Source organism: Mucilaginibacter sp., from assembly GCF_965201005.1.
Taxonomy (GTDB): Bacteria; Bacteroidota; Bacteroidia; order Sphingobacteriales; family Sphingobacteriaceae; genus Mucilaginibacter_A.
Genome location: NZ_OZ241747.1, coordinates 1,672,352 through 1,787,694 on the forward strand (window position 1 = coordinate 1,672,352; position 115,343 = coordinate 1,787,694).

Sequence of the window (115,343 nt, forward strand, 5' to 3'; positions counted from 1 at the left end):
ACAGCAGCCAAAATTTTGATTATGTTTTTGCTGCTTCTTTTACCGAGGGTTTTTCTGAACCGAAACCTACTGTTTTTATCTACCTGAAAAAACAGCCGGCGGCAAACTTTGCAGGTCTTACGGCTGTTCAGTCGGCATATCAAAAGCACTACCGGCAATCAAAATCAGTGCAAATTGCAATAGTTAAATAATGGCCATCCTGTTTTGTTACCTGATTTTTTTTTTCCTGATCCTGCGTTTCTGCGTTACGCTTTTCAATTTTATTTCCAACCCAAAAATCACTAAAGTTTCGCATCAATACCATGATCTGGTTTCGGTTTTGATCCCGGCGCGCGATGAAGAAAAAAATATTTTAACGCTGCTGCAATCACTTAAAAATCAGGATTATAAAAATATTGAAGTGCTTATTTTAGATGATCACTCCAGCGACGGTACTTATAATATCTGTAGCGGTTTTGCTTCCGAAAACACTTCTTTCAGCGTTATAAAAGGGAAACAACTGCCGTCGGGCTGGCTGGGCAAAAACTTTGCCTGTCATCAGCTGGCGCAGCAGGCAAAAGGCAAATATCTTTTGTTTTTAGATGCCGATGAAGAAGTTTACAAAGGCTTGATAAACAGTGCCATATATCGTACAAAAACGCGCCGCTTATCGTTGCTCAGTTTGTTTACCGACCAGGTAATGGTCAGTTTTGGCGAAAAATCAGTAGTTCCGCTGATGCACTTTATTTTGCTCAATTTGCTGCCGCTGCGCCTGATTTATCTTTCCGAAAATCCGGCTTTTGCGGCTGCCAGCGGACAGTTTATGTTTTTTGATGCCGAGAAGTATCATCAGCACCAGTGGCACGAAAAGGTTAAAGATCAGGTAGTTGAAGATGTGGAAATTATGAAATGCGTAAAACAGCAAAAACTGAAAGGCGAAGGTTTGCTGGCCAACGGTTTGATCCGGTGCCGCATGTACAATAATTATCAGGAAGCCATTTACGGTTTCAGTAAAAACTTTCTGGCACCGTTTAATTACAGCGTTTTAACATTTTTATTGTATTTGATTTTTATCATCTGCGGGCCGATATTAATTGCGCTGGTTTTACCTTTGCAACTACTGATGATGATGGTTTCGTTAATTGTGCTTACCCGGATCATGATTTCGCTGTCATCCGGCCAAAACGCATTTTATAACGTACTTTTGCACCCTTTGCAAATGTTCAATTTAGTAATTGTGGCGTATTTGTCCGTCAGGAAACACCTCACCAAAACCGTAACCTGGAAAGGGAGAAAAGTTTGAAATTCAGCAAAACCAATATTTCCATTATCCTGGTCATCATCTTCCATTTAGTTGGTTTAACGGGTTTTTTAATACCTTTTTTACAGCCTCTTTTTTTGCAGATTGTGCCTGCCCATTTGCTGCTGATGCTGTTTTTACTATTCATAAATCATCATGGCCGGATTTTAAAGTTGATACTTTTCTTTCTGATCATCAGTATTTTAGGGTTTTCTGCGGAATGGGTTGGCGTGCACAAGCAATGGCTTTTCGGGCACTATATTTATGATACAACGCTGGGTTTTAAGTTGAGTGAAATCCCGCTGATGATTGGCGTAAACTGGTTTTTATTAGTTTATTCAGTTAGTGTGCTCACCCAAAAACTACCGGTAAAAACAGCATGGCTTAAAATAATTTCGGGCGCAGGCATCCTGGTTTTGCTTGATCTGCTGATCGAGCCGGTTGCCATTCATTTCCATTACTGGCATTGGTTTGGCACCGGCATCCCGCTTAAAAATTATATCTGCTGGTTTTTGCTGAGTGCTGTTTTTGTCTATTTCTTTCGGGTTTTTAATTTCAGGACGCAAAACTGGGTTGCACCAACGCTGCTGATCGTTCAGTTTATATTTTTTATGGTTTTGAATTTTGCCTGATAATTAAAGAACTTAAATCCGGCATTTAACGTTAAATTTGCGATATGGGAAACTACCAGTTGCAGGTAACAATAGATCAGGATTCCGGCTTTTGTTTTGGCGTTGTTTATGCCATTGACATGGCAGAAGAAATTTTAGCCGAGGATGGTTATTTGTATTGTTTGGGCGATATTGTGCACAATGATGAAGAAGTGGAACGCTTGAAAAAGAAGGGTTTACGTATCATTTCCCACCAGGATTTGCCAAACCTGCAACACGAAAAAGTGCTGATCCGTGCCCATGGCGAAGCACCGGAAACTTACAAAGTTGCCCTTCAAAACAATATTAATTTAATTGATGCTTCCTGCCCAGTGGTTTTAAAACTGCAAAACCGCATCAAAACTTCCCATGATCAGGACGAAAAAATATTGATTTTTGGTAAACATGGTCACGCCGAAGTAATTGGTTTACAAGGGCAAACAAACGATGAAGCTTTGGTTTTCCAGGATCTGAAAGAGCTTGACGGGCTAGAACTTCCGCAGAAATTCACGTTGTACAGCCAGACTACCAAAAGCATGGAAAAGTTTTATCACATAAAAGATGAACTAATTAACCGCGGCCATGAAGTAATTGCCAATGATACGATTTGCAGACAGGTTTCCAACCGGGATAAAGATTTGCCGGAATTTGTGAGGCAGTTCAACAAAATCATTTTTGTATCGGGTAAAAAATCCTCTAACGGAAAGGTTTTATATGAAGTTTGCCGGAAATATAACCCTAACACTTACTTTATTTCCGCTTCGGACGAGCTGGAAATTTCCATGTTTTCCCAGTACGATACAATTGGTATCTGCGGTGCAACTTCTACGCCAATGTGGCTGATGAAAGAGGTAAAAGGCGTTTTAGAAACCTATTAAAATTATGGCTACCGATATAAACATCAAAAAATATACAGCTTCCGGACTTGGTTTGTTGTTTGCAAGTTTAGTTATTTTTACCTGGATTGCATCCATCATTTTGCTGATGCGCTGGCATTTTAGCTTTTCCAATCCGTTACTATATGTGATGATTTTGGTACAGATGCATTTGTACACAGGTTTGTTTATTACGGCACACGATGCCATGCACGGCACTGTTTCCCCAAATCAAACCGTTAATAAAGTTGTAGGGCAAATCTGCACATTTTTTTACGCTGCGTTTTGGTATCCGAAATTATATACCAAACATCATTTGCACCACAGCCATGTGCATACCGAGCATGATCCGGATTACCACAATGGCAGTTTTTCGAGTTGGTTTCTTCGTTTTTTCCGCAATTACTATAGTATCTGGCAAGTTGTTTTTATGGCGGTTTTGTTCAACGTTTTAAAAATCTGGATTCCGCAGCCGAACCTGATTTTATTTTGGGTTTTGCCCTCGCTGATGAGTACTTTACAACTTTTTTATTTCGGTACGTATTTGCCGCACAAAGGCGAACACGATAACCATCATCATTCTACCTCACAGAAAAAAAACCATTTCGTTGCTTTTTTTACCTGCTATTTTTTCGGTTATCATTATGAACACCATGATTCTCCTGGAACACCGTGGTGGTTGTTGTGGAAGGTGAAAGGTGTTTGAGGGTTTACTATATTTCTCTTTTTTAAACTTATCTCTTCTATCCGGTCAAAATTTAAATCTGTTTAAGTTTATTCAGTATGTTTCTGATGCTTCTTTTATCACCTAAAAATTGGTAAGCAATTGATTTATAAAGCTGAATGTCAACACCAATTTTTAAGTGATAAAATAAGCATTGTAGATTATAATTGTATAAAAAAATTGGCTATTAAATTATTGTAACATTTTAGTTGCATTGTAATTACTTTAATTAGCTTAGTAAAATATTACTTCTCTTTTTTAAACTTAATTCAGACCATTATGAAAAGAAATCTCTACCAGTACGGATTTGTGGTTCTTTTACTATTATCCGTTTCCTGCAAAAAGAACGAATCAGAAATAGACAAAGCCTTGAGTAAAGGGAAAGATTCGGCTGCTTTAAATTTAAAAGGCTTGTCTTCTTCAATGATGTTGAACAGTTTAGCTACATCTGTTTTTGAAAACCATGACGATGATTCTATAGAAAGGGTAACCATTTTAGGCAACCAGCTTACCAATCCTTATCTAATTCCTAATATGCAGCAAGCTTATAGGAACTTGAGTATCACAAATGTGCCTGTTAATGTTACTAATTTGTATGTCCGTTTTAAACCTTCCAGTGTAGACCAATTGGATGTTTTGACCACTGCGATGGAAGCACAAAACTTAGAAGTGTTTGATACGCCGGTGGATTATGATGTAACCTATGAAGGGGATTACTATCAAGACCCTTCTATACCACAGGAACAGATAACCTGGCAGTACGCTGTAGTGCCGCCTAACTTTCAGTTTCCATCAGGCATACAATATGAAACTTTGGCACAAATACATATCCCGGGTGATAATTACACTGCGGTAGAAACCGAAGCTGAAAGACTGGCAGCATCTTCAACCAACCAACCCAATTCTGTAAGGCCTCAGCCAAACGTGCCTCAATGTGATATTGACAATCATTGGGATTACGCTGCCCACACCTGTGTCCCCAATGATTGCCCTATAGACTATTATTGGAACGGAACAAGTTGTCAACCAAATACTCCTCCTCCCACGTCTCAGCCGCCAGCACCGGCTGTAGACGCTTCGGTACCAGGAGGTGGGATATTGGTGTATGATACACAAACGAATACTAACCGGCCTGTAAAAAAGGCAACTATTGTAGCTAGGCGATGGTTTAAAATTGAACGGGGTTTTACCGATAACAATGGACATTACCAGTTAACAAAACGCTTTAAAAATAATGTTCGCGTATTGGTTAAATTTAAAAACGGCGATGCAGAAGTTCGGGGTTTAAGAGGTGTTCGCTTATGGCAGATGCTTTTTCCGCTTAAAAAAGCAATAGGTCTTTTCAGTGGAGACAAAAGTAATATTAGCTATACTTTTGCTACATATACTAATCCAAACTCAAAAGGAAATAGATACTGGGCAGGGGCAACAACAAATAATGCTGTTCAGGATTATCGGGATTACGCCCCTGTTGAAGGGATTGGTTTACCTCCAACAGGATTAAAAATATTATTAACAAATAATATTCCCAGTGGAGCTTCACCTATGTGGAACAAACGAACAATCAACAATCTACCAAAAGAGTTTGTATATACTTACTTAGCTTCTGCTACAGTAGTAACAGGTATAATTGATGCGTTAATCATTGTCCTCAAGCATCAAATAGATATTGCTGTAAGTTACAAATACCCTACATCTGATGAACTTAAAGAAACAATCTATCACGAACTTACCCATGCTGCGCATTATGCTGCTTTAGGCAATGGTTGGTATGGCCCTTTTGTTGATGCTGAACTTAGTGCGCTAAATGCAACCTATTTTTCTGATAAGGCATATGTCCCTTATGGAAGAAGCACAAGTTCATATCATAATATTATAGCTTTGGGCGAAAGCTGGGCCTATTATATGGGGCATTATTTGGCCGATAAAGAATATGGCAGGATTGCAGGATGCCAAAATGAACAGATTGGCGGTGGCTATTATTGTAATGCTAACAATACTCGCAACCCGCACTTAGATGTTTTGGAAGCCTTTGATCCAAACTTGCAAGGCGACCCTTTTAATTGGATACCGCAGGGGTTGTTTTATGATTTGAAGGATCCGGCAAATGAAACTAATTTTCCTGTAACAGATCAAGTTTCAGGTTACACAAACCAACAGATGTTTAATGCTTTTCAATCAAACATCACCAATTTGCAGGATTATCGAATTAAACTATTGCAAAGTACTACTAACCCCACGTCTGGTTTTGTTCCTAATCTATTTTTCCAATACCATTATTAAAATTGTTATGAAAAACTTTGTGGTAGCCATTAGTTTATTTTGTATTGTGATACTAAATAGCGGATGTCCAAAGTCATCGTGTATTAAAACTAATTATTCATTTGCTGTAAATTCACAAATTAGTCCCGATTTAGATAGTATTCGGTTAGGGGATACACTTTACCTTACTTCATCTTTTCCCAAAAAATTAGTTGACGATTATACTAAAACTGTTGTCGATTATAGTAACTCTATGGGTATTGGTAGTACGTTAGGTTTAGTAAAATTGGTTAACGGTAGTTACCCAGGAAAAGATGCTGTTAATAGCTTCAAATACTCTAATGTGACAGGAAGTGTTTATAATGATAAAAGTATTCCCAGTCCTGATAAAATTCAGCAACTAAAATATGATGAGGTCAATGACAATTACAAACTTAAAATTGGAATAATTCCAATGGAAAAAGGTGTTTACTATTTAGGGGTAGGTAATGGTTTAAGCAATGGAAGAAATAAAAGTAATAGCTGCGAAAAAGCAAGTTTTAATATTACAATGATTAATACGTCTCAACATTTAAATTACTTTAGTGCTTGGAATCCTAATGGAACTCTTAGTACTTATGAAAAAGACAGGGCTTATTTTTTCAAAGTTTATTGAAACCTGTTTAAATTATTGTTCAATTAATTTTCATGCTTCTTTCAGCACCAATTTTTTAGTGCTAAAAGAAGCATGATTGTTTTTTAGGAATAAATTTGAACAGCAGCTTACCATCAATCAAACCAATTTCAATTAGTGGCAAGTTGGTATATTAGAAAAAATTAATCGATATGTTGGCTTTGCTTATTAAACAACTAAATGTAAGATGGTTAGTAGCTGGTTTATGTGTTTTGCTCTCCATAACGGTAAGCTGTTACGGGCAGCAAACAAACGCCATCCGGAGAATAAACTCGTTTGCGGATAGCCTGGCAAAAACCCTTCCTGTAGAAAAACTTTACTTGCAAACAAACAAACCAATTTATAACTCCGGAGATACTTTGTGGTTTAAAGGTTATTTGTTTGATGCCAAAAATTTAACCCCGTCCATCAAAAGCGGCCTTGTTTATATAGAAGTTATCGACAAAGACAACCAAATCATCAAGCGTATGCTTTTTCAGGTTGAAGATGGCTTGTTCCGCGGTTCAATCGCATTAGACAATGAACTGCGTGCCGGTGATTTTACTTTGCGGGCCTACACCAACTGGATGAGGAACTGGGGCACTGATTATGTTTTTACTAAAAAGCTTTTCTACATCAACACAACGCCAGCTTCTCTTGTCAATAACTCAGGCAATGCGTTAAATTTCAACAAGTCCAACGGCAATACTGCCAATCAATCAAACAGGACAGAAGATATTGACCTACAATTTATGCCGGAAGGCGGAAACCTGGTTAACGGACTGCAATCAAAGGTCGGTTTTAAAGCAATTGCAGCAAACGGCTTGGGCAAAGATGTTTCCGGGAAGATTTACAACAGTAAAAAGCAGGAAGTAGCAAGCTTTAAAACAACACATGCAGGAATGGGCTCTTTTGATTTTATCCCAAAGGCCGGTGAAACTTATGTTGCAAATATTATTACTGCAGGAATGGAACCTAAAACCTACGCTCTACCAAAAACGGAAGCATCAGGGGTTGCTTTGAAAATTACCAATGATCTTGAAAGTGATGTGTTGAAGATCAACATGGTTTGTTCTGAAACGATTTCTAAAACAGCTTTGTATTATCTCATAGCACAATCCCGCGGCGTGGTTTGCTATGGTGCGATTGCAAAATTTACAAATAAGGAAGTGAACTCTGTGATACAAAAAGATAAATTTCCAACCGGCATTGTCCGCATTACTTTGTTTGATGAAAACCTAAACCCCGTTAATGAACGCCTTACTTTTGTAAACCATCAGGACGGATTGAACATTCGCCTAAAAACAGCCCAGGAAAATTACCAGACCCGCGACAGCGTAACCCTACACCTAAAAGTAGCCGATAAAAACAGTATGCCGATACAGGGAAGTTTTGGCGTTGCGGTTACAGACGATGGCCTTGTTGCAGCTGATACGGCAAGCAATATTTTTACACGTTTATTTTTAACAAGCGATTTAAAAGGCACGGTTGAAAATCCAGCATATTATTTAATTTCAAAGGCAGAGAATTGGACAGCCCTGGAAAACCTGCTGCTCACCCAAGGCTGGGTTGGTTATCATTGGGACAAAAACTTTAAAATTCCGCAAGTAAAATATGCGGCACAGCCTGAATTTGCTGTAAAAGGGAAATTGACCAACCTGCTTAACAAAGGCGTTCCAAACGTCCCTGTCAAGCTGTTTTCCAGGCACCCGTTTTTTACAATGGATACGATCAGCAACCAAAGCGGTGAGTTCACGTTCAGAAATTTGCCATTGATTGATACCGGCAATTTCCTGCTACAGGCCCTGAACAAGAAAGGCAAAAGCAGGAACGTTGGTTTTGAGATGCAGGACGAAGAGCCTTTGCCTTTGCCCGCCCTTGCAAAAGCCAAAAAATACCCCCGTAACTATTTTGCAGACAGCACCTCGCTTGTTGTGATAAAAAACAATGTTGAGGCAAAAAGGCAAACCGAAGAAGTCTTGTTTGGCAAGAATGTTTTGAAAGAGGTGGTTATCAAAGGCAAAAGGGTGGTAAAAGGCTCAAAAAACCTGAATGGGCCAGGCAATGCAGACCAGATATTGGACGAAAAAGACATGCTCAAAGCTGCAAAAACGCCATTGATGGATTTTTTGAACAGCAAGATCAAAGGTTTTCATGAAGGAATGTTTCCGGTAAGGATTAGTCCCGGTTCTAAGTTTTGTTATATGATAAAAGCCAATCGTGTAAAATTCATTTTTGATGGTATTAATGCTGAACTCTATTTTCAGCCAGATGACGAATCAAAATATGATAGACTGATTTATTTGAATGGAATAATTGAACAGTTTACTGCAGAAGATATAAAAGGAATAGAAGTGCTGTATAGTGGTAAATACAACAACATATATAATGCAAAAATATCTTCTGGTGAGTTAGCTGGTTTTATCAGTCCTGTAAATGACCGCGACTATGCCTACATCGAAATCACAACAAATTCAGGCAGAGGGCCTTTAATCAATTCTAAAAACGGCTTTTATTTGTACAGGCCGCTGATGCCGGCTCTTGAAAAAGATTTTTATACGCCAAAATATACAAGCAGGGAAACGCAGGTAAAAACAAATTTCAGGCCGACGATACATTGGGAACCGGACGTAATAACAGACGCAAAAGGCGAGGCAATACTTAAATTCTTTACCTCAGACCGGACAGGCAATTATACAATTATTGCAGAGGGAAGCAACATGAACGGGCTTATTGGCTTTGGTAGCGGTAAAGTTTCGGTTAAAAAGGATTGAAATGAAGTTCTAAACCTGAGTCAACAATCCGAAAACAATATGTTATTACCTGGTAAAATTGACTTCAATTACTCTTTTTCATAATCACTTCAATCCAATAAAACCTATTTTTGCACGATAAAAGAAGCATTGCCGCAATTAGTTTATGGGAAAAAAAGGAGTTTTATTGGTGAATTTGGGCACGCCCGATAGTCCGAAAACAGCAGATGTACGCAAATATTTAGGGGAATTTTTGATGGACGGCCGCGTGATCGACATCAATCCTGCTTTGCGTGCTTTGCTGGTCAAAGGTGCAATTGTCCCTTTTCGGTCGCCAAAATCGGCTAAATTATATAAGGAAATTTGGTCGCCCGAAAACGGTTCACCGCTTTTATATTACAGCATCAAGCAAGCCGAATTGTTGCAGGAAAAGTTGGGCGATGATTACCAGGTAGAACTGGCGATGCGCTACCAAAACCCTTCCATCGAATCGGCTTTGAACAAACTAAAAGCTGCTAATGTAGATAGTTTGAAAGTGATCGCGCTTTTCCCACAATATGCTTCGGCCAGCAGCGGTTCTGTTTACCAAAAAGTGATGGAACTGGTAAGCAAGTGGTTGACGATCCCGGATTTATCTTTTGTGAATTCCTTTCACAACAATGAATTAATGATCGAGAATTTTGCGGAGAACGGTGCCAAGCATCAGCCGGAAACTTATGATCATATTTTGTTCAGTTTCCACGGATTGCCGCAACGGCAACTCATAAAATCCGATCCGACCCAAAAACATTGCCTAAAAACAGCAGATTGCTGCGCTACTTTAACGGATGCCAATAAATTTTGCTATTCTGCCCAATGCCACGATACGGCGCGTTTAATTGCGGAGAAGCTAAACCTCAGCAAAGAAAAATATACCATTTGCTTCCAATCACGCTTGGGCAATGATCCTTGGGTAAAACCTTATACAGTTGAAGTAGTGGCAGAACTGGCCAAACAAGGCAAAAAACGGATGCTGGTATTTTGTCCGGCTTTTGTGGCCGATTGTCTGGAAACGGTTTACGAAGTTTCGGTTGAATATGGTGAAGAATTTAAAGCTTTGGGCGGAGAAAAAATCCAACTGGTAGAAAGTTTAAATGATTCGCCGAAATTTATCGAGGCTTTGCGGGAAATGGCTGTTGCCTGATCTGGTCATACACCAATTTTTACCCGATAAAAGAAGCATTGTAAACCCTTGTTTCCTGAAAAAATTCCGCTTATCTTCGCGCCACAATTCACACAAATTATTCACGCTTTAATATTATTCAGGTAATGTATTTAAGTAAAGACGCAAAAGCTGAGATTTTTGCCAAACACGGACAAAGTGCAACTGACACCGGTTCTGCCGAAGGCCAGGTAGCGTTGTTCACCACCCGGATTGCCCATTTGACCGGACATTTGAAAAAAAACAAAAAAGATTTTTCTACCCAATTATCCTTACAGAAATTGGTTGGTAAACGTCGGGCCTTGCTGGGCTATTTGTTTAAAAAGGATATTAACCGTTACCGTGCCATTATCAAGGCATTGGAACTTAGGGATATTATCAAATAACCTGGAGTAATTTCCGCAAAAAAGCCATCTCAATTGTAGGTGGCTTTTTTACTTTAAGCCTGTTTAAAATTATGTCAAAAAAAAATGCAATGCTTCTTTTACCGTATAAAATTTAGTGCCTACATTGGTTTTAAATAAAAAAACTTACCATTTTTTAGGGGATAAAAGAAGTATATAAAAACTATTCAACAAATTTTAAACAGGTCCTGTTAAAAATAAAATTTCTATAAACAAGGTGCGTTCTAAAGATGAAAAACGTGCCGATACAACAACAAAATGAACGTAATAAAAAAACAAATTGATCTGGGCGATGGCCGCACCATCGAGATCGAAACCGGGAAATTGGCCAAACAGGCCGATGGTTCGGTGGTGGTAAAAATGGGAGATACGATGTTGCTGGCAACGGTAGTCTCCTCTAAAGAAGCAAAAGAAGGCGTTGATTTTTTGCCGCTTTCAGTTGATTATCAGGAAAAGTATGCGTCAACCGGACGGATTCCAGGCGGGTTTTTGCGCCGCGAAGCCCGTTTATCGGATTATGAAGTGTTAATTTCGCGTTTGGTGGACCGTGCACTTCGTCCGCTTTTCCCAGAAGATTATCATGCCGATACGCAGGTGATGATTTCCTTAATTTCTGCCGATAAAAACATTATGCCGGATTGCCTGGCCGGTCTGGCTGCTTCGGCTGCGATTTCGGTTTCTGATATTCCTTTTAACGGACCGATTTCTGAAGTCCGCGTAGCAAAAGTAGATGGCAAATTAGTGATCAACCCAACTTTATCTGATCTGCAAAAAGCAACTTTAGAATTTATGGTTGCCGGTTCTGCTACCGATATTGTAATGGTAGAAGGTGAAGCCGATGAAATTGCTGAAGCCGAAATGGTTGAAGCCATTGCTTTTGCACACGAAGCCATCAAAATACAAGTTGCCGTGCAGGTTGAGCTTGCTGAAGAAGTTGGTAAAACCGATAAACGTGTTTACAATCACGAGCACAGCAATTTAGAGCTAAAAGAAGTGGTTTTTGCGGCCACTTATGATAAGGCTTATGCTGTTGCCGCTTCTGCATCAGGAAAAGATGACCGCAGCGCAGATTTTAAACAAATCCGTGATGAGTTCATCGCTTCCATGGGCGAAAACCCTGATCCGATTCAAGTTGGTTTAGCTAAAAAATATTTCCACGACGTTCAGTATGATGCTGTGCGGAATCTGGTTTTAAACGAAGGCAAACGTTTGGATGGCCGGAAAACAACTGAAATCCGCCCGATCTGGAGTGAAGTTGGTTATTTGCCCGCTGCCCATGGCTCTGCCGTTTTTACCCGCGGCGAAACACAAGCTTTAACTTCTGTTACCTTAGGTTCCAAAACCGATGAGCAGATGATTGACGGCGCGTTCATAAATGGTTACAGCAAATTTTTGTTGCACTATAATTTCCCGGGATTTTCAACCGGAGAGGTTCGCCCAAACCGTGGTGCCGGACGCCGCGAAATCGGCCACGGTAACCTGGCCATGCGTTCTTTGAAAAAAGTATTGCCCGGTTTGGAACAAAACCCTTACACCATTCGTATCGTTTCTGATATTTTGGAATCCAACGGTTCATCTTCCATGGCAACGGTTTGTGCCGGAACTTTGGCATTGATGGATGCCGGTATTAAATTAACTGCTCCGGTTTCGGGGATTGCCATGGGTTTGATTACTGACGAAACAACTGGTAAATACGCTATTTTGTCTGACATTTTGGGTGATGAAGATCACTTGGGCGATATGGATTTTAAAGTTACCGGTACAGAAAAAGGTATTGTAGCTTGCCAGATGGACTTAAAAATCAATGGTTTATCCAACGAAGTTTTAATAAAAGCTTTAGATCAGGCGAAAGAAGGCCGTTTGCACATCTTAAACGAGATGAAGAAAACGATCGCTGCACCTCGCGAAGATTACAAACCACATGCACCGCGTATTGTGAGCATGACGATCGACAAAGAATTTATCGGTGCGATTATTGGGCCGGGCGGAAAAATCATCCAGGAAATGCAGCGCGAAACAGGTGCTACCATTGCTATTGAAGAAGTGGATAATAAAGGCATCATCGAGATTTTTGCAGACAACAAAGCTGCAATTGATGCTGCCGTTTCGCGCATCCGAAATATTGTTGCCAAACCGGAAGTTGGCGAAACTTACGAAGGTAAAGTGAAAACGATTATGCCTTTTGGTGCTTTCGTAGAAATTATGCCAGGTAAAGATGGTTTGCTGCACATTTCTGAAATCGACTGGAAACGTTATGAAACGATGGATGGTATTTTTGAAGTAGGCGAAATAGTAAAAGTGAAATTGCTGGAAGTGGACAAACAAGGAAAGCTAAAATTATCGCGTAAAGCTTTATTGCCTCGTCCGCCAAAACCGGAAAATGCACAGTAATAGTTTTTCAACATTGAATAGGAAAGCCCTTTGGAAACGAAGGGCTTTTTTTATGCCTGTTTTTTTTGTTGTTATATTTCATTCAGCCTAAAACCTGCGGATTAGCTTTAAAGATATATGCAAATTAAATTTATTTTTGTATAATCGATAAAGAACTAAAATTAACGGGTTTTAAAAGCATCCGATGCTTCTTTTAGCCCTAAAAAATCAAGCTGATTGTTATTTATTGCGCTGACAAAATTTTAGGTGATAAAAGAATCATCTGGCTATCAGTCTGTTAGGTATTCAGTTTACAAATATTATTATATTATGAATGTTTATAATAAAGATCTCAGCACCACTCAAAAAGCACTGGCCGTTAACCTTGATCCTAAAGTTTACGGCTCTTTTGCAGAAATCGGGGCAGGGCAGGATGTTGCGGCACATTTTTTTAAAGCCGGTGCCGCGGCTGGCACAATTGCCAAAACGATGTCTGCTTATGACATGACTTTTTCTGACGCGATTTATGGCGTGCAGCAAACCAAACGTTATGTAAGCGAGCAGCGGTTAAACTCTATGCTGGACCATGAGTACTGTTTGCTGCTGGAGCGTTTGGCTTCACAACGCGGCGACAATTCTACGTTTTTTGCTTTTGCCGGAACTTTTTCTGCTTTAAATTACCTGAAAACCAATGATGGCCACGGCTGGATGGGCGTTCGTTTTCAGTTGGAGCCGAACGGGCCGGAGCATAACGTGATCGTGCATGTAAAGTTGCTGGACAATGATAACGTTTTGCAGCAGCAGGCGGTCGGGGTTTTGGGCGTAAACCTCCTTTATGCCTGTTTTTATTATAATGAAATGCCGCCGGTTTTTTTGAAATCTTTGATCGATAACCTTACGACAGACCGTATTCAAATTGATATGATTCGGTTTGAAGGCCCGGGTTTCAGTAAAATTGATAACCGGCTGATGAGTTTGCACCTGGTGAAATTTGGTTTTTCGGATGCTGCAGTTTTCGGTCCTGACGGAAAAAACCTGCAGCCCACCGAAGTATTGTATAAAAAGCATATTGTGGTTATGCGCGGGCGTTTCCGGCCGCTGCTCAACGTGCATCTGGATATGCTAACCCGTGGCGTAGAGCAGTTTAAGCAGGAACCTGATGTTGATGCCACCAAAGTTGTAGTGATTACAGAGCTGACTTTGCAATCTTTAAAAGAGCGTAACGCCGATCCGGATGCAGAGATTGATGAAAAAGATTTCCTGGACCGGGTAGATATTTTATGTTCGCTCGGGCAAACGGTTTTGATTTCCAATTTCCACGAATATTATAAACTGGTGGCTTATCTTTCAAAAATTACCAAACTTAAAATTGGCGTGGTCTTGGGTTATCCAAATCTGGAATATATTTTTTCAGAAGAGCATTATGTTAATTTGCCGGGCGGGATTTTAGAATCATTTGCCACGCTGTTCAGCAGGAAAGTAAAGTTGCTCATTTATCCAACTTTAAGTAATGGTGAAATACAAAACTGCTTGAAGTTTTCTCCTCCTGCACATCTGGTTGATTTGTTTGACTACCTGATTGTAAACGATAAAATTGAAGACATTAAAGATTTTAACGAAAGCAACCTGCATGTGCAAACGGACAATGTTTTACAAATGATTAAGCAGGACATACTCGGTTGGGAAGGTTTTGTACCGCCCGCAGTGGCCGCAATTATCAAAGAACAATATTTGTTTGGCTTTAAAGGGGAAGATGTGGTTTCAAATTTAAACCAGATTGTGCCTGGTGAAGCTAAAGGATCATTTTGAGAAAATCCTGAAAAATGTATGATAAAAACAGTATTATGTAATTGTGCCAAAGCTGTTTTAAGTCGATTGTGTTTTAAGCCTTTTAAAATCTTACTTAGAAGAACTGATGCTTCTTTTAGCACTATAAAATTGGTAGCTTATATCATTCATAAATACAACCCACTGATTTTTAGCCGATAAAAGAAGCATCGAAAGTAAATTGAAAAATATTTATTGTTTTTAGGTTTTTGGATCAGAGTTTTTGCTAAACTCAAAATCAGTTCTGTCCCGGTTTTTCAAAGCAGGGCAATAATTCCCCAAATGTTGTTTATGATAAGATAACATCAATTTTTTCAAGCCAGAATTACAATGGTATAGTTTGTGTTTACAGTGGATTTAAGTGTTTGTTTGTTCTGTAAATGCCTGCTTAACTGTTTGGTACAAGAAAAATAGATGAAACCAACAGGCTTACATAATCGTTTTAGCAGCAAAGCTATGCGCTTGAAAGCAGGAATCAGTTTTACACTAAATAAATTATAAACATATTACCGAAATAAATTTAATTACACTAATATTACACCATCATTATAGAAACCTTTATGAAAAGAATTTTCCTTACCAAAAATTATTTTAAACCTAAGCTTGTTCTCTGTATTGCCATTTCATGCAGTTATGTTATGCTTAGTAACCAGGCAAATGCTCAATACAAAGCACCTCAGGACACTGCAAAAATCAAACATGCCCCAAACGCGCCTTTAACAACCTATCAAACTACTACTCAGCCTTACAAGCCGGATTCGCGTTTTGTGGGTGCGGCAGTTAAAGCGGCAGAAATTTTATCCGATACCACTAAGTATGACCCAAAGAAAGGCGTTGCCATTGATCAGTTGTTTAGTAAAGAAGATTTGCAATATGTAGTGAAGCAAGGCACTCAGGGTGTTGCGGTTTTGTTTGATTTGGTCAACCAGCATCTTCCTAAAGGGCAAACCATAACTTTCAGAACGGAAGGACAATCAGAAGTTACAACCGGGAGCAACCCATTGGTTTTGAGTAATCTGCGGGCAATGATCGCGGCCAAACCGGGTTCTGCCCTAAACAATCCGCAGCAGTGGAAAGAAAACATATACCTGGCTTATATGGCCCGGGATTATGCAACTAAATTAAGCAATACCATTACCATTACATCTGCCACGCGCGAAATACGCGAAACGCCGGGTTTGGAGATTATTGATTTTAACGGACAATCAATTACAATTGGTAAAATTTTAGCCCGATATCAGGCAAAAAACGCCAATAAATATCAGGCTGAAAAACAAGCCGTTTTGAATTTTCGTGAGCATACCTTCCCAAGTGAGAAAATCTCCAAAGAAACCGCTAATGAAAATTATAAACGTGCTTTATTTGATCTGATTGATTTACAGGAAGGGGACATTAACCGACATCCGGAAACAAAAAAGTTTGTTGATGTTTTAGCGGCCGATCTGCAAAAAGGAAAATCGAGCAACGTAGTTAATGCATTAAAAAACAATCACTTTTTTGATGCCAACGTTCCGGGAAATGCCGGTCCGGTATTATTGACTGAAGATTCTGTACTTAATGCAGATAAAGTACAAATGCACCCGCAAGATAAGGCATTGGAGATCATGACTTTAACAGCTTTGCATTACGGTGAACGGGACGCCGTGAAATTGTTGAGAAGTTTGGTAAACGGAAAAGGGACTGTACCTGCACGGCAAACTAATGAATTTACACCTGTACGTTTGGGCCAATTGATCAATCATGGCACAGAAAAATTAAAATCATTGGGTTTTGGTGAAGCTAAGGTAGATAACATGTCCACTTCGGATTTGGTATTGCTGGCTGTTGCTGCACCGGATGCACCTGTGGTTATCAGACCGGATGCCTATTTATCACTGCGGAATGTTGGCAGTACCATTGCAAATTATTATAACACTACAGAAACCAGTGAAACCAAAAATGTAGTGATGTTTAACCCACGCATTAGTTTAGGCAGCAGGCACACAGAATATCGTGCTGCTTTTGATGCAGTAGATTTTGTTCCGGAGTTTTTGAACGGTGTATATTTGAACCAGAAAGGTTCCCGTATCACACAAAACGGGTTTGAGCTAAGGGTAGAGTCTGATTTGTATTTTACCAACTCCTTAAACATTATTGAAAAAGGGGTAAAGCCGGTTATATTTCCAGAATTTGGGATAATTTTAGGCGGCGGCCAGCGTAAAGTCGGATATGACAATAATACAACCCCCGGCCCTTTAGGGGCAGTTCCACAATTTAAGAATACTTATTTTAACTGGGGCGCACACTTAGGTTTAAATGTAGGGCCAATTTTGCTCGCTACCGATGCCACTTATCTGTCAACAGATGAAGAGACCAACCCAAATAAAAGATTTTTCGATCTTTCGCAAGGTTCTACTTATTACCGGTACACCGTATTAGCTCATCTAATCAATTTTGGGCTGGGAAAAATTGCTGAAGGTGGCGGCAGTCATCTTACAATAGATGCAGAATATACCGGTGAAACCAACAACTCCGGTATCAAAAATCGCACTTTTGCAAACAGCAGTGCCGTGCAAACCGGTAATGATGAATGGGTTCGGGATTACAACAGGGCGCATCCCGGCGGTGTGTTCAATGCTGGCATTGCAAATAGCATGATTATCAATGGTGATGTTAAATCCACCTATGCGTCAAGCAGTTATGCAGCTATAACTGTTGGGTTACAAAAAAACCACTTTCAATTTAAGGCAATGGGCGGATCTTATAATATTTATACAGTTCCTATCAATGGTAAAAAACTAATCAGCGGCGAAACCATTAAAAACATTTTGAAGGGTAATTTATTTGGAGCTTTAAGTGTAACTTACCATTTTGGCTCAAGTAGTTTTAGTTCTAAATACAGAAAAACGGATTCTTACTCAAAAATTGGCACAGAAGAATCCGAGCACAAAGCGGAAGAATCTTCATCTGAAGAAAGAACTGGATTTGGGCCAAGAAACCACGCCATTTTCACCAACGGAAAAGCCCGTTTAACACCTGCGGAAATTACCCCTCAGAAATTGTAAGCAGTAGGCTGCATACCGAAAATTAGTAGGCAAAAAAAGCATAGTTAAAAAAAAGCTGTTATGTAAATAACAGCTTTTTTTAGTTTAACATCCGGGAATACTGTTTTTACGACCTATTTTTTCTTATAATAAGATTTCAGCATAAAAATGGATTGATAGAACTTTCCATATATTCTTTGGCAATCAGTTTAAACATGGTTTGATTAGATTCACATTCATCATAACTATATTGCAAATACTGTTTGATATCGATATTATTTAACGAACCGGCAATTGATTTCAAAGTTGAATAATAAAATTTTTTAACGCTTAATATTTTTTGAATATAAAAGACTAAGCTTAAATCTTTTGATAAATTATCTTGTAAGTAGCTGTTTTCATCCGGTACCAAAACGCTTAAAATACTTTGCGTAGAGGTGCTATGTTGCATGTCGGGGTTTTTGTGCAGGGTATTAAAAATAATATCGATACGGGCAACATGTGACTCAACTTCTGCAGAAAGCTCCTGGATTGCATTTTCTAAATCACCATAACAACTTTCATCAGCTAAATAGCTAAGCTGATTTTTAAACTTTATCAAAAGAGGATGGATTTTGTTAAGGTTGTAAATAAAAGCCCTTTGTAAGGCTGGTTCATCTAACTTGGTATGATTATCTAAGTAAGGTTTTTTCATATAAAAATTATATCCAGTAAAAGAATCAACAGCAATAGCCAGTAAATAATAAATTTCCAAAGCCCAAAGTGTTGGGTTTAACAATAATAGGTTAGTAATAAATGGTTAAATTCATTTAATAATTTTACTAATATATATTCATAATATTATTTATTAAAATATATTTTAAAATTATAATCACGTATCAATCGATATCGATTATTTTTTGACTGAGGTATTCAGAATCTGATTACTATTTTGTAAAATTGCAGCATAAATAACCGCGCCTATAGCTCAGTTGGTTAGAGTAGAAGACTCATAATCTTTTGGTCCCTGGTTCGAGCCCAGGTGGGCGCACAAAAAGCACCTTAAATGGTTTTAAAAAGCCTGTAAATTAATTGATTTACAGGCTTTTATGTTTTTAACCATATCAAATCAGGTCAAACTTTCTCAAGGTTTACAATACCTATTCCGTAACCTGTTTTCAATTTTTACTTTCGAGGTATTGAAAAGTGGTCTAAAAAACTGTATATCAGTAATTTACAAATCTAAATGTGCCATAAAACATTGTCTTTTTTGCCCCTTTTTGATACCTAAAACCGGAGGGTTCAATTCCAAAATTGAAACAAATTTTATTAAAATAAAGGAGAAAAGGGACATGAAAACGAGCAATACATTTGGTATCCAGTTCATTATCAGGCAGGATAAAATTAAAAACGACAAGGCACCTATCTATGCCAGGATCACTGTAAATGGTGAAATTGTCCATTTTGCACTAAAACAATGGGTCGATCTAGCCATTTGGGATACGAGCCGCGGTTCTAGTAAAGGAAAGGTTGAGGCCGCTAAATATATTAATAACGGTTTAGATCAGGTACGGCTTGCTTTGAGTAACTGCTACCAGGAGTTACAGGTAGAAGGGTAAACTAATAACACCTGACGCAATCAGGGATGCTTTTTCGGTACAGAAAGTACCGAACTCAATACTTTAAGCAGGTTGGTTGAATACCACAACGAACAGGCAAAACACGAGCTCACCTGGAGCACTTTAAAACACTATTATGTTACCCAGCGCTACCTTGTAAAATTTATGGAAAAGCGGTTCCGGAAAAAGGACGTGCTCCTGCACGAGATCAACTATAAATTTATTGCAGACTTTGAGATTTATTTGCAATCACATAAGCCATTGGACCATCAAAAGCCAATGAACAACAACGGTGTGATGAAACACCTCATCCGTCTGCGTAAAATGACGAATTTTGCCATTAGGCTGGACTGGTTACCAAATGATACGTTCAAGAATTTTAAAATCAGGCATCAAAAGGTAGAAAAGGAGTTTTTAACCAAGACGGAATTGGATAAAATTCATAAAAAGCAATTAGCTGTAGAGCGGCTGGAAATAGTCAGGGACGTATTTGTTTTTTGCTGCTATACCGGTTTAACTTACGTGGATGTGTTAAACTTAAAATATACTAACGTGTAGTGCGATTAAAAACGGGAGATAAAAATATAAGAAAATGTTGTACAATACGTTGTAAAACAGTATCTTAAAGAAGGATTACGACCAAGTAAACTATTCTTTATGCACAACCTTTCGAGCAATTTCATGATTTTTTTAGACATTATCAAATCTGTTTTCAAGTCATCCATTAATACTGATGATAACTTTAAGTTTTATCCAAGAAAGCCCAAGCTTTCTGATTGCGATATACTTGCATTGGCGCTCTCGGCAGAACCTATCGAGATTGATTCAGAAACTTATTTATTCGGAAAGCTAAAAAAGGATTATTTTGAGCAGTTTCCGCAACTGATCCACCGCAGTAATTTTAACCTTCGTTAAAAAGCACTTGCCCACCATTTACAACGATTAAACCAGTTCCTGGCAGACAGCATGAATGAGGGCGAGAATGTATTTATTATAAACTCTATCCCTGTACCTGTTTGCAAAATTGCCCGTGAAAAATCCTCAAAGATCTGCAGGGGGGATTTTGAAACAGCTCCGGACAAGGGTTATTCAGCAGTCAATAAAGCTTATTACTACGGCTATAAGCTACACATGATTACTTCGGTTAACGGCGTATTTCACGCTATGGACCTCAGCAAAGCAAGCGTTCATGATAGCTGCTATCTTAATGATGTAAAGCATTCAGGATTAAATAACTGTATTCTTGTTGGTGATAAAGGGTACTTGTCAAAGACGCATCAAATAGACTTATTTAGCTTAGCAAAAATCGAACTAAAAACACCTCTGCGTAGTAATCAGGAAAATAAAAAAGTCATTGCTCCTGTTTTTAGAAAAGTCAGAAAACGTATTGAAACATTGTTTGCCCAGCTTTGCGACCAATTCATGCTCAAAAAAAATTATGCTAAATCTGTAGCTGGGTTATCAGTAAGGATTGTAAATAAAATTGCTGCTGTAGGCATTTCATAGATCGGTGGCTGCATTTTTTCTCCGTACAATGCAATTAGTTTAGCATCTACAAAGTAAGTTTTGGTCACGACCATCATCATTCTGGCAAAATACTTGATCTGTTTGGGATTGACTAGGCTTACGGCTATCTCTTGCTCGCTAAGCATATAAAGTAGTAAAGTCCCATAATTTCCAGTAGCCTCTAAAACACAATGATAGTCTGCATTTGAAATAGAGCCGATGAATTTTTTTACCCCTTTGGCATCATTGGGACAGCTTTTTGTCTGGTAGCCGTTTTGTACAGGACAAGCAGCCACAAAGGTGCCTTTTGCGATGTCGATTCCAACAAACTTCATGACTTTAGGTTTAGATAAACAATAATTACACCTCGTGAACTATCGTCGTAAACACAGGCTTGTTGCCTAACGAACTATTCAGTTTTGAGATGTAAAAACGAATGGGGACAGAACGTGCCAGACGGTATTTATTACCAACAGTTCATCGGCCTTGATCCATACGTTTTTTACTTCAGTAAACGTACGACAGTTCATTTTACACTACCAAAAATAGTGGTACTTCTTTTATGCCTGTAATATTTTTTGAATATTATACCGATAAAAGAAGCATTGATATTTCCTGTTTTTAGGGTAATAAAAGAAGCATCTGAAAGAAGTTGGACAAAATTTAAATAGGCTCTTATACAAATAAAAATATTCTTATTTGAGAATTTGTTATACTGTATGCCTTACAAAGCACTATTTTTGAAACCTATGAGGAATTTATTCTATACTTTGTTCTGTTGCTTAACCATCACAGTATCAGCCCAAACCAACAAAACCAACATTGCTGTGATACCTGAACCGGTCACGATTATCCGTAAAGCAGGGCAATTTATTATGCCTAAAAATATTTCTATCCGAACAAATGCTACAGCTGAGGTTGTGCCGGTAATTGATTTTCTTAAACTGCATATCAGCACCTCAACAGGTGCCAATATTAGGATGGGGAATATACATAATTCAACAATATCATTGATACTAAATAATGTTAAGAATGAGGTCATAGGCAACGAGGGTTATCAGCTAATTGTAAAGCCTGCTGGTATTAGTATCAACGCAAATAAACCCGCCGGGCTATTTTATGGTGTTCAAACCCTTTTGCAGTTACTACCTAAAGAAATTGAAAGCCCTGCGTTGATTAAAGGTGTAAAATGGATTGCCCCTTGCGTAAGTATTACCGATTATCCCAGGTTTCAGTGGAGGGGTTTGATGTTAGATGTTGCCCGTCACTTTTTTACTAAAACAGAAGTAAAGCGATACATAGATAACATGGTGCGTTATAAATACAATGTGTTACACATGCACCTCACAGATAATGAAGGGTGGCGCATAGAGATTAAAAGCCTACCGAAACTTACTTCTGTGGGAGCTTGGGCGGTTAAAAGGGTAGGATATTATGGCACATTTGCGCCGCCAAAACCCGAAGAACCACGCGATTATGGCGGCTTTTATACACAAGAAGACCTTAAAGAAATTATAAAATATGCGCAAGACCGCTATGTTAACATATTGCCCGAGATTGATGTACCCGGCCATAGCCTTGCTGCTATAGTTGCTTACCCCGAACTGTCTTGCACGCCGGATGCCAACACTTATTCGGTACGCTCGGGCGAACGTATTATGCAACTGGATGGTTCTAAATTTTCTGCAATCATTGACAATAACTTGTGCCCGGCCAATGAAAATGTATATGAGTTTCTGGATAAGGTGATTACCGAAGTGGCAGCTTTATTCCCTTTTGAATACATACACATGGGCGGCGATGAAGCTGCCAAGAATTTCTGGGAGAAAAGTGATGCCATTAAAGACCTGATGAAGCGTGAAAACCTAAAGGACATGAATGAAGTGCAGTCTTATTTTGAAAAGCGCGTGGAAAAATTAGTGGAATCAAAAGGCAAAAAGTTTATGGGCTGGGACGAGATCCTGGAAGGAGGCATTGCCCCAAACGCTATGGTTATGAGTTGGCACGGGATGCAGGGCGGCATTAAGGCGGCACAAATGCACCACGATGTAGTCATGAGCCCAAATACGTTTGCCTATTTAGACTATATGCAGGGCGACCCAGCCATCGAACCCCGCATTTATGCAACCCTGCGTTTAAATAAAGCTTACCAGTTTGAGCCAGTGCCGGATAGCATCGACTCACGCTATGTTAAGGGCGGACAGGCTAATTTATGGACCGAGAATGTATATAATATACGCCATGCAGAATACATGACTTGGCCGCGTGGTTTCGCTATTTCCGAAATACTGTGGTCTCCAAAGGCGAAAAAAAACTGGCCGTACTTTTTTGCACGCGTAGAAAAGCAATTTGAAAGGTTCGATGTAGCTCAAATAAAGTATGCACCAAGTGTATATGATCCAATTATAAACACGATGATGATGAATGACAATACTGTAAAAGTTTCCCTCACTACCGAAGTGCCCGGATTAGATATTTACTACACTTTCGATAATTCATTTCCAGACTGGTTTTATCCCAAATACACATCACCACTCGGGGTTCCTAAAGAGGCGACCCAGTTGCGTATGATTACTTACCGGGGCACTAAACCAATCGGCCGTATGATTACCATATCTGTTGAAGACCTGAATTTGAGGGCATCTCCAAAAAAATAAATAGTAGAGACTGGAGGGAATTTCTCGTGTTTTATATTGAAAATGAGTTTTTTAGGTATTAATGCATAAAAGAGTCCATTTGTCTTACAAACTGTTTAAAAAAACAATTGAACGTAGTTGCCATGCTTCTTTTATCACCTAAAATATGGTGGTTTTTGACGCGTTTTTTTGATTAGCAAATAACCGGAAAGACACAAATTTACTGGCATAAAAGAAGCATCTGCTTGTCTGCGATGGAAGTTCAAACAGCTTGTAAGACAAATATTATTTTGATAACGCTTGTCTGAAGTATTTGATGCTGGCGGTTACATCCGGTACATTATTGTACCAATTATATTCATATTCAGCAGCGATGATACCTTTAAAACGCTGTTTCTTTAGTTCTGCTATCAATGCATCAACATTAGAAACACCAGTTCCCCAATGAACATCATGCGCATACTTGCTTTTTTCGTTCAAATCTTTAAAATGTAATTCTTTGATATGTCCTTTTAACTTTTTTAAACACGTTAACGGATCTAACCCTGAGCGGATCCAATGACCAATATCAGCACAGGCCCCAATTCGGCTGCTTTTGCCTTTTATTGCCTTTAATAATATATCTGGGTTCCAATAATGCGACGGATCGGTATGGTTATGAATAGCCAGGTTGATTTTAAATTCATCACAAAGTCCCGACAGCATTCCAAGTTCTTCTTCCTTGGGTTCAGATACAATATTTTCGATTTGCATGGCTTTTGCAAATTCAAACAATTTGCGCCAATCTGCTTCATCGGTACCGTTAATTACCCCGAACGACACCATTTTGATGCCTTTCTTTTTTAGCTTTTCTAAAATTTGCATACGCTTTGCAGTATCCATATGGAAATCCATGGTACCCGCTAACCCTCCGCCGAGCTCCTGGCCTCTAAAAGCTTCTATATAGTTTAAACCACAGCTATCAGTTTTATCTACCGCTTCAAAAAATGTAAAGCGCTTAAAGGTGTAAGCTTGCGCAGCCAGTTTCCAGTTGAGCTTTGTTTCCGGATTTTGGGCAGCTATACGGCCAGCACTGGTACAAATTATCAAAAACAGCATTATCATTTTAATTTTCATTTCATCAGATGTTAAATAAGTTATTAAATAAATACATATCCTAAATTATAAAAGCCTGTTTGGATTTATATCAGGGAAATTAGGATGCTTCTTTTATGCCTATAATTTTCGTTTTTATAAATTTTTTCATTATATAAAAGATATATGGTTTCCTGTTTTTTAGGTGATAAAAGAAGTATCGTAAATCAATTCAATCGATACAGGTTTTAATCTGTATCGATTAAAACAAATATTCGATCCGGCAAACTGCTGGTTTTTAGATATCTTCCTGAAAATCCAGGTCTTTCCCAAATGTATCTATCATATAACTGAGCGACCAGAATGCCAGTAAAAGGCACAAAGAACCAACCGCAATGCCTGCATAGATAAGGGAATTATCCAGCAAATGCCGCAGATATTGAAACAGCAAAGTAAGCGGCACAACCGCGCCACGTACAAAATTAGGCACAGTTGTGGTTACGGTTGCCCTGATATTTGTGCCAAACTGTTCTGTCGCAATAGTCATAAAAATAACCCAATAGCCTACTGAAAAACCCATAAATGCGCAAATAATATAAAACAGCTGAAGGGAAATATCCTTGAATAGAAAATAGCAGGAGATTGAAATTACAGATAATAACAGATAGATGCCCACAACCTTCAAACGGTTTTTCAATAGCTGACTTAACAAGCCGCTCACGATATCGCCCAAAACCAGGCCTCCATAACAAAACGCTACCGCAGCACCGGCGTTAACAACACCTTTTATGCCCAAAACTTTTCCAAATTCTGGCGAAAAAGTAATTAAAATACCCACTACGAACCACAAAGGCACCCCAATTAAAATGCATCGTACATAACGTACCAAACGAGGCCATCTGGAAAATAAAGCAAAAAAGTTACCTCTGCTAACCGATTTTTCCTTTGACTTACCAAAAATTCCGGATTCGGCAACGCCAATGCGCAGGAGCAACAATGTTAAGCCCAAACCGCCTCCAATAAAAAAAGAAGTCCGCCAGTCAAAATGTTGTGCAATAACATAAGCTGCCACTGCACCGCTTACACCAATAGCGGCTACGATTGTAGTAGCATAGCCGCGTTTTTCTTTAGGCATCAGTTCTGCCACCAGCGTAATACCGGCCCCAAGTTCGCCGGCTAAACCGAAGCCGGCCACAAAACGCCATATTGCGTACCAATGCACGCTATCTACCCAGCCGTTGGCCAAATTAGCTATGGAGTACACAAGTATTGATCCGAACAGAACGGAAAGCCGGCCTTTTTTGTCTCCCAAAATCCCCCAAAAAATCCCGCCTACCAGCAAGCCAATCATTTGAACATTCAACAGCAAAATGCCGCTGTTTGTCAATGCATTTCCAACCAAACCTAAAGATTTTAAACTGGGTATGCGTACGATACTGAAAAGCAGTAAATCATAAATATCTACAAAATAACCTAAGGACGCTACGATTACAGCAGCCAGCGGAAATTTGTAAGGCAGTAATGAATTGGCTTGTCCTGTGAAAAAGGAATTTGAGTTGGACATTTGAAGGTTTTGTTAATTATTTTAAAATTGGATATGCTGAGTTTGATCATTCAGGCTGGTAGGCCGAAGTTGCCCGATGCATAATTATTTATCAATAACTTCAACAAAAAGCCTCAAACTCAAATCTTTCCAATAGTGCTTTTAATTCTTCCTGTTAAATTTTATTGAATTTATTTTCGATGCTTCTTTTATCGACTAAAAAAACGGAAAAGCTTATGCTTCTTTTATCGATATAAATTTTGACAACGAGATTTATATCGATAAAAGAAGCATGTTAAGTTGTCCTGATGTAAATTTCTACAAGCTCTTAAATTTATGGATTACCCAAAATATCTATTTTTTCAGCACCAATTTCGTTGTTTGTTTCAGTTACTTTAATGTGAGAGGCATCGCTGCAACGCATATCTGTAAACCGGCTTTTGTTCATGGGCAGTGTTTTTGCATTTACGCCACGGAATAAAGTAGTGCTAAACCATTCGGCACCTGTAACTTTGGCTGTTGTTGCTTGTACCGGCTTTCCTTCATTGTGCACCTGGTCTATGGCATTAACACGCTTAAACTGCCGTTTTACCTGATAAGTAAAACCAGGAACGTCATAATCTACTTCAAACTTTTTTTCGGGATGGTTTACGTCCGCAATCGTCATGCGCAATTTTTCGGGAGCAATCATTTTCACCGACATTTGTACTTTGTCGCCCGGTTTCCAGGTAAATTCAGGTTTGTCCGGTGCGCTGTTCCAACTTCCGGCCCTCCAAAATGGCCGCCAGGAGTTGCGCCTGCTGCTTCTTTTACCGGTGGCATCTGTTGAAAATTCCCAGGTCAGCCCGGCGTCCAGCTCGTGTTTACCATCGGCATTGCCGCCCATATAAACAGAAAAATTATCAAGCGGCTGGTTTGTTTTTGCACCCAGGCGGTTTTCATCAACTTTAGGATAACCTAATTTTACCACGCCTGAAATACCGGTCCAATCATCAAAACTGCTGACCGCTTTACGATAGTAAGCACCCGGAAAACAAGGGTTGGATACCGGAGGCGGTATTTCCGGGTCTGATCCGCTTACTTGCCCAAAACATAGATGGGTAGAAATAGCCATCATCACTAAAAAAGATAGTTTTTTATAATTCATCGTTTTCTGATTTTGATTTGTATCCGTTGATACCGTAAAACATAATATAAAAATAGCAGGCCATCGGGATCAGAAAAGCAAAAAACCAGGTAGAATGGTCTTTAAGTAATCCTTGTGAAAAAGAAACAATTGCGCCTCCGGCTATTGCGGTAGATAAGATGCCCGAAGCCTGAGTAGTATATTTGCCAACGCCTTTTACCGAAAGCGAAAATATAATGGCAAACATGACTGAATTACATAAGCCAACAGCAATCATGCTCCAAACGGCAAGGTATCCGCCAGAGTTGATGGAAACGGCAATCAGCAGGATAGCGAATGCAGCACAAACAGACAATACAATTGAGGGCTTGGTTTTTTTAAGGATAAATGAACCAATTAATCGTCCGATCAGCATACTTCCCCAATAATAAGCCACAAAAGTATTGGCCTGGTTAACCGGAATTTGCAAAGTATCAGCAATATAATTTGTTAAAAAAGTACCCAATGATACTTCGGCACCGACATAAACAAATATCCCGATGGCACCCAGATTCAAATTCCTGAAAGAAAACAATGACTTATTTTGACCGGTAAAAGAAGCATTCGTATTTTTACCTGGTTTCAAATCCGGTAATTTTAACGCTAAAACCACCAAAGCAATCACAATTAGCATTACCGCAATCCCGATGTATGGATATTTTACCGCATCACTGGAGGAATGCGCTTCCTGCAACCGTGATAAAATAAAATGAGCACCAAATATCGGGGCAACAGTTGTTCCGATAGAACCGACAGCTTGTATAAGCGTTAATCTTGACGATGCTGTTTTTGACGGCCCTAAAATGGTGATGTACGGATTTGCCGCTACCTGTAACAAAACCACACCTATTGCCAGCACAAACAAGGCAGCCAGAAATATATAATACTGGTGCATGATAGAAGCAGGCACAAACAACATCGCCCCAAACGCCGATACAAAAAAGCCAAGCACCATTCCGTTTTTATAACCGATGCGCTCCACTATTTTACCTGCCGGAAAAGACATGATCCCGTAAGTTAGAAAAAAGTAAAATTGCACCAGGGAAGATTCCGAATAGCTTAACGTAAACCCGCTTTTAAAAAAAGGCACAAGCGTATCGTTTAAGCAAGTGATAAAACCATTCATAAAATACAATACCGCCAGCGTAGTAAGGGCTGTTGTATAATTGGTATTTTTATGATTTGAAGGTTCTGACAGTACCGCGCCTGCTATGGGTATGTTTGCCATAATGAGTTGGTTAATGCTTCTTTTACAAGGTATTTTTTAGTGGTTGTTGTGTGCATCAAAATTTATTTCTGCTTCAAAAGTGCGGTGCCAGGGCAAAATAAAAGTCAGGTTCGATGGTTTGAAACCTGCATTTGATTTATCTGAAAAATAGCTGCTTATCTCTTTAAAATAATTGCTGAGTAAAGCTGTACAATAAGCTTCTACTTTTTTGGTGGCTTCATCACTTAAATAGTTCGGCTCCCAACCATTTTGTACGATAAAGTTTTTTGCTTTTGCCCGGACGAGGTTATGGTAATAATAATCATCCAGCACACGGTGAAAAGTAAACCATTCTTCTGCCAGCCGAATATTATTTTTTAGCTTTTGCGGGGATTTGGAAAATTTAGCTTGAGACAAAGCAAAAATAACGCCTTGCGGAAGCGTAGTGCCTATTGTGTTGCCAGCCGTATTCCAGGAGGCATAACTGTATAACCTGGGAAAAAGATTTCTATGTAAAAGTTCCATCGAAAAAGCAGTGTCTCCGCCTTGTACATCACCGCGGGGATCAATATCTGCAACCAAAACAGCTTTGCCCTTATTGATTTTAGTTTCAATTTCATCTGCAAAAGTTTTGGCACGGCCAGCTTCAAACCGGGAGGCATAAACATAAAAAAGCAGGTCTGCCTGTTCAATATTCTCCACTTCTTTAGCACCCACAGCTTCAATGTCATAACTAACCGTTTGCCTCAATGGCCGGTCTTCAAAAGGCATGGCTTTATTGCTTAATTCTTCCGAAGAATAAACTGCTTTTATTTTAGGGGAATAGTTGTACCGTTTATTTAAGACGCGTGATAATAACAACATAGATATTTCATCCGCGCCGGGCTGTACCAAAATTTTATCGGTCAGCTCAAGTTGTTTAACCGTTGCAATCAGCTTTTCCCTGTCGGCCACGTGTATGCCTTTTGGTTTGGCATCATCTTGTGAAAGGATCAGGTAATTGATAACGCCGCTTTTTACAAAATCAACCGCTTTTAAATTGATAGCCAGATTACGCTGGCGGGACTGTTTATAATTTGATAAAGCTTCTGCAGGTATTTGTTGTACTAATTTAGCGGTTTTCAATTTGGATTCTTCATCCGTAGCCACAGAAATTTCTGCCCAATCCGCCAAATTTGCCCTGTAAGACTCATTTTTGCCATCGCCGGTTGGTGCCAAACGCATGATAACGCTTTGGGCATATACCGGAAGTTTTGGGGCCATTTTTCGTATGGTTTGCATGATTGACATGCGCCTTAATGCTTCTTCATATTTTACGTTGTACACCCGCGATGCAACTAAGCCGCCGTATGCTATCATATCAATAGAAATAACCGCGGCATCAAATGATTTTAAGTCCTGCGTTTGCAGCCAGTTGATGATCTTATCTGACTGGCCGGGAGTGATAAAATTTCCTAATAAATCTTTTGGCGGTGCTATTACTTGCGCATTTCCTATTAAACCCATTTTTTGTGTGAACTGCAAACAAGGCGGCCGGTCATCAAGCGGAATTAGTAAAATTTTTGTATTCGCTACGAATGTCTTTTGTGCATTGGAAGACAAAGCAAACACTAATGCCAGAAGTGTATAGAAATATTTCATATAATTAGGTTTAAAACAGCGGAGTACAATAATGATAAAAAAAATTAAAATATCGAGGTTAATAAAAAATAAATTTTAAAAATAGAAGGTTTTATTTAGATTTATATCCGAAGAAAAGCAATGCTTCTTTTAGTCTGTAAAAATTAGTGTCTGCGGATTTTATCATCAAAAAAAGAATTGATAAAGTTTAACAGTTTTTATCCTGTTAAAAGAAGCATGTTGTATTTTAACCAAATTTAAATAGGCTTGAAATATACTTTTCTATCAATCTAAATTATTGAACCTGTTTACACGATAGCTAATTTGCTATTATTAGTAAATAATCCAACTTACTAAACTATTATGAAGCGACGTAATTTTATAGAAATTTTAACAGTAGGTGGCAGTATTGCGGCTGTTAGTCCGGTTTTGGCAAATCCCTTAACTCCATCGGCTGCATTACAAAGACCTTCTTCAGTTCACGAAAAAATACTTACTGCTGATTTGGTTGTTGCAGGCGGCGGGTTGGGTGGATGTGCCGCCGCGCTTGCTGCATTGCGCAATAACCTTACGGTGATTTTAACCGAACAAACAGATTGGATCGGAGGGCAATTAACCCAGCAAGGCGTTCCTCCAGACGAGCATCCCTGGATTGAAACCCACGGCGCAACACAATTGTATCGCGATTTTCGTAAAGGTGTCCGTGAATATTATCTGATGAATTATCCGCTAACAGATCAAGCCCGTAAACGTCAATATTTAAATCCGGGAGATGGTGTGGTATCCGAGTTATGCCACGAGCCGCGTGTAGCATTAGCGGTGCTGCAAAGTTTGTTGGCACCCTATCAGAGTTCAAAAAAGCTTACTATTTTATTAGAACATCATATTATTTCAGCCCGGGTAATAAATGATGAGGTTCGATCTCTGGAAGCACTTGATCAAAAAACAGGTAAAAAGATCATGCTGAAAGCACCTTATTTTGTTGATGCCACCGAACTGGGCGATCTGCTGCCTTTAACCGGAACCGAGTATGTAACGGGTACAGAATCCCGTGAGGAAACAAAAGAATTACATGCCCCGGAAAAAGGGAACCCGTTAAACAACCAGGCTTTTACTGTTTCTTTTGCTATGGATTATATCAAAGGGACAAATTACACTATTGAAAAACCGGACGAGTATGAATTCTGGAAGAATTTTACACCTTCTATGAAGCCTGCATGGTCTGGAAAACTACTCAACTTAGCTTATTCCACTCCTGCCACACTTATTCCGAAAACGCTTGCATTTGACCCGCTAAGCCCTAATACCGGGAAACCGATGAACCTTTGGGATTACCGCCGGATCATCAACAAGGATAATTTTATTCCAGGAACTTTTGCCGGTGACATTACGATAGTCAACTGGCCTCAAAATGATTATTTTTTGGCCAACCTAATTGGTGCAACGCCGCAAGAATTTAAAACTCATGTAAACAGGGCAAAGCAGCTCAGCCTTTCCTTATTGTATTGGCTGCAAACAGAAGTTCCGCGGCCTGATGGCGGCCACGGCTGGCCGGGCATTCGGTTGCGCGAAGATATTATGGGGACAGAAGACGGTATGGCAAAATATCCGTACATCCGCGAATCGCGCCGCATTAAAGCTGTTTTTACCATTCTGGAAGAGCATATCGGTGTAAAAAACAGGGCTTTGATCACCGGTAAAGAAACCGGAAACAGTGCTGCTAATTTTTACGACAGTGTTGGCGTAGGTTATTATCACGTTGATCTGCACCCAACAACCGGCGGTAATAATTATGTTGATTTTGAATCGATGCCATTCCAGATACCTTTGGGTGCGCTGCTGCCCCGTAAAATTAAAAATCTGTTGCCGGCCAATAAAAATATCGGTACCACACACATCACCAACGGCTGCTATCGCTTGCACCCGGTTGAATGGAGCATTGGCGAAGCGGTAGGTTTATTAGTAAAATTTGCATCAGATAAAAAAGTAATTCCGCGTGACGTAAGGGAAAGAAAAGAAATGCTCACAGAATTTCAGGATTTTGTACGTTCTCAAGGTATCGAAACCCATTGGCCGGAAGGATAATTCTTATTCTGTTTAATGTTTATTTAATTAATGCGATGCTTCTTTTATCGCCTAAAAGGTGGTGAGCGTTTTGAGTTTTTTATTTAGTCAATGTTTGATTGATAATAGTTTATCGCAAATATTATAGCTTAAGTAAAGCACCAAATTTTAGGTGATAAAAGAAGTATTACTGTTTTTTTCAGAAATAAATCAAGTTATATCTAAACACTTATACTCAAACTGATGGTAAAAAAATTACACAATCGTTTTTTATCGCTGGATGTATTTCGGGGAATGACCATTTGCTTTATGATCATTGTAAATACGCCCGGAAGCGGCGCAACACCATTTGCCCCGTTAATGCACGCAACCTGGAACGGATTTACGCCTACCGATTTGGTATTTCCTTCCTTTTTATTTGCTGTCGGAAATGCGATGAGTTTTTCGCACCAAAAATATATCGATTTGCCACACCAAACGGCGTTGATAAAAATATTAAAACGTGCATTTTTGATTTTCATGTTAGGCTATTTGCTGTATTGGTTCCCGTTTTTTAAACTAACCGATGATGGCCACATCACTTCATTCCCGATCAGTCAAACCCGGATTATGGGTGTTTTACAACGCATCGCACTTTGCTACCTTTTTGCTTCGCTGCTCCTTAGATACTTGTCAGCTAAAAAAGTAATTTTTATCAGTTTATTGATTTTGATCGGCTACTGGGCAATATTATTGGTTTTTGGCGACCGGCAAGATCCGTTTAGTTTGACGGGAAATGCTTGCCTGTATTTAGACAAGTTTGTATTTAATGAAGCACGTTTATATCACGAAAATGGCGTAGCTTTTGATCCTGAAGGTATTTTAGGAACACTTCCCGCTATTGTAAATGTGATCATCGGTTTTTTTGCCGGTAAATTTATACAGGAAAAAGGCAAAGGGTACGAAAGCGTGGCTAAATTGCTTTTAACCGGGGCTTTATTTGTTTTTACGGCACTTTGCTGGAACATGGTTTTTCCGATTAATAAAAGCTTGTGGACAAGTCCGTTTGTACTGGTTACCACCGGAATAGACCTCGCTGTAATCGGGGCCTTAATTTATTTTATAGAAATTAAACCTGGCCATACCCGTAAATGGGTTGATTTCTTCGTGGCTTTTGGCAAAAACCCTTTGTTCATTTATATTGTATCTGCTGTAGTCAGGATCATTTTAAACCGGATCAGGGTAAATCAGAATACGTCTGTTTATGAATGGATCAATATTGTAATTTTTCAAAAACTTGTGCCTGGCCCCATTGGTTCGTTGCTTTTTGCACTTTGCTTTGTGTTTTTTTGCTGGGGAATTGTATGGTACATGGATAAACGAAAAATATACGTAAGGGTATAATTAAAATCCAACCTTTCTAAGTGGTTTAAGTCAGGATGGTTTTAAATCCAGTTCATCACTTCAAATTTAGAGTCTAAAATTGAGGCATGGGGCATATTAAACCAACGCGCTAATACTGTTGCATAAATATTCCTGAAATCAATAAATTGTGTTTGATGCTGATTTGATCCTTCCCAAATTCCTTTCTCTTTTAACTGGTTGCCGTAAATTAACAGGCTGTTAGCTTGTCCGTGTTCGGTGCCGCGCTTGTTGTTTTCTTTCAACCGCCGACCAAACTCAGACCAAGTTATAATCAATGTATCATCCAGTTTTCCGCTTGCTTTTAAGTCGGCAAAAAAAGTATCTAATCCTTGTGCGTAAGTTTCCAACAAACGGTCATGTTTGTATTTTTGGAATTGGTGCGTATCAAAACCATCCAAACTGATACGGTAACAGCTATTTGCATTTTCTTTGTCAATCTGCGCTGCAATAGTTTTTAAACCAGCTGCAAAATCATCTGCTGTTGTTTCTATAATGAAACTTTGTGTTGCTTTATTATTTGCACAACGATCTATCCATGAAACAGCATTAGGATTGTTTATCAAACCAGTTTCCCAAATTTTACAGGAAGTGTAGTGCGAATAATCCAAACCTGCACAACTTATATTGTTGATAATCAGCATGTTCCCAGCATCAAAATGAGGTTTTAAACTTTTTAATGCCGGATTAAAACCAAAATCATTGTTTAGTTTAATTACCTCATTCAATGGAATTGCAATAGTTGGGCGGTGGTTATAATAAGTGGGATCAGCATAAGGAACGATGGTATTGTAACCATCATTGCCGCCGTTTAAATGGATCAATACTAATTTACGTTTGGATTTAATTTGATCCGGGTTTTGAAAAGATTTAAACACGCCGGGCAACAGCAAAGGCGCAGATACAAAAGCTGTATTCTTTAAAAATGATCTTCTTTTCATTTTACCAAAATTTTTTGAAGTACTAAAAGCCTGTATAAATTTGTATTAGTAAAACTTACGATGCTTCTTTTATGCCTTTAAATTTGCGTTTTTTGTAATGGTTGCCAATTGGGAAATCCATTTAAAAAACCACCAAATTTTAGGTGATAAAAGAAGCATTGTAATTAAACCGGCTTTAAATCATTTTGATGTATTCTTTATATCTGTCATACAAATGCCCTGCCTGCAAGTAGGCAGATTGCGGGCTCATAAAGTGTGAAAACTCAAATGTAATCGCTTTATCGTATCCGGCTTTGCGTGCAGCTTCCAATTTAAGCCGGAGTTTTTCAAATTTAATAGGAAGGAATTTGATCGGCATGTCCCGGTCAAACGATTCGGCATTTGTCCAGCACTCCATGCCATATTTATCGGCCAGCTTTTTATTGATCTCAAAAAAGGCGGGCAATTCGTAAAATTCCACATGCCCATCCTGAAAAGCCACGGCATCAACACTTTGGTGTATCGCATCAAATATTTCGTTCCAGGCTTCTTCGTGCTCTTTTACGGTGATACCATCTTGTTTAGAAATTGTGGATGAAGCAGACATTACCGCTTTTTTGCCATCAATCCAGGGAGAAATAAACGTAGGCAAATTGCCAGATATTTCTTTACAGTGCTTGCCCAATTGTGCGTATAACCCGGCTACTTTTCTGGTCCTGCCGCTTACTTCCTGCGTAAGGTACCAACCTTTGAACGATTTGTGGTGCCCGTATTTTTTCCAAACTTCATCAATCACTTTCCTGTTCAGGTCAACTTCCTTTTGAAATTCCCCTTTCCACCAGTATTTTCCCGAATCGTATAACCCGAAATAAAAACTCATGTTGTGTTTATCAGATAGTTCCAGGAACATTTTTACCAGATCTACCGGCGGTTCATAACATTGTTCTTCCTGCATCAACACGACAGAAGGATAAGTCAGCCATCGCTGGAAACCGCTCCTAATCAAAAAAACAGTATCAATGCCTACTGCTTTCATGTGCGAAAAATCGGCGTCCCACTCTGCCCTTCCCCAGTTTTGGTGAGGAATATCGTGACTGATCTCGTCTAAAAATGTTCCTGTAATTTTCATGATGGAATTGATTTTTAAAAGATTTGTTTAAGTTTATTCAGCATGTGTTGATGCTTCTTTTATGCCCTAAAAAATGGCGGTTAAGCCATCAACTATAAACCATTAGCTACAAACAAACTCACCAATTTTTAGGTGCTAAAAGAAGCATCTGATTTTATGATGACCCTAAACCTGTTTAAAGTTGAGAAACTATTTTATTCTTTTTGACCAGCATTGCTTCGGGCCCGTCCTCCAGCATTTTCCATACCTGGTACAAGCCGCGCGGAACATGGAAACAGCCTTTCCATTTACCGCCTTTCAGCGAAAGCAATACTTCGCCCCGGCGGTTTAAATAACCAAACCATTCGCCGTATTGCTCATCTTTAAAGTGTTCCCAGGTGTAGTTGTGCAGTTTTTCAAACCATTGCAGGCAATCGTCATTTCCGGTCAGCAAATAGCCTTTGGCCATACAAACCAATGCTTCTACATGCACCCACCAAAGTTTCTGGTCCCACTCCAATTGCTGCGTAGGATAACCTTTGATATCTAAAAAATAAAATATGCCGCCGTACTGTTTATCCCAGCCGTACTCCAGCATTTGCAAAGCTATTTTAACTGATTTCTCGATTAAGGCATTGTCATTTAAACGCAAGCCCAAATCCATCGTAAACCACATGGCTTCAATGCTATGCCCGGGATTAAGTAAACGGCCTTCATAAGAATCCGAAAAACTGCCATCAGCAAAAACATTTTCTAAAATAACGCCTTTTTCTTCTTGATAAAACACATCCATCACTTCGTGTAATGCTTCGGCAATCAAATCGTTTACAGCTTTTTCCTCCAGCAAATGCTCCAGTTCTAATGCAAGGTTGCACAGGATCATGGGCAAGGCAAAGTTTTTTAAATCCCGTGTACCGGGGAAAGCTTTGTTGTATTTATTTTTAGGATTATTCCTTCGTTTTAAAATATTGTGGAAGGTTGTACGGGCGATTTCGGCATACGTTTCATTACCGCTTGCCGTGTAAAGCGCACCAAAACCCATCGCGGCAAAGCAATCCGAAAAAATATTATAAGGCTGTGTTAAAGGTTTGCCTTGTTTATTTAAAGAAAAATACCAATTGCCATTTTCATCCCTGCCGTTTTTGATCATAAAATCAGCACCGTGCTGCGCCATATCCAGCCATTCCTTTCTTTTTTCAACTTTGTTGTAAAGCATAGAAAACATCCAGACTTCACGGCCTTGCAACCACATCATCTTGTCGGTATCAAACACATTTCCAAATTGATCGAGACTGGTAAAAAACCCGCCGTCCGCTTCATCTTTAGAATGTTTTAACCAAAATGGGATAACGTTTTCCAGTAGTTCTTTTTTGTATAGTGCTGTATATTGTTTCATAAATAATATGTCTTTGTTGATTGTTGATTGCCCGGAACCAATGATTACGCTATTATAGTAAACCCTTGTCTTTTAAGTAATTAACCCATAAAATGTAGGTCGTGGTTTTGATATGGATGCCATCCGTTGTATAGTTTTTGTTCATCTGCCCTTCGCTGTCTTCCAATAAAGGATGCAGATCTACATAACTGAGCTGATGATTTTCGGACAACAGTTTAAGCTGGCTGTTTACTTCTTTTATCCTGGCGTTGGTAATCCGTTTATATTCGGGTGCTATCATCGATTCATTTATTGGGAAAATGCTTTCTATAATAAGCGTAGTTTTAGGTGATGCTTTTTTTATCCTGTTGATGATGGTCTCATAATTTCTGATCATCAAGGCCGTAGGAAAACCTCTTTTCAAATCATTGGTGCCCGTAAGGAGAAAAATCTTTTTAGGTTTTGAAGACAAAACTTCGTCCAACCGGGCAATAATCCCAAAGGAAACATCGCCGCTGATACCGCGGTTGATTACGTTTTGGTTTGGTACAAGCTCTTGCCATTCACCTGCTTCGGTCAAGCTATTTCCCAAAAAAACAATTTCATTTTTGCGGTCGGGCATTGCCCTGAAAAATTTAAGCCGCTCTTTGTAATAGCTGTTGGCATAAGTGCTGTCAACCGGAGCGGATTGCTGCGCATTGGCTGCCGGGCCGAACATCAAAAAAAATATAAATACCGTAAATGTGTTTTTCATAAATACAGATGCTTCTTTTAGCGCATAAAAATTGGTATTTATTCCCTCTTATGTGAAGAGGGCTGTGAGGCTACAAGCACTAATTTTTATACGATAAAAGAAGCATTAGAAATTAATAACCTGAATTGAATTATGTGGCTTTAATCCAGGTTTTTTTAATAATTGTGATTTGCTTTTTAATTATTACCAACCTGGGTTTTGTGTTAAATTTTTATCAAGGTCACGTTCTCTTTGCGGCACAGGGAATAGATAATGTTTATCCATAAAATATCGCATATCACGGCTAAACCTTTGGCTGGCCGATGCGGAATAATCAGGTATTCCATTCAGGTTAGTAATAGCTGATGTTTTAAAATTGGGTGTAGCAGCTACTGTATTTGCACTTTTGGCAGCGCCATATACTTTGCCCGGCATTACCAGTTCGGCAATTTTCCATCTGCGGATATCAAACCAACGGAAACCTTCGCCGCCTAATTCTGCTGTACGTTCTCGCCGGATTAATTGGCGCATTTTATTCTGATCTGCAGCAACCAGCGGATCAACATTAGGCAGGCCGGCCCTTTTGCGTAGCAGGTTTATGGCGTTGATAACTGTTCCGTCAATCTGACCTGATTCAATTTTTGCTTCTGCATAAGTAAGTAAAACTTCCGCATAACGCATAAATAGCCAGCTGACGCGTGGTGTGTTGATATCCTCGAAAGTAAAAGTATATTTAGCCCATAAATAACCTACCCCGTTTTTTACCGGGCCAAAAGCGTTAGAAAAATCATTATTGGTTTTTAGTACATATTTATTTGTCGCGGCATCTAAAAAATAAGTGGCCGTATTATAGATTTCATATACCGCTGTAGCACGGTTTTGGGTAATGGTATCGCCTTGCATAATCACGGTATATTTCAATCTTTTATCACGGTTTTTTGATGGTTTTGCAGGATCATACACAGCAGATTCATCAATTCTTTTGCCATCGGTAGCCTCATAAATATCTACCAAACGCTGGGTAGGAAACCGGCCCGACTGGCCGCCTAAATTACGGGAACCTTGCCCAAGCGGAATAAAATTACGTGAGTTCACAAAAGTTTCGGAATACAGCAGTTCAAACATGATTTCTTTACCGGCATTAGTCGTTTGGCCGGCACGGGTAAACAAATCCTGATAATTTGGATTCAAGCCTAAACCTGCATTGTCCATTACCTGTTTGGCAGTTGTGGCAGCCAGGTCATAATCGCCGTTGGTTAATGCAATACGTGCTTTTAAACCTAAAGCAACAGCCTTGCCAATACGGCCGCGATCTGATGAAACCCAAGCTAAATTTGCTGCAGATTCATCCAGCTCCTTGTACAAAAACTTGATAATATCCGCTTTAGGTGCGCGTGATTGTGTATAATAATCAGGTATATCCAATGGTTTTGTGATTAAAGGGACATCACCAAACATAAACACAAGATGATAATAGGCAAAAGCACGCAATACCCGGGCTTCCGATTGAATTGTGTTATAAGCATTCGCGGCAACATTGGCTTTTCCTTTTTCCATGCCGGAAATAAGGGTGTTGGAACGCTGGATAGTTGTGTAGGCGAACGTCCAAACATTGGAAACATTGCCGTTATTTACATCATAAGTCCCTTCTGCCAGCCCTGCAGTACGTTCAACACCAATGTCCGTCCATTGATCGAACAATATCTGCCAGGGAATTAATGAGCCGCTGTCCCAATTGATAGAAGCATATACGCCGGTAAGCGCAACATTCATTTCGCCCTGGCTATTAAAGAAATTACCTGTTGTTGGGGAATCTAAAGGGACTTCGGTTAGGAACTTCTTACATGCCGTGAAACTAATTACGACAATTAAAAGTGCTGTTATATAAAATATTTTCTTTTTCATGATCTTAAAATTTAACATTTAAACCAAAAGTATATGTTTTCATGATCGGATAGAATTGACCATCGGTATTGGAAATTTCAGGATCAAAACCAGGATAAAATTTATCACGTGTAAACAAATTTTGTCCGCTTACATAAAACCTTATGGAAGATATTTTTGCTTTTGAAGTAAATGTTTTTGGTAAAGTGTACCCCAGTACTGTGTTTTTTAAGCGCAAATAAGCACCTGATTTTATCCAGTAAGAAGAGGCTTTATAATTATTATCTGAATTAATGGTTAAACGCGGGTAAGCAGCGTCTGTATTTGTGGGACTCCAGTAGTCCTTTTGAAAATCATACATTGTTCCCTGGAACTGTGCTGAAAAGAACGGCTGTGAACCCATACCGGAAATGTAATTGTCGTTTTTGCCCACACCCTGAAAAAATACTGTTACATCAAAACCTTTCCATTGAGAGGCCAGATTTAAACTATAGGTATAACGTGGCTGGTTACTGCCCAATACCACCCTGTCGTAATTATCAATTTTACCATCTGGTTGACCATTAGGGCCACTGATGTCTTTGTATTTAATATCTCCCGGAACTGTGTTGGCAAACTGGAAAGGCGAATTTTTTATTTCGTCGGCACTTTGAAACAAACCCTGGGCCTGATAACCATAATAAGAGTTAATCGCATAACCTTTTTTGGTGATCAAATAACCGCTTACATATTCTTGACCATTAAGATTGGTAACCACATTTTTAACATCCGATAAGGCTAATTGCACCTGGTATTTAAAATCCCTGATGTTATTATTAAGTCCTACAGCCAACTCCCAACCTCTGTTGCGCATAGAACCAGCATTTACAAAAGGTGCAGATAAACCCAAATAAGTAGGTACCGGAATGGTTTGCAGCATATTTTTAATATCGCGTTGATAAACATCAGCGGTAAGTGTTACATGGCTGTCAAAAAAGCTCATATCCAAGCCCGCATCAAACTGGGTTGAAGTTTCCCATTTGATGTTTGTATTGGCACCTTGCGTTAGAGCATAACCGGTATTTAGCGTGTTATTAAAATAGTAGTTATAACCGGTTGAGAATGTGGAGAATGAAGGGTAATAACTTCCTACGTTTTGATTTCCTAAAGAACCGTATGATACCCTCAGTTTAGAATCGTTGATCACTTTACGGATCGGTTCCCAGAAATTTTCCTGAGACATGCGCCATCCGCCGGATACCGAAGGGAATAACTGCCACCAGTTTTCTTGTTTAAAACGGGAAGAAGCATCCCATCTTCCGTTTACTTCCAATAAATATTTTTCATCATAATTATAAGTAATCCGGCCAAAGGCTGATGCCATCGTATAAGCACTTGCATTTCCGTTCACAGTTTGTCCGGCTGCGTCACCTGCACTTAGGTAGGATTTATTTGGATCAAGCAGGTTTGGCCTGAAGCCGGAAACATTGTCCGTATTAAATTGCTCGGTGCTAAAACCTCCCAAAACAGAAAAATTATGTTTTGCTATACTTTTATTGTAAGTAGCCTGAACGCGGAAAATGTTTTGGGTAAACTCTGCAATGCCATCACTCAATGAGTTGGTTGAAGGATAAAGCACCGTTGGGACCAAAACTTTATTAACCAGGTCTGGCGTGTACACCTGGTATTGTTTTATCAGGTTACGATTGTGGACCGTATAAGTATTTGAGCTGTAAGTAGCTAATAAATCAAGGCCGGCAATTGGTTTATAAGTTAACGTACCGGCTATAATACGGCTATTTGTGATGCTGTTGTCAAAACCAGAATCATATATTTGAGCAATCGGATTCCGGTTAATCCATGCCTCACCGTATTCGCCCGTATTAAACTTACCTGCAACGTTGGCCGGTAAACCAATAGCCTGTAAAATAATAAAGTAAGGAGAAGCACCGCCCGGCCACATCCGGTTGCGCTGGTTAAGCGTCAAATCCATAGACGCCTGCAAATTTTTAGCAACTGCCACATCTGTATTAAAACGAAGGTCTTTGCGCTCCAGGTTTGTGTTTGCTGTAAGTCCGTTTTGTTTCAAATAACTTCCGGAAGCAAATATTTTAATTTTATCGGTGCCAGATGAAACACTTAAATTATGGCTCTGCATAAATCCGTTTTGGGTTAAAACCTGCTTCTCCCAGTCGGTATTAAAACGGGCAAAATTATCTGGGCCCAAAGTTTTATAATCTGCAATTTGTTGGGTAAAAGCAGCAGTTTGTCCAACATTTATCCGGGCTATATCATAATAAGTCATGTGATCAAGCGCGTCTACCTTGTTGGGCAAATTTGTAGCCTGTTGAAAGCCCGTGTAACCATTGTATTGAACTGAAGTCCCTTTTGCAGATCCCCGCTTTGTGGTTATCAATATAACACCGTTTGCTGCCCTCGAACCATAAATAGCCGCCGCTGCCGCATCTTTTAATACCGAAATACTTTGGATATTATTGGCATCGATCGCATCAAGGCTCATCTCCACGTTATCTACCAATACCAAAGGATCCTGGCCGGCCTGGTAAGAACCGATACCGCGGATACGAATTGTACCGGCATCATTTCCTGGCAATCCAGACTGCTGGGTTACGGTAACACCAGGGGCAATGCCTTGCAAAGCAAGTGAAGTTGAAGCAACGGGCCTTTTTGCCATTTCAGCACCTTGTATTACAGATATAGCACCTGTTAAATTAACTTTTTTCTGAGTGCCGTAACCTACTACCACAACTTCATTTAAGGTAGAAGTTGTTGCGCTTAGTACTACATTTAACGTATTGTTTTTGGGTGCAGCTACTTCACGGGATTGAAAACCAATTAAGCTAAACACCAATACAGACTGATTGGATTGAATCTGCAGTTTAAACTGACCGTTATTATCCGTACTGATACCTTTAGTTGTGCCTTTAATTATTACAGACACGCCCGGAAGTGTCTCGCCTTTTTGATCTGTAACTGTACCGGTTAATTGCCGGTTTTGTCCAAGGACATAATGCTGCATACTTAAAAAAATGAGAAGTACCAACCCGATTTTTAAAAGCTTTTGATGTTGAGTAAATAGTTTGAACATATATAATAGTTTTAGGATTAATAATTACACACACAAATTTTTCATGATTGTAAATCTATGTCGGGCTATTTTGAGAATATAACTTTTCGGTTAATAATTGATATAACAAATAAAGAAAATAAAATTTATCATATCAATACATTTTTAAAAAAATTTAATAATATTTATTGATGAATTTTATTCGTAAATCAGGCAAAAAAGGAAAATTGATTTGATTTAACATATTCATAAAAAACGCACTTGCTATAAACTAAAAAAATATTGCCTTATTACTTAGATCATCAACTGTTTATGTATAATATAACATAAAGGGCGTAACCATAATGTTTGCTTATTATAAAGTTGAGAGATGTATTGCTTAAATTATTTCATAAATATATATTAAATTATTTTAATAACATTTTTTGTTTTTAATTTATTTTAACATATTTGACATAAACTTAAGCTTGGTTAAATTTATAAAAAATACCTTTAATTGAGCAAGATTACCCAGTACTTCTTTTAGCCATATAAATTTGTTGCTTTATTTTACAGTGTAAGAACAAGAAAAACTGCATGTTTTTTAGGTGATAAAAGAAGCATTGAAAATAAACCGTACAAAATTGACACAAGACATTAAACCTTAAACCTTTAGTAGGAAATATCTTTTACCGGTAATTTTAAAAATCTTCTTTGTCTGCACATTCACATCTGTTGCTTCAAACAGAATGAGCACCGGGCACAAATACGTTTATTAAAAACCAATTTCAGATCAAATAATCTCTCTAACCATGAAAACAAACAACGTAAAGATTTTCCTGCTTCCGGCCTTTCTTTTACTAATTTTAATTGCTTGTCATAAAGACAAAACAACACCTGATGTAACGGTTAACGATTCAGATCCATTCAGCACTTTTTTTCCTGGGGAAGTTAAACCAGCACCTTCTGCAACATGTTTTAACGGTGCTTATTATAGAAAGATTGTTTCGAGTACAGATAAGTGGCTGGGCATCAACGGAAGGGTTGTGCTACCAACAATAATTTTCGATCCGGCGCGTACTAATCCTGCAAAACCTGGCCAGTATTTAGATAATCCATCTGTTTATTTAGGTGGCAATATGGGCGCACAAGAAACAGACATTGGGTTAACCTGGGAAGTAATTAAAGATGAAAAAGGCAACGTATCGCCTGACAGAAAGGCTTTTCGTCCGTTTCTTCGCCGTACATCGCAAAAAAGTGGTCAAACTGCAGCTTATTTAAATGCACCGGCGAGTAGCCCATATTATTGGTATCCCGGCGAAGAAGTGATGATGTCTATCCAAATCGTTGCAGACAAAAAGATTAAGTTTATTGTAGAAGGTGCCGGCAAAAGGTACGAAACAGATTTCGACTGCGATGGTTACAGTCTGAACGGTTCCGGGGAATTTAAGCGTGTTAATGCCATAGATCAGGTAAGCAATGAAGGAAAACCCGTTCAAAATACAAAAACACGTGTAGAGAATGCTGTTTGGAAAGAAACAAACCTTTATAGAATGTATCAAGACAAGGTAGTTTCTGTTCCCATGCATAGCAAAAGGCTTACAGATATGAGATGCCCCGACCCGCGTTATTTTAAAATTGTGGCCACAGCAGAAGATCAGAAAAAAGGGGCAGAAACAATCAGCATAAATGGTTCGGGTTATTAAACACCAAAGCTAAAACCGACTTCATATTTATCATATTTTAGCACCTGTTTAAAATTTATCCAATACATTTTCTGTGCTTCTTTTATCACCTAAAAATGAAGAAAATCCCATGCCTCTTTTATCAGCATAAATTTAGAAAACAAGATTTATGTGCATAAAAGAAGCATGGTGATTGCTATCGGAATAAAATTTAAACTTACTGTTAATTAAAGTAAGTTTTATATTGGTTATGAAAGTTAATTAGTCTGGTTTTAGAAGGCATGGAGTTTGTTAAGTATGTTTTATTGTCATTTTTCAGATAAGTATTAAGCTTCTAAAAACTGGCTGTTTAACTTTAAAAAATATAAAATTTAATGCGAAAAACTTTTTTTGAGGAATTAAATACAGATAATACAAGCGGTGTTGCCTATAAAAATGTAAATCTGAAGAAGTTTATTTTATCTTACCTGGCCAATTCAGGCAGTGCAACTATTGCTGAACTTTGTAAAGAACTTTATTTAAGTGCGCCTAAAATCAACACCTTGCTTAACGATCTGATCAGTGATGGTTTGGTGCAAGACTTCGGCAAGGTAGATTCTTCTAGCGGAAGAAAACCCAATCTATACGGATTGGTGTCAGATTCCGGTTTTTTTTTAGGTGTTGATGTAAAACAAACTTATATCAATATTGGCTTGTCAGATTTTCAAAAAAAACTGGTGTATGTTTCCTATAAAATTCCTTATACTTTAACAAACGATAAAGGATCGTTAGAAGCACTTTGTGCGTTGATCAATGATTGTATAAAAGAACTTCCCTGCACAAAAGACAAGATTTTGGGGATCGGTGTCAACTTATCCGGACGAATAAATTATGCCACCGGATACAGTTACAGTTTTTTTCACTTTGATGAAGAACCCTTGAGCAAGATTATAGAAAACCATATCGGGATCCGGGTTTTTTTAGAAAACGATTCAAGGGCAATGGCGTACGGCGAATTTTGCTCGGGCGTTATCAAGGATGAGAAAAACGTACTGTTCCTTAATATAGATTATGGTTTGGGCATGGGCATCATGATCAACAGCCAGCTTTACTACGGCAAATCCGGTTATGCAGGAGAGGTTGGCCACATGCCTTTTTTTAACAATGAAATTATCTGCCATTGCGGAAAAAAAGGCTGCCTGGAAACTGAAGCTTCCGGACGGGCATTGGTAAGGATATTTAAAGAGGAACTGGCAAAAGGATCGTCAACCGTAATCAAAAAAAAATTAGAAGATATTATTTTAGATGATATTATTGAGGCGGCCATTAACGATGATGTTTTAGCGATTGAACTGATTGCCCGAATTGGCGAAAAACTGGGCAGGGGGATTGCTTCTTTAATTAATGTTTTTAACCCTGAACTATTGATACTTGGAGGCCGACTATCGACAACCGAAGAATATATCCGGCTGCCGATCAAAAGTGCGTTGAATAAATACTCTTTAAGCCTGGTGATCAACGATACACAGTTAAAAATGTCAAAATTAGGTGTAGATGCCGGGATCGTAGGTGCGTGTTTATTAGTTAGAAACAGGGTTCTGTCACTTAATTAAACGCTTAGAATCTGCTTAAAAACAGTAAAAAAACTTCTTATTAAGACTAGTGTCAAGTCACTCATTAATTGACGGATAAAGTTTCAATAATTTCATCCTTGCATCGTCACAGGTAAACTGCCATTTTATTTTAGCCTCCTTATTATTCCGATGTGTTTGCCATGCTTTCACTTCCTTTTTCATCGTTTCGATGTTATTAAATTTGGCGGTTTAGACATTGCCCTATTAATACGTTCAATTCTATTTCCGCCATGTTTAACCAACTGCCATGTTTGGGCGTATAGACAAACTCAAACCTGTCCCATATTCGTTTTGCTTCCTTTGGCTCACCTCATATAATGCTGATGGTTTATGAGTGCTCAAATTATCCATTACAAGCGTTATTTTGGGTGCATCCTTATGCCAGTCGTCGGCTATTTGTTTGATAAACTTAGCCCAATCTTTTTTTGTTTTCCGCTCTGTCACCTCTACATATCTTTTGCCTCTTAATGGTTCTGATGCCAAAAATATATTGGCTACCCCGCACCGTTCGTATTCAAAATCCCCCTTCGCTTCCTGGCCGGGCTTCATCTGTATCGGCAGCCGGGTTTCTTTGATCAGTTGTTTGGGTGATTCATCCATGCATATTATTGGTAAGGCCTCATCGTATGGCCGTTTATAGCTATCTAAGACCCGCTCCATTTGGGCAACAAAATCACTGTTCTGCAGTGGTGGTATAATCCATTCTTTTACTTTCCAGGGACGTAATTCGTTTTTTTTAGAACCCTTCGCACTGTTTCATAAGAAATCCCATCAACATATTGTAGTTCTACCATCTTATCGGCAAGTAACCTTAATGACCACCTTGAAAAACCTTCCGGTGCTTTGCTACAACTTAATGCCACCAGATGTGCTTCAACATCACCATCTGCCTTGCGACCATATACCCTGGTGGTAGGCCTGTTTTCCAGTGCAGCAGCATAGCCTTCTTCTACAAATTTCTTTTTCAACCGGTCTATTGTCCTCTCGCCGATTTTAAGAACTTTGACTATATCGTCATTTTTTATCTTATCAGAAAACCCTCCCTCGTCACAATTAAGCAATATCAATGCATGGATTACTTTTTTGGATGTATAGGTCCCGCCTTTAGTAATGGACAGCAGTTCTTCTCTTTCCTTTTGGGTTAATGTAACCTTGTACTTTGCCATAGTTTTTTGTAAAACTACAAAAAAACTATATTTAACCGTCAAAATATTTATGACATGACACTAGAGCAAACGAACATATGGAGGCCCAAGAATATCCCGCGCACTTGGTCAACGCAATATTATATTATCCAGGCAAAAGGTGGCCCGGCTGATGAAAAAAGAAAACATCAGGAGCCTTATTAAGAAAAAGTTTAAGGCCACTACGGATTCTGAACACCAGTATACTATACCGGAAAACATGTTGGAGCGGAATTTCAAGCCCGGCACGACCGGTACGGTTTGGGTATCGGACATTACTTACATCAAAACGGGGCAAGGCTGGCTGTATCTGACTACCGTAATTGATCTGGGTGACCGTAAAGTAATCGGCTGGGCATTGAGTTCTGGTATGAAGGCAACAGAAACAGTGATTCCGACTTTTAAAATGGCACAAAAGAACAGGCCCATCACGAATGACCTACTTTTTCATTCTGACCGTGGCGTGCAGTATGCCTGTAACGAATTCAGGGATTTGTTGGGAAAGAATGCCTTAATTACCAGAAGTATGAGCAGAAAAGGAAACTGCTGGGACAACGCAGTGGCAGAAAGCTTCTTTAAAACCCTGAAAACTGAATGTGTTTATCAAAATAATTTTGAAACCAAGCAGCAGGCAACACTAATCGTGTTTGAATACATCGAAATCTGGTACAACCGTAAACGGTTACATTCTGCCCTTGGTTACATGTCCCCGCAGGATTTTGAAAAACAACTAAACAAACAAATTATCGCAGCTTAACTCATTGTCCACTTATTTGTTGCAAGTCCAAGATGACTTAACAGAAGATTAAATTTGAAACTGTTTTTTATAAAACTGCACAATCGTTTAGAATCCACTTCGTATTGTCTATTTAACCAAAGATGTTAAAGTGCCGCTCTATGTAGCTGTCAACCTCAGTAAATACCTGATCGGACTCAAGTAGAGCATCGACCTGAATGACCGGGAGGCCAACATTGGCATCTAAAAGTAAATCGTGAACAGATCAAAACGCTCAATAACTATTTGGACGAGGTAAAACTGGAACTCGGTAACCGCTGTAAAGAACTGATGCTTCTTTTACCATACAATTTCTTTCGTCCATTTTAGAGAGAGTAATTAATATTAAAAAATTCCTTCACTAAAAAATAGTTGCAATTTTGTCTGTCAAAAACAGATATATTTCAAAAGTAATATTCTTGTTTAGCTATCTGTTTTCTTTTATTGGATTAAAAGATTCATTTTAATTTCAACTAACATTTTGGATTTTGCGGAGGTGAGAAGACCCAAATCCAAATGTTCAATTCAGCGCCTAAACTCAATAAAATTCCAAGCGTTTTATTTAGCACTTCTACCCCGATATTGACAAATCCTTGTTAGGCAATTGTACTTTCTCTTTCGTATATCAAATGATTCGATAATATTCCTGATGGTGTTTTTGCTTTTTTATCTAAAATCCCCGTGTTTGCGAAAACTATAAAATTGTCTTTTGCCCTTGAAACTGCAACATTTAGCATATTTGGTTTATTGTCCCTGTCAAAAAACATTGTGCTTGAATCTCCTTTGCCATAAACCATCGAAAATATAATAATTGGTTTTTCTGCTCCTTGTAAGGCATGAACTGTACCTAATTTTAAAATATCAGTTTCAAAACCTGCATTCTTTAAAGCATATCTTAAACTATTTTTTTGTCCAACAAAAGGAGTTATTATTCCAATTGCATTTTCGAGTTTACCATATTTATCTTCAATTCTTTTTCTGTTTATTAAAAGCCAATTTACAATTCCTTTTACTTCATCTTGATTGTGTCGACTTGCGTTTGAAGTTGTTGAGTTTCCATCAATATGAATACAATACATAGGTGGAAAAAGCAAATCATTTTTTGCCTTACCTTTAAGTGAAATGAGCTGTCCATTATATGCCAAAACGTTACAATAGTTAATAATTTCATCATAACATCTTCTATGTTCGACTAATGTGACTCCTTTTTCTACATTTTCTTTTTCTTTAAAGTTGCAAGCATTTTGAGCCATTTTCATTATGCTGCCTGATGAAGAAAGAAAACCTTTTGGGTCAAATTCTTTTTCATAAATCAAATCCTCATAGCTGTTAATCAGTTCACATTTCTTTAAATTGCCAATGTCGATTTTATATGACACATTCCAAACAGGCTCAATTTGTTTAACGTCACCAACAATAACTGCTTGTTTTGCAAGTGCAAAAGTTGCTATACCAACCTCTGGTGAAACTTGTCCTGCTTCATCTACAATTAACAAATCTATGAAGTCAAAAAGAGGAGGATTATCAAAAATATTTTTTCCATCTTCACCTTTCTTTAAAAATTTAAAAAAACTGAAAAATTTCGGAGCCATGTAAAAAGTGCTAACAAAGCAAGGAGTTATCATTGCCTGCCTTTGCCATCTATTTTTTGTTGCATCTAAACCTTTTTTGTCAAAATTTACATCTGATAAATCATTTTCAAGTTTTATTAAATATTCTCCTTCCCAATAATGTAATGCTAATTGAAAAGCCTTATGCCTGAATGTAACATCCAATTCGTCGTAAAAACAGTTGGGTTCTGAATTATTTTTAATTTTCAATAACTCAAAATCCCAATATTCTTTTTCTGTTTTTGGCGGATTCCCCCTTATTGAATTTTGGGTTTTCCAATTTTTCCAATTAATAATTTTCTCAATTATTGTTTTTGCTGTTTTAATTTTAGTATCAACTTTTTCAAGGATATTATTTTTTTCAAAATTGAAATCACTTGAAACTTTAATTAGAGAATCTCTTAAAACTATTTTAATTTCAGATGCTCTATAGTTTAGGGAAGATTTCAAACCGAAAAAACAAAGCAGCTTCCTAAAGAATGGCTCATTATTAAAATAATAAATGATTTTTTCTTCAATATTATTTAAGTTTTGAATATCAGATTTAAATGAATCTTCCTTTAAAATGTTGCTGCCATAATAATTTTTGGTTTTTGAATTTAGTGATAAATACGCTGTTATAAATATTTTTTCTGCTTCTATATATTCGATCCAATTTACGGTAGCATTTTTTAAAATTGATTGAATTTGAACAATTCCATTTTGCAACTTTCTTGTAGCTTCTTTTATGTTTATATTCTGTGTTCCAAAATAGGCTTCACTTTTTTCTGTGAAAAATAGTTTTGCATTTCGTAAAAAATCATAATTCTCAATGTCTTTAAAAATTCCTACAGTATTATCTTTATCTCTGAAATTCCATTTATTATTTTTCCATTCTTTAATTTTTTGTTCTTTGTTTGTCGATATTGAAGCTAAATAAGTTGCAAAACCTTCAATATCGGGCAACCACCGTCCTTGCAATTTTCCTGTTTTAGTATTTGACTTAGAGAAACTATCGATTATATTAGTTACAGCTTGATTATTTGTTGAACACGCAAGTATTATTGGTGCATTGTTTCCATTTAGTGCACTTTCAACAAATTTGTTTGCAACAATACTTTGTAATAAAGTGGTTTTTCCTGTGCCGGGAGGGCCATTTACTGTAAAGATTTTTTCATTTGATTGTAAGTAGGTGTACAGGCTTTTCCTTTGTGAAATTGAAATAGGAAAATAAAATCCCATTTGCCCTAAATGCAATGAATTTGAACTTATTAAATTAGGTACACCTAATGGATTTTTTTGATTTTCGTTTTTTAAAGTAATAAATGACTTTAAAAGTTCTGGGATAGTTTTTTCTTTCAATATCTTTTCATAAAGATGAATTATCCCAATTGCCGCAGTTATATCTTCATTAGGTAATAATATTATCGCATTATTAACAGTTTCATATCCTTGATTTGAATAGCTTGTAAGTTCTTGATTTATAGCTTTTTTAAATACATCTTTCAGATACTTTACATACCCTAAATAATTTTCATAATGTTCTTTTCCAATTGCAGTCGCCTTATCTATATTTTCTACTGAACCAAAAATAAACTCTGTTCTTTCATCAGCCAGAGGTTCTAAATATTTTCTTTGAAAAACCGGGAAAGTTTCTTCAGGGATTTGTAGTTTCCCCTTTCTGTCAATTTGTGCAAAAAACCAGAAGGGAAACTTTGGTTTTTTATCTTTCAAAAAGATTAAATTTTCTGCAGTTGGTTTGATTTTTATTGGGGAAATTGTAATTTGAATTTCGTTTAACGGAATCCAATTTTCACTTTCTTTGTTCGGTATTCCTTTCTTTTTGTTTATACGACTTTCTTCAAAGTCTATAAGTTTGTTGACTTTTTCAAGTTCAGAAATCACTTGACTTTCCATCCTGAAGTTTTCAATTTCAAAATGTTGAAGTTTCTCAATATCTATGTCTGACTTTAGGGAGTCGGACAGGCTTTTCTTCCAATAAGTCAACCATTTTTTATCTTCCATTCTTATTTTGTCATTTGTTTTGAAGGTTCCCGTAGCATATCGCTTAACTATCGTATTGAAGCAATTTTAAGAGCATGTTTAAATTTATCCAGTCTATTTTTCATGCTTCTTTTATCGTATAAAAAACGGAAATCACCATGCTTCTTTTATCGGCCTAAAATTGAAAAGCAAGATTTATGGGCATAAAAGAAGCATAGTGATTTTTTTGACATAAATTTAAACAGACTCTAAGAAAGAAATAAAGATAAAACTCAGACTTTGGAATGATAAAAGTTCTACCAAATAAATACCCGTTAAAAAACATAAGGTAAAAGAAGCACCATACTTCTTTTACCTTATAAAATTTATAAAACAGCGATTTTTACAAATCTTAAAAATTGCTTTACAACAAATAGCTTTTACCAACCACTTTTATACAAATGTACAACCTGGCCGCCGCCAGCAGCCAAAGCAGTGTTCAAAATAGTTTGGCTGGTTACCTGCTGTGTCACTTTTGTTAAATGGTTTGGGTTGATATTGGCATCCGGCGCATCGCTGTAAATTTCTGCAGTATAGTTTCCTTTTGGTAAAAAAGATAATGGCGTAGTCAAATTTCTTGCATCATTACTGTTGATCGTCCCGAGATACCAATCGCTGTCTTTGCGCCTGGCGATCGTTACCCATTCGCTTAATTTTGTGCTGACAGCTTTGGTTTCGTCCCAGCTAAGAGGTACTTCTTTTATAAACTCAAATCCGGGCTGCCCGATATACGCATCTGGAAAATCGCAAACCATGCCTTGTTCATTTTCCAGCACTACATACATGGCCAGCATGTGGCAGCGCGTGCCCAAAACCATCGGCGCAGTGTAATGTACTTTAAAAGTGGAGGGGTTTGCCGCACGAAAACCGCCCAAATGGTAATCCGTGGAACCGGCCAGCCCGCGTGTAAACGGGATATTAATGTCCGCGTCGGGCGTAACGATGTCGTTCCATTTGTCGTTTTCATAATTTAGCGTGGCTTCCCGTGTAAACTCATTTGGATAAGTGCGGTTTAAACCTGTTGGTTTGTAAGTACCATGAAACTGGATGTGCAGATGATGCCGCGCCGCACTTTGTAAGATTTCTTCCTGCATATTCACCATTTCCTGATCGTCCCGATCCATAAAATCGCACATCAGCCCTTTAACCCCCCATTTTTCATACTGCGTAAATGTTTCTTCCAGCTTAGGGTATAAAGCATAAAAATGAACCCAAACCCTGATACCCACGCCTGCTTTTTTTGCAGAATCACACAGTTTTTGCATATCCAGCCCCGGAACAGCTTTTGACGGATCTGTATGTGGCCCAGGCTGAAAATTTACGCCGTCGCTTACGTACCATTCGTGCAAACCGTACTCTACCACGGTGTGATAGGCAATACTGTTTTTGGCACAGAAATTTACATAATACATGTTGGTTTCATAATTGTTGCCCGGTGCAAACGAAGTGTCCGGTGTAACATTACCATTCCACCAAGGGAAAGTAGTTTTGCCGGGCTTTATCCAGGAAATATCCTTGATTTTAGATGGGCCGCACAGGTTTGTCAGCAGGTTTGATTCGATTAAAGCCCCTAAACGGTCACTAATCATCATCACCCGCCACGGACTTGCATGAGGGAGTTTTGCCTTTACTTTAATTTCCGTTTGATTTGGCAGCGGAGAAATACAGCTTTGCAAAACTCCTTGATGCTTAGTTAGATACATGCCGCCATAATCCCGCAGGTTAGCTTCTGTTATCGCCATAAAAACACCTTTCGGAAAAGAAAACAGCGCTGGCAAATCCATCAACGTGTCTGCTTTAATTTCACTTAAATTGAGTTTGTTGTAAATCCCTTCGTGGGAAGTGGTATAATTTTCGCGAAAAAGCGTGAGTACAACCGGGTTTTGTGTCAAATTGAACGTATTGTTCTCTTCCGTAATATTTATGCTTTTCCATTGGTGCTGGTCAGGGATTTGGTAGCGAAAAGCTGCACCATCGTTAAAAATTTTTATTTCTAAACTAAGCTGGCGTTTAAGGTTGTTTTTTTCTGAAACCTGAACCAGCAACTGGTTACATGCGCTATGTACCTTACTTGTTTTGCCCACAATCAGATCATAATCTTCTTCGAGATGCCGCAGCGTGTGTTTCTCCAATTCTAAATTGTGGGTAAACGCACCTCCGTTTTGAAAGCTGATGTTTAAATGCGAATCATCAACCAATAATGTTCCTTTATAAACAACCTGATAATGCAATCCGGCCGGATCAACATGCAATTTGAAACTTATATTTTTATCAGGCGAAGTAACAATTAAGTTATTTTGGGCAGCGGTATTTGTAAAGTTCAGTGCAAACAAAATAATGAGAAGGTATTTTACAGCAAGCATAATCAGGTTGAATTGGGATATAAATATAAAAACAACCTGTTGGTAAAGCTTACCTAAACTTCTGATTAATTCACAGTATAACGAAGTTATTTATTTCTTTAAAAAAATGAACATCAATTTGTTAATAACAAGACACACCCCTAACCCCTCTCAAGAGGGGAAATCGCTCGCAGAACTTTCTAAACAATACAAGTAGCAAACTGTGCTTCCCCTCTCGAGAGGGGTTAGGGGTGTGTTCTACTTCTGTACAAGTTACCAACCAAAAATTGAGTTTGAACAAGTCCAAATTATTTACCAATAAAAAAGCATGCTGAACAGGCCAGCATGCTTCTTTTACAGCTATAATTTTGCTGAAAATTTTTCTTACAAAGCCTCCGAAACCACTTCCGTAACTTCCGGCACCATGCGTTTCAGCAAACTTTCTATACCGGATTTTAAAGTGATCGTGGAAGATGGGCAGCCGCTGCAAGAACCACGCAGTTCAACCGTTACCACACCTTCGTTAAATGATTTATAAGTAATCGCGCCGCCATCCTGTTCCACGGCCGGGCGAACGTAATCGTGCAAAATTTGCTGGATTTTGATTTCTGCATCGTCACCTTCAAAAGCCACCACTTCCTGCTCTTTTTCCTGAACCGTTAATTCAGATTCTACCGCACCTTTTACAAATTCTTTCAAAATCGGCTCCAAATCGTTCCAGTCAGAACCTTCTGTTTTAGTGATCGTTACGAAGTTGCTGGCGAAAAACACACCGTTCACGAAAGAAAACTTGAACAGTTCTTTGGCAAAAGCAGATTTTTCGGCACTTTCTACGGTCGGGTAATCCACGCTGCCGTTGATCAACAGCTTGTTCACAATAAACTTCATTGTGGCCGGGTTTGGCGTGCTTTCGGTATATACGTTGATGTTCATGATTTTCTCTTTTTTATAAAACTACAAAATTTCGGTCAGTTGGTGTTCAATGCTTCTTTTATCGGTACTTTTTTACGACTTGCTGACTTATCCCTTCCAACTAAATCCCGGTGTAATTAAACGGTGTGATTTGGCCCAGTTCTGCCTTCAGTTCCGCAGAAATATTTAACTGATTTACAAAGTCAGCAATCGTACCGGCATCAACTTTCCCGCTCACACGTGTCAGTTCTTTCAAAGCTTCGTATGGGTTTGGATAAGCTTCCCGCCGCAAAACCGTTTGGATCGCTTCGGCCACCACAACCCAGTTATCTTTCAGATCGGCGCGGATAGCCGCTTCGTTTAAAACTAATTTATTTAAGCCTTTTAAGGTTGATTGGATGGCGATGATGGTATGCGCAAACGGAACGCCAATGTTGCGCAGCACGGTAGAATCGGTTAAATCGCGCTGCAAACGCGAAACAGGCAGTTTGGCCGATAAATGTTCAAATAAAGCGTTGGCCAAACCCAGGTTTCCTTCCGAATTTTCAAAATCGATCGGGTTTACTTTGTGCGGCATGGCGGAAGAACCAACTTCGCCGGCTTTTATTTTTTGTTTGAAGTAGTTGATGGAAATATACGTCCAGATGTCGCGGTTCAGATCGATCAGGATTGTGTTGATGCGTTTTAAACAATCGCAGTGTGCCGCAAAATGATCGTAATGTTCTATCTGCGTGGTAAACTGCGATCGGCTTAAACCCAAAACATCGTTTACAAAACTGTTCCCGAAATCCCGCCAGTTTTCGTTTGGATAAGCCACATGATGTGCGTTAAAATTTCCGGTTGCACCACCAAATTTTGCGGCAAAAGGGATTTGGCCCAAAAGCTGCATTTGCTCGTCCAGCCGTTCTGCAAAAACCAGGATTTCTTTGCCTAAACGCGTTGGCGAGGCAGGCTGACCGTGCGTGCGTGCCAGCATCGGCACAGCTTTCCAATCATCTGCAAACTGTTTCAGCCGATCAATCAGGGAAATAATGGCCGGCCGGTATTGCTCGTTCAAAGCCAGTTTAAATGAATGCGGAACGGCCGTATTGTTGATGTCCTGAGAGGTTAAACCAATGTGGATGAACTCTTTATATCCGCTTAAACCCAAATTATCAAAACGTTCTTTCAGCAAATATTCTACTGCTTTTACATCGTGGTTGGTGGTTTTTTCGATCTCTTTGACCGCTTGTGCATCCTGCTCCGAAAAATCGGCATAAATTTTTCTTAAAGCCGAAAAATAATTTGGGTCGAAGTTTTTTAACTGCGGCAAAGGTAGTTCACAAAGGCGGATGAAGTATTCTACCTCAACATAAACCCGAAATTTGATTAAAGCCGCTTCCGAAAAATACGGACTTAATTGGTTGGTGATTTGGTAATACCGGCCATCAATAGGCGAAATGGCAGAAAGCGGTGACAAAGGCATGGCAGCAGATTTTAGATCAGGCTGCAAAAGTAAAAATTACGCCAAACTTTGTTGGGTTTAAATATAATGCTGCAATGCTTCTTTTATCGGTATAAAATCAGATATTTCCATAAAATTTTTATTAAACGGATGCTTCTTTTATCGGTATAAATTTGGTGCCGTACTGTTTTTATCAACCTAAATCTGCTAAAAACAAAAAAGGCCATACATTTCTGTATGGCCTTTTTTATGTCGAAAATTAAAACTTACATTTTTTTAGTTTCGGTAGTAGTTGTTTTTGTTTTTAAAGTTGTGTCTTTAACAGTACTGTCTTTAACAATTGTATCAACTTTTGAAGTATCGGTTACAGACATGCCATTAGCGGTTTTAGTTGTATCAGAACCTTCACCAGCAGTTTTGTTAGAGTTGCAGGCAGCAACAGATAAAGAGATTGCTAAAGCTAAAAAGCCAAATTTGAATGATTTTTTCATAATAAATTATTTTAAATTGTGATATAGTTTAATGTTTATACGGATTACAAAAAAAGGTAACCCAAAGTATTAAAAATAACCTGCACAGGCAGGTTACATTTTTTTAGTAGAATCCATTTTAGCAGTGGTATCAGTTGTAGTTGTACCGGTAGAAGCCGCAGAATCAATCTTGGTAGAATCTGAAGTGCCCATTGCTTTTTTATCTGAACTGCAGGCAGCAACTGACAAAGAAATTGCGAAAGCTAAAAAGCCTAATTTGAATATATTTTTCATGTTTGTGGTCTTAGAAAATAAAAGGTTAAACAGGATTTTAGATGTTTATCAGCCTAAAATCCTGTTTAAGGTTTGATTAATTACATTTTTTTGGTTGAATCCATGGCTGTGCCCATTGCGCTACCAGTTGTTCCCATAGCTTTACCGGCTGTATCCATTGCAGCTTTTGTAGTGTCCATCATTTTAGATGTAGTGTCTGTAGTAGAAGATACAGAAGTAGAATCAGCAGTGGTTGCAGTTTTGTTAGAGTTGCAAGCAGCAACAGACATAGTGATTGCCAAAGCTAAAAAGCCTAATTTGAAAGAATTTTTCATTTTGTTTTTAATATTTTTTTGAGCGGTGAATTTTCAGCTTAATACCATAAAATTGAAAAGGTAACCCGATAAATAATAAAATATTTTTTTTTCGGTAAATGGGTTACATTTTTGTACAAACTGTATTAATTAGTGAGTTTAAAAATAAAAGGTTCTGTACCAACAGACAGCGAAGATATTTTAGGGATTTTAAATGATTCCCCTGATACTTTAAAGCGTATTTATAAAGCTCATTTTCCGATGGTGCTCCAGATGATCTTGAACAACAATGGAAATGATGCGGACGCAAAAGATGTTTTTCAGGAAGGGGTTATTGTTTTGTACAACAAAGTTAAAACCGGTGAATTTGAACTGACCAGCAAGCTTAAAACGTATATCTACTCGGTCTGCAGGCGCATCTGGCTAAAAAAACTGAGCCGCGCCAACAATAAAATAACAGAGTTGAAAGATGTGCACGATTTTTTGCCGGTAGAAAATGATCTGGAAATGCACGAAACGCGCGATCTGCAGTTTAGTAAAATGGAAGAATCAATGCTGATGCTTGGCGAACCCTGCCAAACCATCATCCGTGATTTTTATATGCAGAACAAATCTATGCAGGAGATTTGTGACAAGTTTGGCTATACCAATCCGGAAAATGCCAAAACGCAAAAATATAAATGCCTGCAACGTTTAAAAAAGCTGTTTTTTCAGCTATAAAACTGATTGAAATGAACGAGCCGCTATTGCCGGATTTGATTGAAAGATACCTGAAACACCAGCTTTCTGAACAGGAAAGTATGGAGTTTGATTTGTTGCGGAAAAGCGACCCGGGCCTGAACAACCGGATCGCAGAACATCAGCAGTTGATCAAAACCATGGCCGACTGGCAGCAGCGGCTGGATTTTGAAACCAAGCTGAACGCCATCCACGAAGAGATCAATATTGATGCGGTAAAAGAAGCATTGGGCATCCGCGAAAACAAAATCATTACTTTATGGCGTAACCACCATTCTAAGATTTCTGTGGCTGCTTCCATTGCAATTTTTACGGTAATGATGACACTGTTTTTTACCGGTTATTTTCAAAACCAGCAATCGCATTACAATGCCCTGCGCCGTGATCTGGACAAGGTAAAACGCTCTCAAAACGCATTGATCCGTGATATTACCGGCAAATCAGTGCGCAAAACAAACCCGAACCCGGGCAATTTCGGCGGTACAGGTTTTGCCCTCACCACCAGTGGCGATATTATTACCAATTATCATGTGATTGAAGGCGCTGATTCTGTTTATGTGCAAAACTCTAACGGCGAATCTTATAAAGCCACGGCTATTTATACTAATAAAGATTATGATTTGGCCGTTCTGCACATCACGGATACAACTTTTAAACACCTGAGCGCACTGCCTTATGCCTTCAAAAGAACAAAAGCCGATTTAGGCGAAGATGTGATCACGCTGGGTTATCCAAAAGATTCTGTGGTGATTGGCAAGGGTTATTTAAGCTCGTTTACCGGTTTTGACAATGATTCTTTGGCTTATCAGGTTGCCGTTCCGGTAAACCAGGGCAATAGCGGTAGTCCTCTGCTGGATAGTTATGGTAACATTATTGGTATCATCAAAGGGAAACAAACACAGGCTGATGGTGCCGCTTTTGCTACTAAATCCACTTATCTGATGAAAGCTATACAGGCTATTCCTGCAGATTCTTCCGGTAAAAAAATCTACCTCAACAGTAAAAATACGCTATCAAAATTGAACCGGGAACAGCAATTTAAAAAATTGCAGAACTACGTTTTTATGGTGAAAGTGTATAATTAAAATGCTTCTTTTATCGGTATAAATTTGGAAAGCTTCTTTTAAGGGGCTTTTTTTGTTAACGGTCAACCTCGCCCAAAACAATATCGATTGAGCCGATAATCGCCACCAAATCTGCGATCATCACACCTTTACTAATCGCTGGCAAAACGGATAAATTATTAAAACTCGGCCCGCGCGCCTTAATACGTTTCGGGATTTCGGTTTTGCCATCGGCCTGATAATAAAAACCCAGTTCGCCTTTCGGGTTTTCGGCACGCATATAATAATCTTGCGCTTTTGGGATGATTTTTCTGGGAAGCTTGCCTCGCGGATCAAAATCTAGTGTACGTTTCAGTTCTTTTTGCAAGCGTTCAATACATTGTTCGATCATTTTTAAAGATTCGCCAATTTCATCAATCCTCACTTTAAACCGGTCCCAGCAATCGCCCAAAGTTCCCATTTCGCCTTTGCCAACCGGGATTTCAAAATCCAGTTCAGGGTAAGCCGAGTATCCATCTACACGGCGCAAATCCCATTTCAGGCCGGAACCACGCAGCATCGGCCCGGAGCAGCCATAATTGATCGCGACATCCAAAGGCAAAACGCCAACATTTGCTGTTCTGTTGATAAAAATCTGGTTGTTGGTCAGCAGTTCGTTTAATTCCGTCATTTTTGGTTTGAAGTATTCCACAAATTCCTGGCAACGTTCTTCAAAACCAACCGGCAAATCATAAAACAAACCGCCAACCCAAATATAATTGTACAACATCCGCGCGCCCGAAGCCCATTCCAGCAAACCCATAATGTGCTCGCGATCGCGGAAACACCACAAAAACGGCGTAAAAGCACCAATATCGATGCCGTAAGTGCCCAGCGCAATCAAATGCGCGCCAATCCGGTTCAATTCGCACACCAAAACGCGGATGTATTCCACCCGTTTCGGTATTTCTTTGTCAATGCCCAGCATCCGTTCTACGCCCATCACAAACGCGTGGCTATTATTCATCGAGGCCAGATAATCAAGGCGATCGGTAAACGGAATGGTTTGCTGGTACGACATCGATTGTGCATGTTTTTCAAAGCAGCGGTGCAGGTAACCCAAATGCGGGATCACCTCGTTCACGATCTCGCCGTCGGTAATCAGCTCCAGCCGCAAAACGCCGTGCGTAGAAGGATGCTGAGGCCCCATGTTGAGCACCAGTTCTTCGGCACTCAGGTTTTGGATGCGCTGCTGATATTTTTTGAATGCTTCGTTTACCATGCTAAATTTGTTGCCATAAAAGAAGCTTTAATCTATTTTGATGCCTTTGTAGTATTCGGCACTTTTATAATCTGCCCGCAGCGGGAAACCTTCCCAATCATCAGGTAGCAAAATACGGCGCAAATCCGGATGCCCTTCAAAATCGATCCCCAGCAAATCATACGCTTCACGTTCGTGCCAATCGGCTGTGCGATAAACGTTTACCAATGTTGGGAAGGAGGGAAGCTGCTCCGGGTCAGCCGGTTTTTCGATGCTGACTTTGAGTGTCAGCTGCGTTTGAAAAGGGTGCGACGACAAATGATAAACCACACCAAAACGGTTTTCCGAATGATAATCAATGCCTGTCAAACACGCCAGAAAATCGAAATAAGTTTTGGGGCAATCGCGCAAAAACAAGCATACTTCGGCAATTTGTTTTGGGTTGATCAGTAAGGCCGGTTGTAAACCATTTGTTTCCTCGCCCAAAATCAAACCTTCGCCAAATTGTGCCGATAAAAGAAGCTTGAGTCCTTCAAAAATCATGGTGCCAAACGAACGATTTTCCAGTGCTGCTGATCTGCTTTTTTATACAAAATCCGGTCGTGCAAACGGCTGGACCGGCCTTGCCAAAATTCAATCCAGCGCGGCTTTAAAATATAACCGCCCCAATGCGCGGGCTTGGGCACTTCTTTGTTTTCGTATTCATTTTCGAGTTGCTGCCATCTGGTTTCCAGTTCCTGATGGCTGCTAATCTCCTGACTTTGAGGCGATACCACCGCACCAATCTGGCTGCCTTTCGGCCGGGAATGGAAATAAGTGGTCGAATATTCTTTGCTCAGTTTCTCTATTGTTCCTTCAATCCGAATTTGCCGTTCCATTTCCGGCCAGTAAAAAATCAGGCTGGCCAAAGGGTTTTTGGTCAGTTCTTTTCCTTTCCGGCTCAAGTAATTGGTGTAAAATTTAAAGCCTTCCTCGCTAAAACCTTTCAGCAAAACGATGCGTGCCGAAGGTCGGCCATCGGTGGTTGCCGTGGCCAAAGTCATGGCATTGGGTTCGTACAATTTGGCGTTTATGGCATCGTTGAACCATTTGTCAAACTGCCTGATCGGGCTGGCGTTTACGTCCGCTTCAGATAATGTGGCGGCGCGATAATCCCGTCTCAAATTTTCTATAATTTCCTGTTCCATCTGCCACAAACTTACAAAAATGCAGTTTAGCCCTCGCCTGTACCCAACGTAAATTTTCAGCAAAAATAAACAAATACTGTTTTTACCGGTGTTTTTTGGGGATAAGGTTGAAGCTTGATCCGGCACAAAAAATATATTCAACCTCAACTTTTCAGAGCCTGTTTAAAATTTATTTTCGAAAAAACCTTATGCTTCTTTTACCCTATAAAAATTGGTATCTGCATCAATTTTAACCAATCGAAAACCAAGTGTTTGCCATTTTTAGGGTGATAAAAGAAGCATAGAAAATGTATCGAACAAAATTTAAACAGGCTCTCAAAGTTTTGCGTAATTTTTTTAGGCCGATAAAAGAAGCATATTATAAAAATCTGCAAATTTGTGGCACAACTAAAGGAAAACACGATGTTAAATACCATGAAACCGGCAACCGGCCGATTGCTTATTGCAGAACCTTTTATGTCAGACCCGGAATTTAAACGCTCTGTGATTTTGATTACCGAATATGCAACCGACGGAGTAGTTGGTTTTGTGCTGAACCACGCTTCCGGTTTGTACGTGAACGATGGCGTGATTGATTTCCCCGAAACGGATGCCAAACTATTTACCGGCGGCCCGTGCAACAATGAACGGTTGCATTTTTTGCACCGTTGCCCGGATAAGATTTCAGGCGGATTGGAAGTTGGCAACGGTATTTTTTGGGGCGGAGATTTTGAAGCCGTTAAAACTATGTTCCAGCTCAATTTGATTGGCAATCATGAAATCAAGTTTTTTTTGGGCTACTCCGGCTGGGGCACCGGGCAGCTGAACCGTGAACTGGAACTGAACAGCTGGATTGTATCCGATAAATTTAATCCTGATTTGATTTTTAATGATGAAGAAGAAAATTTGTGGAAAGATGCGGTTACAAACCTGGGCGAGCGGTATGCACATATCGTCAATTTCCCTACTGACCCACAACTGAATTAAGGTTGATGCTTCTTTTATGCGGTAATTTTAAGTGTCTTCCAAAAAAAGATTTCATAATTGAAAGAAGGTTCTGAAACGGGTTTGGAATGCTAAAACAACATGCTTTTTTTATCACCTAAAAATCACAATTAAAACCTTCCTGCTTCATTTCCGCAGCAGATTCTTCTACTTTTCTGGCCAGCTCATTTTTATATTGAATGAGGTTTTGAACCAAGCTTTCATCTCCAACAGCTAAAATTTGGGCAGCTAAAATACCGGCATTTTTAGCGGCGTTTAAAGCAACCGTAGCCACCGGAATCCCGTTTGGCATCTGCAAAATAGACAACACCGAATCCCAGCCATCAATAGAATTGCTGGATTTGATCGGCACGCCAATAACCGGCAAATGCGTTAACGAAGCCACCATTCCGGGCAAATGTGCCGCACCGCCAGCACCGGCAATAATCACTTTCAGGCCACGTTCTGCAGCAGATTTGGCATAACTGAACATGCGTTCCGGCGTGCGGTGTGCCGAAACAATGGTAAGTTCAAATGCAACGCCCAGTTCTTTTAAAACATCGGCAGCATCCTGCATCACCGGCAAATCGGATTTGCTGCCCATGATGATGCCGATTTTAACAGGTTGGTTCATGAGAATTTTTAGTTTAGTTTGCTGCTAAGTATTTATTTAAAATGGTAGAAATCGAATCTACATTACTTGGTTGAGGAGCTCTTGTTTCAACGATTTTACCATGTTTGTCAATAATTAAATATCTAGGCATAAAAACTACAGCTTTATTATTACGTATGCTTTGTTTATAAAGCTTATCATATTGATTATTATTTAAAAATAAATGGGTGCCTTCGATATTATACCTTTCAATTTGCTGTTTCCATAAATACCTATTTCCTTGCGATACGTATAAATAAGCAATATCATTTTTTAATTTATATTTATCCTTTAAAGGTTTTGTAAAGTTTCTAAACTCTTCTAAACATGGCCCGCAAGTTGTACCCCAAAAATCTACATATACTACTTTGCCATTAAAATTGGTATGATATAAATTATTGAGATTATCTTCATCATGTTGTAGCTCTACGAATTTAACTTTTTCATCTTGATAAAGCTTGGGAAGCAAAAGGACTTTTACTAAAACAAAACAAACAACTAAAGCAATACATGTAATTAAAGGTTTCATAAAGTTTGTCTTTTCGGTTTTTGCAAATAACCTAAAAAAATACAAGCTTAAAACAAAGAATATTATACTGATAAAACTCTTGATACACATAGCAGCCATCAATGTTTTGTTACTTTCTAATATTCTGTCTAAAATATCTGCTTTTTGTTGTACAGTAAAATTGTATGTATTTTGAACAGCATAAATCATTTCATCGTGTACTTCAGTTTTCCAACTTAGGGCATGTTTGGTAACATCTATCAACAATAATGGCGTAGTTGCTAATAAAATAGCTCCAATCCAGAAGAATTTTGATTTAATCATGGCTTGAACATTAATAGGTTTTTGAAAATATAAATATAACGGTTCGTTTGTACTCTAACTTACCACTTTCAAAGTATTCTGTACAAACCTCGCTTTTTCAATCGCTTTTTCGCGGTCGGCATCTACCACCGTAACATGACCCATTTTGCGCATGGGTTTGGTCAATGCTTTGCCATAAAGGTGCACGTAAACGCCTTCCAGCTTCAAAACGTCTTCCAGGCAATCGTAAATGGCTGGTCCTTCGTGGTCTGCTTCGCCTAAAATATTAACCATTATGGCGTTGTGTAAATTGGCCGTATCGCCCAAAGGCAGGTTAAAAATGGCACGCAAATGCTGTTCAAACTGCGAAACCACATTTCCTTCAATCGTTTGATGGCCGCTGTTGTGCGGGCGGGGTGCCAGTTCGTTCACCAAAATATTGCCTTGTTTGTCCAAAAACATTTCTACCGCCAGCAAACCTGTAATATTCAGTTTTTCTGCAATTTGCATGGCAATTTGCTGTGCTTTTTGCTGAATGTCAAAGCTGAGCAGGGAAGGCGAAATCAAGAATTCCACCAGGTTTGATTTTGGGTTGAATTCCATTTCCACCAGCGGAAAAGCTTTCATTTCGCCTTTACCGTTGCAAGCCACAATCACGGCTATTTCTTTTTCAAAATCAATCCATTCTTCAATCAAACTCGGCTCTGTAAAAGCACCGGCAAGGGAAGATTCATCCACCATTTTATAAACGCCGCGGCCATCATAACCGTCTTTCCGCAGTTTTTGGATGAAAGGAAACGGGATCGGGCTCTCTTTCAGTTCCTCTGCAGAAGAAATAATTTTGAAGGCGGCCGTCGGAATATCATTTTCTTTAAAAAACTGTTTTTGCAAACCTTTGTCCTGGATAAGGCGGATAATGCGCGATTGCGGGTAAACCAGCACGCCTTCGGTTTCTAATTGTGCAAGCGCATCTACATTCACTTTTTCAATTTCGATGGTAAGCAGGTCCACCTGTTTGCCAAAATTATAAACTGTATCATAATCGCTCAGAGCACCCACCACAAACTCGTCGCAAAGCTTGCGGCAGGGCGCATTGCGGTCAGGATCAAGTACTTTCACATTTACATTGTAATTAATGGCCTGCTGGATCAGCATCCGCCCCAACTGTCCGCCGCCTAAAATCCCCAGCTTTAAATCCCCGTAAAATGCTTTCATTTGATGATACAAATTTGTCCAAAAATACAAATTCAAACGTCCAAAATTTTTTGTCTGTTAAATTTTATAATATTGGTGCAACTGCTGCCGATTTTAGGTTGATAAAAGAAGCATCAGCAAGCGTTTTGGCGATGCTTCTTTTATCGGTATAAATTTGGTAAAAAAGTTCATCCTAAAAAGAAGCTGAACAAAAAAATACAACATCCGTTAACAAAGTTTTAATTGCCGCCTCTACTTTAAATCATCTTGAATTGAAAAAAAACAGACCACTTTATGCCCGCTGGGCTTACGTTTTGTTTATCCTGCTTGCATTGGGTTTTTTAATTACATCAGGTAAGCAGATCCTTTGTCCGCTGGTGTTTTCCGTTTTGTTTTCGCTGCTGCTGCTGCCCGTAAGCAAATATCTGGAAGAAAAATTTGGTCTGAAACGAAGCCTTGCCTCCATGTTATCGGTTATGCTGATGCTGGCTTTTATCACACTTATTTTATATCTGGTTGGCTCGCAAGTTGCTGATTTACTTGATGATTGGCCGCAAATGAAAGTGCAGCTGAACGCAACTTATTACCAAATTTTAGATTGGGTGAAAGCGAATTACCACGTGAACGCCAGCCGCCAAATCAGTTTGGTACACAGCGCAACCAATAATATTGGCGGCGGCACGGCGGCAATCGGTGTAACGCTGGTCACTGCTTCGGCAATTATGTTGTTTTGGGTTTTTGTAATTGTGGATACGTTTTTCCTGCTTTTGTACCGGCGTTTGCTGCTGCAGTTTTTAGTTGCCGTATTTAAAAAAGAAAATGCCATTGCCGTTTACGAGGTGGTAGAACGCGTTAAGTACATCATTTCCAAATACATTTTGGGCTTACTGCTGGAGATGACCATCGTATCGGCCGTTTGCTGTACCGTATTTTTGATCGGTGGCTTAAAATACGCTTTGCTGCTCGGTTTAATCACCGGTTTGTTCAATATTATACCTTATGTTGGCATTGCTACTGCATTACTGATCAGTACGTTGGTAACGTTAAGCAGCGGTGCGGAAGCCGGTAAAATATTCCTGGTCATGGCCACCACGGTGGCCATGCACCTGATAGACAGCAACGTTTTACTGCCGGTGATCGTGGGTTCTAAAGTACGTATCAATGCTTTGATCACCATTCTCGGCGTGGTTTTGGGCGAAATGCTTTGGGGGATCCCGGGCATGTTTTTGTCCATTCCGGTGATCGCGATCCTGAAAATAATTTTTGACCGGGTAGAAAGTCTGCAACCCTGGGGCCTGCTTTTGGGTGATGAGGTTTTAGAACCGGAAGTGCTGGAAACCAAAACTTTTGTTGAAGAAAGTAGCGCAGAACCCGATACAGTAATCCGTTGAAATTAGGTTGATAAAAGAAGCATTCAGCACAAATAATAAACGCTATAAATCATCGCCATTAAGAGCCGTTTGCAAGATCGCCACCCAGGAGCGAGGGCTTGAATGCCGCCCGGAGGCGATACGGCATTCTTGAACTTTTGGTTCTTTTGTTTCAAGACAAAAGAACGTAAAACCAGGCAACCGAAGGTTTGCTTAATCAACCATGCTTCTTTTATCAACTAATTTTTTGTATTTGATCAGGAACTGCGTTCCCTCTTCTCTTTCTTTTTCCTTGATGAAAAAGAAACAAAAAATCAAGGCAAACCCGATCGCCTCCGGGCGTTTTGCCGGGCAGCCGCACCTGGGTGGTTACTTGTCCTGCGCCTCTGCAAACTTCAAAACTGCAAAAGGTAAAAAATAGGTGATAAAAGAAGCATCGAACAAAAATAAAACAACGCTATAAATCATGGCTATAAAGGATCGTTTGCAAGATCGGCACCTTTAAGGTAACCACGCAGGCGCGCCGGGCCGAATGCCGCCCGGAGGCGATCCGCATTGCTTGAACTTTTGGTTCTTTTGTTTCAAGACAAAAGAACGTAACAGCAAGCAACCGCAGGTTTGCTTAAATCGCATACTGTTTTTATCGCCCAAAAATCCAATTTTACCGTTTCGGCAGATTCTGTATCTTCGCGGATGCAAGAAAAAATTATCATTCTTGATTTCGGCTCGCAGTTTACCCAGCTTATTGCCCGCCGCGTCCGCGAACTCAGCATTTACTGCGAAATCCATCCCTTCAACCATCTTCCCGAGTTTGATGAATCTGTAAAAGGAGTTATTTTGTCCGGCAGCCCGTATTCAGTACGGCAGATTGATGCACCAAGTTTCGAGTTCAAATTGTTTCATGGCAAGCTGCCGGTTTTGGGCGTTTGCTATGGCGCGCAATTTCTGGCGCACCACAACGGAGGCGAGGTTTTGGCCTCCAGCACACGCGAATATGGCCGTGCGCACCTGCAGTACATCAACCCAGAAAACCCGCTGTTCAAACAAATTCCGGGCAATTCGCAGGTTTGGATGTCGCACGGTGATACGATTTCTTCAATTGCGGATGATTTTGAAATTATTGCCAGCACAGATTCTGTAAAAGTCGCCGCTTATCAAATTAAAGGCACACAAACTTATGGTATCCAGTTTCACCCGGAAGTAACACACAGCATTGATGGCAAGCAGTTATTGCAAAATTTTCTGGTAGATATCTGCGGATGTCGGCAGGATTGGACGGCCGATTCTTTTGTAGAAACAACCATAGCCGGGCTTAAAGAAAAACTGGGCGATGACCGGGTGGTTTTGGGCCTTTCCGGCGGCGTTGATTCATCGGTTGCGGCGGTTTTGCTGCACCATGCCATCGGCCCAAACCTGCATTGCATTTTTGTGGACAACGGATTGCTGCGGAAGGATGAATTTCAATCCGTTCTGGATTCGTACCAGCACATGGGGCTGAACGTAAAAGGTGTAAATGCCAAACAGCGTTTTTACGATGCGCTGCAGGGCTTGTCTGATCCGGAGCAAAAACGAAAAGCCATTGGCCGTATTTTTATCGAGGTTTTTGACGATGAAGCACATCGTATCGAAAACGTAAAATGGCTGGGGCAAGGCACAATTTATCCGGACGTAATCGAATCTGTTTCGGTGAAAGGGCCATCGGCAACTATCAAATCGCACCACAACGTAGGCGGTTTGCCGGATTTTATGAAGCTAAAAGTAGTAGAACCTTTAAATACATTGTTTAAAGACGAAGTGCGTAAAGTGGGTAAAGCTTTGGAAATTGATCCGGACATTTTAGGCCGACATCCCTTCCCGGGCCCGGGTTTGGCTATCCGGATTTTAGGTGAAGTAACGCCCGAAAAAATCGCCATTTTGCAGGAAGCTGATGCCATCTACATCAATAATTTGAAAGCCGCAGGCGTTTATGACCAGGTTTGGCAGGCCGGAGCCATTTTTTTACCCGTGCAATCGGTTGGGGTGATGGGTGACGAGCGCACATATGAAAATGTGATTTGCCTGCGCGCCGTAGAATCGCTGGACGGGATGACGGCCGATTTTTGCCATTTGTCTTTCAACTTGCTTGGGAAAATATCAAACGAAATTATCAATAATGTTAAAGGAATTAACCGCGTTGTGTACGATATCAGTTCAAAACCACCGGCAACAATTGAGTGGGAGTAGGGCAATACTGTTTTTATCGGTATTTTTTTTGGCTGCTTGTTCGCCCAAAATCCGGCCGGTAGTACAGCCGCAGCCTCGGCCCAAAACGCAGGGGCAAATCGATCAGGAAAAAGCACAAGCAGAAAAAGCTGCGGCAAAACCGGCAGAAACGCCGAAAGTGGTTAAGCCAAACCGCATTCCTGCTATCGCCTTACTTTTGCCTTTTAACCTGGACAATATTGATTTCAGCAACAACACTTCTACCAAAAATCTGCTGAAAACCAACATTGCGGTTGATTTTTATGAGGGTTTTAAGCTGGCATTGGATTCGCTTTCCGGCAGCGGGCAAAGCTTTAAATTAACGGTTTTTGATACAAAAGATGAAGTGAGCCAGGCGCAAAAATTTTCTCAAACCCCGGCCATCCGCACCAGTGATTTAATTGTTGGCCCGGTTTTTCCGGCTGGTGTACAGGCGTTTTCGGCCGATATAAACAGTTTGCACAAACCGCTGGTTTCCCCGCTTTCGGCGGCTTCCCCGGAAAATTACAACAACCCTAATCTGATTACTTTAACGCCGCCGCTGGAGTTTCATGCCTGGCGCGCGGCCAAATACATTCAGGAAAATATCCATCCAAAAACAGTATATATTTTGCGTTCGGGTTTTTCCGAAGAAAATAAATATATTTTACCCTTTAAAAACAGCATCGACAGTTTAAGCCACAAGCAGATCAAAATAGTTGATGTGGTTGTTTCGAAAGGTAATTTTACGCCATTGCTGCCAAAACTTTCTAAAACTTCGGAAAACGTTTTTGTAATTGCCGCAACAGATCGTGCTTTTTTAAGCGTTACCCTAAATGCTTTGGGTGCTTTAGCGGATACATACCCGGTGCAGCTTTTCGGTCATCCAAACTGGGGCAAAGCTACTTTTTTACAGCCCGAATTGCTGGAAAAACTGCATACCTGCATCACTTCCGCAGCGCAAATTGATTATAAATCCGCAGAAACGATCAATCTGATCCGAAATTTCCGTAAAGTTTATCATACCGAACCGAGCGAATATGCGCTTAAAGGTTTTGATACGGGAATGTATTTTGCCAGGCTTGCTGCCATTCCCGGTTTTGATTTCAAATATTTGCAAAACGCACCTGCCGATGTGCAAAGCAATTATGATTTTGTACTGAAAAAAGGCTACGGCTGGATCAATACAAACGTGCAGGTGCTGAAATACGATAATTATACGCTGAAACCAGTGCAATGAGGGCAGAAAATCAGCTGCGGACGTTTTTGATTTTACTGGAAAATTATCCGGCAGAAACGCCATTGTACAAGTTTTTGCCGGGCTATTTCAGGCTGAACAAAAAAATGGGTTCTACAGACCGGAGGATTGCTTCGAGGCTGATTTACAATTACTTCCGGTTAGGAAAAGCGTTGAAAAACTATCCGCCGGAAGAACGTTTGTTTGCTGCCGAATTTTTATGCAACAACCAGGAAAACTCGTTTTTAGGTTTTTTTAAACCTGAACTGGCCGCACAGATTGCCTTGCCGGTTGCCGATAAAATTTTGATCCTGCAAAAACAGTATCCGGATTTCAGGCTGGAAGATGTTTTTCCGTTTGCAGGACATTTATCCGCAGGGATCGACCCAATGCTGTTTTTACCGTCCTTTTTTTTGCAGCCGGATTTGTTTATACGAGTCCAGAAGGGGCATGAATCAGCCGTGAAAAGAATCCTGACCGATGCTGGCCTAATTTTAAAAACGAAAGACGGACAATGTCTGTCACTTCCCAACGGAACAAAACTGGATCAAATTTTTCCGGCGCAGCGTTTTTTTGAAGTGCAGGACGAATCTTCGCAGATGACCGCGCACTATTTTCAACCCAAAAAATGGGAAAACTGGTGGGATGCCTGCGCTGCTTCGGGCGGAAAAACGTTGCTTTTACATGCGTTGGAGCCGGACTTAAAATTAGTGGTTTCGGATATCCGAGAATCGGTTTTGGATAACCTGGACGAGCGTTTTATGTTGGCCGGGATCAAAAAATATCAGAAAAAAGTAATTGACCTGACCCAAAACTTTGATTCTGTTTTACATGATTATGCTTTTGACGGGATTATCTTGGATGCGCCCTGCACCGGCTCTGGCACCTGGGGCAGGACGCCGGAAATGATCAGTCAGTTTTCGGTTTCGCGGATTGCGTTTTTCCAGCAGTTACAAAAAACGATCGGCCTGAACGTGCTGAAATATTTAAAGCCTGGAAAACCGCTGATTTACATCACTTGTTCTGCCTTCCGCGAAGAAAATGAGGAAGTTGTAAATTACCTTGTAAAAGAAGCAAAGCTGATTTTAGTAGCTTCGGAATTGTTGAAAGGTTATGAGCGAAAATCTGATACGATGTTTGTGGCGCGGCTGCTTAAACCGCTGTAATCAGAAATTAAGTCATAAAAAAAGCTTCATTGCCAAAAACTTTTTAAAGTATGTGCCGGGAAACCTATCCCAAATAAGATTTCAATATTTTGCTGCGCGAAGTATGGCGCAAACGCTGCAAAGCTTTGTCTTTAATCTGTCGGACACGTTCGCGCGTTAAGCTGAATTTTTCGCCGATTTCTTCTAATGAAAACGGACTGTTTCCGCCTAAACCAAAAAATAATATTAAAATTTCGCGTTCTCGTTCCGTTAATGAAGATAAAGAACGCCTGATTTCTTCTGCCAAAGATTCATCAATCAGCATCGAATCGGTATTCGGTTCCTTGTTGCCCAGCACATCCAGCAACGTATTTTCTTCGCCGGTAACAAATGGCGCGTCCATCGAAACGTGGCGGCCGGAGTTGCTCAGCGTGTCAGAAATCTTATCAACGGTCGTTTCCAGCGTATCGGCCAGTTCTTCCGGAGAAGGTTCGCGCTCGTATTCCTGCTCTAATTTGGAAAAAGCCTTGCTGATTTTGCTCAACGAACCTACCTGATTAAGCGGCAAACGCACAATCCGCGATTGCTCGGCAATGGCTTGCAAAATGGATTGACGGATCCACCAAACGGCGTAGGAAATAAATTTGAAGCCTTTGGTTTCGTCAAAACGTTTGGCCGCTTTAATTAAACCCAGGTTTCCTTCGTTGATCAAATCACCCAGCGTAAGTCCTTGATTTTGATATTGTTTTGCTACCGAAACCACAAATCGGAGATTGGTTTTTGTCAGTCTTTCCAACGCTGCCTGATCGCCTTCCCGGATTTTTTGTGCTAATATTACTTCCTCTTCTGCGGTAATTAAATCAACTTTCCCAATCTCGTGAAGGTATTTGTCCAATGATTGCGACTCACGATTGGTTATGGATTGGGTTATTTTGAGTTGTCTCATTTATAAATGCTGCCTTATCTGATTTATCCGGGTTAAAGTATCCAAAAATAAAAAATATCTGTAAAAAAATACGAATGTGTAAAACAGAATAAACATTTAATGGTATCGCGGAAATTGTTTGCTTGAAAACAATGCCGATGCTTCTTTTATCCACCTAAATATCAGCTAATTTGAAGGTTTGATCTAAGCGGATACCTTTTTCAGTTTTTTTTACGGTACAGCATTCGTTTTCTGCATCGTGCTCAAAAAACAGGATGTAGTTTTTCGTGGCGGCTTCTTCCAGAAATGCTTTTTTCTCTTTCAAAGTTTGCAACGGAAACATATCATAAGCTGGGATATATGGCAGCGGAATGTGTCCGGCAGTCGGGATCAGATCGGCCACGTAAACCAGCGTTTGGTTTTTGTAGTGGATTTGCGGCAGCATCATCGCTTCGGTGTGGCCGGAAACAAATCTCACCAAAAAAATATCGGTAAAAGAAGCATCGGCCGGATTGATAAATTGCAATTGCCCGCTTTGCTGCAAAGGCAAAATGTTCTCCTTCAAAAAAGAAGCTTTTTCGCGATCGTTCGGGTTGATTGCCCAGTCCCAGTGTTTTTGGTTGCTCCAGTAAGTTGCATTTTTGAAAGCTGGTTTAAGCTGAGCGTTTTCTGAGATTACCGCGCCGCCAACATGATCGAGGTGTAAATGTGTAAGAAAAACGTCGGTAATGTCATCGGCAGAAAAACCTTTTTCCCGGAGCGATTTTGTTAACGAACCATCGCCGTGCAAATGATAATAACTTAAAAACTTTTCGCTTTGTTTATCGCCGATGCCGGTATCGATCAAAATCAGGCGGTTTTCGTGCCTGATCAGCAGGCAGCGCATGGCCAGCGTGCACAAATTTTGCTCATCTGCCGGATTGGTTTTTTGCCAGATTGTTTTGGGCACTACGCCAAACATGGCACCGCCGTCTAATTTAAACAATCCGGTGTTGATGGTATGGAGTTGCATGGAAAATTTATCGGATTAACTTAATAGGAAGTATGAAGCACAAACTATTTAAGTAATTGGAAGTTTGGATTTGAAATTGTTTTGCAATTGATGCAAAGCATCATTCAATGCTGATTTTATCACCGTAAAAACTAAATTTTATCCGTTAATCTCTAAAAATTCAGGCATTTAAACAAAAATAAGAATTAATGTAATACCAACTTTATCCTTAATCCTTCGTTACCAGTTTTAAACCTAAGATAGAAGCAATCAGCATAAAAATAAAAAACAACCGCCAAAAATCTGCCGGTTCTTTAAAAATGAAAATGCCGATCAAAACAGAACCCGCTGCCCCGATACCTGTCCAAACGGCATAAGCAGTACCGATGGGCAAAGTCTGGATAGCTTTGTTCATCAGCAAAAAGCTTAAAATTATGCAGATAAAAAAAGCAATACTCCATTTTAAATTGCTGAAATTGTTGGAAAACTTGAGGCAGGTGGTAAAACCAACTTCAAACAAACCGCCCAAAATAAGATAGAACCAGGCCATACAGGATTGTTGATTTATGCAGATAAAAGAAGCATTGCCAACCATTTTTTCTGCAAACACAAAAACCTGCGCTGCCACAGGTTTTTGTATGATAAAAGAAGTATTGATTGAACACTAAAACAGCCAAATTATAAATGGATCACTTCGCCATAAGCATCGGCGGCGGCTTCCATCACGGCTTCGCTCATGGTTGGGTGCGGATGTACAGAAGTAATGATTTCGTGCCCGGTTGCTTCCAGTTTTCGTGCGGTAACTACTTCGGCAATCATTTCGGTTACGTTGTTTCCGATCATGTGCGCACCCAAAAATTCGCCGTACTTGGCATCAAAGATCACTTTTACAAAACCATCTTTGGCACCGGATGCACTTGCTTTTCCTGAAGCTGAGAATGGAAATTTACCAACTTTGATATCAAAACCAGCTTCTCGTGCCGCTTTTTCGGTATATCCAACGGAAGCAATTTCCGGGGAGCAATAGGTACAGCCCGGAATGTTGTTGTAATTTAAAGGTTCCGGGTTTTTCCCGGCAATTTTCTCCACACAAATAATCCCTTCCGCAGAAGCAACGTGCGCCAACGCCTGGCCCATCACAATATCACCAATGGCAAAAACGCCTTCTACATTGGTTTTGTAAAAATTATCAACCAAAATTTTGCCTTTTTCGGTTTTGATGCCCAGTTCTTCCAAGCCCAAATTTTCCAGGTTAGTTTGCACGCCAACCGCAGATAGCACGATATCTGCCTCAATCACCTCGTTGCCTTTTGGGGTTTTGATGTTTACTTTACATTTTTCGGCAGAGCTGTCAACAGATTCTACCGTGCAGCCCGTCATGATATTGATACCGATTTTTTTGAACGAACGTGCCAGTTGCTTGGAAACGTCTTCATCTTCTACCGGAACAATATTGTCCAGATATTCAACCACCGTAACTTTTGTGCCGATGGAATTATAAAAATATGCGAATTCTACACCGATTGCCCCGGAACCTACTACAACCATACTTTGCGGCTGTTTCGGCAGGTTCATGGCCTGGCGGTAACCGATCACTTTTACGCCGTCCTGTTTCAAGTTAGGCAATTCGCGCGAGCGGCTGCCGGTTGCCAGGATGATGTTTTTAGCGGTATATTCTTTGGCCGGACCGTCGGCAGCTTTCACTTCTACGGCACCTTTTCCTTTTAATTTACCGGTACCCATGATGACATCGATCTTGTTTTTTTTCATCAAAAACTGGATGCCTTTGCTCATGCCATCGGCCACACCGCGGCTGCGTTTGATGATGCTGCCGAAATCAACTTCGCTGCCGTTTACCTTTAAACCGTATTCTTCTGCATGGTTGATATATTCAAAAACCTGTGCACTTTTTAACAAAGCTTTTGTAGGGATACAGCCCCAGTTAAGGCAGATGCCACCTAAAGATTCTTTTTCGATGACGGCAGTTTTTAAACCCAACTGTGCCGCACGGATGGCAGCTACATAACCGCCCGGGCCAGTGCCAATAACGATGACATCGTAATTCATATCAGAAATTCCTTTTAATATTTATGGCCGAAATTAAATAAAAAGCCTGAAAAAAACATGGTAAAAACAGTATTGCCAAAGCTTTAACAGGTTTGTTTTTTTGATTCGATTTTTTAAAAAAAGACACATAATGCTGATTAATTAATATTTTTCTGAATGTTTGGTTAATCAATGTTGAAAATCTTTGCTAATTGTTAATATTAAATTAACCTTGTTGAGAAAGTGATTGGTTATATTTGCCAAAAAACAGGTTTATCTAAAAACTATTAAACAAAAACAACAAACAAGTATGAGAAAACACTTACTTCTCTTGTTCTTTTCACTATTTGCGGTAAATTTTGCCTTTGCGCAGGTTACAACAAGCAGTTTAAACGGTGTAATTAAAGACTCGAAGGGTGTAGCTTTGATCGGAGCTACCATTCAGGCTACCCACTTGCCCAGCGGTACAAGATATGGCACAGCCACAAACGCAGATGGAAGGTACGCTATCCCTAACATGCGCGTTGGCGGTCCTTATTCGGTAACTATAAGCTACATTGGTTATCAGGCCAAAACAGAAAACGATATAGTTTTAACATTAGGTCAGAATTATGTTTTAAACAGTGTATTACAAAGCAGTACAGAGTTAAAGGAAGTTACAGTTGTTGCAACAACATCAAGGCTGCTCAACTCCAGCCATGAAGGTTCCACCACAAATATTAGTTCAAGAGATATTGGTAACCTGCCAACTATCGGCCGTAATATCAATGAATTGTCGCGTTTAACCCCTCAGGCAACATCTACCAGCAACGGTGCAATCGGCGGTGGTAACTATCGCCAGAACAACATCACGGTTGATGGTTCTAATTTCAATAATCAATTTGGTATCGGTAGTAATTTGCCAGCCAATGGGGCTCCAATTTCTATTGATGCGTTAGAAGAAATATCTGTTAACGTTTCTCCTTTTGATGTTAAACAATCCGGTTTCATCGGGAGTGCGTTAAACGCCGTTACAAAATCCGGTACAAACGAGTTTAGGGGGACTGCCTATACGTTTTTCAGAAATCAAAGCCTGCAGGGAAATTTAGTAAACCGTTCTTCATTTGTTAAACAGGCAACCCAACAAAATACTTATGGCTTTGCAATAGGCGGGCCAATTATTAAGAATAAATTATTTTTCTTCGGTAATTTTGAAACCTACAAAAATGAATATCCGGGCCAGCAATTTACTGCATCAACACCTGATAATCCTTATTCAGCAACTTCTACTACTGTTAAAAGACCTATGGCTTCTGTTTTAGATGGCTACCGTCAAACTTTAATATCTAAATATGGTTACGATCCGGGTGCATATCAGGGTTATGGCTTCAAATCAACCAACACAAAATTTTTAGGTAAGTTAGATTGGAACATCAACGATAATAACCATTTTAATGTACGTTATAGCCAGGTAGAAAGCCGGACACCAAGCTTTGTAAGTACATCCAGAAGTCCGCTGCCTAGTTTTACACAAACCCGCACCAGCCAGTATGCGCTGCAATTTGCTAACTCTAATTATTACCAGGATCAGAATTTATACTCTTTATCTGCAGAGTTAAATTCCAGCTTCAATCTGTTCAATACCAAATTAGCAAACACCTTGAGAGGAACTTTTGATCATCAAAATGATCCGCGCAGTTCAGACAGTCAGGTATTTCCGTTTGTAGATATTTTAAACAATACAACAAGCGTTACGCCAGGCGGAACTTATCCTTATACTTCTTTTGGTTACGAGCCTTTTACTTATGGTAACCTTCGGGATGTAAGAACTTATTCTTTTTATGATTATTTAAACTGGACAACCGGCATCCATTCCTGGACTGTTGGCGGACAGGCAGAATTCAGTAAAATCAAAAATGGTTTTCAGCGTTTCGGAACGGGTTATTATACTTTTGATTCGTGGGATTCGTTTATTGGCGGAAAAAATCCGACCGACTATGCAATTACTTACCCAATTAATTCTGATTATCATCAGGTATTCCCCAGCTTTAAGTTTGCACAGTATTCTGTTTATGGCCAGGATGACATTACTTTTTCTGATAAATTCAGAATATCACCCGGAATCAGGTTCGATTTACCGACTTATCCGGGCGTAGATGAAATCCGTACACATCCTTTGGTAGCTGCCCTTAATTTTAACGGTACAACTATCAATACCGGTGAATTGCCAAAAACACGTATAATGGTTTCTCCCAGAATCGGTTTCAACTATGATATTTTTGGAGACAGGTCTTTACAAATTCGTGGCGGTACAGGTATTTTTACCGGTACAATTCCTTATGTGTGGATCGTAGCTCAATCCGGAGATTCCGGTTTGTTGCAGTTTACTAAAACCTACTCAGGAGTAAATAGCACTCCCGGGCCGTTTAATCCTGACCCAAGAGCATATCTCCCTGCAACACCTCCGGCTGCAGGAACAACCATACCTAGTACAATTAGTGTGATGGACCCTAACCTGAAATTCCCGCAGGCCTGGAAAAGTACATTAGCTGTTGACGGTAAATTACCTTTCGGGATTGTAGGTACTTTAGAAGGTATTTATAACAAAGATATCAACCCGGTAAGAGGAATTAACCCTAATCTGGTAAACCCAAGTAACCTGAACGTTGCCGGCTACCCGGACAGCCGTTTAGTTTATCCTGCAACCAACTCAACAAAGTTTATTTACCCCTTAACTTCTGCCGGTTTAGCGGTACCCACCGGTACTACAACCGGAACACAGGCATTTAATCCGGTAATTTTAACCAACGGTAAAGGCGGTTACTACTATTCAATAACAGCCAGATTACAGAAAACCTTCCAAAAAGGTTTTAGCGGATCCATAGCTTACATTCACAGTGAGGCCAAAAATCTGTTTGATGGAAGCGGAGATCAGCTGTTGAATACCTGGACTACAAATTATGTATCAGGTAATGCCAATAACCCTGGTTTGTCAACTGCAAGTTACGTGGTTCCTGATCGTATTGTGGCTAATTTTTCTTATCGCAGAGAATATTTAAAGCACCTGGCTACTACATTATCTTTATTTTATGAAGGTTCTATAGATGGCCGTTACACTTATTACTATGGTGCTGATTTCAACCGGGATGGTCAAACTAATGATTTGATTTATATTCCAAAAAACCCTTCAGAAATTACCTTTGTATCCAACACGATCAATGGTATAACCTATACACCGCAACAACAAAGTGATGCCTTCTTTGCCTACATCGCTCAGGATAAGTATTTAAGTAAACATATGGGAGAATATACTACCAGAAATGGTGCTACTTACCCATGGAGAAGTCAGTTTGATTTTAAATTTATCCAGCAATTATTTACCAATGTTGGCGGAAAGCGCAATACATTAGAGTTTACCTGGGATGTATTTAATATTGGCAACTTCTTAAATAATCGTTGGGGAGTACATAAATTAGTTAACGCAAGTGCTATTTTAACGCCTACCAATACCACTGCTTTGGTAGCTGGCGGTACAGTTAAACCAACTTTTAGGTTGGCTGCTGATAGAGGTGCTTTAGTTTCATCAACTTTTAGAGACGATGTTACGCTAAATTCTACTTATTACATGCAGTTTGGTTTGCGATACCGGTTTAACTAAAACCAAGTGCTTCAAGATAGGACCTCCGGCTAATAACCGGAGGTTTTTTATTTTAAACACATGCTGTTTTTAGCCGTAAAAATCAGACTTGCAATTAATTATCTTTACAGCGATGCGTGTTCCCAAAACCTTTTTGTACATACTTCTTTTACCGATACTTTTTTCGGCCTGCAAATCGCGCAAGCATGTTTTAAAAGGAGAACCCGGCGAAATTGTACAGCCCGCAGCATCCATCAGCCAAAAATATTCTACAATGATGGGCGTTGATGAAAGCCAGATCAGCAACGGAAGATTGTACACTTTTATCGATCAGTGGCTGGGCACGCCTTACCGTTTCGGCGGTTTGGACAAGGATGGCATAGATTGTTCCGGTTTTGCCTTATTGTTGGAACAGCAGGTTTACGGCATCAATTTGCCGCGGATGACCAGCCAGCAGGTAACCGTTATCAAACGAAAATACGAAGAGCAATTGCAGGAAGGTGATCTGGTTTTTTTTGATTTCGATGGCAAAAAGTTTAGTCACGTAGGCGTTTATCTGCAAAACGATTACGTGGTACATGCCAGCACCAAAAAAGGGATTATGCTGGTAAAACTGCACGACCCGGCGATGTACAAATATTTTTCTCGCTGCGGATCAGTTGTGTCAGAATAAATTTAGGTTGATAAAAACAGCATCAGCCCAAATTTATACCGATAAAAGAAGCATTTTTGTAAACCTGAAATTGCTGATTTATCATGCCAAAACCAAAAGAAGATTATTCCTTCTGGACGAAATACAAACGTTTTGCCGGCACAGAAATTTTGCTTTACGTAATTATGGTGGTCGGGATCATCGCCGGTATTTTGATTTTTGGCTGATCTAAGTCAATTTTTTACCGATAAAAGAAGCATTCTTCAACTTAAACAACCCTGTCCGTTTTTCGGTTAAAATGCTTTTTACCACCTTTGCACTTTATCAAACACATGAAATTAAACTTAAAACGTCCGCTGGCATTTTTCGACCTGGAAACCACCGGCGTACACATTGGCAACGACCGGATTGTAGAAATGTCGGTCATCAAAATCAACCCGGACCAAACCGAAGAAGTAAAAACCTGGCGCGTAAATCCCGCAATGCCAATCCCGCTGGAATCTTCGCTGGTACATGGCATTTATGATGAAGATATTAAAGATGAACCCGTTTTTAAAGCCATTGCTGCCGAGGTTGCCGCGTTTTTGGGCGAAAGTGATTTGGCGGGATACAATTCCAACAAGTTTGACATCCCGATGCTGATGGAAGAATTTCTGCGCGCCGAAGTGGATTTGGACCTGGAAAACAGAAATTTTGTAGATGTGCAGAACATTTTCCACCAGATGGAGCAGCGGACTTTGCGCGCGGCGTATCAGTTTTACTGCGGAAAAGACATCGTCAACGCACACTCTGCCGAAGCCGATACGCGCGCCACAATGGAAGTTTTGTTATCTCAATTGGATAAATACGAAGGCGTGGAATGGGAGAATAAAAAGGGCGTAAAAACAGTACCGGTGTTGAACGATGTGGAAGCGTTGCATCAGTTTACCAACCTTTCCAAGCCGGTTGATTTTGCCGGACGCATGGTTTTTAACGAAGCCGGGGAAGAGACTTTTAACTTTGGCAAGCACAAAGGCAAAAGGGTAGAAGATGTTTTTCAGATCGAGCCAAGTTATTATGCGTGGATGATGCACGGCGATTTTCCACTTTATACCAAACGCCGGTTGGATGCAATCTACAAACGCTGGACAGCCAAAAAAAACCTGGCCAAACCGCAGCCGCAGCCCAAGCCGGAAGTACCAAACAAGCAGGAGCAACCAAAGCAGGAACAACCAAAACCTATGCAGCCGAAGCCTGAAAACCAGCATCAGCCCAAACCTTTTGTTAAACCTGTACAGGCGGAAAACCAACCAAAGCATCAGCATAACCAACAGCAGAAACCGCAGCATAAACCCAGCTATCCGCAGCAGCCACGCCGCGAAGACAAACCCGCCGAACCGATCAACGACGATATGCTGGCGCAGTTAAAGCTGAAGTTTGGGAAGTGAGCCATACTGTTTTTATCGGTACAATTTCATGCTCATCGGTTTAAGAACTGTTGCTGCTGTATTTTTTTGGACGGTATTTAGGTTTGTTCAGGTTAGATCATAAACATTTATAATGCTTCTTTTATGCCTATAAATTTTAATTGTACACCGATCCGATATAAAAAGTACCGGATTTTAAAGATTTTATGTGGTAAAAGAAGTATGGACAATTGTTGAAAAAAATTAAACTTGCGCTTATACCATTACCTGAATTTTTTATAGCTTGATTCATGCCCAAAAACACTGGTCGTCATTTTAAAGGTATTGTATTTTTATGCCTGATCATGATTTTTCCACAAATTATAGTGGCCAGAACAGTTTTTACCAGAACCGACAGTTTGCAGCAAATATTGAATCAGGAGCTGAGAAATAAGCCGATATACGATCAGAAAAGGTCCAACGAGATAAAAAAAATAAAAAAAGAACTTGCCGACAATTTTTCTTCATTAAACAACAGGTATAATAACTACGAAAAACTGTTCAACGCCTATAAATCTTTCATTCATGATTCCGCCTATGTGTACTGCAAAAAACTGAACGAATGCGATTATTTGTTAAAAAACCCCAATAAGATAAACTATTCTAAAGTGCAAATGGGTTTTGTTTTGATATCGGCCGGTTTATTTAGAGAAGGGTTAGATACTTTAAGCACAATCAACCGTAAGTATTTAAACACACCAGCAATTTGAGTATCTGTTTTTAAATGCAAGAAATTATTTTGACATGGCAGATTTTTACAGGATCAATGATTACTACGACAGGTATAATGCTACCGGGCTTAAATATTGTGATACGATAATCAGGCAAAATCCGGCAGGTTCTTATGAATCTTTGTCTGCAACAGGCCTAAAGTCTATACGTACAGCAAATTTTAAAACGGCTTTAACAGCATATCATCAAATACTTAAAATCAATCAATCTTATCAGGATAGTGCCATTAACTTAAGCAGTTTAAGTTATACCTGTTTCAGGCTTGACCAAAAACAACCCGGACTGACGGCATTGATAAATGCTGCTATTGTAGATAATGTACATTCAACAGAAGAATCAGTTGCGCTGACCGATCTTGCTGCTTACTATTTTGAACAAGGCAACACCAAGCTTGCCTATAATTATATCAACAATGCCATAGCTGATGCTAATTTTTATGGTGCCAGGCACCGCGAGGCAAAAATCAGCAATATATTGCCCGTAATAGAAAGTGAAAGGATCAATGATGTTGAGAAACAAAAGCAATCCTTAATTATTTTTGCGTCTATCATTAGTTTCTTGGTTGTAGTGGTGATTGTTTTTTCGATCATCACCTTGAAGCAGCTTAAAAAACTTCGGATTGGAGATCAGGTGATCTTTGATAAAAATGTTCATTTAAACGCCACAAACGAAGCCCTTACTAAGGCAAATCAGGCGTTGGACATTGCAAACCGGTCTTTATCCAATATAAACAGCAAATTGGATGAGGCCAACATGATCAAAGATGAATATATCGGTTATTTTTTTAACGTGCACTCCAGCTATATTGAAAAGATCGACCGGTTAAAGCGTTCTATTGAAAAAGTTGTAAAAGAAAAACGCTATGATGAGGTGCTGCTGTTTTTGAACAAATTGAACATCGGTTTAGAACGGGAAAGTTTGTCTAACAGTTTTGACCATGTTTTTCTTAACCTGTTCCCCAATTTTATTGAAGATTTTAATGCTTTTTTTGATGCAGAACACCAGGTCCATTTACACGATAACCAACTGCTTAATACAGAACTGCGCATTTTTGCCCTGATCAGGCTGGGCATTGATGACAATGAAACGATAGCCAAAATTTTAAATTACTCCGTCAACACCATCTATACGTACAAAACCAAAGTAAAAAACAGGTCTTTTTTTGCCGAATGACGAGTTTGAAGACCGGGTCATCGCCATAAAAGCCGTTAAAGAATAAAGCGGGGCTAAGGTTTACTTCAAAGTTTTTGGGTTGATTTAAAATGCCAAGGTTATGCAGCCCGTTATCAAACTTTACTCGTTATTACCTGTCGGCACCTGCTAATGCTTACGCGCAGCAACGCGAAACCGTTTGTTGCTCAGCACTTTCGCATGATTGCACAACGTACGTGGATAAAGTAATTAAACATGTGTCGTCTTTGCTATGAACACCATGCAAGCCACGAGCAACCGTTTGCCCATTCAAACTGTAATTGCGCCGATTTCCACCGCTGATCACCAATGCCGTTTTACTATACCAAAGGGCGTTTTTTGTTTGCCTGATTTTTTAAAGCTGCGGAATTGGGAAAGCAGGTGAGCAGTACAAACCCAAAGCATACAAAAAAACTTGTTAAAGATAAGGTTGGCAGCAGTCAGTCCGTAGATAAGGGTGGACGAAGCAGTTAGTAAAACCAAAACTAACCGCCAAAAACCTGCAAAGAAAGGCCGGAAACCTAAAATGAAAACCTCAAATATCATAAGGAAAGCTCAAATTACTTGAAGGAAAAGCCATGATCCTTTAAAGAAACCGCAAAATACTTCAAGTAAACAGCCTTATACCTAAAGGAAAGCACCTTTTTGTGTATTGTTTTTCGTGCCGTTTTGCAGGTTTGAGCGCGTAGCTTTAAAGCAAACAATAGTTTCAAATGTTGTAAAATGAATCAAGTGTATATAAAATTTAGGTTGTGTTTCTGAATATTTGGTAGATTAATTTTAACTGAAAAAACCGATCAATCAGAATAAATTATTTTCAACTTTCACAGCTAAACAGGTCTGCTGTTTTAGAGTAAAATTACTGGTGGATATAGTCATCACGCATTTGAGAACAGTAGCAATTAGTTTTTTAATAAAAATGTTAAATAATATTTAATTGTTACCACTTTAGTAGGTAGCTCCTTTCCTCTGCTTTACTATATGTAGTGCAAAAATTATGAAATTGCAATTTTAACCTTACTACTGATTATTCAATAATCATAGAAAGGGATGGATTTAAAGGGTGATGAATTTAGGTTAACAAATATTGAACATGAGCTTAGTTTCTAACATAAAAATTTACAATGCTTCTTTTATGCCATAAATTTTGCTTTGGTAATTGCTACTGATCGAAAAACCCCAAAAAATCATTAAATTTCAGGCGATAAAAGAAGCATTCAGAAATAGTTTGAACAACTTCTAACCAGGCCATCAGTTACATTTCAAACATTTTCTTCTTTCTTTTCCAGCCAGGAATGTAGCCAGTAATGGATCATCGGTTGTGTAAAATCCCTTTCCGGCATTTCTTTGATCTCTGCATAATCATAAACAAAAGCATCTTTTACTTTTAAAATACTTTGATTGGATTTGGTATTTTTCAAAGTGTCCCTTAACCTGAAGGGGCCTGTGTACCATAACGTATGGTAATCTTTGAACGAACCGTTTTCATACAAATCCACAATCTCTTTTATCACAGCCAACAAAAAAGGTTCATTTTTTTCGGCGGCAAAACATTCGGAAGCAAGACTATCGCGGTCGTTAAAATCACATAACAAATATCCGCTTGGGTTATTTTCACATAAGGTCAAAAACTCATGAGGGTTTATCAGATGAATGTCCCAATCTATATAATGGCCGCCATAATGATAAACCAAGATATATCTGGCAATGTCCGCAGCCTCGCCATGGTTACGTGCATTGGCAAAAGCATTGTAAACCTGAGGGTAATTTTCAGTCAGAAACACTTCAATATCCGGATCTTTCCAGATCATAAACTCGTAACCTTCTGCTTGTAATACCTGCCAGGATGCCAGACAGCGGTCCACAACCTCATTGGTTTTTGGACCAACTACATGATGTATAATTTTAGGAAGCATATAATTATATTTATTAGGTTACAAATTATATCATTTACTACCAATCAATTTAAACAAGTTTCTGGTGATGCGCTGTAAAATAGTAGCATCTTCCGTAACAATTTCGGCATCGGCCAGCATACCCTGTTTTAAATGTACCGGTCGTTTTAAATCGGTTGTGTTTTTAAGGTTGAAATTTACTTTCGATAAAAATACACTATCCTTATAAGGCACATCATTGATGTTGCTGATCCTGCCCCGGATCATTCCGTATTCCTCAAAAGGGTAGCTGCGGAGCTTGACCAGCACTTCCTGGTTTTCTTTTACTTTTCCCATGTTCGCTTGCGGGATGGCCATTTCCCCAAGATAGTTGTTATTGCCGGGGTTGATGTAAAACACGTCCTGCCCGGCCTGCAACACCTGGTTTTGCTGAACGATACCCGCAAAAGACAGTTTACCGTTCTGGGAAGCACTCAATACATATTTGCTTTTCCAATCTTCCGCCTGACTGATCAAACTGTTCAACGCTTGGATAAATTTGGCTTTTTCCTCCATCATCTGGTTGTCCAGTTCCAGTATTTCTTTTTGTTTCGCATCATAATTACTGCTGGAAGTGATCAGGGAAGCATCGGTTTGTACCAATGGTGCCTGCTTTGACAAATATTTACTTTCCGCAGCCCGAAGTTCTGCCGGTGTTTCAGCTTTTTCCTGCTCCAGCTTTTTGTTCATCTCGTATTCTTCCCCGGCCAGTTTAAAATCACGCTGCTGTAAAGACTTCTGTGTGGTCAGCTGGCTTTTTTGTTTGTTTAAGTTGATTAAATCACGCTGTAAAAAACCTTTTTTCTTTGCATAAAAACCATTATTTAACGAAGATTGATAAGTAAGCAAACTTTGGCTAAAAGTTTGAAAAGCAGGTTGCAGTTCCCCAATGTTATTAAAATTTTGCGTGCTAAAAACAGTATTACTTATTGATTGGCTATTTGATAATTGTTGCTGCAGCCCATGCAATTGTTTAAGCAACAGCAGCACATCCTGGTGGTTGGCCGTACTTTCTAAATAGGCCAGCGGCTGGCCTGTAACAACTGATTGGTTATCCTGCACCAGCAACCTGCTCAACTTGCCTGGGATTTTAGTTACGATGGATTTTGGGGCATCCATAGAACTTACCTTTAATTGTGTTTTAACGATGTCTGGATATTTAATGAAAGCAGACAAGCCAACGATCATCACCAAAATGCCAAAAAACAAAGTAATTCCCCAGCGCAGCAGCCAGCCCGGCGGTGCCGTAATAATGTCCTGCATATCGTCCGTGTGGCGGATTTCCCCTCTTTCGTTGATAAATAGTTCAGGCATAAAATATGACGTTTTGAATTACTATAATTATCAAGTAAAAACTTTAGCTCATCCCCCTAACCCCCTTCAAAAGGTAACTATATACGAGTTGGGACAAGATTTTATTTATCTAAGTTATTTTTTAGTATGATCTAAAACTTGTATCTTTAAAGTGGTTGATCCCTGATGACCGAAATTAGTACGGTTGCAAACGGAACAAAGTAGCGAGGGGATGCAGCTAAATTATTCTTCAGGCAGAAGCTCAATTACTGCATATACACATCTATTAATTTGGGCAACTATTTCGTTTATTTTTTCGCTTGTGTACCATATTGTTTCTGTGTTTTTCTTATACCGTATAAATCCAATTTTAGGAATTTCGTCATCTAAAATAGTTAAAGCCTCTTCTCCTGTGTCTAAAAGATAATGAGCGAAAATATTTCGATGTTCTATAACACTGATTATATCTTTTATCAATTTTGGATGTTTTATCAAAAAATCCGGATAATGATCTTTAAGTAAAATTGAGAAAATATTTCTTTTTACCTCAAATGGTAATTTGTCTCCTAAATGTAACTCCATCAATTCTCGCTTTTTTATAAGATTATCACAAAAATATCCAGACAGAAATTCATCAATAACGCGTTCTAAAAATATAATTTGATTAATTATAGTTCCCCTTGCTTTGGAAGCATAGGCCGCTACAAAGTCTGCTTTATCCATTTTGCAACCTACAAATTATTTTCAAATAAATTTGTCCCATTAAGTTATTAATGCTATATTTGTATAGCAAAACGGTAAAGCAATGACAACTAACTTCAAATCCCTTTTACAAGTATTAGATTTCTTCAAAGAAGAAAAAACTTGTATCGATTACTTAGCTCAACAACGCTGGGGTGCTACGCCGTCTTGCCCGCATTGCGGAAACGTTAGTGCTTATACAACCAATCGCGGATATAAGTGTAAAGCAAAAGAGTGTGGCAAAAAGTTTACCGTAATTACAGGTACAACTTTTGAAAACACAAAAATTTCTTTGCGCTTATGGTTTGCTGCAATGTATCTGTGCACAGCACACAAAAAAGGAATTTCTTCTTTACAGTTAAGTCGTGATCTGAACATTACTCAAAAAACAGCATGGTTTCTTTTGCACCGCATTCGTGAAATGTTAGCTATCAACAATTCAGAACCATTAACCGGAACGGTTGAAGTTGATGAAACTTACGTAGGAGGAAAGAAAATTAACAAACACAAAAGCGTACGTGCTAAGTTGAAAGATGGTACGGGTTATGTTAATAAAACACCTATTGTTGCAATGTTACAGAGAGATGGTAACATCGTAACCGTTGTTTCCCCTATTGCTAACGGTGAAACTATTAAGCCTTTTATTTACAAACACGTTGCACCAGGCTCTACTGTTATTACTGACGGTTTCGGTGCATACAAAGGATTAGATAAAACCTATACTCACGAAGTTGTTAATCACCACCAAAACGAATACGTAAGTGAAAAAGGTTTTCATACTAATACTATTGAAGGTTTTTGGAGCCAGCTAAAACGTGGTATTATCGGTATCTATCACCAAGTAAGCCCGAAACATTTACACCGTTATGCGCACGAATTTGGTTATAAGTACAATACTCGTAAACAATTAGATACTTTCCGTTTTTCAGAAACTGTAAAACTTTGTAATAAAAAAAGATTAACTTACGCTCAACTTATCAAATAGTATTTCTTATGGATAAAGAGAAAAAACCACCAAAAAAAAGAGAAGAAAAATACGAACAAAAAGTCAAGTTTGAGGGGACTTTAGAGCAAATGATAAACATTGCGATAAAGACACCGCTGAAAAAACAGGGCAAATAATTCTGTACTGATTTCGTTGTGCTATCCTAAATTACCACAAATTTATAGCACGCAACCGAGATATAAGTACGCCGATAAGGCGTGGCTGTATCTTTTTGCGTGCGTGGCTGTGGTAAGCCCTGGATAGCAAGAGATATGTTAGTCACGCCGTTTTTAATCCTAAATTACCACATAATGAAGAAAATTTATTTAACCGCCCTACTGTCAACTGCATTGCTTTCTACCAAAGCACAGCAATTGATAAAACAAAAAGATCAATTTACCGGAAAAGAAATTAAAGGAGCCGTCATCAACATGGGCAAAATCTTTGCTGCAACCGGCATGACAATGGGTTTTGGTGTAATTAATCAAAAAACATACGTGTACTTCACGTGGCCTAACCCATCCGGGAATTTCGGTGCTTTTAATACCATGAAAGTAACGGATATGGCACTCCTTTTTAAACTGGATGATAACAGTATTTTAAAGTTTAAAGCCGATTCAGCAACATCTAAAATTACCAATTTTGGAAATACAAGCATTTTATCGATAGGATCGGAAATTACTAACGCACAGTTGCAAACATTAAGCAGCCATACAATTAGCGTTATCAGGGTTGGTTTTAAAGATGATGCAGGCTTGGATTTAGAAGATAAGGCTTTGTTTACTGACAAAAACAGAGATCAGGTAAAAAAGGCCGCGGCATTTATGATAGAATAAACATTTAAAATCCAGATATTGAGAGGCCAAAAGCCTCTTTTTTTATGACAAAAAATGAATGTGTTGCTAATATAATTGATCAATTACGTAATGGCAAAAATACAATCCGAGATAAAGATGGATTTGGCTCTTTGTATAAAAATACAATAGATGAACTAAAAATTAGAGGACTTATAAACCAATTTGGCACAACATATTTAAGACAGCTAACTAAAGAAGGGTATGAGTTTGCTGAAAGTGGTATGACTTATGAAGAATGGATTAAACCTAAACAGATACTGCCGCATAATATAACTGCTGAAAATTATTTTGGTGGCAACATTCAAGAATCACGTTTAACCATAGATAGCAGTCGAGACAAGCAAAATATAAACAACAATACAGCACAGCAAAAACCGGCAATGTCACTATTTGAATGGATTGTTATAATAATAGGACTGATGAGTAGCATTATCACTATCTATTTATTTCTAAAGTAAAAATACACATTCAGATTTTATATATCAATAATTTAGGAACCTTTAAATTAAATATTAGACTTACCTAAAATTTATTTAATTTTTATCTTTGTCCCAACTGGTATGTAGTTACCCTTCAAAAGGGGGAAGCATGGCTTGCTATCTGGCTGGTGTTAAAATCTCAGCTATTTACTTTAAAATACAATGCAGCAAGGCTGATAACCGAATTTAGTTCCCTAATTCTAACTGGTTTTTCACTAAACGGTAATAGTCGCCTTTCAATGAAGTCAATAGCTCATGTGTCCCTTGTTCAATGATACAGCCTTTGTCCAGCACCACAATGTTATCGGCATGGCTTACCGTGCTTAACCGGTGCGCTACAACAATAACGGTACGGCCTTTAAAAAACCCTTGCAGGTTTTCCATGATCGTTTTTTCATTATTGGCATCCAGCGAATTGGTGGCTTCGTCAAAAAAGATATATTGCGGATTTTTATAAACGGCGCGGGCAATCAAAATACGTTGGCGTTGGCCTTGGCTGATCCCGTTTCCTTCTGCACCAATTTTGGTATTGATTCCTAAGGGTAAACCTGCAATCAGATCCTGGATGTTGGCCACTTTAATGGCATGGTTTAATTTTTTCTTGTCCGGGTATTCATCGCCAACAGCAATGTTACGGGCAATCGTGTCCGAAAAGATAAAGCCATCCTGCATTACTACGCCACACTCACTCCGCCACGTTTTAAAACCTATTGTATTTAAGCTTTGTTGGCCGACGGTAATTTCACCCTTTTCAGGCTCATAAAACCTTAGCAATAACTTTAAAATGGTAGTTTTCCCGCTGCCACTCATTCCAACAATTGCCGTTGTTTTTCCTTGTGGGATGGAAAGGTTTATCGCTTTTAATACCGGCTCGTTGCCTGCACCGGGATAGCGGAAAGTCAGATTGTTAAAAGCTAAACTTTTATCTTCCGGCAAGGCATAATTAAATTCTTTATTGACCGGTTCTTCATCGTCTAATTGGTGTATCTCGTTTAAACGCTCTAAGCTGATCCTGGCATCTTGGAAACCTTGTATAAAGCCCAGAAATTGTTGTACCGGGCTGTTGAGTTGCCCGATGATGTATTGCACGGCCATCATCCCGCCCAAAGTCAGGTTGCCTTCTATTACAGCTTTGGCGCTTAAAAAGGTAATCAGCAGGTTGGTGGATTCATTGATGAAAGTTGAGCCGCCCTGCTGGTATTGGTTTAATGCCAAACTTTTAACATTGAACTTAAACAGCCTTGCCTGTAAATGTTCCCATTCCCAGCGTTTTTGCTGTTCACAATTGTTTAGTTTGATTTCCTGCATGCCGCCCACCAATTGCACAATACTGCTTTGGTTTTTGGCCGAAATATCAAAACGTTTATAATCCAAAGAACGCCGGGTTTTTAAAAAGGCAACAATCCAAACAATGTACAGCGCACTGCTTACCACAAACACAAAAAAGATGGTGGCATTGTAATAAGCCAACACCACCGAAAAAACAAGCAGGTTAAACAGGGAAAACAGCGTACTCAATGTTGAACCGGTCAAAAAGCTTTCAATACGTTTCTGGTCGTTCATTCGTTGCATAATGTCGCCGGTCATCTTGGTATCAAAGAAGTTCATGGGCAGCTTCATCAGCTTGATCAGAAAGTCTGTGAGGATGGAAACATTGACCCGTGTGCTGATATGCAGCAGAATCCAGGAACGGATAAAGTCAACACTTACCCGGCCAATAATCAACATCGCCTGGGCAATGAGGATGATATAAACGAAATTAAGGTTACGCGTATTGATGCCAATATCCACGACCGATTGGGTGAGGAAGGGCACAATCAATTGCAACAGGCTGCCAATGCCCAGCCCAAACAGTAGTTGTAGAACCAACTGCTTGTACCTTGTTAAATACCGCAACAAAAAACTCCAGCTTACTTCTGTCCCTTTTTCGTTCTCCTGTTCATAAAAAGTTGGTGTAGGGCTTAATAATAAAGCGATGCCTTCACTGTTTTCTAAATCCGATAACCAGTTTTTGTTGAATTCAGATTCGGTTAAAGTAACCAACCCTTTAGCAGGATCTGCCAGAAAGAATTTCCCTTTTTTTATTTTATATAAAACCACAAAGTGGTTTTGCCGCCAATGCAGGATACAGGGTAATTCTGCTTCTGCTAATTGGTCTGTGCTTAACTTATCGCCTAAACTTCTAAACCCTATTTTTTCGGCAGCATCGCTGATGCCCAAAAGCGATACCCCATCTTTATTGATTTCACAAAGCTGCCGTAATGTTTGTGTTTTATAATTGCGGCCAAAATGCTTTGCAACCATGCGCAGGCACGTTGGGCCGCAATCCATTTGGTCGGGTTGCTTGTATAAAGGAAATGCCATTATAACATTAAGCTATGAACCTGTTCAAATTTCAATTAATAAAAATTTATAATACTTCCTTAAGGTTATAAATTCTGTATTTTGCATGTTATAGCGATAAAGAAACTAACGATTTTTGTGAGGTAAAAGAAGCATATAAAATAAGTTGAATGAAATTTAAACAAATTTTAATAGTACTATTGAATTTTATTGAAAAAATTAATTCTTCAACCTATTATAACTATTTTTTTGTAACTGTAGTTCATAAGTTAATTTGAATTTACAAACCTTTTAAAAATATTAATGGAATGAAAAAGTCCATAAAAATTAAGGTTATATCTTTAGTTAGTAGTAAATATTTGATCTAATTTTTTTTCCAGATATTCTATTCTTGTATCTTCGTTACTGGCTCCAGAATATTTCTCAATAATAACACCTTTATTAAGTAGGATTTCTGCCGGTATTCCATACAGTCCCAATGTAGGTATTATGCCAGCCTTTTGATCGGGCTGTATATGTTGCCATGCAAATAACTTGTCATTTTTTATTGCCGCCAACCAATTCCGCTTTGATTCGTCTGCAGTTATCGCGATCACCTGCAACCCTTTGGGGTGGTATTTATTATAAATTTTCATTAATTTTGGCATATTCTCTCTGCACGGTACACACCAACTTGCCCAAACTACAACCAAAGTATAACCAGCTTTGCTAAGCTCTGCCGTTGCTACCCGCTTACTTTCAATACTTCTTCCTTTTATGTTTGGTAATGTTTCATTGATCTTAAGCAATTCTAAGCGCCTTGATAACTCTATTCCCCAATAACTATTTTGTACAACAGGAGAAAGTTTACCAAAATATATTTTTGTTGAATCTATCTTTAGTGTTTGTGTATGAAACTGCAGGTATAGTAAATAAGGGCTTAAGAATGAAGCTGGATGCGAAGAAATAAATTTTCTATCTAATAACCTTGCTTGGGTTAAATGTTTTTGGGATTCAGTAATGATGGCCATTCGTCTAGTAGCCACTAAATTAGATTGGGCGCTATCCTTCTTCGGAATTTTAACCAGCATTTTATTATATACAGACAGCAAAGAATCATTTGGGCGTAGAAGTTTGTAAATGTTCGCCTTACTCATCTCAAGTTTATAGTTTTCGTCCTGTGTTTTTGATCCGGAAACATTCATTAATTTAAAATGACCTTCACGTAAAGAAACTGTTATGTATCCTGGCTCAATAAAAAATTCGCCATAATTAACATCATCTACAGAATTAGCAGCAATATCACTTTTAACATATACTAATGTAGGCTCATTTACTGCACCCGAAAAAGAAAAACGCTGGTTTAAGATAGTACACTTTTTGATAACATAGCCAGAATCGGCATCGTTGTAAGTAAATGTAACCGTTTTTGTATGCTCTCCTTCAAACTTACCCTCTACTGTAAAACGTTTACTTTTTTCCTTTGCATAACAAATATTAACAATAGAAAAAAAAACGAGGCTAAAAATAAAGTGTCGCATTTTGTGTAAGTTAATTTAAGAGCTATAAAGAATAATTTTATCAAGCCTATGCAGACTACTTCTATTCGGTATTATCTGTATTAATATTAGACGATCTATTTAGAAAATTAATAGAGTAAGCAGTTTATGCAATTTATCGAGAGAAATAAAAGATGAGTTACATATAAAAGCTCTACTCCATTAATTATTAAGCTATGTTATTCGACACATACCCTATCATAAAGGATATTCCCTTTACTGTCATGACGACCATTTGCCACATTATCACACGTGGTACACTTTGTGCCTGTGCAGTCGATATTAGTTACACAACCTGTATCGCACTTATTACCATCGCCATAATAAGTAGTATCATCGCCACCTCTAATAGCTTTAAGTTGTTCCCTAGTAAAAATTTGGCTTTTTGGGATTGATTGAAAATCTTTCATAAAAATATTAATAAAAAGTTTTAACTAATTTTGCCGTAACCACGCCCGGGCAATTCAAGCTGCATACATTTTAAAAGTGCATACTCCTTTACTTTTGGCCAAAGTATCTTGTTGCTGCTAATTAAGCAGGTATTTAATATCTTTTAATTGGTAAGTTTCCGGCAAACGGTAACCGTTTACCAGAAAAGTGGGCGTGGCTTTTATTTCTGCCAAACTGCACCAGGCCAATTGCCTATCCAACTTGCCATACTCTTTTTCGTCTAATTGTATTGGGTAAATTTTTGCCCAGTCTTCATAGTTTTTTTGCTTTTGTTCGTACCAGTCGTGCAATGCTTTTTTTACCATCCCTTTTTCCTGCTTGTCATTTAAAGCCATTAAATGCCTGGTAACAGGGGTTTTGCGGTCAGCCTCTGTATTGTTTGCAGTAAATACAAAACGTACCTGTAAATCGTTACGGGTATTGAGCCATTCATCCAGTATTTGATGGGTCTTGGCACAAGGCGGGCAGTAAGGGTTGCTCACCATCGTAATAATATTTTCTGCTTCGGCATTGCCCAGTACAATACTCCAGTCTTCTCCTGGTATAGCATACTTGGGTTGAGCATGTAGCAAACTGTCAAAAAACTCTTTATTATATTTAAGCTTCCGCAATTGGCTTTTTAAAGGCCTTACTTGTTGCACTTCTAGTAACAAAGGTTTTAACAAAAGCCACAAAGCCACGGGCAAGCTTAAACAGATAAATAGGGTCAATAACGATGGGAAAGCAGGGAATTTTAGCGTATTTAAATTATACAAGCCCGGCGAAAAGGAAACCAATGCTGCAAACTCAAGCCAAAGCAGGGCTTGCACGGTGCAACATAACGTACACCATTGTTTGGCTACTTTATACTGGTAATAAATGGAGTAAAAAGTATAGGGCAGGCTTACTATATTGAACAGCGCTAATGCCTGAAGCATTGTTGTTGAACCGCCGCCAAACAAAATTGCCAGCCAGGTGCCGGTAAAATAAAAGAAACCAACTTCGCTCCAGCTCAGCCCTTTAAAAACAGTTGCTGCTTTTGAAGATAATATGGCATTGCAATTAGTCTTGTCGCCGCCACCACATAGTTTTTGGATCAACGGATTGTTCTGGTCAATACTTTGCACCAATAATAAGATACTGGTGATAACACCGGCACTTTTAAACAGCAGCAATAAAGCATAAGGCCAGGTGATGGCGATCAAATTATTAAAATGCAAGAGCAAACCGCATAACAGGGCTAAGACAAGAAGAAAAGGTGCCAGTAAATAACGATAAGAACTTATTGTTTTAAATAAACTGTCAGTAGTGGTAGTTTTAGTGCCAGAGTTTTTGGGATCAACAGCCAGTACCACACCGGTAAAATCAGCTGCAAACTCTTTAAAACTTAACTTTCTATTGTTGTTAACAGAGACAGATTCTGTTGTTACACCGGTAACAAACATAAATTCGCTGCCGTCCTTGTCCATATTTGCTATAAAAGGGCAAGGGACTTTCAGTAAATCTTCTTTTGAAATACGATAACCCACACAAGATAACCCAAAATTTGCAGCTACATCAGTTATAGCCAACAAACTGGGATAATCCGGATGCGTGTTCAGCTCGTTTGTGACTGTTTCTGCATCAACAGAAATGCCGGAATGCTTTAATAAATTTATTAAAGTCTCATCTAAATTAGGTTGTTTGGTAAAAGAGATCATACCAAAAGAATTTTCTCTAATGTCAACATACTTTATTTACAAAAAAGAGTTTTTAAAAAATAAATCTTTTTTAAGTAAAATTTAATAAAAACTTAACTAAAAGATAATAATCGTTCGGTGGTTAATGAAATTGTTTAAACTTGATTTTCTCAGTAAATGCTTCTTTTATGGCATAAAAATGAAAGGACACACCCCTTGCCCCTCTCAAGAGGGGAACCTGCAAACGGTGCCTTTCTAAACCTTAGAAAAGTAGCAAATGATGCTTCCCCTCTCGAGAGGAGTTAGGGGTGTGTCTTTCAATAATACCTGTAAATGAATAATTAGTTAATAACAAATATTTAAACAGATTTACTGCCATTTTACATCAAGCGTTAAAGGTTTAACCAAATAGTAATCAATTACTTTATTCCTGAAAATCAAGTCGTATCGGGCTTGGATCAGATCAAATTCAGCCTTATTAAAGTTAGTCTGCGCAATATTATAATCCACAGAATTGAGCAGCCCGGCCTGGTAACGCTTTTCGCTTACATAAAGCACCTGTTTGGTAGCCTGGTAATTGCTTTGGTTTGCCGCCAGGCGTTTGTTTGCCGCGTTTAAATCTGCCAATGCTTGGTTAAATACTTTGTATAGGTTGTTTATAGCTATTTGTGCAGTTACCTCTGCATTTTGATAGCTGATTTTTGCCTTGCGTATATTGACCTGGCTGGCAAAATGGTTAAACAAGGGAATTTGCAGGGTTATACCTGCCGATTGATAAAAATTATCGGAGAACTGCCTGACAAAAGGGTAGTTTTTAACCGTTGAACGATAGGCAGGCTCCAGCACACGCTGGTTGGTGCCGTTTACAAAACCGATGGTATCAAAGCCCACTTGCTTTGTGCCGGTAATTAAGGAACGGGCATCAGAAAAGTTAGTGCCTGCGGAACCAAATAAAAACAGGCTGGGATACAAACTGCTTTTGGCGACTTTAATAGCTTGGTAAGCTGCATCTTTTTGCAGGTTGGCCAAATGAATATCAGGGTTTACGGCTAAAACTTCCTTCCATAATGCTGTTGTGTCTAATTTTTTGTTTTCGTCAGTTAGTTTGCCAATATCGGGTTTAACCAATTCGAGTGTCGCAGATGGCATTTCCATTAATTGCTTTAAAGCAAGCAGATTGGCTTCCAAAGTATTATGAATATTGGTTTCGTCCAATTCAGTAGTAGCCTGTTGTGCTTGGGCTTGTGCCAGGTCGGCCAGGGATTTATTACCGGCATTAAAATTTTTTTGTGCCTTTTCTACGCTTAGTTTGGCCACCTTTACTTGCTGACGGGAGGCTTTTAATAAATCTCCACTAGCCATAACCTGCAAAAAAGTAGTGGCTACAGCTAATATTAAGTCGTTTTTGATTTTAGTGATGTTGCTTTGGTCGGCTTGCAGCAGCAACTTGTTTTGTACAATCTGCCTGCGTAATTGTCCGCCCTGAAATAAAGCTACTTGTGCACCCAAGCTTCCATTAACCTGGAACACCCGCTGGTTGATGTAGTTATAAGTAGATACGTCCAAGGTACGGCCCCAGTTAAAAGAGGATTGCGGACTGGCACTAATGCTTGGCAATTGATTGTACCTGAACTGCTTTAAGTTTTCTTCTGTAAAAGCAGCATTAAACTGTGCTTGTTTGATTTGCAGGTTCCGGTTTAGGGTAGAATCAATGGCTTGTTGTAAAGTGATTTTAAGTTGTGCGTATGAATTTAAGTGTGAAAACAGTAAATTTATCGTACAAAGTATTACAATTAATAACCTTTTTAAAATTACTTTGTAACTCATAGACAAAAAGTATTTTTAATAATAGGACAAAAGGTTTTATAAGTTTAGACAAATTTTTCAGCTTTAGTTCGTTTTATTGTAACAAAACTTTAAAAAACTTCAACCTGTTAAGTAATTAGAATAAGTTTGAAGATAAGATCATCGCCATAAAAGCCGTTAAAGAATAAGCAAACCTCTGGTTTTTGATTTTAGGCTTTATTTGATTTTAAGGGTTAGTTGCGGATCTTTGCAAAAAATTACCAATGCTTCTTTTATCACCTAAAATTATGAGTTCATATCAATTATTTTAAATAGTCCCGAAAAAGTTTAAAAGTTTTTTATGCCATAAAAGAAGCATCAGAAACAAAACCTGCCAAACATATACATTCCTTCGCCCCAAAACAGTATTGGCTGTCCTTTTCGCTTATTAATTATCTATATAACTTCCTCTGATTTTAATTATTATCTTTTTGATTTTCAATAAGTTATATTTAAACTGGTTGCCTTTTTTTAATATTGAGGGCAATTTCGGTTGTTATAATCTGTAAACCTCATTTACTTTGATCCTGCTATCACTTGCTAAAGGCAGATAGCGAAGTTTACCAATTATTAAAACCTAATGAGAATGAAGAGAATCTACTTTTTTAAGTATGGTTTTCCCATGCTGTTTTTAATCAGTGCTTTTAAAACTTTTGCACAGACTGCTTCAATTACAGGGAAAGTCCTGGATGAAAAAAACCTGTCGTTGCCTGGTGCCAGCATAACTATTGACGGCACTACTTTAGGTGCTACAACAGATGCGGACGGCAACTATCGGATAAACGGTGTACAACCCGGCACTTATAGCTTAACTGCCCAGTTTGTGGGTTATACGCCGATCAAAAAATCTGTATCGGTTAGCGGAAGTGCAAATGCTCAGGCTAATTTCCAGCTGAACCCTACAGCACAATCGTTAAGTGAAGTAGTGGTTGTTGGTTACGGAACGGTCAGAAAATCAGACGTTACCGGCGCAGTGACCAATCTTGGGAGCAAGGATTTAAACCCTGGGCCGATTACCAACCCGTTACAACAGATTGCCGGTAAAGCTGCGGGCGTTAATATTTCTCAGGTTGGCAGCGAGCCTGGCTCGGCACCATCCATACGTATCCGCGGTATTACTTCGCTTCAGGGCGGCAATGACCCTTTGGTTGTTGTTGATGGTATACAGGGCAATATGGACTTGTTAAACCAGGTGCCGCCAAGCGAAATTGCAACGGTAGATATATTAAAAGATGCTTCTGCCACCGCGATTTACGGTTCCCGCGGCGCGCCAGGCGTTATTATTATCACCACCAAAAAAACTGCTGCCGGCAAAACAACTGTAGAATATACCGAAAACAGTTCTCTGGATGTAATTCCTAAGAAATTGCATGTATTAAATGCGGAGGAGTGGTCAAATCAAGCCAACTTATTAGGTGTAAATATTTCCGCAAACCACGGCTCAAACACCGATTGGTATAACCTGCTTACCCAAAACGGTTTTACCCAAAACCATACCCTGGCTATTGGCGGTGGTGCCAATTCGTTTAATTACCGCGCATCCGTAACCGCTATTGGCCAAACCGGCGTGGTTATCAATTCAAAATATCAAAATTATATCGGCCGGATCACTGCTACGCAAAAAGCGCTGGATGATAAACTGACCATTACCATGAACGTAAACAGTGGTATTAACACTGCTAATTACAGCCCTACCGGTGTTGGAAATGATGCTTTTAGTTCAATCCTGATCAATCAAGCCAATGTAGCAAGGCCAACCGACCCGGTGTTTAACACGGACGGAACTTATTACCGTGATCCGAATGTTTTTCATTACACCAACCCTTATGCAGTTGCTAAAACCGTTCAAAATAATGGAGCCACCAATAACCTTTTCAGTAGTTTGAGGGGAGACCTGGATATTTATAAAGGGTTATCTGCTGGCTGGTTTGGCAGCTGGAGGAAAGTTGACTTTAATTCCGGTTATTATTTGCCTTCTTCCTCAACGGTTCAAACCGCTATTGATAATAAAGGGATCGGAAACATCAGCAACAATCATACAGACGAGAAATTAATGGACATTAATTTAAGTTACAAGCATGATTTTGGAAAAAATCACCTGGATGCAACCGCCGTATATGAGTGGCAGGCGCAAACCTACAACGGAAGTTTTGTACAGGGAAGGGGTTTTGTGAACGATCTTGCCAGTTACAACGCCTTACAATTAGGTGATGTTTCCAAAGTTTTGCAGAACGATATTACTTCCTATAAAAACGACAGGCGTTTAGTTTCGTTATTAGGCAGGATTAATTATTCCTACAATGACCGTTACCTGCTTACCGCAAGTTTCCGGCGTGATGGTTCAACGGTGTTTGGGGTTAACAATAAATGGGGTAATTTTCCTTCCGCATCCCTCGCCTGGCGCGTTGACCAGGAAGATTTCATGAAAAACCAGCATGTTTTAAGTAATCTTAAATTGCGTGTTGGCTACGGTATTACCGGTAACCAACAGGGAATTGGGCCGCAAAACTCGATTGCATTAGTTGGGCAGGCAGGTACAGCCTATTTTGGCGGTACAGTTATCCCAAATTATGCCGCTACCCAAAATGCAAACCCGAACTTAAAATGGGAAACCAAAAAGCAGGCAAACGCCGGTGTGGATTTCGGTTTCCTGAACGACAGGCTTACCGGTACGGTTGATGTATTTACCGCTATTACCGGACAATATTTTGTTCAATTATGAAGGCACTACGGCATCTCACCTCAAAGCACACAATGTTTATGCTTTGGAAATGGTAAGGGCAAGTTACGAAGGCGCACGTAAAACCATGAACAAGCGTCCGTTTGTACTAACCCGCGCCGGTTACGCAGGTTTTCAGCGTTATTCGGCGATGTGGACGGGCGATAACCGGGCGGAAGACGAGCACATGCTGGCCGGCGTACGCTTGTTGAACAGCTTAGGCTTGAGCGGCGTTGCTTTTACCGGGATGGACATTGGCGGCTTTACCGGAAACCCAACAGCTGCGTTATATGCCCGCTGGATCCAGATTGGTGCTTTTTGTCCTTATTTCCGTAACCATACGGCAATCAACACCAAATCTTCCGAGCCTTGGACTTTTGGTGAGGAAGTAACAGAAATCTCCCGGAACTACATCAATCTTCGTTATAAATTGTTGCCTTATCTATATTCAACTTTCTACGAAGCGACACAAAACGGCCATCCGGTAAACCGTTCGCTTGCGATTGATTATACTTTCGACCCTAAAATTTACGATACACAATTTCAAAACCAATATTTGTTCGGCAATGCTTTTTTGGTTGCGCCTTTTGAATCAGGCAAAGACTTTGGCAAAATGTATTTTCCGAAAGGCAAATGGTATGATTTGTATTCTGATCAGGTGCAAAACGGAAACCAGGAAAAAATCATCCAGCTTTCCTTACAAAAATTGCCTGTTTTTGTAAAAGAAAGCAGCATTGTGCCGATGCAATCTTTAATTCAAACTACGGCCCAAAAACCAACCGATACTTTAGTGGTACATATTTACAAAGGCGATGTAAACAATCATTTTGTTTATTATGAAGATGACGGCGAAAGCTTTGCCAACGAAAGCGGTAACTTTTACAAAAGGAACATTGAATTTTTACCTGCTAAAAGAAGCATTGTTTTTGATAAAGCAGAAGGGCCATTTCAATCAAAATTTAATACGATAAAAGTAGTATTGCATGGTTTTGATGCAACTTCATCTTTAAAAATCAACGGTTCGTCTTCCAGGCTCAATAATGAATTTGTTTCCTTTTTAAATCCGGTTTCTACTTTTGATCCGCAGGGATCTGCCAATGCTGCCGAAGGACAACAAGCAAAAACTTTTACATTTAAAAATGACAAAAGCCAAATGACAATTGCTTATTAATAACAGCTTGTTTAAATTTTTGTCAACACAATTTCCAATGCTTCTTTTATGGCTATAAATTTGGTTTTTGATTGTTGTTGCAATTTAAAAAGTACAACTGGCCAATGGTTTTTAGGTGGTAAAAGAAGCATGGAAATATCTCGTACAAATAAATTTTAAACAAGCTGTTGTTGATTGTTGAAATTTGATCTGAAGGAAATTAAAATACAAGAAATATTCACAACCTGTCCAAAAATCACCAATTTTATACCGATAAAAGAAGCATTTAAACATTCTTCAAAAACGAAATATTTCTTTTTAAACCTGCAAACTTCGTCCGTTTGACGGCGGAATTTTTGAAAACTTTTTTGAACGTATCTTCCGTAATTTCTTCCCAATCGGCTTTGGTCATTTGCAACAATTCTTTGGGCGGTTGAAAGGCAGGTTCGTTGTGTAAAACGGAAAACCGGTTCCAGGGGCAAACGTCCTGACAAATATCGCAGCCAAACATCCAATTGTCGGTTTTGCCTTTAAACTTCTGCGGGATTTCGTTTTTAAGTTCGATGGTGAGATAGGAAATACATCGGCTGCCGTCCACCACCGCAGGCGCAACAATGGCTTCGGTTGGGCAGGCATCAAGGCAGCGCGTGCAAGTGCCGCAATGGTCTTTGGTTGGTTCGATGTCGTATTCCAGTTCCAGGTCAACAATCAGTTCGGCCAGAAAAAAGAAAGAGCCTTTTTGTTTGCTGATCAGGTTTCCGTTTTTCCCGATCCAGCCCAAACCGGCTTTTTTTGCCCAGGCACGATCTAAAACCGGTGCCGAATCCACAAAAGCACGACCGCCAACTTCGCCAATGTTTTCGCGGATAAAAGCCAAAAGCTGAAACAGTTTTTGTTTGATTACGTCGTGATAATCGGCACCAAAAGCATAACGCGAAATTTTTGGTGCATTTGGATCAAGTTGCTGCTGATCAGAATAATAATTTAAACCCATGGAAATTATGGATTTGGCACCGTCAACCAGCAAACGCGGATCCAGCCGTTTGTCAAAATGGGTTTCCATATAAGCCATTTCGCCATGAAATTTTTTTTGCAGCCAGCTTTCCAACCGTGGTGCTTCCTCCTCCAAAAACCCGGCTTTTGCAATCCCGCAAAACAAAAAACCCAGCTTTTCTGCTTCTGCTTTAATCAGTTGGCTGTAGGCGGATTTGTTGTTGATCATACGATTTTGCAAAGATAAGCTTCGGCAAGTTCAGACGATCATTATTTAAAAATTAGCATGATGAAAATGCCTTAATTTAAAGTAAATTTAATGCTTCTTTTATCGGTATAAATTTATCAACATTGTTTATTAATACTAAAATTATTAGTATTTTTGTTTTTCTGATGATCTAAAAACAACTTCTTTTCAACCTAAAATACCATGAAAACATTTGATCTCGAATTGCGGGTAAAAACTTTTGGTTCGGTTATTACCTGGGAAATTTTGCTGGAAGATTCGACAAACCACAACCAAAGGCTGCGCGATTGGATGCAGGCGGATGATTACCGTTACAAAAAACTGCCGGATTATGCAATTTCGGACGATGTGCTTTCCGTTTTTGCCGGCTGCCAAGGCATTATCGGCGGAACGGTTGTTTGCGAAGTGCTGATCAACGGTGAAAGCCAGCCGCAAAAGCTGATTTCAAAAGTGGAAGAAACAGAATATGCCAAAACAGATTATCCGATTGTATGAAAAATTTATACGTGTCCCTCGGCATTTTTTTGCTGGTAAAAACAGCATCTGCGCAGGTGTTGCTGGAAGATAAAGACGGTGAAAAAGTTGTTAATTACAGTGCGGTTTTAACGCCCGATATTGGCCGGTTATCGCTGATAAAACTCAACACCGGTGATCAATCCCTCGGTTTCAGTTATTTTATTTCCTCGGCCTTGCACGATCCGGCCAAGTATGCCGTGCAGGAATTCGGGCTGAAAGCTGCGCCAACGGCCGGGTATGCGGCGGTTTTCAGGAACGGGCAATTTTCGCCGGGGATTAAAGCCAATTATGGTTTAACTTTTGTCAATCCTTTTAACCGATCAACCCTGACCAAAACGGTGGATTGGGCAAGTTTGGATTTAGGTTACAGCTTTGACCAGTACACACTTTACCAGCCGAATGCTGTTTTTAGCAACCAAATTTATGGCAAAACTTCGCATAGTTTCCGTGCAAATTTAAGTTACAATTTGTTGCTGGGCAGCAAGTTTATTTTGAACTTGAAAGCAGGCTACTCGAGACAAAACAACTATCCCAACTTAGGTCAGGTTGATATTACCGATATAACTTCTGCCACAAACACCAACACTACACGGCAAATTACCAGTACCACTACGGCAGCGCAAGGCAATTTTATGGAGTATAATGCTTTCCCGCAGATTGTATCTTTTACACGGGCAACAAAAACCGATGCCGAAGGGTCTGCGGATGCATCTAAATTAAGAATCGGCTACACGTTGTTTGTAAAAAACCAGTTTTCATCTTACTTAAACAAAACGGATGGTGGTGCAATTATTTTTCTGTCGCGGCAGGATAAAAGCGGCATCCGCAACCCGGTGCTTGGTTTTGTGGTGCAGGCGGTAAATTTGTTTGATACGCAAAACCTGAACAACGGCCTGCAAAAACGCATCCGGGTTGGGTTTACCACAAACTTTTCTTTATGACGAATTTAGGTCGATAAAAACAGTATCGGCCAAAATAATCAAAAAACTAATTTGTGGTGTTTTGTCTCAGTTTAGAAATTTATTTAACCGGCCAAAACTTATTGCGGCAATAAAAACGTAGATAGTTGCAGGCAGGCAAAAAAGCTTTCCGCAATAACCAATTATAAACAAGCTAAAATTGCCATAAAATACTTTTTGCGGGCAATTGCATTTCTTAAATTATAAATGTAGCTTTAAATCAATTACTTGCATAGTAAATAATGCGGGTTTTGTGCTTGCGGTGAGGTGCTTTTTATTGCTCATATTATAACATTAGTATTTTGTATCGATATGAAACCAGTAGAACATGCAATTTCCGATGCTTCTTTTGTCGGTCATTATTATAAAATATTATTATCAAAATTAAAACAGTTTAAAACAGCCAAACACGTTGTTTTGATCAGTATGGTTTTGCTGTGCATACTGGTAAGATATTTGGTTTTGTCAATGGATAAAAGCCCGGTCAAAATACAATCCATTACAGAAAAACAACAGAAACCAAAAGCGCATGTTTCAAAACCTGCCCCTAATAGTGCTGCTTTTTCACAAGATGATTTTTCCGGGCTTAAACAGGCCCAATACAATTTTGTACAAACCGATGCAAGTTATTTTCTGATAAACGAGGCGCAATGAAACGGATCATCACCTGTTCTGACGGTACTTGGAACAAGCCAAACCAGCTTTATAAAAATAAACCCGTTAGCACCAATGTGCAGCGCATTTTTGAGGCCATTTGCAACAGTGATGACGGGCAAATGCAGCAAATAAAATTTTATGATGAAGGTGTTGGGGCAGAAGGCAACTGGCTGAACCGCTGGGTTGACGGCGCAACAGGAAAAGGCATTGACGAAAATATTTTAAGTGCCTACAAATTTATTTTGTGGAATTATGAGCCGGGCGATGAGTTGTATTTGTTTGGTTTTAGCCGCGGAGCTTACACGGCGCGCAGCCTGGCCGGTTTGATCCGTAATTGCGGTATCCTCAAAAACAATGATTTATCCCTGATAAAAGAAGCATACCGGATTTACCGCGCCCGCAACCCCATTACCAACCCGAAAGGCGAGGAAGCGATGGCTTTTAAAAAGGCACACAGTTACTACGAAAACCTGCGCATTAAATTTATCGGTGTGTGGGACACGGTTGGCTCGCTTGGCATTCCGTCGCGCTGGTTTCAGTGGTACAACAACAACAAATATCAGTTTCATGATACCACGCTCAGCAGTATTACCGATTATGCTTATCAGGCATTGGCAATTGATGAAAAACGATCTAATTTTACGCCCACGCTTTGGCAAATGAGCGATAAAGTTATGAGCGGCGAGGTGGGGCAATTGGTGCAGCAGGTGTGGTTTCCGGGCGTACATTCTAACATCGGCGGAGGCTATCCGGATCCGGGTTTAAGCGATATTACCTTAAACTGGATGATTGAAAAAGCAAAAGCCACCGGTTTGGGTTTTGAAAAACAGTACATCGAAAACACGATCAGGCCCAATGCTGAGGGCGAATTATACAACTCCAAAAAATTCCCGTTTAGCCTGTTGCCGAATTACCTGAGGCCGATTTGTAAAAATCCGCTGGCCAACGAATCTGTAAACAATGCCGCATTTGAGCGGATGAAAGCCTTGCAGGATTATCGGCCCAAAAACCTGATCGACAGCAGTTGCAATACACCTTCAGCCTAAAAAAACACCGGTAAAAGAAGCATGGGCAAAAAGCCCGTAACCAAAGATTTTTCTTTTTGCCAGATGTAATTGCTGCTGCTGAAATAATAATCAGATAGTGTTTTTATCGGATAAAAATCCGCAAAACAATATGGGTAAAATCTTCTTTTTAAATTCATCAACCCAAGTAAATATGGCAACCAAAAACAATAATCAGAGTGAAGCAGAAATGCCGGCAACCATAACCGGCGAACCCACCGATCAGCTTTCACCCGATGAAAATTTAGATAATCAGGATTTGGAAATTACTGAAAATGAAGATGATGAACCTTACGAAGGCATCCATCACGGTGAGGAAGACAATGATGATATGATAGATGACAACATGACCGGAATGCCGGTTGTTCCGTCGCCTTCCTGAAGAATAAATAACACGTGTTATAACAGGCAGGTTGTTGAAACCTGCTTTTTTTATGCCAAAAAAATTAGGAAACGAACCGATTATAATGCTGTCTAAACTTCTTTTAGGTTGAAAAAAAGGTAAGTTTGCAGTTATTTTTAAAAAATAAGGATAAAAATCTCAGCATGGTCAGATTTAATAGGTTCACACTTTCCAATGGCCTGAAAGTGTTGATACACGAAGATAAAACCACACCGATGGCCGTTGTAAATGTTTTGTACGATGTTGGAGCGCGCGATGAACACCCGGAGCAAACCGGTTTTGCCCATTTATTTGAGCATTTGATGTTTGGCGGATCAGAAAATATACCTGTTTATGATGAGCCGTTGCAGCGCGTTGGCGGCGAAAACAATGCTTTCACCAGCAACGATATCACCAATTACTATATTACGCTGCCGGCCATCAACATAGAAACTGCTTTTTGGCTGGAGAGCGACCGGATGCTGAACCTGGCTTTCAGCGAAAAAAGCTTGGATGTGCAGCGTAATGTGGTTTCCGAAGAATTTAAACAACGTTATTTAAACCAGCCTTACGGCGATGTATGGTTAAAACTTCGTCCGTTGGTTTACAAAAAGCATCCGTACCAATGGGCAACCATTGGCAAAGCACTTTCGCATATCGAAAATGCCAAAATTGAAGATGTAAAGGCTTTCTTTAAAAAACATTACAATCCGCAAAACGCAATATTAGTAGTGGGCGGGGATGTTGATACACAAGAAGTTATAGCGCAGGTAGAAAAGTGGTTTGGCCCGATCCCGGCTGGGGAAAAATACCTTCGCAACCTGCCGCAAGAACCGGAACAATCGGAAGAACGCCGTGAAACTGTTGTGGCAAAAGTGCCTTTAAACAGTTTGTATATGGCTTTTCATGCGCCAGGCAGGACAGAAGCGGACAGTTATCCGGCCGAGTTGCTGGTGGATATTTTATCGCGCGGCAACTCCTCCCGTATTTACAAAACTTTGCTGAAAGAGAAGCAGTTGTTCAGCGAAATCCATGCGCACTTATCCGGAAGTTTGGATGCAGGAATGTTGATTATCGAAGGAAAACCGACCGAAAACATCGGCATAGAACAAGCAGAAGCCGCCGTTTGGGAAGAATTGGACAAGCTGAAAAACGAACCGGTGCCGGAAGCAGAACTGATGAAAGTAAAAAATAAAACCGAATCAACGATGGTTTTTGCAGAGATGTCTTTACTGGAAAAAGCAATGAACCTGGCCTATTTTGAGTTGATGGGCGATGCCGAAAACCTCAATCACGAAACCGAAAAATATTTGGCCATCACTTCGGAAGAAATCCGGGACCAGGCGCAAAAAATTTTCCGCAGGGAAAACCTGTCAACCCTGGTTTATCTGGCCGAAGAAGCGGCCGAAACGGTATATTTATCACTATAAAAGAAGCATGTTAAACAGAACTATTGTGCCGGAATTTCGCGGTATCAACGATTTGGCATTGATCAAACCAAACGAGATTAAATTAGAAAACGGATGTACTATATTTTCCTTTGACTCCGGCGGCCAAGAACTGGTCCGGTTAGAATGGATTTTCAGCAACCTGCGTTTTAACACGGCAAAACCATTGGCCAACCCGGCCGTGAATACGCTGCTTACCGAAGGCACAACTAACCGAACGGCCGCAGAAATTGCAGATGAAATTGATTTTTACGGTGCCTTTTTGCAGGTAGAATTCGGTACAGACCATTCGCAGGTTACACTTTATACCTTGAACAAGCACTTAAACGCTACGTTGCCTGTAATAAAAGATTTGCTTACCAACGCTGCTTTCCCGGCAAAAGAATTACAAACCTACATCCGCAACCAGCAGCAAAAGTTGCAGGTAAGTTTGCAAAAAAACGATGTGCTTTGCCGCCGGGTTTTCAATAATGCGTTATATCCGGGTTCGATTTACGGTTTTGCACCGGAAGCAGAAGATTTTGCGCAATTAAAACAAGAGGATCTGAAACTGCATTTTGAGCAGCAATATCAGCCGGCAAATTGTACTTTGGTGGTTGCAGGCAAGGTAGATGCAAACACGTTGAACATCATTTTGGAAGAGTTTTCTGACTGGCAAAACCGGATTACAGCAGATTTTATGCGTCCAGAAGTAGAAAAGGCCGACGGCCGGTTTTTATTCATTGAAAAACCTGACGCCCTCCAATCCGCCATCCGGCTGGGCTGCTCCACCATCAACCGCACACATCCTGATTTTGCTGGTTTCCAAGTACTTAACACTGTTTTGGGCGGCTATTTCGGTTCGAGGCTGATGGCGAATATCCGGGAAGACAAGGGTTACACGTACGGCATTGGCTCGGCATTGGCTTCCTTAAAAAAAACCGGGACGTTTTTTATCGCCACAGAAGTTGGTACGGAAGTTTGCAGGCAGGCATTAACAGAAATAGAGAACGAAATTTACCTGCTAAAAACAGTATCAATCCCCGACAGTGAACTTTCGCTGGTGCGCAACTACATGATGGGCTCTTTGCTGGGCAGTTTAGAGAACGTTTTTTCTCATGCAGATAAGTTCAAAAACCTGTATTTTTCGGGTTTGGACTACGATTATTATGCGCAATACACCAAAACCGTGCAGCAAATCAGCCCGGAACAGTTAAAAGATTTGGCCAACAAATATTTTAACTGGGAAGATTTTACCAAAGTGATCATAGGCAAATATTGATTCGGCCGGAACCGAAACCCTGTAATTGCACACATGCTGTTTTTATCGTATGTTTTTTGAACAATCTGGCTGTAAAAATAGATCTCACTTCTTTTATTGCAGCTTGTTATTGCTGAGTTGTGTTTGCAGAAGAATTTCCAATTCGTTAAAATTTAATTTCAAAGCGTTTGCAGAAATGCTAATCGGAGAGCCGTAGTTTTTAAAATTTATTTCTGCCGCCTTGCGTTTTAATGGATTTTTCTGCCGTTGGATATAATGGTTTGGATTATCAATAACGATCATTAAAAATCTCTGGTTTACAATATCCAAAGTTGTAATTTCTATGATGTCTGTCCACGGAATGTGCCCTGCTGAAATACCGCTTGAATTATCGATAATTCCTGTTTTGTTTATAATTAAACCCGCTTTATTGTCCCTGAGTTTATTGAAAATCATAATAGCACAAGCCCCAAAAAATAAAATTGCAACTATTCCTGTAATAAAAATTATGGTTGAATTATAAAACTTTCCACCTATGGTTATACCAGGACTAAATACAAGTAAAAATCCGGTTACTACAAATGCAAGTGAACCGATGAACATCAATGTCATCTTTGATTTACTTAGAGGGATTTCGATTTGTCCGGTTGTATGCATATTTATGTTTATTTTACTGTCTAACATGCTGGTAAGCAATATCTTTCTGTAACAAAAAACTGAAATCAGAAATCCGTTTGCCCTAACCGAATCAGATTTATGATCAACTTTTGATACTTCTTTTATCGGTATAAATTTTGTTCTGCCGACAGGTTTTGCCAAACCAAAGTTACAAGCTTACTTGTGTTTTACAACATGATTATAGTAGTCAAACAGATCAATTGTCCTTTTTATAACCAGATCAGAATAGGCGATTGTTGCAATGTTTGATTGAATTGTGCCACCGCCAGAATATTCTTCTTTTGTCATGGTGCCAATAAGTTTTGTTTCAGCATCACGGAAAATAAGCCAAGCTCTTTGTGCTGTAATAAGAACTTTTTTGTCTTCGGGTTTTAAAACTGCCAGAAGTTTATTGTAATACCTGTTCAGCAATTTGTCATACGCGGTTGTTTTTGCATCAATTGTTGTGTTCATGCCAATTGTTGAATAATCGATATTCATTCGTTTTGATACCATTTGACTTATCCGAAAAGTATCTAAAGAAAACTCAATCTGATCATGTGTCAATTGTTTTTTTTCGAGTTGTTTCTTAAAAATCGGAACTTCTTTTTCAACTTCTGAGTTTATCTTTTGCAAAACTTGAGAAGTAATTTTTTGCTGTTTGTTAGCCTGTCCGAAAGAAAAGTTTCCAAACAAAAAAAGTGCGGCCAAAAAAATAATTTGTTTCATAATTTGAGATTTGCAGAAAGTTTGCGGCCCGCTAAATTTACAAGTTAACGTTTTGCAAGTCAGGATTTATCCGCACAACATCATAAAAATATTCTGTAGTTTGCAGGTTTTAATCAACAGTAAATATAATCAAACATACTGTTTTTACGGGCAAAAAAATAGTACGTCAAGTTTATGCCGATAAAAATTGCATACAAGAAATGGTAAAATGAAAGCCGGACGCAGTTATGTTTTGACAGGAACATATTCACTTTGTATTTTACTTGTTTTGAGTTGGATGTAAAGTCCGGATTTGCAAAAACTAAGATTTGAAACCGTTCTGGCATAAATGAAATCAATTTTTTAGAAAACCGCATTGCTACTTATAAAATTTATATGGATAAAAGAAGCATTAGAATTTTTTCCGATGCAGACTTGAACGCGCACTTAATTAAATTTAGAAGAAAATTTTGAAGCCAAGCTTTTATATTTGGGAGCACAAAAGTTTAGATAATGGTAAATCAGCCCGATGAAAAATTTTATTCCGGCACAAGTGGCGTGGTACTTCCCGTGCCCAACAAACTATCTTTTCCGCCGGAATTTCAGGATAAAAGCAGGCTGACTTATTATGCTTCCCTGTTTAACAGTGTAGAAATCAACAGCTCATTTTATAAAGTCCCGATGGCTCCAACTGTCCAAAAATGGGCAGAAAGCGTTCCCGAAAATTTCATGTTTACCTTTAAACTCTGGAAAGGCATCAGCCACAATAAAAAACTTGATTTTAAGGCGGAAGATGTAAACCACTTTATGCAAGTGATCGCCCAAGTTGGAAGTAAAAAAGGCTGTTTGCTGGTTCAGTTTCCGCCAAGTTTGAAAATTGCAAGTTTGCATCAATTGGAAAAACTGATGCTTGCATTACAAGGTGCCGATGCAGCGCAAGATTGGAAAATAGCATTGGAGTTTAGAGACCGGTCTTGGTACGTTGAAGAAACTTATGACCTGCTGAACAATTATAACATGGGAATAGTTTTGCATGATAAATCTGCTGCGGCTTCACCTTTGTTAGAACCGAAAACGGATTTTGTTTACTTGCGTTTTCATGGCCCCGGCGGTAATTACAAAGGAAGTTATGATGATGGTTTTTTGTATGAATACGCACAATACATCAAAGATTGGCAACGCGACGGGAAATCTGTTTACGTTTATTTTAACAATACGATGGGCGATGCGATCAAAAATTTAAAGAGTTTGAATGATTTTGTGCATTTAAACTAAAATTGAAATCAGGTTTAAAATCTAAAAAAGCACAAGTGTAATTATGATTTTCAGGCGATAAAAGAAGTATCAAAAAGAAAGATAAAGGATAGCATTTGTTGATAACAGCTGCTTGCGATAAATTTGGTATCAAAATAAAAGTTTACACCGACCAGCCTGGCATCCAATTTTACGGCGGCAACTTTTTGGAAGGCAGCGATAAAGGCAAAAATGGAAAAGCTTACGAAGATCGTACCGCTTTATGTTTGGAAACCCAGCATTTCCCGGATTCGCCAAACCATCCGCAATTTCCAAATACAACTTTAAAACCTGGGGAAACTTTTAATTCGGTTACTTCTTATCGGTTTCCTGGGAAGAAGAAGGATTTTAGATCGATAAAAGAAGCATCGGTTTTTATGGTTGATGCTTTTTTAGTAGGGTGAAAGTTGGTTTTTATGTAAGTGAATTATTTAAACAGGTTAATACAATTGTTATTATAAAGGTTATAAATTTAAAGCTTAAAGCTCAAGATTAAAAATTGTAACCAATAGAAAGTAATAGTTGGGGATACGGTGGGTTTTGTAATGTGACTATTTGAGCAAATATGGTTAAACGGACTATTTTAAAAGAAACAATCATGGTTTGAAAGTTACAAGAACTGTATTGTAAATCCTAAAGAACAAGTAATCTTAGACAATAAGATTAATTATGATACTTTTTAAAATCATATGCACATAACATTTTTTTATAATTGGATAACTTTTTATCGGTGTAGTTCCTTAAATATACTTCAACTTCATCCATAACTATTTTACCTTCCATTATCGACCAAAAGATAGCATTTTCTTTTGAACTGTTGGAAATATTGGTGTCATCATTAATTTCTTGAATACGCGAATGCAAGGTTTTACATATATTTGAAATTGAACTCATTGCATTGTCAAGTTTTGCTTTTTGATTTACCTTAAGACGATTTATACTTAGTAGAGTTGTATTTACAAGGCTAAAACCATATATTGGAAAATATTGAGTGCTTGAAATTGTATAACGATCAATTAATGAAAGTACTTGAGAATTCGATTCATCAATAATTTTAAAATAATTGGAAATAGTTTCTGAGCTTGTTAAATACTGGTATTGGATAGTTTTGTCTGTACCAATAGCTAATATACGTTCTGAATTCTTAATTGAATCTAAGTCTTCAGTTATTTTAACTGCAATATTTCCACCTGAATATATTTCTTTAACAATAGTTTGTACCTTTCTTATATCTAAAGCAGAAATTGATAAATGTAGATTAGATAGTGCTTGGTAAATTGCTGTAAAATTATCCGTCTTAATTTTGTTTATTCTAATTGTTGAAAAACCTTCCATATCAATGTCATGTTCAGTAATTTCTTCTGAATTTGAATCAGCTTCATACTCGACTAACAAAAAATTTTCCCGAATTTTTTTTGCCTGATCTGAATTTGGTTCTATATATGTGAAAATTGTTTTAAGGATACTTTTTATATTTTCATCTCCAATACGATAGCCAATAAATATAATTGGATTATGAATAAACAATGAGAGTAATTGCGCTCTTATTAATTCATATTTTTCAGAAAATCTAATATAGTCATCAGCAGTTATTATCATTTTTCCTGCGTCAGTAGTACATCCATGAATTTTATAAACTGATCCATATGGATTACTTAATAAAATGTCATTGCCTATAAGTTTATTAAATTCAAACGTTTCTTCAATTAAATTATCATAATTTGTAGTGATAATAGATCCTATATTTTTTCTGATTTTTTTTAATTCTGCTAACTCTTCTGTTTTACTTCTTCTTAATTCCGTTGTCGAAAAAATCTTAGCAATATAAATTTTGAACCTACTTAGTTTGATGCTCTTAGCCATGTTTTCATAAAACATATCATTAACATTCTTAAATCTACCATAACGGTCTGCGGTCAAATCTTTGTTAAATTCTTCCTCAAGTAAAGTTGCAATTTTATCAAATTGATATTTGCCGTCTTCTTCGCATTGTGCCTTGATATCTAAGTAATATTCGCTGTTATCTTTTAAATCAAAAGCAATTTTACTTAGTAATCCATCCCAAGTATAGGAATTTTCTAAGTATCTAAGGCTAAACCCAGTTCCAATAAATAAAACAGGATGATTTTTATAATGAGAAATAAAATCTGCTATATTCATAACATGCTAATCTTATGGTTGCTAAATATAGCATTACTACAATAACTTTTACACGATAAAAACAACATCAAAAAAAAGGACACCATTTAAAGGTAGCTTTTCTATTAAACTTTAAAAGTTAATTACTTTTCTTCAGATTTCCCCATCATCGCCACAAAATCATCAAACAAATACCTGGAATCATGCGGGCCGGGAGAAGCTTCCGGGTGATATTGAACCGAAAAAGCGTTTTTACCTTTTACACGGATGCCTTCAATCGAATTGTCATTTAAGTTGATGTGCGTAATTTCTACTTTATCAGAATTTTTAACCGCATCCTGCACCACGCCAAAACCGTGGTTTTGGGAAGTTACTTCGCAATGGTTTTTGATAATATTTTTGACCGGATGGTTGATGCCGCGATGTCCGTTAAACATTTTTTCGGTCGGGATATCATTCGCCAAAGCCAGTAATTGGTGGCCCAAACAAATGCCGAACATCGGTTTATCGGCTTCCAATACTTTTTTTACCGTGTTGATGGCGTAATCCATTGCCGCCGGATCGCCGGGACCGTTGGAAATAAAATAGCCGGTCGGTTTAAATTCCTGCATTTCCTCAAAAGTAGTGTACGAAGGAAAAACGCGGGCAAAAACACCACGCTCGGAAAAATTGCGCAGGATATTTTTCTTCACGCCCAGATCCAAAACGGCAACGCGATATTGTGAGTTTTCATCGCCAATATCATACGTTTCATTGGTAGAAACCTGCGAAGAAAGCTCTAAACCGTCCATGGATGGTACTTCTTTTAGCCTTGCTTTTAACTCGTCCAAATCCAAAATTTCCGAAGAAATAATGGCATTCATCGCACCTTTATCCCGAATGTGGCGCACCAGTTCCCGCGTATCAATATCCGAAATGGAAACAATATTTTGTTCCTGAAAATAATCCTGAATGGACAGATCGGCTTCTTTACGGCTATATTGTATGTTATAATTTTTGCAAACCAAACCCGCAATTTGGATTTGTCCGGATTCGGTTTCATCATGATGGATGCCGTAATTGCCGATGTGCGCGTTGGTGGTTACCATAATCTGGCCGAAATAAGAAGGATCGGTAAAGATTTCCTGATAGCCCGTCATGCCGGTATTAAAGCAGATTTCGCCAACAGTTGTACCGATCTTTCCGGCCGCTTTCCCGTGGTAAACCGTTCCGTCGGCCAGTAATAAAATGGCCGGTAATTTGGTGAAGTTAGTCATGTTGATTCTGAAAAAAGGTGGATAAAAGAAGCATCTCCCGAAGGAAAACTATAGGTGAAATTTGCGTTAAAAAGCAAAAGCGGGGTTTCTGTATTCACAGGAGACAAAGGTAAATTTTCTGCCCGATTTTATAAAGGATGTTTTGATGAATTTACAATTGGTTGTCCTACATTTACGGCTTGAAAAAAGGTAAGTAAAAACAGTATCAAATGTCTGTAAATAAAGAAGTTAAGCGCATCACAACCAACACTTTGCAGGAAATGAAACAGCGCGGCGAGCGGATTGCCATGCTTACGGCCTATGATTTTTCAATGGCGGCGGTGGTGGAAGATGCCGGGATGGACGTGATTTTGGTAGGCGATTCGGCCTCCAACGTGATGGCCGGACACGAAACGACACTGCCGATCACGCTGGACCAGATGATTTATCATGCCTCGTCCGTTGTCCGGGCGGCCAAAAAAGCGTTGGTGGTGGTTGATCTGCCTTTTGGTTCTTACCAGGGCAATTCCAAGGAAGCTTTGTATTCTTCTATCCGGATCATGAAAGAAGCCGGTGCCCACGCTGTAAAAATGGAAGGCGGAACGGAGATTGTAGAATCGGTTACGCGCATCCTGGCGGCAGGCATCCCGGTGATGGGCCATTTGGGTTTAACGCCGCAATCTATCTATAAATTTGGCACTTACACCGTTCGGGCAAGGGAAGAAGCCGAAGCCAACAAATTAAAAACGGATGCTTTGGCTTTGCAGGAAGCAGGTTGTTTTGGTATCGTATTGGAAAAAATCCCGGCAAAACTGGCTCGGCAAGTTACTGATTCGCTAACGATTCCAAC

The 115,343-nt window shown here is 39.2% G+C and carries 95 protein-coding genes, 1 tRNA gene and 2 pseudogenes (2 of these 98 running past the window's edge); 54 read left to right on the forward strand and 44 right to left on the reverse strand.

Translation table 11 applies throughout. From position 1 onward, the window contains the following. The 13 genes from ACOFKR_RS07790 to ACOFKR_RS07850 all read left to right on the forward strand — a co-directional run. Positions 1–191, forward strand: the final stretch of a protein-coding gene (locus ACOFKR_RS07790; RefSeq protein WP_419803458.1) for a 1-acyl-sn-glycerol-3-phosphate acyltransferase. It extends 433 nt beyond the left edge of the window; the window shows 191 of its 624 coding nt (coding positions 434–624); its start codon lies beyond the left edge, outside the window; the stop codon is at positions 189–191. After that, the gene (locus ACOFKR_RS07795) at positions 191–1,282 is read left to right on the forward strand and encodes a glycosyltransferase (RefSeq protein WP_419803459.1); all 1,092 of its coding nucleotides are present in this window, start codon (positions 191–193) and stop codon (positions 1,280–1,282) included. Before ACOFKR_RS07790 ends, ACOFKR_RS07795 begins: the two co-directional genes overlap by 1 nt. Continuing rightward, on the forward strand, positions 1,279–1,911 hold the full coding sequence (locus ACOFKR_RS07800; RefSeq protein ID WP_419803460.1) for a carotenoid biosynthesis protein: 633 nt from the start codon (positions 1,279–1,281) through the stop codon (positions 1,909–1,911). The genes ACOFKR_RS07795 and ACOFKR_RS07800 overlap by 4 nt, the downstream gene beginning before the upstream one ends. Before the next feature lie 44 nt (positions 1,912–1,955). Continuing rightward, the gene (locus ACOFKR_RS07805) at positions 1,956–2,807 is read left to right on the forward strand and encodes a 4-hydroxy-3-methylbut-2-enyl diphosphate reductase (protein ID WP_419803461.1); all 852 of its coding nucleotides are present in this window, start codon (positions 1,956–1,958) and stop codon (positions 2,805–2,807) included. 4 nt (positions 2,808–2,811) lie between these two features. Then, complete coding sequence (locus tag ACOFKR_RS07810; protein WP_419803462.1) at positions 2,812–3,510, forward strand: fatty acid desaturase; 699 nt, start codon at positions 2,812–2,814, stop codon at positions 3,508–3,510. Positions 3,511–3,807: 297 nt separating this feature from the next. Further along, on the forward strand, positions 3,808–5,811 hold the full coding sequence (locus ACOFKR_RS07815; RefSeq protein WP_419803463.1) for a hypothetical protein: 2,004 nt from the start codon (positions 3,808–3,810) through the stop codon (positions 5,809–5,811). A 7-nt stretch (positions 5,812–5,818) separates the two neighbouring features. Further along, complete coding sequence (locus tag ACOFKR_RS07820) at positions 5,819–6,445, forward strand: hypothetical protein (protein ID WP_419803464.1); 627 nt, start codon at positions 5,819–5,821, stop codon at positions 6,443–6,445. Between the two features lie 170 nt (positions 6,446–6,615). Further along, positions 6,616–9,216 (forward strand): hypothetical protein, encoded by a 2,601-nt coding sequence (locus ACOFKR_RS07825; RefSeq protein WP_419803465.1) that lies wholly within the window; start codon positions 6,616–6,618, stop codon positions 9,214–9,216. A gap of 145 nt (positions 9,217–9,361) precedes the next feature. Continuing rightward, the gene (gene hemH / locus ACOFKR_RS07830; RefSeq protein WP_419803466.1) at positions 9,362–10,378 is read left to right on the forward strand and encodes a ferrochelatase; all 1,017 of its coding nucleotides are present in this window, start codon (positions 9,362–9,364) and stop codon (positions 10,376–10,378) included. A 125-nt stretch (positions 10,379–10,503) separates the two neighbouring features. Beyond that, positions 10,504–10,782, forward strand: coding sequence for a 30S ribosomal protein S15 (gene rpsO / locus ACOFKR_RS07835; protein WP_419803467.1), 279 nt, complete (start codon positions 10,504–10,506; stop codon positions 10,780–10,782). A gap of 276 nt (positions 10,783–11,058) precedes the next feature. Further along, positions 11,059–13,191 carry a polyribonucleotide nucleotidyltransferase gene (pnp, locus tag ACOFKR_RS07840; RefSeq protein ID WP_419803468.1) on the forward strand — a complete coding sequence of 711 codons (2,133 nt, stop codon included), beginning with the start codon at positions 11,059–11,061 and terminating at the stop codon, positions 13,189–13,191. Between the two features lie 309 nt (positions 13,192–13,500). Continuing rightward, a complete protein-coding gene (locus tag ACOFKR_RS07845) occupies positions 13,501–14,979 on the forward strand; it encodes a TonB-dependent receptor (RefSeq protein WP_419803469.1) in 1,479 nt (492 codons plus the stop codon). Between the two features lie 656 nt (positions 14,980–15,635). Next, a complete protein-coding gene (locus ACOFKR_RS07850) occupies positions 15,636–18,041 on the forward strand; it encodes a hypothetical protein (RefSeq protein ID WP_419803470.1) in 2,406 nt (801 codons plus the stop codon). Positions 18,042–18,177: 136 nt separating this feature from the next. Here the strand turns inward: ACOFKR_RS07850 and ACOFKR_RS07855 are convergent, their stop codons facing one another. Then, on the reverse strand, positions 18,178–18,798 hold the full coding sequence (locus ACOFKR_RS07855) for a DUF892 family protein (protein WP_419803471.1): 621 nt from the start codon (positions 18,796–18,798) through the stop codon (positions 18,178–18,180). A gap of 178 nt (positions 18,799–18,976) precedes the next feature. On the opposite strand from ACOFKR_RS07855, the gene ACOFKR_RS07860 reads away from it, so the two are divergent. The 5 genes from ACOFKR_RS07860 to ACOFKR_RS07880 all read left to right on the forward strand — a co-directional run bounded on the left by ACOFKR_RS07860 (position 18,977) and on the right by ACOFKR_RS07880 (position 21,124). After that, positions 18,977–19,050 (forward strand) — tRNA-Ile (locus ACOFKR_RS07860). A 301-nt stretch (positions 19,051–19,351) separates the two neighbouring features. Beyond that, on the forward strand, positions 19,352–19,618 hold the full coding sequence (locus ACOFKR_RS07865; RefSeq protein WP_419803472.1) for an Arm DNA-binding domain-containing protein: 267 nt from the start codon (positions 19,352–19,354) through the stop codon (positions 19,616–19,618). A 72-nt stretch (positions 19,619–19,690) separates the two neighbouring features. Next, entirely contained in the window at positions 19,691–20,176 is a 486-nt protein-coding gene (locus ACOFKR_RS07870; protein ID WP_419803473.1) for a site-specific integrase, read from the forward strand. Between the two features lie 123 nt (positions 20,177–20,299). Beyond that, positions 20,300–20,533, forward strand: coding sequence for a hypothetical protein (locus ACOFKR_RS07875; protein WP_419803474.1), 234 nt, complete (start codon positions 20,300–20,302; stop codon positions 20,531–20,533). Positions 20,534–20,584: 51 nt separating this feature from the next. Further along, on the forward strand, positions 20,585–21,124 hold the full coding sequence (locus ACOFKR_RS07880; protein ID WP_419803475.1) for an IS982 family transposase: 540 nt from the start codon (positions 20,585–20,587) through the stop codon (positions 21,122–21,124). On the opposite strand, the gene ACOFKR_RS07885 is transcribed toward ACOFKR_RS07880, so the two are convergent. Next, complete coding sequence (locus ACOFKR_RS07885; protein ID WP_419803476.1) at positions 21,055–21,459, reverse strand: IS110 family transposase; 405 nt, start codon at positions 21,457–21,459, stop codon at positions 21,055–21,057. The genes ACOFKR_RS07880 and ACOFKR_RS07885 overlap by 70 nt on opposite strands. A gap of 414 nt (positions 21,460–21,873) precedes the next feature. On the opposite strand from ACOFKR_RS07885, the gene ACOFKR_RS07890 reads away from it, so the two are divergent. After that, complete coding sequence (locus ACOFKR_RS07890; RefSeq protein ID WP_419803477.1) at positions 21,874–23,781, forward strand: beta-N-acetylhexosaminidase; 1,908 nt, start codon at positions 21,874–21,876, stop codon at positions 23,779–23,781. Positions 23,782–24,045: 264 nt separating this feature from the next. Here ACOFKR_RS07890 and ACOFKR_RS07895 read toward each other — a convergent pair whose 3' ends face one another. The 5 genes from ACOFKR_RS07895 to ACOFKR_RS07915 form a co-directional block, all read right to left on the reverse strand. After that, positions 24,046–24,876 (reverse strand): sugar phosphate isomerase/epimerase family protein, encoded by an 831-nt coding sequence (locus ACOFKR_RS07895; RefSeq protein ID WP_419803478.1) that lies wholly within the window; start codon positions 24,874–24,876, stop codon positions 24,046–24,048. Between the two features lie 256 nt (positions 24,877–25,132). Next, positions 25,133–26,398 carry an MFS transporter gene (locus ACOFKR_RS07900; protein ID WP_419803479.1) on the reverse strand — a complete coding sequence of 422 codons (1,266 nt, stop codon included), beginning with the start codon at positions 26,396–26,398 and terminating at the stop codon, positions 25,133–25,135. A 313-nt stretch (positions 26,399–26,711) separates the two neighbouring features. Beyond that, positions 26,712–27,524, reverse strand: a complete 813-nt coding sequence (locus tag ACOFKR_RS07905; RefSeq protein ID WP_419803480.1) for a hypothetical protein — start codon at positions 27,522–27,524, stop codon at positions 26,712–26,714. Then, the gene (locus tag ACOFKR_RS07910) at positions 27,514–28,770 is read right to left on the reverse strand and encodes a sugar MFS transporter (RefSeq protein ID WP_419803481.1); all 1,257 of its coding nucleotides are present in this window, start codon (positions 28,768–28,770) and stop codon (positions 27,514–27,516) included. Before ACOFKR_RS07910 ends, ACOFKR_RS07905 begins: the two co-directional genes overlap by 11 nt. A 36-nt stretch (positions 28,771–28,806) precedes the next feature. Further along, positions 28,807–30,390 carry a DUF4127 family protein gene (locus ACOFKR_RS07915; RefSeq protein ID WP_419803482.1) on the reverse strand — a complete coding sequence of 528 codons (1,584 nt, stop codon included), beginning with the start codon at positions 30,388–30,390 and terminating at the stop codon, positions 28,807–28,809. A gap of 342 nt (positions 30,391–30,732) precedes the next feature. Here ACOFKR_RS07915 and ACOFKR_RS07920 point away from each other — a divergent pair, with 342 nt between their 5' ends. Both ACOFKR_RS07920 and ACOFKR_RS07925 read left to right on the forward strand, forming a co-directional pair. Then, the gene (locus tag ACOFKR_RS07920) at positions 30,733–32,454 is read left to right on the forward strand and encodes an FAD-dependent oxidoreductase (RefSeq protein ID WP_419803483.1); all 1,722 of its coding nucleotides are present in this window, start codon (positions 30,733–30,735) and stop codon (positions 32,452–32,454) included. Between the two features lie 222 nt (positions 32,455–32,676). Further along, complete coding sequence (locus ACOFKR_RS07925) at positions 32,677–33,816, forward strand: acyltransferase family protein (protein ID WP_419803484.1); 1,140 nt, start codon at positions 32,677–32,679, stop codon at positions 33,814–33,816. 41 nt (positions 33,817–33,857) lie between these two features. Here ACOFKR_RS07925 and ACOFKR_RS07930 read toward each other — a convergent pair whose 3' ends face one another. From ACOFKR_RS07930 to ACOFKR_RS07955, 6 genes are all read right to left on the reverse strand, one after another. Next, positions 33,858–34,775, reverse strand: a complete 918-nt coding sequence (locus ACOFKR_RS07930) for a DUF1501 domain-containing protein (protein ID WP_419803485.1) — start codon at positions 34,773–34,775, stop codon at positions 33,858–33,860. A 175-nt stretch (positions 34,776–34,950) separates the two neighbouring features. Then, entirely contained in the window at positions 34,951–35,883 is a 933-nt protein-coding gene (locus ACOFKR_RS07935) for a DUF4434 domain-containing protein (RefSeq protein WP_419803486.1), read from the reverse strand. Positions 35,884–36,058: 175 nt separating this feature from the next. Next, the gene (locus tag ACOFKR_RS07940; RefSeq protein WP_419803487.1) at positions 36,059–37,258 is read right to left on the reverse strand and encodes an AGE family epimerase/isomerase; all 1,200 of its coding nucleotides are present in this window, start codon (positions 37,256–37,258) and stop codon (positions 36,059–36,061) included. A gap of 52 nt (positions 37,259–37,310) precedes the next feature. Next, positions 37,311–37,991 (reverse strand): GDSL-type esterase/lipase family protein, encoded by a 681-nt coding sequence (locus tag ACOFKR_RS07945; RefSeq protein ID WP_419803488.1) that lies wholly within the window; start codon positions 37,989–37,991, stop codon positions 37,311–37,313. A gap of 183 nt (positions 37,992–38,174) precedes the next feature. Further along, a complete protein-coding gene (locus tag ACOFKR_RS07950) occupies positions 38,175–39,875 on the reverse strand; it encodes a RagB/SusD family nutrient uptake outer membrane protein (protein WP_419803489.1) in 1,701 nt (566 codons plus the stop codon). 4 nt (positions 39,876–39,879) lie between these two features. Beyond that, a complete protein-coding gene (locus ACOFKR_RS07955) occupies positions 39,880–42,873 on the reverse strand; it encodes a SusC/RagA family TonB-linked outer membrane protein (RefSeq protein WP_419803490.1) in 2,994 nt (997 codons plus the stop codon). Positions 42,874–43,712: 839 nt separating this feature from the next. Between ACOFKR_RS07955 and ACOFKR_RS07960 the strand changes: the two genes are divergently transcribed. Beyond that, positions 43,713–44,606, forward strand: coding sequence for a hypothetical protein (locus ACOFKR_RS07960; protein ID WP_419803491.1), 894 nt, complete (start codon positions 43,713–43,715; stop codon positions 44,604–44,606). Between the two features lie 353 nt (positions 44,607–44,959). Then, positions 44,960–46,177, forward strand: a complete 1,218-nt coding sequence (locus ACOFKR_RS07965; RefSeq protein WP_419803492.1) for an ROK family transcriptional regulator — start codon at positions 44,960–44,962, stop codon at positions 46,175–46,177. A gap of 57 nt (positions 46,178–46,234) precedes the next feature. Here the strand turns inward: ACOFKR_RS07965 and ACOFKR_RS07970 are convergent. Continuing rightward, positions 46,235–47,364 (reverse strand): annotated as a pseudogene (locus ACOFKR_RS07970) (IS630 family transposase). A gap of 76 nt (positions 47,365–47,440) precedes the next feature. Here ACOFKR_RS07970 and ACOFKR_RS07975 point away from each other — a divergent pair. Then, positions 47,441–48,139, forward strand: a pseudogene (locus tag ACOFKR_RS07975) (IS3 family transposase); the annotation flags it as partial. Between the two features lie 614 nt (positions 48,140–48,753). On the opposite strand, the gene ACOFKR_RS07980 reads toward ACOFKR_RS07975, so the two are convergent. The 7 genes from ACOFKR_RS07980 to ACOFKR_RS08010 all read right to left on the reverse strand — a co-directional run bounded on the left by ACOFKR_RS07980 (position 48,754) and on the right by ACOFKR_RS08010 (position 57,565). Then, entirely contained in the window at positions 48,754–51,771 is a 3,018-nt protein-coding gene (locus ACOFKR_RS07980) for a DEAD/DEAH box helicase (protein WP_419803493.1), read from the reverse strand. A 398-nt stretch (positions 51,772–52,169) separates the two neighbouring features. Further along, complete coding sequence (locus ACOFKR_RS07985; protein ID WP_419803494.1) at positions 52,170–54,152, reverse strand: glycoside hydrolase family 97 protein; 1,983 nt, start codon at positions 54,150–54,152, stop codon at positions 52,170–52,172. Positions 54,153–54,515: 363 nt separating this feature from the next. Beyond that, positions 54,516–55,064: a NifU family protein gene (locus ACOFKR_RS07990; RefSeq protein WP_419803495.1), complete on the reverse strand. Its 549-nt coding sequence runs from the start codon at positions 55,062–55,064 to the stop codon at positions 54,516–54,518. Between the two features lie 100 nt (positions 55,065–55,164). Further along, positions 55,165–56,508 carry an adenylosuccinate lyase gene (gene purB, locus ACOFKR_RS07995; RefSeq protein ID WP_419803496.1) on the reverse strand — a complete coding sequence of 448 codons (1,344 nt, stop codon included), beginning with the start codon at positions 56,506–56,508 and terminating at the stop codon, positions 55,165–55,167. A 245-nt stretch (positions 56,509–56,753) separates the two neighbouring features. Next, positions 56,754–56,978, reverse strand: a complete 225-nt coding sequence (locus ACOFKR_RS08000) for a hypothetical protein (protein WP_419803497.1) — start codon at positions 56,976–56,978, stop codon at positions 56,754–56,756. A gap of 93 nt (positions 56,979–57,071) precedes the next feature. Then, positions 57,072–57,251, reverse strand: a complete 180-nt coding sequence (locus ACOFKR_RS08005) for a hypothetical protein (protein ID WP_419803498.1) — start codon at positions 57,249–57,251, stop codon at positions 57,072–57,074. A gap of 80 nt (positions 57,252–57,331) precedes the next feature. Continuing rightward, positions 57,332–57,565 (reverse strand): hypothetical protein, encoded by a 234-nt coding sequence (locus ACOFKR_RS08010; RefSeq protein ID WP_419803499.1) that lies wholly within the window; start codon positions 57,563–57,565, stop codon positions 57,332–57,334. Positions 57,566–57,697: 132 nt separating this feature from the next. Here ACOFKR_RS08010 and ACOFKR_RS08015 point away from each other — a divergent pair, with 132 nt between their 5' ends. Next, positions 57,698–58,264, forward strand: coding sequence for an RNA polymerase sigma factor (locus ACOFKR_RS08015; RefSeq protein WP_419803500.1), 567 nt, complete (start codon positions 57,698–57,700; stop codon positions 58,262–58,264). 11 nt (positions 58,265–58,275) lie between these two features. After that, the gene (locus tag ACOFKR_RS08020) at positions 58,276–59,367 is read left to right on the forward strand and encodes a S1C family serine protease (protein WP_419803501.1); all 1,092 of its coding nucleotides are present in this window, start codon (positions 58,276–58,278) and stop codon (positions 59,365–59,367) included. A 55-nt stretch (positions 59,368–59,422) separates the two neighbouring features. On the opposite strand, the gene ACOFKR_RS08025 is transcribed toward ACOFKR_RS08020, so the two are convergent. Genes ACOFKR_RS08025 through pdxH form a run of 3 tightly spaced genes read right to left on the reverse strand, consistent with a single transcriptional unit; the run spans position 59,423 to position 61,773 of the window. Beyond that, positions 59,423–60,607, reverse strand: coding sequence for an NADH-quinone oxidoreductase subunit D (locus ACOFKR_RS08025; RefSeq protein WP_419803502.1), 1,185 nt, complete (start codon positions 60,605–60,607; stop codon positions 59,423–59,425). 27 nt (positions 60,608–60,634) lie between these two features. Continuing rightward, positions 60,635–61,129 (reverse strand): NADH-quinone oxidoreductase subunit C, encoded by a 495-nt coding sequence (locus ACOFKR_RS08030; protein WP_419803503.1) that lies wholly within the window; start codon positions 61,127–61,129, stop codon positions 60,635–60,637. After that, positions 61,126–61,773, reverse strand: coding sequence for a pyridoxamine 5'-phosphate oxidase (gene pdxH, locus ACOFKR_RS08035; protein WP_419803504.1), 648 nt, complete (start codon positions 61,771–61,773; stop codon positions 61,126–61,128). The genes ACOFKR_RS08030 and pdxH overlap by 4 nt, the downstream gene beginning before the upstream one ends. A 378-nt stretch (positions 61,774–62,151) precedes the next feature. Between pdxH and ACOFKR_RS08040 the strand changes: the two genes are divergently transcribed. Then, complete coding sequence (locus tag ACOFKR_RS08040) at positions 62,152–62,739, forward strand: YqgE/AlgH family protein (RefSeq protein ID WP_419803505.1); 588 nt, start codon at positions 62,152–62,154, stop codon at positions 62,737–62,739. 115 nt (positions 62,740–62,854) lie between these two features. On the opposite strand, the gene purE is transcribed toward ACOFKR_RS08040, so the two are convergent. Genes purE through ACOFKR_RS08055 form a run of 3 tightly spaced genes read right to left on the reverse strand, consistent with a single transcriptional unit; the run spans position 62,855 to position 65,414 of the window. Continuing rightward, positions 62,855–63,370 (reverse strand): 5-(carboxyamino)imidazole ribonucleotide mutase, encoded by a 516-nt coding sequence (gene purE / locus ACOFKR_RS08045; protein WP_419803506.1) that lies wholly within the window; start codon positions 63,368–63,370, stop codon positions 62,855–62,857. Positions 63,371–63,383: 13 nt separating this feature from the next. Then, the gene (locus ACOFKR_RS08050) at positions 63,384–64,220 is read right to left on the reverse strand and encodes a TlpA family protein disulfide reductase (RefSeq protein ID WP_419803507.1); all 837 of its coding nucleotides are present in this window, start codon (positions 64,218–64,220) and stop codon (positions 63,384–63,386) included. 54 nt (positions 64,221–64,274) lie between these two features. Then, positions 64,275–65,414 carry a 5-(carboxyamino)imidazole ribonucleotide synthase gene (locus ACOFKR_RS08055; protein WP_419803508.1) on the reverse strand — a complete coding sequence of 380 codons (1,140 nt, stop codon included), beginning with the start codon at positions 65,412–65,414 and terminating at the stop codon, positions 64,275–64,277. Positions 65,415–65,665: 251 nt separating this feature from the next. On the opposite strand from ACOFKR_RS08055, the gene ACOFKR_RS08060 reads away from it, so the two are divergent. From ACOFKR_RS08060 to ACOFKR_RS08080, 5 genes are all read left to right on the forward strand, one after another. Beyond that, positions 65,666–66,784, forward strand: a complete 1,119-nt coding sequence (locus tag ACOFKR_RS08060) for an AI-2E family transporter (RefSeq protein ID WP_419803509.1) — start codon at positions 65,666–65,668, stop codon at positions 66,782–66,784. Between the two features lie 274 nt (positions 66,785–67,058). Continuing rightward, positions 67,059–67,184, forward strand: a complete 126-nt coding sequence (locus ACOFKR_RS08065) for a hypothetical protein (protein WP_419803510.1) — start codon at positions 67,059–67,061, stop codon at positions 67,182–67,184. A gap of 272 nt (positions 67,185–67,456) precedes the next feature. Continuing rightward, positions 67,457–68,986 (forward strand): glutamine-hydrolyzing GMP synthase, encoded by a 1,530-nt coding sequence (guaA, locus tag ACOFKR_RS08070; protein WP_419803629.1) that lies wholly within the window; start codon positions 67,457–67,459, stop codon positions 68,984–68,986. Then, positions 68,973–70,223 carry an ABC transporter substrate-binding protein gene (locus ACOFKR_RS08075; RefSeq protein ID WP_419803511.1) on the forward strand — a complete coding sequence of 417 codons (1,251 nt, stop codon included), beginning with the start codon at positions 68,973–68,975 and terminating at the stop codon, positions 70,221–70,223. Before guaA ends, ACOFKR_RS08075 begins: the two co-directional genes overlap by 14 nt. Beyond that, a complete protein-coding gene (locus tag ACOFKR_RS08080; protein ID WP_419803512.1) occupies positions 70,220–71,386 on the forward strand; it encodes an RsmB/NOP family class I SAM-dependent RNA methyltransferase in 1,167 nt (388 codons plus the stop codon). The genes ACOFKR_RS08075 and ACOFKR_RS08080 overlap by 4 nt, the downstream gene beginning before the upstream one ends. A gap of 64 nt (positions 71,387–71,450) precedes the next feature. Here ACOFKR_RS08080 and ACOFKR_RS08085 read toward each other — a convergent pair whose 3' ends face one another. From ACOFKR_RS08085 to lpdA, 4 genes are all read right to left on the reverse strand, one after another. After that, on the reverse strand, positions 71,451–72,311 hold the full coding sequence (locus ACOFKR_RS08085; protein WP_419803513.1) for a sigma-70 family RNA polymerase sigma factor: 861 nt from the start codon (positions 72,309–72,311) through the stop codon (positions 71,451–71,453). Between the two features lie 154 nt (positions 72,312–72,465). Then, positions 72,466–73,302, reverse strand: a complete 837-nt coding sequence (locus tag ACOFKR_RS08090) for an MBL fold metallo-hydrolase (RefSeq protein ID WP_419803514.1) — start codon at positions 73,300–73,302, stop codon at positions 72,466–72,468. A 208-nt stretch (positions 73,303–73,510) separates the two neighbouring features. Further along, entirely contained in the window at positions 73,511–73,831 is a 321-nt protein-coding gene (locus ACOFKR_RS08095) for a DMT family transporter (protein WP_419803630.1), read from the reverse strand. 128 nt (positions 73,832–73,959) lie between these two features. Next, on the reverse strand, positions 73,960–75,348 hold the full coding sequence (lpdA, locus tag ACOFKR_RS08100) for a dihydrolipoyl dehydrogenase (RefSeq protein ID WP_419803515.1): 1,389 nt from the start codon (positions 75,346–75,348) through the stop codon (positions 73,960–73,962). Between the two features lie 289 nt (positions 75,349–75,637). Between lpdA and ACOFKR_RS08105 the strand changes: the two genes are divergently transcribed. The 6 genes from ACOFKR_RS08105 (at position 75,638) to ACOFKR_RS08130 (ending at position 82,945) form a co-directional block, all read left to right on the forward strand. Then, positions 75,638–78,964: a TonB-dependent receptor gene (locus tag ACOFKR_RS08105; protein ID WP_419803516.1), complete on the forward strand. Its 3,327-nt coding sequence runs from the start codon at positions 75,638–75,640 to the stop codon at positions 78,962–78,964. 112 nt (positions 78,965–79,076) lie between these two features. Further along, on the forward strand, positions 79,077–79,616 hold the full coding sequence (locus tag ACOFKR_RS08110) for a C40 family peptidase (RefSeq protein WP_419803517.1): 540 nt from the start codon (positions 79,077–79,079) through the stop codon (positions 79,614–79,616). Positions 79,617–79,699: 83 nt separating this feature from the next. Then, complete coding sequence (locus ACOFKR_RS08115; protein WP_419803518.1) at positions 79,700–79,822, forward strand: hypothetical protein; 123 nt, start codon at positions 79,700–79,702, stop codon at positions 79,820–79,822. Positions 79,823–79,927: 105 nt separating this feature from the next. Further along, positions 79,928–81,022 carry an exonuclease domain-containing protein gene (locus tag ACOFKR_RS08120; protein ID WP_419803519.1) on the forward strand — a complete coding sequence of 365 codons (1,095 nt, stop codon included), beginning with the start codon at positions 79,928–79,930 and terminating at the stop codon, positions 81,020–81,022. Between the two features lie 269 nt (positions 81,023–81,291). After that, positions 81,292–81,750, forward strand: a complete 459-nt coding sequence (locus tag ACOFKR_RS08125) for a hypothetical protein (RefSeq protein ID WP_419803520.1) — start codon at positions 81,292–81,294, stop codon at positions 81,748–81,750. Positions 81,751–81,784: 34 nt separating this feature from the next. Further along, positions 81,785–82,945 carry a DUF6377 domain-containing protein gene (locus ACOFKR_RS08130; RefSeq protein WP_419803521.1) on the forward strand — a complete coding sequence of 387 codons (1,161 nt, stop codon included), beginning with the start codon at positions 81,785–81,787 and terminating at the stop codon, positions 82,943–82,945. Between the two features lie 1,280 nt (positions 82,946–84,225). Here the strand turns inward: ACOFKR_RS08130 and ACOFKR_RS08135 are convergent. From ACOFKR_RS08135 to ACOFKR_RS08145, 3 genes are all read right to left on the reverse strand, one after another. Then, a complete protein-coding gene (locus tag ACOFKR_RS08135) occupies positions 84,226–84,879 on the reverse strand; it encodes a glycosyltransferase family 32 protein (RefSeq protein ID WP_419803522.1) in 654 nt (217 codons plus the stop codon). Positions 84,880–84,909: 30 nt separating this feature from the next. Then, positions 84,910–86,211, reverse strand: a complete 1,302-nt coding sequence (locus tag ACOFKR_RS08140; protein ID WP_419803523.1) for an HlyD family secretion protein — start codon at positions 86,209–86,211, stop codon at positions 84,910–84,912. Between the two features lie 222 nt (positions 86,212–86,433). Further along, a complete protein-coding gene (locus ACOFKR_RS08145) occupies positions 86,434–86,913 on the reverse strand; it encodes a hypothetical protein (protein ID WP_419803524.1) in 480 nt (159 codons plus the stop codon). Positions 86,914–86,995: 82 nt separating this feature from the next. Between ACOFKR_RS08145 and ACOFKR_RS08150 the strand changes: the two genes are divergently transcribed. The 4 genes from ACOFKR_RS08150 to ACOFKR_RS08165 all read left to right on the forward strand — a co-directional run bounded on the left by ACOFKR_RS08150 (position 86,996) and on the right by ACOFKR_RS08165 (position 89,231). After that, positions 86,996–87,916, forward strand: a complete 921-nt coding sequence (locus ACOFKR_RS08150) for an IS1595 family transposase (protein ID WP_419803525.1) — start codon at positions 86,996–86,998, stop codon at positions 87,914–87,916. Between the two features lie 8 nt (positions 87,917–87,924). Continuing rightward, a complete protein-coding gene (locus ACOFKR_RS08155) occupies positions 87,925–88,053 on the forward strand; it encodes a hypothetical protein (RefSeq protein ID WP_419803526.1) in 129 nt (42 codons plus the stop codon). A 174-nt stretch (positions 88,054–88,227) separates the two neighbouring features. Next, on the forward strand, positions 88,228–88,752 hold the full coding sequence (locus ACOFKR_RS08160) for a hypothetical protein (RefSeq protein WP_419803527.1): 525 nt from the start codon (positions 88,228–88,230) through the stop codon (positions 88,750–88,752). 44 nt (positions 88,753–88,796) lie between these two features. Beyond that, positions 88,797–89,231: a hypothetical protein gene (locus ACOFKR_RS08165; protein ID WP_419803528.1), complete on the forward strand. Its 435-nt coding sequence runs from the start codon at positions 88,797–88,799 to the stop codon at positions 89,229–89,231. Between the two features lie 207 nt (positions 89,232–89,438). On the opposite strand, the gene ACOFKR_RS08170 is transcribed toward ACOFKR_RS08165, so the two are convergent. The 5 genes from ACOFKR_RS08170 to ACOFKR_RS08190 all read right to left on the reverse strand — a co-directional run bounded on the left by ACOFKR_RS08170 (position 89,439) and on the right by ACOFKR_RS08190 (position 97,068). Beyond that, entirely contained in the window at positions 89,439–91,616 is a 2,178-nt protein-coding gene (locus tag ACOFKR_RS08170) for a peptidase domain-containing ABC transporter (RefSeq protein ID WP_419803529.1), read from the reverse strand. Between the two features lie 320 nt (positions 91,617–91,936). Continuing rightward, complete coding sequence (locus tag ACOFKR_RS08175; RefSeq protein ID WP_419803530.1) at positions 91,937–93,115, reverse strand: DUF4369 domain-containing protein; 1,179 nt, start codon at positions 93,113–93,115, stop codon at positions 91,937–91,939. Between the two features lie 197 nt (positions 93,116–93,312). Further along, on the reverse strand, positions 93,313–93,543 hold the full coding sequence (locus tag ACOFKR_RS08180) for a hypothetical protein (protein ID WP_419803531.1): 231 nt from the start codon (positions 93,541–93,543) through the stop codon (positions 93,313–93,315). 117 nt (positions 93,544–93,660) lie between these two features. Beyond that, the gene (locus tag ACOFKR_RS08185; protein ID WP_419803532.1) at positions 93,661–95,262 is read right to left on the reverse strand and encodes a vitamin K epoxide reductase family protein; all 1,602 of its coding nucleotides are present in this window, start codon (positions 95,260–95,262) and stop codon (positions 93,661–93,663) included. A 348-nt stretch (positions 95,263–95,610) separates the two neighbouring features. After that, entirely contained in the window at positions 95,611–97,068 is a 1,458-nt protein-coding gene (locus tag ACOFKR_RS08190) for a TolC family protein (protein ID WP_419803533.1), read from the reverse strand. A 604-nt stretch (positions 97,069–97,672) separates the two neighbouring features. On the opposite strand from ACOFKR_RS08190, the gene ACOFKR_RS08195 reads away from it, so the two are divergent. Continuing rightward, complete coding sequence (locus ACOFKR_RS08195; protein WP_419803534.1) at positions 97,673–99,808, forward strand: SusC/RagA family TonB-linked outer membrane protein; 2,136 nt, start codon at positions 97,673–97,675, stop codon at positions 99,806–99,808. Next, a complete protein-coding gene (locus tag ACOFKR_RS08200) occupies positions 99,765–100,976 on the forward strand; it encodes a TIM-barrel domain-containing protein (RefSeq protein ID WP_419803535.1) in 1,212 nt (403 codons plus the stop codon). Before ACOFKR_RS08195 ends, ACOFKR_RS08200 begins: the two co-directional genes overlap by 44 nt. Before the next feature lie 265 nt (positions 100,977–101,241). Here the strand turns inward: ACOFKR_RS08200 and queG are convergent, their stop codons facing one another. Continuing rightward, positions 101,242–102,177 carry a tRNA epoxyqueuosine(34) reductase QueG gene (gene queG, locus ACOFKR_RS08205; protein ID WP_419803536.1) on the reverse strand — a complete coding sequence of 312 codons (936 nt, stop codon included), beginning with the start codon at positions 102,175–102,177 and terminating at the stop codon, positions 101,242–101,244. Between the two features lie 201 nt (positions 102,178–102,378). Here queG and ACOFKR_RS08210 point away from each other — a divergent pair, with 201 nt between their 5' ends. The 7 genes from ACOFKR_RS08210 to ACOFKR_RS08240 all read left to right on the forward strand — a co-directional run bounded on the left by ACOFKR_RS08210 (position 102,379) and on the right by ACOFKR_RS08240 (position 108,482). Next, complete coding sequence (locus ACOFKR_RS08210) at positions 102,379–102,690, forward strand: hypothetical protein (RefSeq protein ID WP_419803537.1); 312 nt, start codon at positions 102,379–102,381, stop codon at positions 102,688–102,690. Continuing rightward, a complete protein-coding gene (locus ACOFKR_RS08215; RefSeq protein WP_419803538.1) occupies positions 102,687–103,652 on the forward strand; it encodes a hypothetical protein in 966 nt (321 codons plus the stop codon). The genes ACOFKR_RS08210 and ACOFKR_RS08215 overlap by 4 nt, the downstream gene beginning before the upstream one ends. A gap of 330 nt (positions 103,653–103,982) precedes the next feature. Continuing rightward, the gene (locus ACOFKR_RS08220) at positions 103,983–104,324 is read left to right on the forward strand and encodes a hypothetical protein (RefSeq protein WP_419803539.1); all 342 of its coding nucleotides are present in this window, start codon (positions 103,983–103,985) and stop codon (positions 104,322–104,324) included. After that, entirely contained in the window at positions 104,321–105,373 is a 1,053-nt protein-coding gene (locus tag ACOFKR_RS08225; protein WP_419803540.1) for a DUF2235 domain-containing protein, read from the forward strand. Before ACOFKR_RS08220 ends, ACOFKR_RS08225 begins: the two co-directional genes overlap by 4 nt. A 172-nt stretch (positions 105,374–105,545) precedes the next feature. Next, a complete protein-coding gene (locus ACOFKR_RS08230) occupies positions 105,546–105,773 on the forward strand; it encodes a hypothetical protein (RefSeq protein ID WP_419803541.1) in 228 nt (75 codons plus the stop codon). A 164-nt stretch (positions 105,774–105,937) separates the two neighbouring features. Further along, positions 105,938–107,203, forward strand: coding sequence for a M16 family metallopeptidase (locus ACOFKR_RS08235; RefSeq protein WP_419803542.1), 1,266 nt, complete (start codon positions 105,938–105,940; stop codon positions 107,201–107,203). 7 nt (positions 107,204–107,210) lie between these two features. After that, the gene (locus tag ACOFKR_RS08240) at positions 107,211–108,482 is read left to right on the forward strand and encodes a M16 family metallopeptidase (RefSeq protein WP_419803543.1); all 1,272 of its coding nucleotides are present in this window, start codon (positions 107,211–107,213) and stop codon (positions 108,480–108,482) included. Positions 108,483–108,575: 93 nt separating this feature from the next. Here the strand turns inward: ACOFKR_RS08240 and ACOFKR_RS08245 are convergent, their stop codons facing one another. Continuing rightward, the gene (locus ACOFKR_RS08245) at positions 108,576–109,280 is read right to left on the reverse strand and encodes an STM3941 family protein (protein ID WP_419803544.1); all 705 of its coding nucleotides are present in this window, start codon (positions 109,278–109,280) and stop codon (positions 108,576–108,578) included. A 15-nt stretch (positions 109,281–109,295) separates the two neighbouring features. Next, on the reverse strand, positions 109,296–109,847 hold the full coding sequence (locus tag ACOFKR_RS08250) for a lysozyme inhibitor LprI family protein (RefSeq protein ID WP_419803545.1): 552 nt from the start codon (positions 109,845–109,847) through the stop codon (positions 109,296–109,298). Positions 109,848–110,339: 492 nt separating this feature from the next. On the opposite strand from ACOFKR_RS08250, the gene ACOFKR_RS08255 reads away from it, so the two are divergent. Together ACOFKR_RS08255 and ACOFKR_RS08260 are read left to right on the forward strand one after the other, a co-directional pair. Continuing rightward, on the forward strand, positions 110,340–111,101 hold the full coding sequence (locus tag ACOFKR_RS08255) for a DUF72 domain-containing protein (RefSeq protein ID WP_419803546.1): 762 nt from the start codon (positions 110,340–110,342) through the stop codon (positions 111,099–111,101). Positions 111,102–111,196: 95 nt separating this feature from the next. Next, positions 111,197–111,523, forward strand: a complete 327-nt coding sequence (locus ACOFKR_RS08260) for a hypothetical protein (RefSeq protein WP_419803547.1) — start codon at positions 111,197–111,199, stop codon at positions 111,521–111,523. A gap of 259 nt (positions 111,524–111,782) precedes the next feature. On the opposite strand, the gene ACOFKR_RS08265 is transcribed toward ACOFKR_RS08260, so the two are convergent. Both ACOFKR_RS08265 and carA read right to left on the reverse strand, forming a co-directional pair. Continuing rightward, on the reverse strand, positions 111,783–113,279 hold the full coding sequence (locus ACOFKR_RS08265; RefSeq protein ID WP_419803548.1) for an SIR2 family protein: 1,497 nt from the start codon (positions 113,277–113,279) through the stop codon (positions 111,783–111,785). A gap of 122 nt (positions 113,280–113,401) precedes the next feature. After that, positions 113,402–114,514 carry a glutamine-hydrolyzing carbamoyl-phosphate synthase small subunit gene (gene carA, locus ACOFKR_RS08270; RefSeq protein WP_419803549.1) on the reverse strand — a complete coding sequence of 371 codons (1,113 nt, stop codon included), beginning with the start codon at positions 114,512–114,514 and terminating at the stop codon, positions 113,402–113,404. 209 nt (positions 114,515–114,723) lie between these two features. On the opposite strand from carA, the gene panB reads away from it, so the two are divergent. Then, positions 114,724–115,343, forward strand: partial view of a 3-methyl-2-oxobutanoate hydroxymethyltransferase gene (gene panB, locus ACOFKR_RS08275; RefSeq protein WP_419803550.1) — the 5' portion only. 196 nt of this gene lie beyond the right edge of the window; 620 of the gene's 816 nt are visible here — the first part of the coding sequence; it begins with the start codon at positions 114,724–114,726; its stop codon lies beyond the right edge, outside the window.

Coding starts and splice junctions, on each gene's coding strand:
- ACOFKR_RS08225 (WP_419803540.1), top strand. CDS start 104,321: ATGAAACGGATCATCACCTGTTCTGACGGTACTTGGAACAAGCCAAAC.
- purE (WP_419803506.1), bottom strand. CDS start 63,370: ATGAACCAACCTGTTAAAATCGGCATCATCATGGGCAGCAAATCCGAT.
- ACOFKR_RS08195 (WP_419803534.1), top strand. CDS start 97,673: ATGAAGAGAATCTACTTTTTTAAGTATGGTTTTCCCATGCTGTTTTTA.
- ACOFKR_RS08160 (WP_419803527.1), top strand. CDS start 88,228: ATGAAGAAAATTTATTTAACCGCCCTACTGTCAACTGCATTGCTTTCT.
- ACOFKR_RS08200 (WP_419803535.1), top strand. CDS start 99,765: ATGTATTTACCGCTATTACCGGACAATATTTTGTTCAATTATGAAGGC.
- ACOFKR_RS08265 (WP_419803548.1), bottom strand. CDS start 113,279: ATGAATATAGCAGATTTTATTTCTCATTATAAAAATCATCCTGTTTTA.
- ACOFKR_RS07910 (WP_419803481.1), bottom strand. CDS start 28,770: ATGGCAAACATACCCATAGCAGGCGCGGTACTGTCAGAACCTTCAAAT.
- ACOFKR_RS07815 (WP_419803463.1), top strand. CDS start 3,808: ATGAAAAGAAATCTCTACCAGTACGGATTTGTGGTTCTTTTACTATTA.
- ACOFKR_RS08010 (WP_419803499.1), bottom strand. CDS start 57,565: ATGAAAAATTCTTTCAAATTAGGCTTTTTAGCTTTGGCAATCACTATG.
- purB (WP_419803496.1), bottom strand. CDS start 56,508: ATGCCTTTGTCACCGCTTTCTGCCATTTCGCCTATTGATGGCCGGTAT.
- ACOFKR_RS08090 (WP_419803514.1), bottom strand. CDS start 73,302: ATGCAACTCCATACCATCAACACCGGATTGTTTAAATTAGACGGCGGT.
- ACOFKR_RS07845 (WP_419803469.1), top strand. CDS start 13,501: ATGAATGTTTATAATAAAGATCTCAGCACCACTCAAAAAGCACTGGCC.
- guaA (WP_419803629.1), top strand. CDS start 67,457: ATGCAAGAAAAAATTATCATTCTTGATTTCGGCTCGCAGTTTACCCAG.
- ACOFKR_RS08005 (WP_419803498.1), bottom strand. CDS start 57,251: ATGAAAAATATATTCAAATTAGGCTTTTTAGCTTTCGCAATTTCTTTG.
- lpdA (WP_419803515.1), bottom strand. CDS start 75,348: ATGAATTACGATGTCATCGTTATTGGCACTGGCCCGGGCGGTTATGTA.
- ACOFKR_RS08140 (WP_419803523.1), bottom strand. CDS start 86,211: ATGCCTGAACTATTTATCAACGAAAGAGGGGAAATCCGCCACACGGAC.
- ACOFKR_RS08190 (WP_419803533.1), bottom strand. CDS start 97,068: ATGAGTTACAAAGTAATTTTAAAAAGGTTATTAATTGTAATACTTTGT.
- ACOFKR_RS08095 (WP_419803630.1), bottom strand. CDS start 73,831: ATGGCCTGGTTCTATCTTATTTTGGGCGGTTTGTTTGAAGTTGGTTTT.
- ACOFKR_RS08185 (WP_419803532.1), bottom strand. CDS start 95,262: ATGATCTCTTTTACCAAACAACCTAATTTAGATGAGACTTTAATAAAT.
- ACOFKR_RS07820 (WP_419803464.1), top strand. CDS start 5,819: ATGAAAAACTTTGTGGTAGCCATTAGTTTATTTTGTATTGTGATACTA.
- pdxH (WP_419803504.1), bottom strand. CDS start 61,773: ATGGAACAGGAAATTATAGAAAATTTGAGACGGGATTATCGCGCCGCC.
- ACOFKR_RS07850 (WP_419803470.1), top strand. CDS start 15,636: ATGCTTAGTAACCAGGCAAATGCTCAATACAAAGCACCTCAGGACACT.
- ACOFKR_RS07955 (WP_419803490.1), bottom strand. CDS start 42,873: ATGCAGCATTATGTCCTTGGACAAAACCGGCAATTAACCGGTACAGTT.
- ACOFKR_RS08210 (WP_419803537.1), top strand. CDS start 102,379: ATGAAAACATTTGATCTCGAATTGCGGGTAAAAACTTTTGGTTCGGTT.
- queG (WP_419803536.1), bottom strand. CDS start 102,177: ATGATCAACAACAAATCCGCCTACAGCCAACTGATTAAAGCAGAAGCA.
- ACOFKR_RS07905 (WP_419803480.1), bottom strand. CDS start 27,524: ATGAATTATAAAAAACTATCTTTTTTAGTGATGATGGCTATTTCTACC.
- ACOFKR_RS07925 (WP_419803484.1), top strand. CDS start 32,677: ATGGTAAAAAAATTACACAATCGTTTTTTATCGCTGGATGTATTTCGG.
- ACOFKR_RS08115 (WP_419803518.1), top strand. CDS start 79,700: ATGCCAAAACCAAAAGAAGATTATTCCTTCTGGACGAAATACAAACGT.
- ACOFKR_RS07915 (WP_419803482.1), bottom strand. CDS start 30,390: ATGAAATATTTCTATACACTTCTGGCATTAGTGTTTGCTTTGTCTTCC.
- ACOFKR_RS07960 (WP_419803491.1), top strand. CDS start 43,713: ATGAAAACAAACAACGTAAAGATTTTCCTGCTTCCGGCCTTTCTTTTA.
- ACOFKR_RS08130 (WP_419803521.1), top strand. CDS start 81,785: ATGGCAGATTTTTACAGGATCAATGATTACTACGACAGGTATAATGCT.
- ACOFKR_RS08220 (WP_419803539.1), top strand. CDS start 103,983: ATGAAACCAGTAGAACATGCAATTTCCGATGCTTCTTTTGTCGGTCAT.
- ACOFKR_RS07805 (WP_419803461.1), top strand. CDS start 1,956: ATGGGAAACTACCAGTTGCAGGTAACAATAGATCAGGATTCCGGCTTT.
- ACOFKR_RS08110 (WP_419803517.1), top strand. CDS start 79,077: ATGCGTGTTCCCAAAACCTTTTTGTACATACTTCTTTTACCGATACTT.
- ACOFKR_RS08155 (WP_419803526.1), top strand. CDS start 87,925: ATGGATAAAGAGAAAAAACCACCAAAAAAAAGAGAAGAAAAATACGAA.
- ACOFKR_RS07900 (WP_419803479.1), bottom strand. CDS start 26,398: ATGTCCAACTCAAATTCCTTTTTCACAGGACAAGCCAATTCATTACTG.
- ACOFKR_RS08025 (WP_419803502.1), bottom strand. CDS start 60,607: ATGGTAAACGAAGCATTCAAAAAATATCAGCAGCGCATCCAAAACCTG.
- ACOFKR_RS08215 (WP_419803538.1), top strand. CDS start 102,687: ATGAAAAATTTATACGTGTCCCTCGGCATTTTTTTGCTGGTAAAAACA.
- ACOFKR_RS08065 (WP_419803510.1), top strand. CDS start 67,059: ATGAAAAAGAAACAAAAAATCAAGGCAAACCCGATCGCCTCCGGGCGT.
- ACOFKR_RS07880 (WP_419803475.1), top strand. CDS start 20,585: ATGAATGAGGGCGAGAATGTATTTATTATAAACTCTATCCCTGTACCT.
- ACOFKR_RS08180 (WP_419803531.1), bottom strand. CDS start 93,543: ATGAAAGATTTTCAATCAATCCCAAAAAGCCAAATTTTTACTAGGGAA.
- ACOFKR_RS07875 (WP_419803474.1), top strand. CDS start 20,300: ATGATTTTTTTAGACATTATCAAATCTGTTTTCAAGTCATCCATTAAT.
- ACOFKR_RS08000 (WP_419803497.1), bottom strand. CDS start 56,978: ATGAAAAAATCATTCAAATTTGGCTTTTTAGCTTTAGCAATCTCTTTA.
- ACOFKR_RS08145 (WP_419803524.1), bottom strand. CDS start 86,913: ATGGATAAAGCAGACTTTGTAGCGGCCTATGCTTCCAAAGCAAGGGGA.
- ACOFKR_RS07890 (WP_419803477.1), top strand. CDS start 21,874: ATGAGGAATTTATTCTATACTTTGTTCTGTTGCTTAACCATCACAGTA.
- ACOFKR_RS08020 (WP_419803501.1), top strand. CDS start 58,276: ATGAACGAGCCGCTATTGCCGGATTTGATTGAAAGATACCTGAAACAC.
- ACOFKR_RS07985 (WP_419803494.1), bottom strand. CDS start 54,152: ATGCTTGCTGTAAAATACCTTCTCATTATTTTGTTTGCACTGAACTTT.
- pnp (WP_419803468.1), top strand. CDS start 11,059: ATGAACGTAATAAAAAAACAAATTGATCTGGGCGATGGCCGCACCATC.
- ACOFKR_RS07795 (WP_419803459.1), top strand. CDS start 191: ATGGCCATCCTGTTTTGTTACCTGATTTTTTTTTTCCTGATCCTGCGT.
- ACOFKR_RS08235 (WP_419803542.1), top strand. CDS start 105,938: ATGGTCAGATTTAATAGGTTCACACTTTCCAATGGCCTGAAAGTGTTG.
- ACOFKR_RS08125 (WP_419803520.1), top strand. CDS start 81,292: ATGCCCAAAAACACTGGTCGTCATTTTAAAGGTATTGTATTTTTATGC.
- ACOFKR_RS07965 (WP_419803492.1), top strand. CDS start 44,960: ATGCGAAAAACTTTTTTTGAGGAATTAAATACAGATAATACAAGCGGT.
- hemH (WP_419803466.1), top strand. CDS start 9,362: ATGGGAAAAAAAGGAGTTTTATTGGTGAATTTGGGCACGCCCGATAGT.
- ACOFKR_RS07895 (WP_419803478.1), bottom strand. CDS start 24,876: ATGAAAATTAAAATGATAATGCTGTTTTTGATAATTTGTACCAGTGCT.
- ACOFKR_RS07920 (WP_419803483.1), top strand. CDS start 30,733: ATGAAGCGACGTAATTTTATAGAAATTTTAACAGTAGGTGGCAGTATT.
- ACOFKR_RS08170 (WP_419803529.1), bottom strand. CDS start 91,616: ATGGCATTTCCTTTATACAAGCAACCCGACCAAATGGATTGCGGCCCA.
- ACOFKR_RS08250 (WP_419803545.1), bottom strand. CDS start 109,847: ATGAAACAAATTATTTTTTTGGCCGCACTTTTTTTGTTTGGAAACTTT.
- ACOFKR_RS07940 (WP_419803487.1), bottom strand. CDS start 37,258: ATGAAACAATATACAGCACTATACAAAAAAGAACTACTGGAAAACGTT.
- ACOFKR_RS08030 (WP_419803503.1), bottom strand. CDS start 61,129: ATGATTTTTGAAGGACTCAAGCTTCTTTTATCGGCACAATTTGGCGAA.
- ACOFKR_RS08165 (WP_419803528.1), top strand. CDS start 88,797: ATGACAAAAAATGAATGTGTTGCTAATATAATTGATCAATTACGTAAT.
- ACOFKR_RS07885 (WP_419803476.1), bottom strand. CDS start 21,459: ATGAAGTTTGTTGGAATCGACATCGCAAAAGGCACCTTTGTGGCTGCT.
- ACOFKR_RS07945 (WP_419803488.1), bottom strand. CDS start 37,991: ATGAAAAACACATTTACGGTATTTATATTTTTTTTGATGTTCGGCCCG.
- ACOFKR_RS08150 (WP_419803525.1), top strand. CDS start 86,996: ATGACAACTAACTTCAAATCCCTTTTACAAGTATTAGATTTCTTCAAA.
- carA (WP_419803549.1), bottom strand. CDS start 114,514: ATGACTAACTTCACCAAATTACCGGCCATTTTATTACTGGCCGACGGA.
- ACOFKR_RS07810 (WP_419803462.1), top strand. CDS start 2,812: ATGGCTACCGATATAAACATCAAAAAATATACAGCTTCCGGACTTGGT.
- ACOFKR_RS08055 (WP_419803508.1), bottom strand. CDS start 65,414: ATGAAAGCATTTTACGGGGATTTAAAGCTGGGGATTTTAGGCGGCGGA.
- ACOFKR_RS08135 (WP_419803522.1), bottom strand. CDS start 84,879: ATGCTTCCTAAAATTATACATCATGTAGTTGGTCCAAAAACCAATGAG.
- ACOFKR_RS08230 (WP_419803541.1), top strand. CDS start 105,546: ATGGCAACCAAAAACAATAATCAGAGTGAAGCAGAAATGCCGGCAACC.
- ACOFKR_RS07930 (WP_419803485.1), bottom strand. CDS start 34,775: ATGAAAAGAAGATCATTTTTAAAGAATACAGCTTTTGTATCTGCGCCT.
- ACOFKR_RS07825 (WP_419803465.1), top strand. CDS start 6,616: ATGTTGGCTTTGCTTATTAAACAACTAAATGTAAGATGGTTAGTAGCT.
- ACOFKR_RS08240 (WP_419803543.1), top strand. CDS start 107,211: ATGTTAAACAGAACTATTGTGCCGGAATTTCGCGGTATCAACGATTTG.
- ACOFKR_RS08080 (WP_419803512.1), top strand. CDS start 70,220: ATGAGGGCAGAAAATCAGCTGCGGACGTTTTTGATTTTACTGGAAAAT.
- ACOFKR_RS08050 (WP_419803507.1), bottom strand. CDS start 64,220: ATGATTAAATCAAAATTCTTCTGGATTGGAGCTATTTTATTAGCAACT.
- ACOFKR_RS07935 (WP_419803486.1), bottom strand. CDS start 35,883: ATGAAAATTACAGGAACATTTTTAGACGAGATCAGTCACGATATTCCT.
- rpsO (WP_419803467.1), top strand. CDS start 10,504: ATGTATTTAAGTAAAGACGCAAAAGCTGAGATTTTTGCCAAACACGGA.
- ACOFKR_RS07865 (WP_419803472.1), top strand. CDS start 19,352: ATGAAAACGAGCAATACATTTGGTATCCAGTTCATTATCAGGCAGGAT.
- ACOFKR_RS07990 (WP_419803495.1), bottom strand. CDS start 55,064: ATGAACATCAACGTATATACCGAAAGCACGCCAAACCCGGCCACAATG.
- ACOFKR_RS07950 (WP_419803489.1), bottom strand. CDS start 39,875: ATGAAAAAGAAAATATTTTATATAACAGCACTTTTAATTGTCGTAATT.
- ACOFKR_RS08120 (WP_419803519.1), top strand. CDS start 79,928: ATGAAATTAAACTTAAAACGTCCGCTGGCATTTTTCGACCTGGAAACC.
- ACOFKR_RS08255 (WP_419803546.1), top strand. CDS start 110,340: ATGGTAAATCAGCCCGATGAAAAATTTTATTCCGGCACAAGTGGCGTG.
- ACOFKR_RS08105 (WP_419803516.1), top strand. CDS start 75,638: ATGAGAAAACACTTACTTCTCTTGTTCTTTTCACTATTTGCGGTAAAT.
- ACOFKR_RS08085 (WP_419803513.1), bottom strand. CDS start 72,311: ATGAGACAACTCAAAATAACCCAATCCATAACCAATCGTGAGTCGCAA.
- ACOFKR_RS08175 (WP_419803530.1), bottom strand. CDS start 93,115: ATGCGACACTTTATTTTTAGCCTCGTTTTTTTTTCTATTGTTAATATT.
- ACOFKR_RS07980 (WP_419803493.1), bottom strand. CDS start 51,771: ATGGAAGATAAAAAATGGTTGACTTATTGGAAGAAAAGCCTGTCCGAC.